103 protein-coding genes and 1 tRNA gene are annotated in these 109,819 nt (G+C 47.8%); 21 read left to right on the forward strand and 83 right to left on the reverse strand.

Annotated elements, in window-relative coordinates; all coding sequences use genetic code 11:
* Positions 1–104 precede the first annotated feature (104 nt).
* A complete protein-coding gene (locus tag ACED36_RS15380) occupies positions 105–1,163 on the reverse strand; it encodes a response regulator (RefSeq protein WP_016960197.1) in 1,059 nt (352 codons plus the stop codon).
* 297 nt (positions 1,164–1,460) lie between these two features.
* Between ACED36_RS15380 and ACED36_RS15385 the strand changes: the two genes are divergently transcribed.
* Together ACED36_RS15385 and ACED36_RS15390 are read left to right on the forward strand one after the other, a co-directional pair.
* Positions 1,461–2,351, forward strand: coding sequence for a LysR family transcriptional regulator (locus ACED36_RS15385; protein ID WP_016960196.1), 891 nt, complete (start codon positions 1,461–1,463; stop codon positions 2,349–2,351).
* 181 nt (positions 2,352–2,532) lie between these two features.
* Positions 2,533–3,132, forward strand: coding sequence for a Yip1 family protein (locus ACED36_RS15390; protein WP_016960195.1), 600 nt, complete (start codon positions 2,533–2,535; stop codon positions 3,130–3,132).
* A gap of 127 nt (positions 3,133–3,259) precedes the next feature.
* On the opposite strand, the gene purF is transcribed toward ACED36_RS15390, so the two are convergent.
* From purF to fabB, 10 genes are all read right to left on the reverse strand, one after another.
* Positions 3,260–4,774 carry an amidophosphoribosyltransferase gene (gene purF, locus ACED36_RS15395; protein ID WP_016960194.1) on the reverse strand — a complete coding sequence of 505 codons (1,515 nt, stop codon included), beginning with the start codon at positions 4,772–4,774 and terminating at the stop codon, positions 3,260–3,262.
* Between the two features lie 84 nt (positions 4,775–4,858).
* A complete protein-coding gene (locus ACED36_RS15400; protein WP_016960193.1) occupies positions 4,859–5,350 on the reverse strand; it encodes a CvpA family protein in 492 nt (163 codons plus the stop codon).
* A 63-nt stretch (positions 5,351–5,413) separates the two neighbouring features.
* Positions 5,414–5,986, reverse strand: a complete 573-nt coding sequence (locus ACED36_RS15405; protein ID WP_016960192.1) for an SPOR domain-containing protein — start codon at positions 5,984–5,986, stop codon at positions 5,414–5,416.
* A 2-nt stretch (positions 5,987–5,988) separates the two neighbouring features.
* The gene (gene folC / locus ACED36_RS15410) at positions 5,989–7,257 is read right to left on the reverse strand and encodes a bifunctional tetrahydrofolate synthase/dihydrofolate synthase (RefSeq protein ID WP_016960191.1); all 1,269 of its coding nucleotides are present in this window, start codon (positions 7,255–7,257) and stop codon (positions 5,989–5,991) included.
* Between the two features lie 94 nt (positions 7,258–7,351).
* Entirely contained in the window at positions 7,352–8,278 is a 927-nt protein-coding gene (accD, locus tag ACED36_RS15415) for an acetyl-CoA carboxylase, carboxyltransferase subunit beta (protein ID WP_016960190.1), read from the reverse strand.
* A 270-nt stretch (positions 8,279–8,548) separates the two neighbouring features.
* Entirely contained in the window at positions 8,549–9,358 is an 810-nt protein-coding gene (gene truA, locus ACED36_RS15420; protein ID WP_016960189.1) for a tRNA pseudouridine(38-40) synthase TruA, read from the reverse strand.
* 150 nt (positions 9,359–9,508) lie between these two features.
* Positions 9,509–13,690 carry a FimV/HubP family polar landmark protein gene (locus ACED36_RS15425; protein ID WP_016960188.1) on the reverse strand — a complete coding sequence of 1,394 codons (4,182 nt, stop codon included), beginning with the start codon at positions 13,688–13,690 and terminating at the stop codon, positions 9,509–9,511.
* Positions 13,691–13,995: 305 nt separating this feature from the next.
* The gene (locus ACED36_RS15430; protein WP_016960187.1) at positions 13,996–15,021 is read right to left on the reverse strand and encodes an aspartate-semialdehyde dehydrogenase; all 1,026 of its coding nucleotides are present in this window, start codon (positions 15,019–15,021) and stop codon (positions 13,996–13,998) included.
* A gap of 2 nt (positions 15,022–15,023) precedes the next feature.
* On the reverse strand, positions 15,024–16,163 hold the full coding sequence (locus ACED36_RS15435; RefSeq protein WP_016960185.1) for a 4-phosphoerythronate dehydrogenase: 1,140 nt from the start codon (positions 16,161–16,163) through the stop codon (positions 15,024–15,026).
* A 228-nt stretch (positions 16,164–16,391) separates the two neighbouring features.
* Positions 16,392–17,603 (reverse strand): beta-ketoacyl-ACP synthase I, encoded by a 1,212-nt coding sequence (gene fabB, locus ACED36_RS15440; RefSeq protein ID WP_016960184.1) that lies wholly within the window; start codon positions 17,601–17,603, stop codon positions 16,392–16,394.
* A 200-nt stretch (positions 17,604–17,803) separates the two neighbouring features.
* Between fabB and mnmC the strand changes: the two genes are divergently transcribed.
* The gene (mnmC, locus tag ACED36_RS15445) at positions 17,804–19,807 is read left to right on the forward strand and encodes a bifunctional tRNA (5-methylaminomethyl-2-thiouridine)(34)-methyltransferase MnmD/FAD-dependent 5-carboxymethylaminomethyl-2-thiouridine(34) oxidoreductase MnmC (RefSeq protein WP_016960183.1); all 2,004 of its coding nucleotides are present in this window, start codon (positions 17,804–17,806) and stop codon (positions 19,805–19,807) included.
* A gap of 113 nt (positions 19,808–19,920) precedes the next feature.
* Here the strand turns inward: mnmC and ACED36_RS15450 are convergent, their stop codons facing one another.
* Together ACED36_RS15450 and ACED36_RS15455 are read right to left on the reverse strand one after the other, a co-directional pair.
* Entirely contained in the window at positions 19,921–20,187 is a 267-nt protein-coding gene (locus ACED36_RS15450) for a YfcL family protein (protein ID WP_016960182.1), read from the reverse strand.
* 35 nt (positions 20,188–20,222) lie between these two features.
* On the reverse strand, positions 20,223–20,747 hold the full coding sequence (locus ACED36_RS15455) for an elongation factor P hydroxylase (RefSeq protein ID WP_016960181.1): 525 nt from the start codon (positions 20,745–20,747) through the stop codon (positions 20,223–20,225).
* A gap of 223 nt (positions 20,748–20,970) precedes the next feature.
* On the opposite strand from ACED36_RS15455, the gene ACED36_RS15460 reads away from it, so the two are divergent.
* Positions 20,971–21,630 carry a trimeric intracellular cation channel family protein gene (locus ACED36_RS15460; RefSeq protein ID WP_016960179.1) on the forward strand — a complete coding sequence of 220 codons (660 nt, stop codon included), beginning with the start codon at positions 20,971–20,973 and terminating at the stop codon, positions 21,628–21,630.
* Between the two features lie 49 nt (positions 21,631–21,679).
* Here the strand turns inward: ACED36_RS15460 and aroC are convergent, their stop codons facing one another.
* Both aroC and prmB read right to left on the reverse strand, forming a co-directional pair.
* Positions 21,680–22,765 carry a chorismate synthase gene (gene aroC, locus ACED36_RS15465; RefSeq protein ID WP_016960178.1) on the reverse strand — a complete coding sequence of 362 codons (1,086 nt, stop codon included), beginning with the start codon at positions 22,763–22,765 and terminating at the stop codon, positions 21,680–21,682.
* Positions 22,766–23,016: 251 nt separating this feature from the next.
* Positions 23,017–23,949: a 50S ribosomal protein L3 N(5)-glutamine methyltransferase gene (gene prmB, locus ACED36_RS15470; protein ID WP_016960177.1), complete on the reverse strand. Its 933-nt coding sequence runs from the start codon at positions 23,947–23,949 to the stop codon at positions 23,017–23,019.
* 133 nt (positions 23,950–24,082) lie between these two features.
* Here prmB and smrB point away from each other — a divergent pair, with 133 nt between their 5' ends.
* Positions 24,083–24,613 carry an endonuclease SmrB gene (gene smrB / locus ACED36_RS15475; protein WP_016960176.1) on the forward strand — a complete coding sequence of 177 codons (531 nt, stop codon included), beginning with the start codon at positions 24,083–24,085 and terminating at the stop codon, positions 24,611–24,613.
* 72 nt (positions 24,614–24,685) lie between these two features.
* Here smrB and sixA read toward each other — a convergent pair whose 3' ends face one another.
* A complete protein-coding gene (sixA, locus tag ACED36_RS15480; RefSeq protein WP_016960175.1) occupies positions 24,686–25,177 on the reverse strand; it encodes a phosphohistidine phosphatase SixA in 492 nt (163 codons plus the stop codon).
* Between the two features lie 141 nt (positions 25,178–25,318).
* Here sixA and ACED36_RS15485 point away from each other — a divergent pair, with 141 nt between their 5' ends.
* A complete protein-coding gene (locus ACED36_RS15485) occupies positions 25,319–28,093 on the forward strand; it encodes an insulinase family protein (RefSeq protein WP_016960174.1) in 2,775 nt (924 codons plus the stop codon).
* Between the two features lie 48 nt (positions 28,094–28,141).
* Here the strand turns inward: ACED36_RS15485 and fadJ are convergent, their stop codons facing one another.
* Complete coding sequence (gene fadJ, locus ACED36_RS15490) at positions 28,142–30,259, reverse strand: fatty acid oxidation complex subunit alpha FadJ (protein WP_016960173.1); 2,118 nt, start codon at positions 30,257–30,259, stop codon at positions 28,142–28,144.
* A complete protein-coding gene (fadI, locus tag ACED36_RS15495; protein WP_016960172.1) occupies positions 30,259–31,569 on the reverse strand; it encodes an acetyl-CoA C-acyltransferase FadI in 1,311 nt (436 codons plus the stop codon). Before fadI ends, fadJ begins: the two co-directional genes overlap by 1 nt.
* Before the next feature lie 722 nt (positions 31,570–32,291).
* On the opposite strand from fadI, the gene ACED36_RS15500 reads away from it, so the two are divergent.
* From ACED36_RS15500 to ACED36_RS15515, 4 genes are all read left to right on the forward strand, one after another.
* Complete coding sequence (locus tag ACED36_RS15500) at positions 32,292–32,867, forward strand: sigma-70 family RNA polymerase sigma factor (protein ID WP_016960170.1); 576 nt, start codon at positions 32,292–32,294, stop codon at positions 32,865–32,867.
* Complete coding sequence (locus ACED36_RS15505; RefSeq protein WP_016960169.1) at positions 32,854–33,576, forward strand: DUF3379 family protein; 723 nt, start codon at positions 32,854–32,856, stop codon at positions 33,574–33,576. The genes ACED36_RS15500 and ACED36_RS15505 overlap by 14 nt, the downstream gene beginning before the upstream one ends.
* A gap of 218 nt (positions 33,577–33,794) precedes the next feature.
* On the forward strand, positions 33,795–35,072 hold the full coding sequence (locus ACED36_RS15510; RefSeq protein WP_016960168.1) for an outer membrane protein transport protein: 1,278 nt from the start codon (positions 33,795–33,797) through the stop codon (positions 35,070–35,072).
* 314 nt (positions 35,073–35,386) lie between these two features.
* Positions 35,387–36,700, forward strand: a complete 1,314-nt coding sequence (locus ACED36_RS15515) for an outer membrane protein transport protein (RefSeq protein ID WP_016960167.1) — start codon at positions 35,387–35,389, stop codon at positions 36,698–36,700.
* 48 nt (positions 36,701–36,748) lie between these two features.
* On the opposite strand, the gene ACED36_RS15520 is transcribed toward ACED36_RS15515, so the two are convergent.
* The 10 genes from ACED36_RS15520 to ccmA form a co-directional block, all read right to left on the reverse strand.
* Complete coding sequence (locus ACED36_RS15520; RefSeq protein ID WP_016960166.1) at positions 36,749–37,537, reverse strand: VacJ family lipoprotein; 789 nt, start codon at positions 37,535–37,537, stop codon at positions 36,749–36,751.
* 133 nt (positions 37,538–37,670) lie between these two features.
* On the reverse strand, positions 37,671–38,885 hold the full coding sequence (gene ccmI / locus ACED36_RS15525; RefSeq protein ID WP_016960165.1) for a c-type cytochrome biogenesis protein CcmI: 1,215 nt from the start codon (positions 38,883–38,885) through the stop codon (positions 37,671–37,673).
* Positions 38,882–39,388 (reverse strand): cytochrome c-type biogenesis protein, encoded by a 507-nt coding sequence (locus ACED36_RS15530; protein ID WP_026023985.1) that lies wholly within the window; start codon positions 39,386–39,388, stop codon positions 38,882–38,884. The genes ccmI and ACED36_RS15530 overlap by 4 nt, the downstream gene beginning before the upstream one ends.
* Positions 39,388–39,942 carry a DsbE family thiol:disulfide interchange protein gene (locus tag ACED36_RS15535; RefSeq protein WP_016960163.1) on the reverse strand — a complete coding sequence of 185 codons (555 nt, stop codon included), beginning with the start codon at positions 39,940–39,942 and terminating at the stop codon, positions 39,388–39,390. Before ACED36_RS15535 ends, ACED36_RS15530 begins: the two co-directional genes overlap by 1 nt.
* 2 nt (positions 39,943–39,944) lie before the next feature.
* Entirely contained in the window at positions 39,945–41,921 is a 1,977-nt protein-coding gene (locus ACED36_RS15540; protein ID WP_016960162.1) for a heme lyase CcmF/NrfE family subunit, read from the reverse strand.
* Positions 41,921–42,400 carry a cytochrome c maturation protein CcmE gene (gene ccmE, locus ACED36_RS15545; protein WP_016960161.1) on the reverse strand — a complete coding sequence of 160 codons (480 nt, stop codon included), beginning with the start codon at positions 42,398–42,400 and terminating at the stop codon, positions 41,921–41,923. Before ccmE ends, ACED36_RS15540 begins: the two co-directional genes overlap by 1 nt.
* Complete coding sequence (gene ccmD, locus ACED36_RS15550) at positions 42,397–42,603, reverse strand: heme exporter protein CcmD (protein WP_016960160.1); 207 nt, start codon at positions 42,601–42,603, stop codon at positions 42,397–42,399. Before ccmD ends, ccmE begins: the two co-directional genes overlap by 4 nt.
* A 2-nt stretch (positions 42,604–42,605) precedes the next feature.
* On the reverse strand, positions 42,606–43,343 hold the full coding sequence (locus ACED36_RS15555; protein ID WP_016960159.1) for a heme ABC transporter permease: 738 nt from the start codon (positions 43,341–43,343) through the stop codon (positions 42,606–42,608).
* Between the two features lie 35 nt (positions 43,344–43,378).
* Positions 43,379–44,047: a heme exporter protein CcmB gene (ccmB, locus tag ACED36_RS15560; RefSeq protein WP_016960158.1), complete on the reverse strand. Its 669-nt coding sequence runs from the start codon at positions 44,045–44,047 to the stop codon at positions 43,379–43,381.
* Entirely contained in the window at positions 44,047–44,661 is a 615-nt protein-coding gene (ccmA, locus tag ACED36_RS15565; protein ID WP_016960157.1) for a cytochrome c biogenesis heme-transporting ATPase CcmA, read from the reverse strand. Before ccmA ends, ccmB begins: the two co-directional genes overlap by 1 nt.
* Before the next feature lie 122 nt (positions 44,662–44,783).
* Here ccmA and ACED36_RS15570 point away from each other — a divergent pair, with 122 nt between their 5' ends.
* Together ACED36_RS15570 and ACED36_RS15575 are read left to right on the forward strand one after the other, a co-directional pair.
* Positions 44,784–45,563, forward strand: coding sequence for a flagellar hook-length control protein FliK (locus ACED36_RS15570; RefSeq protein WP_016960156.1), 780 nt, complete (start codon positions 44,784–44,786; stop codon positions 45,561–45,563).
* On the forward strand, positions 45,560–45,853 hold the full coding sequence (locus tag ACED36_RS15575) for an EscU/YscU/HrcU family type III secretion system export apparatus switch protein (protein WP_016960155.1): 294 nt from the start codon (positions 45,560–45,562) through the stop codon (positions 45,851–45,853). The genes ACED36_RS15570 and ACED36_RS15575 overlap by 4 nt, the downstream gene beginning before the upstream one ends.
* A 33-nt stretch (positions 45,854–45,886) precedes the next feature.
* Here the strand turns inward: ACED36_RS15575 and ACED36_RS15580 are convergent, their stop codons facing one another.
* The 36 genes from ACED36_RS15580 to ACED36_RS15755 all read right to left on the reverse strand — a co-directional run bounded on the left by ACED36_RS15580 (position 45,887) and on the right by ACED36_RS15755 (position 82,195).
* Positions 45,887–46,312, reverse strand: coding sequence for a DUF2802 domain-containing protein (locus tag ACED36_RS15580; protein ID WP_016960154.1), 426 nt, complete (start codon positions 46,310–46,312; stop codon positions 45,887–45,889).
* Positions 46,312–46,800: a chemotaxis protein CheW gene (locus ACED36_RS15585; RefSeq protein WP_016960153.1), complete on the reverse strand. Its 489-nt coding sequence runs from the start codon at positions 46,798–46,800 to the stop codon at positions 46,312–46,314. Before ACED36_RS15585 ends, ACED36_RS15580 begins: the two co-directional genes overlap by 1 nt.
* 33 nt (positions 46,801–46,833) lie before the next feature.
* Positions 46,834–47,997: a chemotaxis protein CheW gene (locus ACED36_RS15590; protein WP_371733510.1), complete on the reverse strand. Its 1,164-nt coding sequence runs from the start codon at positions 47,995–47,997 to the stop codon at positions 46,834–46,836.
* Positions 47,987–48,766 carry a ParA family protein gene (locus ACED36_RS15595; RefSeq protein ID WP_016960151.1) on the reverse strand — a complete coding sequence of 260 codons (780 nt, stop codon included), beginning with the start codon at positions 48,764–48,766 and terminating at the stop codon, positions 47,987–47,989. Before ACED36_RS15595 ends, ACED36_RS15590 begins: the two co-directional genes overlap by 11 nt.
* A gap of 9 nt (positions 48,767–48,775) precedes the next feature.
* Positions 48,776–49,930 (reverse strand): chemotaxis response regulator protein-glutamate methylesterase, encoded by a 1,155-nt coding sequence (locus ACED36_RS15600; RefSeq protein ID WP_371733511.1) that lies wholly within the window; start codon positions 49,928–49,930, stop codon positions 48,776–48,778.
* A gap of 17 nt (positions 49,931–49,947) precedes the next feature.
* Positions 49,948–52,092 (reverse strand): chemotaxis protein CheA, encoded by a 2,145-nt coding sequence (locus ACED36_RS15605; RefSeq protein WP_371733512.1) that lies wholly within the window; start codon positions 52,090–52,092, stop codon positions 49,948–49,950.
* Positions 52,093–52,101: 9 nt separating this feature from the next.
* Entirely contained in the window at positions 52,102–52,833 is a 732-nt protein-coding gene (locus tag ACED36_RS15610; RefSeq protein WP_371733513.1) for a protein phosphatase CheZ, read from the reverse strand.
* A 35-nt stretch (positions 52,834–52,868) separates the two neighbouring features.
* Positions 52,869–53,237, reverse strand: a complete 369-nt coding sequence (gene cheY / locus ACED36_RS15615; protein WP_016960147.1) for a chemotaxis response regulator CheY — start codon at positions 53,235–53,237, stop codon at positions 52,869–52,871.
* A gap of 49 nt (positions 53,238–53,286) precedes the next feature.
* A complete protein-coding gene (locus ACED36_RS15620) occupies positions 53,287–54,009 on the reverse strand; it encodes an RNA polymerase sigma factor FliA (protein WP_026023987.1) in 723 nt (240 codons plus the stop codon).
* Positions 54,002–54,889, reverse strand: coding sequence for a MinD/ParA family protein (locus ACED36_RS15625; RefSeq protein WP_016960145.1), 888 nt, complete (start codon positions 54,887–54,889; stop codon positions 54,002–54,004). Before ACED36_RS15625 ends, ACED36_RS15620 begins: the two co-directional genes overlap by 8 nt.
* The gene (gene flhF, locus ACED36_RS15630) at positions 54,882–56,537 is read right to left on the reverse strand and encodes a flagellar biosynthesis protein FlhF (RefSeq protein ID WP_371733514.1); all 1,656 of its coding nucleotides are present in this window, start codon (positions 56,535–56,537) and stop codon (positions 54,882–54,884) included. The genes ACED36_RS15625 and flhF overlap by 8 nt, the downstream gene beginning before the upstream one ends.
* 31 nt (positions 56,538–56,568) lie before the next feature.
* A complete protein-coding gene (flhA, locus tag ACED36_RS15635; protein WP_371733515.1) occupies positions 56,569–58,671 on the reverse strand; it encodes a flagellar biosynthesis protein FlhA in 2,103 nt (700 codons plus the stop codon).
* A gap of 113 nt (positions 58,672–58,784) precedes the next feature.
* Complete coding sequence (flhB, locus tag ACED36_RS15640) at positions 58,785–59,918, reverse strand: flagellar biosynthesis protein FlhB (protein ID WP_371733516.1); 1,134 nt, start codon at positions 59,916–59,918, stop codon at positions 58,785–58,787.
* Complete coding sequence (fliR, locus tag ACED36_RS15645) at positions 59,918–60,715, reverse strand: flagellar biosynthetic protein FliR (RefSeq protein ID WP_026024217.1); 798 nt, start codon at positions 60,713–60,715, stop codon at positions 59,918–59,920. The genes flhB and fliR overlap by 1 nt, the downstream gene beginning before the upstream one ends.
* 13 nt (positions 60,716–60,728) lie before the next feature.
* Entirely contained in the window at positions 60,729–60,998 is a 270-nt protein-coding gene (gene fliQ / locus ACED36_RS15650; RefSeq protein WP_016960140.1) for a flagellar biosynthesis protein FliQ, read from the reverse strand.
* A gap of 9 nt (positions 60,999–61,007) precedes the next feature.
* Positions 61,008–61,844 carry a flagellar type III secretion system pore protein FliP gene (fliP, locus tag ACED36_RS15655; protein ID WP_017006211.1) on the reverse strand — a complete coding sequence of 279 codons (837 nt, stop codon included), beginning with the start codon at positions 61,842–61,844 and terminating at the stop codon, positions 61,008–61,010.
* Complete coding sequence (gene fliO / locus ACED36_RS15660; RefSeq protein WP_016960138.1) at positions 61,834–62,223, reverse strand: flagellar biosynthetic protein FliO; 390 nt, start codon at positions 62,221–62,223, stop codon at positions 61,834–61,836. Before fliO ends, fliP begins: the two co-directional genes overlap by 11 nt.
* A gap of 168 nt (positions 62,224–62,391) precedes the next feature.
* Positions 62,392–62,781 carry a flagellar motor switch protein FliN gene (gene fliN / locus ACED36_RS15665; RefSeq protein ID WP_016960137.1) on the reverse strand — a complete coding sequence of 130 codons (390 nt, stop codon included), beginning with the start codon at positions 62,779–62,781 and terminating at the stop codon, positions 62,392–62,394.
* A 29-nt stretch (positions 62,782–62,810) separates the two neighbouring features.
* Positions 62,811–63,872: a flagellar motor switch protein FliM gene (gene fliM / locus ACED36_RS15670; RefSeq protein ID WP_016960136.1), complete on the reverse strand. Its 1,062-nt coding sequence runs from the start codon at positions 63,870–63,872 to the stop codon at positions 62,811–62,813.
* Between the two features lie 7 nt (positions 63,873–63,879).
* Positions 63,880–64,380: a flagellar basal body-associated protein FliL gene (gene fliL, locus ACED36_RS15675; protein ID WP_016960135.1), complete on the reverse strand. Its 501-nt coding sequence runs from the start codon at positions 64,378–64,380 to the stop codon at positions 63,880–63,882.
* Positions 64,381–64,445: 65 nt separating this feature from the next.
* Positions 64,446–66,428, reverse strand: a complete 1,983-nt coding sequence (locus tag ACED36_RS15680; protein WP_371733517.1) for a flagellar hook-length control protein FliK — start codon at positions 66,426–66,428, stop codon at positions 64,446–64,448.
* A 93-nt stretch (positions 66,429–66,521) separates the two neighbouring features.
* Positions 66,522–66,968, reverse strand: coding sequence for a flagellar export protein FliJ (gene fliJ / locus ACED36_RS15685; protein ID WP_017004406.1), 447 nt, complete (start codon positions 66,966–66,968; stop codon positions 66,522–66,524).
* Positions 66,969–66,975: 7 nt separating this feature from the next.
* A complete protein-coding gene (gene fliI, locus ACED36_RS15690; protein ID WP_017006812.1) occupies positions 66,976–68,292 on the reverse strand; it encodes a flagellar protein export ATPase FliI in 1,317 nt (438 codons plus the stop codon).
* Positions 68,276–69,340, reverse strand: a complete 1,065-nt coding sequence (gene fliH, locus ACED36_RS15695; RefSeq protein WP_371733518.1) for a flagellar assembly protein FliH — start codon at positions 69,338–69,340, stop codon at positions 68,276–68,278. Before fliH ends, fliI begins: the two co-directional genes overlap by 17 nt.
* A 67-nt stretch (positions 69,341–69,407) precedes the next feature.
* Positions 69,408–70,451, reverse strand: a complete 1,044-nt coding sequence (gene fliG, locus ACED36_RS15700) for a flagellar motor switch protein FliG (protein WP_016960130.1) — start codon at positions 70,449–70,451, stop codon at positions 69,408–69,410.
* Entirely contained in the window at positions 70,441–72,201 is a 1,761-nt protein-coding gene (fliF, locus tag ACED36_RS15705) for a flagellar basal-body MS-ring/collar protein FliF (protein ID WP_017004409.1), read from the reverse strand. Before fliF ends, fliG begins: the two co-directional genes overlap by 11 nt.
* Before the next feature lie 15 nt (positions 72,202–72,216).
* Entirely contained in the window at positions 72,217–72,528 is a 312-nt protein-coding gene (gene fliE / locus ACED36_RS15710) for a flagellar hook-basal body complex protein FliE (RefSeq protein ID WP_016960128.1), read from the reverse strand.
* A 126-nt stretch (positions 72,529–72,654) separates the two neighbouring features.
* Positions 72,655–74,064 (reverse strand): sigma-54-dependent transcriptional regulator, encoded by a 1,410-nt coding sequence (locus ACED36_RS15715; protein ID WP_371733519.1) that lies wholly within the window; start codon positions 74,062–74,064, stop codon positions 72,655–72,657.
* Complete coding sequence (locus tag ACED36_RS15720) at positions 74,061–75,110, reverse strand: PAS domain-containing sensor histidine kinase (protein WP_017004411.1); 1,050 nt, start codon at positions 75,108–75,110, stop codon at positions 74,061–74,063. Before ACED36_RS15720 ends, ACED36_RS15715 begins: the two co-directional genes overlap by 4 nt.
* A 160-nt stretch (positions 75,111–75,270) precedes the next feature.
* Positions 75,271–76,749, reverse strand: a complete 1,479-nt coding sequence (locus ACED36_RS15725; RefSeq protein WP_017004412.1) for a sigma-54 dependent transcriptional regulator — start codon at positions 76,747–76,749, stop codon at positions 75,271–75,273.
* A 172-nt stretch (positions 76,750–76,921) separates the two neighbouring features.
* Positions 76,922–77,326: a flagellar export chaperone FliS gene (gene fliS / locus ACED36_RS15730; protein WP_016960124.1), complete on the reverse strand. Its 405-nt coding sequence runs from the start codon at positions 77,324–77,326 to the stop codon at positions 76,922–76,924.
* A 12-nt stretch (positions 77,327–77,338) separates the two neighbouring features.
* Positions 77,339–77,632: a hypothetical protein gene (locus ACED36_RS15735; protein ID WP_016960123.1), complete on the reverse strand. Its 294-nt coding sequence runs from the start codon at positions 77,630–77,632 to the stop codon at positions 77,339–77,341.
* Positions 77,633–77,643: 11 nt separating this feature from the next.
* On the reverse strand, positions 77,644–79,014 hold the full coding sequence (gene fliD, locus ACED36_RS15740; protein WP_016960122.1) for a flagellar filament capping protein FliD: 1,371 nt from the start codon (positions 79,012–79,014) through the stop codon (positions 77,644–77,646).
* 16 nt (positions 79,015–79,030) lie between these two features.
* Complete coding sequence (locus ACED36_RS15745) at positions 79,031–79,453, reverse strand: flagellar protein FlaG (protein WP_016960121.1); 423 nt, start codon at positions 79,451–79,453, stop codon at positions 79,031–79,033.
* Positions 79,454–79,521: 68 nt separating this feature from the next.
* A complete protein-coding gene (locus tag ACED36_RS15750) occupies positions 79,522–80,661 on the reverse strand; it encodes a flagellin (RefSeq protein WP_016960120.1) in 1,140 nt (379 codons plus the stop codon).
* Positions 80,662–81,052: 391 nt separating this feature from the next.
* Complete coding sequence (locus ACED36_RS15755) at positions 81,053–82,195, reverse strand: flagellin (protein ID WP_016960118.1); 1,143 nt, start codon at positions 82,193–82,195, stop codon at positions 81,053–81,055.
* A 479-nt stretch (positions 82,196–82,674) separates the two neighbouring features.
* Here ACED36_RS15755 and ACED36_RS15760 point away from each other — a divergent pair, with 479 nt between their 5' ends.
* Complete coding sequence (locus tag ACED36_RS15760; protein WP_016960117.1) at positions 82,675–84,774, forward strand: tetratricopeptide repeat protein; 2,100 nt, start codon at positions 82,675–82,677, stop codon at positions 84,772–84,774.
* 127 nt (positions 84,775–84,901) lie between these two features.
* Here the strand turns inward: ACED36_RS15760 and ACED36_RS15765 are convergent, their stop codons facing one another.
* On the reverse strand, positions 84,902–86,116 hold the full coding sequence (locus ACED36_RS15765) for a sugar efflux transporter (RefSeq protein WP_371733520.1): 1,215 nt from the start codon (positions 86,114–86,116) through the stop codon (positions 84,902–84,904).
* 209 nt (positions 86,117–86,325) lie between these two features.
* Between ACED36_RS15765 and ACED36_RS15770 the strand changes: the two genes are divergently transcribed.
* A complete protein-coding gene (locus tag ACED36_RS15770; RefSeq protein WP_371733521.1) occupies positions 86,326–87,210 on the forward strand; it encodes an AraC family transcriptional regulator in 885 nt (294 codons plus the stop codon).
* A gap of 71 nt (positions 87,211–87,281) precedes the next feature.
* On the opposite strand, the gene flgL is transcribed toward ACED36_RS15770, so the two are convergent.
* The 14 genes from flgL to ACED36_RS15840 form a co-directional block, all read right to left on the reverse strand.
* Complete coding sequence (gene flgL / locus ACED36_RS15775; protein ID WP_016960114.1) at positions 87,282–88,475, reverse strand: flagellar hook-associated protein FlgL; 1,194 nt, start codon at positions 88,473–88,475, stop codon at positions 87,282–87,284.
* A gap of 11 nt (positions 88,476–88,486) precedes the next feature.
* Positions 88,487–90,364, reverse strand: a complete 1,878-nt coding sequence (flgK, locus tag ACED36_RS15780) for a flagellar hook-associated protein FlgK (protein WP_017004417.1) — start codon at positions 90,362–90,364, stop codon at positions 88,487–88,489.
* A gap of 159 nt (positions 90,365–90,523) precedes the next feature.
* Positions 90,524–91,009, reverse strand: a complete 486-nt coding sequence (locus ACED36_RS15785) for a hypothetical protein (RefSeq protein WP_017004418.1) — start codon at positions 91,007–91,009, stop codon at positions 90,524–90,526.
* 56 nt (positions 91,010–91,065) lie between these two features.
* A complete protein-coding gene (gene flgJ, locus ACED36_RS15790; protein WP_017004419.1) occupies positions 91,066–92,061 on the reverse strand; it encodes a flagellar assembly peptidoglycan hydrolase FlgJ in 996 nt (331 codons plus the stop codon).
* A gap of 3 nt (positions 92,062–92,064) precedes the next feature.
* Positions 92,065–93,156, reverse strand: coding sequence for a flagellar basal body P-ring protein FlgI (locus ACED36_RS15795; RefSeq protein WP_016960110.1), 1,092 nt, complete (start codon positions 93,154–93,156; stop codon positions 92,065–92,067).
* Between the two features lie 26 nt (positions 93,157–93,182).
* The gene (flgH, locus tag ACED36_RS15800) at positions 93,183–93,968 is read right to left on the reverse strand and encodes a flagellar basal body L-ring protein FlgH (RefSeq protein ID WP_016960109.1); all 786 of its coding nucleotides are present in this window, start codon (positions 93,966–93,968) and stop codon (positions 93,183–93,185) included.
* 29 nt (positions 93,969–93,997) lie between these two features.
* The gene (gene flgG / locus ACED36_RS15805; RefSeq protein WP_371733522.1) at positions 93,998–94,786 is read right to left on the reverse strand and encodes a flagellar basal-body rod protein FlgG; all 789 of its coding nucleotides are present in this window, start codon (positions 94,784–94,786) and stop codon (positions 93,998–94,000) included.
* A 16-nt stretch (positions 94,787–94,802) separates the two neighbouring features.
* Positions 94,803–95,552, reverse strand: coding sequence for a flagellar basal body rod protein FlgF (locus tag ACED36_RS15810; RefSeq protein WP_016960107.1), 750 nt, complete (start codon positions 95,550–95,552; stop codon positions 94,803–94,805).
* 208 nt (positions 95,553–95,760) lie between these two features.
* Positions 95,761–97,068 (reverse strand): flagellar hook protein FlgE, encoded by a 1,308-nt coding sequence (gene flgE, locus ACED36_RS15815; RefSeq protein ID WP_016960106.1) that lies wholly within the window; start codon positions 97,066–97,068, stop codon positions 95,761–95,763.
* Between the two features lie 21 nt (positions 97,069–97,089).
* Positions 97,090–97,842, reverse strand: a complete 753-nt coding sequence (locus ACED36_RS15820) for a flagellar hook assembly protein FlgD (RefSeq protein WP_371733524.1) — start codon at positions 97,840–97,842, stop codon at positions 97,090–97,092.
* Between the two features lie 17 nt (positions 97,843–97,859).
* A complete protein-coding gene (gene flgC / locus ACED36_RS15825) occupies positions 97,860–98,276 on the reverse strand; it encodes a flagellar basal body rod protein FlgC (RefSeq protein ID WP_016960104.1) in 417 nt (138 codons plus the stop codon).
* A gap of 3 nt (positions 98,277–98,279) precedes the next feature.
* Positions 98,280–98,675, reverse strand: coding sequence for a flagellar basal body rod protein FlgB (gene flgB, locus ACED36_RS15830; protein WP_016960103.1), 396 nt, complete (start codon positions 98,673–98,675; stop codon positions 98,280–98,282).
* A gap of 218 nt (positions 98,676–98,893) precedes the next feature.
* Positions 98,894–99,721: a protein-glutamate O-methyltransferase CheR gene (locus ACED36_RS15835; protein WP_016960102.1), complete on the reverse strand. Its 828-nt coding sequence runs from the start codon at positions 99,719–99,721 to the stop codon at positions 98,894–98,896.
* Between the two features lie 3 nt (positions 99,722–99,724).
* The gene (locus tag ACED36_RS15840) at positions 99,725–100,660 is read right to left on the reverse strand and encodes a chemotaxis protein CheV (protein WP_016960101.1); all 936 of its coding nucleotides are present in this window, start codon (positions 100,658–100,660) and stop codon (positions 99,725–99,727) included.
* A 68-nt stretch (positions 100,661–100,728) separates the two neighbouring features.
* Between ACED36_RS15840 and flgA the strand changes: the two genes are divergently transcribed.
* From flgA to ACED36_RS15855, 3 genes are all read left to right on the forward strand, one after another.
* Complete coding sequence (flgA, locus tag ACED36_RS15845) at positions 100,729–101,490, forward strand: flagellar basal body P-ring formation chaperone FlgA (RefSeq protein WP_241819221.1); 762 nt, start codon at positions 100,729–100,731, stop codon at positions 101,488–101,490.
* Positions 101,491–101,575: 85 nt separating this feature from the next.
* On the forward strand, positions 101,576–101,887 hold the full coding sequence (gene flgM, locus ACED36_RS15850; RefSeq protein ID WP_017004422.1) for a flagellar biosynthesis anti-sigma factor FlgM: 312 nt from the start codon (positions 101,576–101,578) through the stop codon (positions 101,885–101,887).
* Between the two features lie 9 nt (positions 101,888–101,896).
* Positions 101,897–102,328 carry a flagella synthesis protein FlgN gene (locus tag ACED36_RS15855; protein ID WP_016960098.1) on the forward strand — a complete coding sequence of 144 codons (432 nt, stop codon included), beginning with the start codon at positions 101,897–101,899 and terminating at the stop codon, positions 102,326–102,328.
* A gap of 216 nt (positions 102,329–102,544) precedes the next feature.
* On the opposite strand, the gene ACED36_RS15860 is transcribed toward ACED36_RS15855, so the two are convergent.
* Positions 102,545–102,973, reverse strand: coding sequence for an LPP20 family lipoprotein (locus ACED36_RS15860; protein ID WP_016960097.1), 429 nt, complete (start codon positions 102,971–102,973; stop codon positions 102,545–102,547).
* A gap of 17 nt (positions 102,974–102,990) precedes the next feature.
* Complete coding sequence (locus ACED36_RS15865; RefSeq protein WP_016960096.1) at positions 102,991–103,626, reverse strand: FlgO family outer membrane protein; 636 nt, start codon at positions 103,624–103,626, stop codon at positions 102,991–102,993.
* Positions 103,627–103,830: 204 nt separating this feature from the next.
* Between ACED36_RS15865 and ACED36_RS15870 the strand changes: the two genes are divergently transcribed.
* Both ACED36_RS15870 and ACED36_RS15875 read left to right on the forward strand, forming a co-directional pair.
* Positions 103,831–104,964 carry a flagella assembly protein FlgT gene (locus ACED36_RS15870; protein WP_016960095.1) on the forward strand — a complete coding sequence of 378 codons (1,134 nt, stop codon included), beginning with the start codon at positions 103,831–103,833 and terminating at the stop codon, positions 104,962–104,964.
* An 80-nt stretch (positions 104,965–105,044) separates the two neighbouring features.
* A tRNA-Arg gene (locus ACED36_RS15875) sits at positions 105,045–105,120 on the forward strand.
* A gap of 111 nt (positions 105,121–105,231) precedes the next feature.
* On the opposite strand, the gene ACED36_RS15880 is transcribed toward ACED36_RS15875, so the two are convergent.
* Positions 105,232–106,269, reverse strand: coding sequence for a porin (locus tag ACED36_RS15880; protein WP_016960094.1), 1,038 nt, complete (start codon positions 106,267–106,269; stop codon positions 105,232–105,234).
* A 730-nt stretch (positions 106,270–106,999) separates the two neighbouring features.
* On the opposite strand from ACED36_RS15880, the gene ACED36_RS15885 reads away from it, so the two are divergent.
* Positions 107,000–107,176 carry a hypothetical protein gene (locus ACED36_RS15885; RefSeq protein WP_241819222.1) on the forward strand — a complete coding sequence of 59 codons (177 nt, stop codon included), beginning with the start codon at positions 107,000–107,002 and terminating at the stop codon, positions 107,174–107,176.
* A 72-nt stretch (positions 107,177–107,248) separates the two neighbouring features.
* Here ACED36_RS15885 and gltX read toward each other — a convergent pair whose 3' ends face one another.
* The gene (gene gltX / locus ACED36_RS15890; RefSeq protein ID WP_016960092.1) at positions 107,249–108,673 is read right to left on the reverse strand and encodes a glutamate--tRNA ligase; all 1,425 of its coding nucleotides are present in this window, start codon (positions 108,671–108,673) and stop codon (positions 107,249–107,251) included.
* Between the two features lie 235 nt (positions 108,674–108,908).
* On the opposite strand from gltX, the gene ACED36_RS15895 reads away from it, so the two are divergent.
* On the forward strand, positions 108,909–109,595 hold the full coding sequence (locus ACED36_RS15895; RefSeq protein WP_016960091.1) for a DUF2057 domain-containing protein: 687 nt from the start codon (positions 108,909–108,911) through the stop codon (positions 109,593–109,595).
* Positions 109,596–109,819: the final 224 nt, after the last annotated feature.

The following is a 109,819-nucleotide window of genomic DNA, read 5'->3' on the forward strand; positions in this document are numbered from 1 at the left end:
GACATAAAAAGACCCCCAATAATTGGTCGTCCAACTATTGGGGGTCAGTTCATTTGATGTGCGGCCTTTAATGAGCAGGTTTTGAGAGGATTTATATTGGTGAATTAAGCACTCAAACGCTGTATATCCAAACTGAAGCTGGTTAGGCCAACTTCACTCAGTGAAACGCGCACATTTCCGCTTGCTAGATCTATGGTTTGGAACCGCTCAGTCGCAGCGTCTACACCTAATAAGTGGTCGTTCTTAACGATAATGGCGTTTCCGGAACCATCAACCACGGCGTTGAGTCCAGCTGACAACACACTAAGTTCGTTATCGGCGGCATTGAGTATGCCGAACATGGCTCTGATGGGGCTGGCGTAGGTCGATTTTTTAATGGCATGTTCTATTTGATGAACAAGATGCACAAAGCCACGTTCGTCTGCGTCTTGAGATCGCAGGTATTCGTTGAAAAACGCACGAATCATCAGCGTGGTTGCGGTGCCATTTTTTCCAGCAGAACCGCTATCCACCATGTAGAAGGCCATTTGACCGTCCATCATCCAGGTGTAATCAAGTACTACTGGGCTGGAGTCAGCAGATTGCAGTGAATGGTATGAGAGTCTCCAATCGCCTTGTCGTGAGTCTTGATCTGGCATGAGTCCCATCAGCAAATCTCGCGCGTTACCCGGATTATCGAGCAACTCATCCAGATGCCATTTCAATTCTTCTGTCAATGGCTGATCACCGCCACCTTGTGCGAGCTTAAACCACTGCTGGCTAAAATCGGCATCGCTACTCGTACCACCGTCTGCATCTTCTAAAACAGAAATGATGGCCGACTTCACCACCATGATGTCGTCAATGGGTTTAATCAGAAAATCTTTGACGCCAAATCGCAATGCCTGTGCGACATCGGACATCCCGCCCGTGCCAGAGATGACGATCACAGGGAGCATGGGATATTCGAGGCTGACTTCCTCTACGAATTCCAAACCTGTCATAACAGGCATGGACAAATCACTGAGCAGCAGATCGGGAATGCCTTCTCTGAGCGCTTTGAGCCCATCAAGACCATTCCCCGCCTCTCTAACAATGCACCCTTCTTTACGTAGAAAGCCACCGATGATCCGAATGAACACGGGATCATCTTCAACAATCAGAACCTCTTTACCTTCCAACACTGTCTTGTTCTCCTGATTGGGGGCTAATTTACGCTTGATGAACGTCGCCGAACCTCTTTAGGATAGTTTGAAATCCGCTACGACGTTGCAACATACACGTAATTCTCCGTACCAGTACACATAACCTGATGTATACAGAAAAGAAAAAACTCGCCCAATAAGTTAGCTATCGCATGAACATTACGCGAACTACGACGCTGCTTATTGATATGAGACAACGAAAAGTCCGCCTTGTTAATTTCAAATGGATAACTCCTTGCCTTTTTATTGAAGGCAATCGCATTATCGTGAATACACATGAAACTTGATGACCTAAATCTCTTTCGTCTTATCGTCGAAAACGGCAGCTACACCTTAGCTTCAAAGAAAACAGGTATACCTGTCGCTACATTGACTCGCCGTATACAAGCGCTTGAGGAAGACATAAAGATTAAGCTTCTTCATCGTGATGCGAGAAAGCTATCGTTGACCGAAGCCGGCCGAGGTTTTTACGAAAAGTGCTCCCCTTTGCTCGAACAATTGATGGAGGCGACTGAAAGCCTCTCTGAATGTTGTAAAGGGGAGTCTGGAACGCTCAAAATCAGTGCGCCGTCCAATATAGCGATGAAACTGCTGCAGCCCATGTTTAGTGCATTCTTGACTAAATATCCTGATATCAAGCTCGACCTTGAGCTGTCAAATGATTCAACTGCGCAGCATTCTGATGATCGTCATGCTTTTATTCGCATTGGCCCACAGCGCGATTCATCTCTGATTGCACGAAAACTGCACACGGTAAAAGATATTCTCGTTGCTAGCCCTGAGTACACGACAAATCATTCGCCGTTAAGCGATGCAGCGGATCTCACTCAGCATCATTTGTTAAAGGGGTGGCCTCTGATGCGCTGGCGACTAACAAATCAACAAGGCCAGCAGCTATGTATTACGCAACAAGGCCGTTTTGAAGCATCAGAACTTCGCTTAGTGCGCGCAGCCGCTAAAGATGGATTGGGTATCGCATTAATACCTGATGTGCTGGTACAAAAAGACATCGAGTCCAATGAACTCGTCCAAGTACTTCCCGAGTGGACAACCTGCCCCCGCGATATCTTCCTGATGTACCATGGCAAAACTAACTTGCCTGCCAAGCTGCGCGCATTTATTGATTTTGCATTTGGCTATTTTCATACAAACAACACTCAAACGTGACTTAGTTCACTGAATGTCCCAAAAGCGATAAGTGCTTAAAAAATCAACACACTTTTGCTAATGAAAACTTGCTAAGCCGCCCGGTGACCGCTAAATGTTATAGGGATGTAAAACCATAAAGCAGCGATATCTTTCTCTGCACAAACGTTAACGATGGTTTCTGCAAACGGAAGGAGCGATTATGATTTTGGGACACTTGCTAGGTTTGTATACCCATCCGAAAGAGGAATGGCAAAATATTGATGACCGCCATGAAGGCGCATCAAGCAGTTTGGGTCACGCTGCCATCATGGCGCTTATACCACCAATTTGTGCCTATTACTCGAGTGCGCACATTGGTTGGAGTATTGGTGTCGGCGACCCGATTTTTCTGACGGAGCAAAGCGCGCTCATTATTGCTGGCGCCATGTATTTTGCCCTGATCACGGGTGTGATGGCTCTCGCCTACCTGACTCTTTGGATGAGTCGTACTTTTGGTTCCGATCCAACTTACACGCAAGCGCTTGAGCTTTCTGCCTACACGGCCACTCCTGTCTTTATGGTGGGTTTAGCTGCGCTCTTTCCTGTGGTCTGGTTCGTCATGCTGGTCGGCTTGGCAGGTATCGCCTATTCGATTTACCTTCTTTACACTGGTGTGCCGATCATCATGCACATTCCTGAAGAACGTGGATTTATTTATGCCAGTTCAGTGGTCACCTGTGGGTTGGTTCTACTTGTCGCAATTTTGGCAAGTACTGTGATCATGTGGAATGTCGGCTTTGGCCCCATGTTCGTGAACTAACCGAGTATGCTCTCCGTTGAAAGCTGATGAGTCATTAGCAAAGCTCACAACTGAAAACACGAGATACAAAAAAGCGCGGTCGCTATTGCAGTGACCGCGCTTTTTATTTTATTTGTCTCTGTTTTTCTTAGCTCTCGTTATAAATCTCGAGATTTGCTAGTTCTTGCTGTTGCTCGCGAAGCTCTTTGGTTTCATCGTTTCGCAAGCTATCAATATACTCAAGGTATTCTTGATTGATGTCCTGAGTAACGTATTGACCACTAAATACAGAGCTGTCAAATTGCTTCACGTCAGGGTTACCCTCTCGTACCGCATCTTCTAAGTCAGCCAAGTCTTGGAAAATCAAGCCGTCAGCACCAATGATGCTGCCGATTTCATCCACTTCACGGCCGTGTGCAATCAATTCGTTAGCACTTGGCATATCAATGCCGTAAACGTTAGGGAAACGAACTTCTGGCGCCGCAGAGGCCATATATACGCGTTTCGCGCCGGCTTCTCGTGCCATTTCGATGATCTGCTCAGAGGTTGTGCCGCGCACGATAGAGTCATCAACCAGCAGCACTGATTTACCTTTGAACTCAGAGCGAATTGCGTTGAGCTTGCGACGAACAGATTTACGACGCTGCTGCTGACCAGGCATGATAAAGGTACGACCCACATAGCGGTTTTTCACAAACCCTTGGCGATACGGTTTATTCAGCTCTTGAGCGATTTCCAGCGCGATGTCGCAAGACGTTTCAGGGATAGGAATCACCACGTCAATGTCGAGGTCATCCCATTCACGACGAATTTTCGCACCGAGTTTCTTGCCCATATTGATACGTGCGGCATATACCGAAATCTTATCAATGAAGGAATCAGGACGAGCAAAATAGACAAACTCAAAGATACATGGCGACAGTGACGGAGTATCTGAGCACTGACGTGTGTACAACTGTCCATCAAATGTAATGTAAACCGCTTCACCAGGCGCAACATCACGCACGAAATCAAAGCCGACTGCATCAAGGGCAACCGACTCAGACGCGACCATGTATTCTTCACGATTGTTCACAGTGCGTTTGCCCAAACATAATGGGCGAATACCATGCGGGTCACGAAATGCGATAAGCCCATGACCAATGATCATTGCCACGACAGCATAAGCACCGCGAATTTGTTTATGCACTGCGCGAACAGCTTTAAACACATCTTCTTCCGTCAGAGGAAAAGCGGCAGCTTCATCGATTTGATGAGCAAGAACGTTGAGAAGAACTTCAGAATCAGACGTGGTGTTGAGGTGGCGGCGGTCTTGAGCGAAAAGCGACTCACGCAGTTCATTCGCGTTAGTGAGGTTTCCGTTGTGCGCAAGTGTAATGCCGTAAGGTGAGTTAACATAAAACGGCTGTGCCTCAGACACACTAGAACTGCCGGCTGTTGGATAACGCGCATGCCCTATCCCAACCGTTCCCTGCAAGCGTTGCATATGCTTGAGTTGGAATACATCTTTTACCAAGCCGTTCGCTTTTCTTAAGCGAAAGCGGTTGTTGTCAATAGTTACAATGCCGGCGGCATCCTGACCACGGTGCTGAAGTACTGTCAACGCATCGTAAATTGACTGATTAACCGGAGTTTCACCCACGATTCCAACAATCCCACACATGTATGCTGTTCCTTGTAACGCAAAAGTAAGCCCAGGGAACTGTTTTACGTTTTCCTGCCTTTATCTGCTAAAAGCAGGCTGACGCTAGATCACCTTGGGCAAAAAGCTGGAGCTCTGCTCCAAATACGAGAAAAACCATTCAATCACTACCCCAAACTTAGGGATCAATTGTGATTGTTTCCACTCGCTGGCGCTGGAAAAATTAGTGAACGCATCGAGGAAGAACAATAACGCAGCGACTATCAGTACGCCGCGAATACCGCCAAAAACCACGCCTAGCACTCTATCAGTTCCAGAAAGGCCTGTTTTTTGAACTAATTGCCCGATGACATAGTTCACCACAGCGCCAACAATTAAGGTGGCAATAAACAGCGCCGCAATAGCAGCGCCATTTCGAATCATTTCGTCATGGATGTTCGTGAAGTAAGCGGCCAATTGCGGGTAGAAATTACTCGCGACAAAGAAGGCGCCAAACCAAATAACCAGCGATAACGCTTCTTTTACAAATCCACGGACCAAGCTAATCAATGCTGAAAAGCTGATCACTCCAATAATGACGTAGTCTATCCAATTCATCTTTTAATCATCTGAGCGATTCGCGCGCATTTTAACAGAAAAAATGACGACGCAAACGTTTTCTTATGGGTTGAGTGGGTTAAATCTAAGCAGTTGACCTTTCAATCCGGTCAAAGACTCTAAATCTGCTGTCATTGCCGCCAAATTGTCCTTAGACACATCGGGGCCAATTTCAACACGCGCCAACTCGCCTTCTTTCACATTACGAGGCATCAACTGTGCGGGATAACCCTTACTGCGCAAGGTTGTCACCAAATTCTTCGCGTTGTCGATGTTTCGAAATGTCCCTAAACGAATGATCCATGCTGAATCTGCGTAGCCTGTTTTTGGCAAGGCGTTATCGTCAGCAACGGGCATACGCCCCTCTGCTGTCACATCATCTGTATGTCCATTATCAACATCGTCCCCAATCGTCACCGAGACTGGCTCGTCTTGCGGAAGAAATGTATCCACGTCTTCAGGTGCTTCTATCGGCGTTTGAAGAAGCGTCTCGTCAAAATCTTCACGCAAAGGAATGGCTTGATAACTTTCCTGATAATGCGCTTTTTCACCGTCGAATACATCAGGCAAAAAGATCACCCCCAACGAAACCAAAATGAGCGTGCCGACTAAGCGATTCTGGAACTGAGTTGCCACAATTACTCCGTTTGAACGAGGTGGTCAGCGATTTCGCCGACGGTGTGGAAAGAACCAAAGACGATCAAGGTATCGCCATGCCATGTCAACGCGGCTTGTGCTGCGTTAAATGCGTCTGTGGGCGATGCATAACCGTCGATGCAGTCAGGTAGGTAACAAGCGAGTTGTGTCCAGTCAGCGGCTCTTAGGCCAGTCAGTGATGCGGGATACCACACATCGACCACTGGCTTCATTGCTTCCAGTGTTGCGGTGATATCTTTGTCGTTCAACATAGCAACAACAGCGTGAACCTTACCGCCCGATGTTAGTTTGATCGCGGCTATTTGCTGAGCCAGGTAGGTCGCAGAGTGCGGGTTATGTGCCACATCGAGCAATACCAACGGGGACTCAGACACTCTTTGCATGCGACCCGCCAACGTCACCGAACTTAAACCGTCAACTATTTGCTCATCCGTTACATCAAGCTCTGATAGCCCCAACGCCATGAGCGCCGTCGCCGCATTTGGCAAAGGAAGATTCGGAACAGGCAAATCGCGCAAATCAAACGCACCGCACTGCCAGTGCCAAACATCATCTTGTTGTTGGTAGTTAAACTGATAGCCAACTTGATGAAGCTCTGCACCGATATCATCGGCGTGAGCCGCCACACTCGCTGGCGGTTCAGGTTGCCCGCAAACGGCAGGTTTCCCAGAACGGAAAATACCGGCCTTTTCAAAACCAATCACTTCGATATCATCACCAAGCCAATCAACATGGTCGATAGCAAGGCTGGTGATCACGGAAACATCATGGTCAACAATGTTGGTCGCGTCTAATCGACCACCAAGGCCAACCTCGATGATTGCCACATCAATCTGGTTATCAATAAATAACCAAAGCGCAGCCAGCGTGCCAAATTCAAACAGACTTAAGCTGGTGTCACCGCGGAGTGATTCTACCGCAGCGAAGGCTTCGGAGTGGCGCTCGTCATCAAGCTCTTGACCATTAATGCGAACGCGTTCGTTATAGCGAATGAGGTGTGGTGAGCTATATACCCCGGTTTTATAACCGGCTTTTTGCAAGATCGCTTCGATGATAGCGCAGGTCGAACCTTTACCATTCGTGCCCGCGACGGTAATGACTTTTGGTGCAGGTTTGATCAACTTGCCTTTTTGACCGACAAGCGCGACGCGATCCAGCCCCAGATCGATGGCACTGGTGTGGAGTGATTCTAAATAGCGCAACCACTCAGACAATGGCGCAGTGGCGCCGGGAGAAATATGTTCTGACATCAGTATTCTATTCGAGCTTCCAATAGCTCAATCATATCAGTTAAACGACAAAGAGCGCCATAAGGCGCTCTTTCGATGTTCATTTGTGGGACGTTTATTCTGTATCTTCCAGAGGCTCGGCTTCGATAACCTCACCTTCCAGCGGTTTATCAACTGGCACGACCAACGGCGATTCATGGTTGGTCATTTTCGCCAACAGACCACCGATACGCTGACGCAATTCACGACGATCAACAATCATATCAATCGCGCCGTGCTCCAACAGAAACTCACTACGCTGGAAGCCTTCAGGAAGCTTCTCGCGCACGGTTTGCTCGATCACGCGTTGACCCGCAAAGCCAATCAGTGCTTTAGGCTCACCAATATTGATATCACCCAGCATTGCGAAACTTGCTGTCACGCCACCGAAGGTTGGGTCAGTCAGTACCGATATAAACGGCAGGCCCTTTCCAGACAGACGCTCAAGCGCTGCGCTGGTTTTCGCCATTTGCATCAGTGACGTTAGTGCCTCTTGCATACGTGCACCGCCACTGGCAGAGAAGCATACAAAGCCACACTTGTCTTCCATCGCTTGCTCTACCGCACGCACGAATCGCGCACCAACCACAGCCCCCATTGAACCGCCCATGAAGGCAAACTCAAAGGAAGCAGCGACAACGGGCATACCTAGGATCTCACCTTTCATCACGACCATGGCGTCTTTCTCGCCACTGGCTTTTTGTGCTGCTGAAAGGCGATCTTTGTATTTCTTCGAGTCACGGAACTTGAGCAGATCTTTTGGCTCTAGCTCTGCACCCAACTCAATGCCTTTTCCTTCATCTAAGAAGGTTTCTAGGCGCTTACGCGCCGTCATGCGCATGTGATGGTCACACTTTGGACACACATGCAGGTTACGCTCAAGCTCAGCGTGATAAAGCACCTGCTCACAGGAGCCACACTTGGTCCATACGCCTTCTGGAATGGAGACTTTACGTGAAGAACCAATATTGCTTTTTGTCAGTATTTTTTCAAGCCAGCTCATGAACGACCTTTTCTAATGGAGCACCTGTCACTTCGACCTTTTGCCGCTCGTTATTAGTGAGCAGTCTCTATGTAGCGAAGACAAGTGGCCTGGATATTTACAAATTCAACAAGGAATTAAAACACAACTTGTTAAGACTTTGGACTAAAAACTGGTACTACCTATTTTTTGCCTAGCCTTTAGCACACCTGTCTGCAAAACGACTGCACGTTCACACCCCAGAATGCCTAGTTATCCTTGCAGTTCAAAATCTCTCATCCCCTAGTAGTCTCAAGAGGCTTGGGTAGTTAACTGGGTGTCGGGTAAAAAGAGTGGCCCAACTGGCGATGCAGGCAATTCAAATATTGCTGGGTACTCCACTTCAACCAGATACAAACCATTCGCTTTTGCCGTCGCTGCCGCCAAGTTGCGGTCTTTTGCCGCCAAAAGCCACTGAACCCACTCTGGCTCTTTCGCTTTGCGGCCAACATCGATCAAACTACCTGCAATGTTTCGCACCATGTGATGCACAAACGCGTTCGCTTTGATATCTATGATCACGAAACGGCCTTGGCGGGTCACATTTAAATGATGAATGTTGCGCCATGGCGTTTTCGATTGGCATTGAACAGCACGAAATGATGTGAAATCATTTTCGCCTAACAAGTGTTGTCCGGCTTGATGCATTAACGCTTCGTCTAGCTCGTCATGGCAGTGTGTCACACCATGGCGAAGAATACCCGGACGTAGCGCATTGTTGTAAATGATATAGCGATACCGACGCGCTGTGGCTGAGAAACGAGCATGAAACTCATCAGGTACTTCTTTAGCCCAACGCACGGCTATAGCATCAGGAAGGTGAGTATTAACCCCCATCGTCCATGCGCGAAGCGGTCTAGAAACGTTCACCTCAAAATGAACCACCTGACCCGTTCCATGAACGCCCGCATCTGTGCGACCCGCGCATAGCACTTCAATCGGTTGATTGGCGATTTTTGACAGGGCTTTTTCAAGGTGTTCCTGCACACTGGGTACTTCACGCTGTCTCTGCCAGCCAAAATACTGTGCACCATCATATTCAACACCCAGGGCGATTTTCATTGTTTTTTCTCTGTCTTAGCGGTTCATTATTTTGTGAAGCTGCGCATTATACCCTTCTCAAACTAAAATGCAGCGATGAGCGCAAGGATAAAAAAACGGCGGGGTTTCCCCTGCCGTTCTCTTTATGTCTTTGAGTTCGATGATTCTCACTTAATGAAGGTTTTCAATCATCATTCGCGCTTCTTCTTTGAGGTTTGAATCGTCACCTTGCATGACTTGCTCTAGAAGCTGAATCGCTCCATCTACATCGTTCATTTCCAGATAGGCTTTTGCCAAATCCATATTGGTAGCCGCTTCACCGCTGCTATCAACATCAACAGGCTGAATGTCATTCAACACATCAGGGAAATCTTCGAGACCGACATTTAAATCCATTTTGGCCGCATCAGGATCGTCTTGTGGTAAACCGTCGTCTTTCATGAGTTCATCGATGCTGATAAAGCCATCACTCGACGACGTCGCTTCAATAAGTTCACTTTCGGCTTCTTCCAACAACCCTTCGAGATCAGCATCCAAATCCATGGATTTGATGTCATTGCCTAGAATTTCCGGTTGCTGTGACCAATCTTCGCTCTCTAGTTCGGGTTCAGGCGTTTGCTCTGCATTCCAAATGCCACTTTCATCTTCGGGGATGTCTTGCTCATCAGAGGCATCCAACATGTCATGCGCATCAAACTCGTCATCAGAATCCAGCGCACTCTCAATGTCTGAGGCTTCACGGGCACTCAAGGCCTCGTGAGTATCAAGCGCCTCCATCTCAAAGTCGCCAAGACCCATATGATCATCATCTAGGGGTTCTGAAAGCAACGCTTCCATATTAAGCCCTGCAACTTGATGCTCATCATCATCTAATTCGGCTATTTCATTAAGTTCGGCGGCACGATATGGCGCTTGTGAAACGGGTGCAGAAGGTTGTGAGAATTGGCTGCGCTCACTTTCAGGCACCGCTTCATCAAGTTCGCGCTGCTCATCAAGCGCCGCGCCCAATGCGTCGCCTTCATCAAACTCCCCCAGATCATCCAAACTAATAGGCTCGACGGGTGGAAATGCAAGGGTGTTATTTTCCGTTGCCGCAAACGGTGCGGGTGTTTCTTCAGAAGATGGCTTTACTTCTTCCTCTAACTCTTGAGGTTCAATGTCATCTTCAACAGGACGTTCTACGTCTGCGTTATCGTCGTCACTCGGCGTACTCTGTGAGTCAAAATGCGCAGCATCGAAATCAACCGCGGCATCTTCTTCGGTGTATTCTGGCAGATTATCGAGATCAAACGATTCCTCATCAATCTCTGCTTTTACTGGCTCTTCAGGTGTCGCTTCTTCAAAATCGCTATCAGCAAGTGCGGCTTCTTCGTCATATTCTGGCAATGATGAAAGATCGAGGGGCTCATCGTCGGCAGTGTTCGTCTCAACACTGTCTGTTGCTTCCACCGAAGCTGGCTCTATGGCAGCCAGTGCATTGTCCAGATCGGCTTCATCACCGGCTGATGCAACTTCCTCTGCAGCTTCGCGTGTTTCTGCTTCGCTAGCTTCAGGCTCAGTCGTCTGTGTGACAGGCGTTTCATCAACAAGCTCGGCAATGTCATCGTCACTTGACGAGGTATCCGCGCTTTCTTCGTGCTCTTCACCTAATAGGCTATCAAGCAAGTCGATATCGTCTTGGGTTGCTTCTGGCGTTTCACGTTCTTCTGCGTCTAACGCAACTGTTTCATTGGTTGTTGGCTCTGCCGCTGGTTCTTGCTCTGTTTCATCGTCTTGTGCCAGCAAGTTATCAAGCAGGTCGAGATCAGAATCAGATGCAACCGGTTCAAGGTCATGATCATCAGAGACTTCGTCTACCAACTCTTCGAGCTCAGTAATGTCGCTATCAGTATCTACGCTTTCTGGCTCTTTCGTTCGCTCGGGTTGTGCCTCTTGAATATCGTCTAATGCAACACCATTTGTTACTGAATTATCAATGTCATCGAGATTGAACTCATCGTCATCAATAGCGATCAGATCTTCACCAAGCAGATCATCGTCTTCGGCGTCGTCACCTAATAGCGCACTGTCACCGTCGAGTTCATCATCTTCGCTGACCAACTCATCCAACAATACATCGGTGTCACCCAGATCGAGGTCTTCATCATCGGTTGTTTCACCAATCAATTCTGACAGCATATCGTCGTCATCAATGGCTTCATCAAGCAATGCGCTTTCGTCTAACGGATCAACATCTTCATCATCAACAAGCTCATCCAGTAAAATATCACTGTCAGAAATATCGTCGTTGTCTAACGCTTTATCCAGTGATAGCGATTCCGTGTCATCGCTGTCCTGTGGTGCCAGCAGGTTACCGTCTTCATCCAGGAGTTCTTCATCGAAAAGCTCATCAAGCAACGCATCAGTGCTGTCGAGCTGTAAATCAGTTTCGTCAGTTTCTTCAAGAGATGAATCGCTAATAAGATCGATATCATCGCCTAAAAATTCATCGAGCAATGCCGTGCTGTCTTCGCTCAGATCACTGTCTAGATCCGCGTTTTCATCCGTGGCTGACGCCGTCGCCGTTTGATTGAAAATATCGTCTAAGTCATCATCAGAAAGGTTGATATCTTGCGACAAGTCCACTTCTGGCTCGTCATCAAGCACCTTATCAAAGAGTGCTTCATTGGTCGTCTCATCGCCTAAATCATCAAGCGTATCATTAAGATCGCCAGCCTCTGGTTCAGGCGCTATTACTTCTGATTCTGAAGCTTCTGGTTCATCCGTCGTCTGTGTTGCGTTTAGCAAGGCATCAATGTCATCAACATCGCTGTCATTACCTTCGCTGAGTGATTGCTCCCACATGGCCGCCAGCGCTTCATCTGGACTAAGCTCGGTTTCTTCAGGCTGGGACGCCATTTCATCAAGGGCGCGTTCCATGTCTTCTAAACCAATGGCACCTTCTGTACTCGCTTCGACACCCATTTCGGAGCCTGTGTCGAAGTCATCACCCAACATGGAATCCAAATCTGAGTCCATTGATGAACTCAGATCCGTTTCGCCGCCAAAGTCCGTGTCGTTATCAATATCTAACCCTGACTCCGAAGGCTCATCCGACAGCTCCAACGTGTCAGACAAATTAATGTCGTCCAGCTCAGAATCAAAGATGCCTTCGTCGCCAAACAGATCGTCAGCATCGGTGTCGTCTGTCACCTCAAGTTCATCATCTTCCAGCACGAGCTCATCGTCGTCTTCATCGACGTCTGGCACCATGATGACATTCATGTCTGGGTCGGCGCTGTCTAGCCCTTCCGGCTCTTCGACATCATCATCGTCTTTACGTCGACGCATGATAATAAAGGCGGCAGCACCAATGACTAACAGTGCAGGAATAATCGCAACCGTCGCCAACATGAGCGGGCTTGCCATGAGCGACTCGACAAAAGATGGCTCTTTCATTTCCATCTGAGCCTGTCGCATACGTTGCGCTTCTAAGAAAGATTTAATTTCCTCAGTAAGCTCTTCGTCGGCATTCATCTGATCTTTCAGCGCGACTAGCTCGTTTTGCACTTCGGCAAGACGAATTTTGAGTATGTGGTTACTTTCAACCAACTTGCCCATTTGCAGATCAGATTGGTCGATCTGATTTTGCACCATCCCCATGTCTGGCTTAAGCGGAATCATATCCGCACCCATGCCTTCTTGCGCCTTCATTTCTGGCTTGGATGGTGTGTCAGTTTCTGCCATCTCTGGCTCAGCGGTCTTAGTCGCGGGTACGGGTGCGCTTTCAGCCGCAACAACAGGCGGTGAAGTGGGTTTTGGTTTAGCCACAGGTGCAGCGACCTGCTGACTTAGAGGCTGACGATTCACGCCGCGCTGAGCGTCTTTTCGCGCTTGGTCAATTTGCAGACGCTGGGCTACATCATCCGTGCTCTCACGACGGATCTCAGTCAGCGTCGGCATCAATAGCGTACTACCCGGCACTAACCCGTGAATATTTTGGTCTTCAAACGCATTAGGGTTTAAGCGGAAAACCGCACCTAAGGTTTGATACACCGTCACTGCATTGCTTGGCTGGTAACGTGTGGCGATAGACCAAAGGGTATCGTTGTCTCGCGTTGGGCCAACGGATTGGCGGCGATTAACGGTCGAGGGCGCTTGAGTGGTTTGGGATAAAGGCGTGACGGCGCTCGGTGGTGGCGACTCATCAATAGGCCCAAGAATTCGAATGGCCGAATGCACAGAAAAGGTCGCAGCAAGGCTCAGCACTAATGTTGAGGCTGCAAGAATTTTGCCGAGTCGACGGCTTGCATTTGATAAAGAAAGCGTTCGCTTCATGGCGTTATATAAATCTGCGTCGGACACTGCCCGCATTCCCCTATGGCAGAATAATAGGCTTATTCCAAAACACTGCAAATATCGAACCAGCCTTGCCGGGGAAACGCATAACAGCATCACTGCTCATGAGAAATCTGCCCTGCGATATAGCGGTATCCGCGCAAAGTAAATCATGAATTTTGCGTCGCAACGTATGGTTAAGTACTTACTGTGGTTGGCATTACGTTATTTCCCTAACTATATCGGAAGCCAGGGTGAAAACTGTAGTGTGAGAAGATAAAACTGTGTTTTGTGATCAAACAACCGGCTCGAGATCACTCGTAGCCGGTTGTTTTTAGGGATTACAGGTAATCGCGAATGAGGACTTCTGCGATTTGAACCGAGTTAGTTGCCGCCCCTTTGCGGACATTATCTGCCACTATCCACATATTCAAACCATTTGGATGGCTGATGTCATTGCGGACACGACCGACCATAACGTGGTCTTGTCCCGTGCCTTCTTTGACTTGCGTTGGATAATCTTCACCCATGAAAACTTGAACGCTTTCAGCGCGAGAAAGCAAATCCATCGCTTCGGTAGCGTCAATAGGTTGACGGCATTCAATGTGCACAGCTTCTGCGTGACCATAGAACACAGGGACACGCACACACGTTGGGTTCACGGCAACCGTGTCATCACCCAAAATTTTCTGTGTTTCCCACACCATCTTCATTTCTTCTTTGGTGTAGCCGTTGTCCATGAACTCATCGATATGCGGCAAGCAGTTAAACGCGATCTGTGTTTTGTACAGGCTCGGCTCAGCCTCTTGGCTGTTCAGCAGCCTTACGGTTTGCCCTGCCAGTTCATCAACGCCTTTCTTGCCCGAACCTGACACTGACTGATACGTTGCCACGTTGATGCGCTCAATGCCGGCCACATCATAAATTGGCTTCAGTGCCACCAGCATTTGGATGGTTGAACAATTTGGGTTGGCAATGATGTTGCGGTTGCGAAAATCAGCAATCGCTTCTGGGTTAACTTCTGGCACGACCAATGGAACATCATGCTCATAGCGGAAGCGCGAGGTATTGTCGATAACCACCACACCTTCGTCAGCGGCAATCGGCGCCCAACGGTCTGACAATTCTGCACCCGCTGAGAACAGAGCAAGTTGCACTTGGCTCCAATCGAAGTCTTCAACGTCTTTTACCAGAATGCTTTTGCCATTGAAACGAATGGTTTCACCGGCACTGCGCTCACTTGCCAGCAAGTAAAGATTGCGCACAGGGAATTTACGCTGCTCCAATACCTCGATAATGGTGCGGCCAACAGCGCCCGTTGCACCTAATACAGCGATATCAAAAGCCACATCGAATTCTTGTGTCATGTTTATTCCTCTACGGTAAAACCTAATTTAGCGAGCGACTCTAACCCAAACTCGGCCTTGCCCGCTACTGTAATCGCACTGTACTCACGTCTGTCCCAGTAATTCTTGCGTAAGCGGTCAAAGCTTATGCGCTGCTGAGCAACATCGGCCATCTCGCGGCGAAACTCGGCATCGTCTCGGCGAATGTCGTATATCAACTGACAGAGCGCCATAAGATCTGCGCTATTCCAAGGTTGGCTTAATGCAACATGCGGAATTGGCGCGATGGGTAGCAGTGAACTCGCCGCTACGTGCTCTTCGCTATTTCCGAGAAAATCACAGTAGGCGTTGTAAATCATGGTAGTGCCACGGGCTTTGCCTTCTAGGCCATATCCTGCGATATGTGGCGTTGCAAAGGCCAATAGCGGCAGTAGTTCTAGATCCACTTCGGGCTCGAATTCGAACACATCCAACACTGCCGTCAATTTTTCTGCTTTCAATGCCGATTTAAGAGCAGCGTTGTCAACAACGGGTCCACGAGCGGCATTGATCAAAATACTGTTTGGCTTTAACGCAGCCAATTCTTTTTCCCCAATCAAATGATGTGTCGGGTATTTGCCTGCCCGAGTGATGGGTGTGTGCGTCGTGATCACATCGCATTCTGTAAGCAGGGTTTGTAGCGAATGAAACGCGCGCTCATCCCCTTCGGCTTCTTTTATTGGGTCACAAAGCAGATGTTCAATATTCAGTGCGCTGAGACATTTTGAAAGATAGCTCCCAACTTGCCCTGCCCCAATGATGCCGACTTTGCGATCAGTCAGCGTAAAGCCATGCTGCTGACTGAGAACAAGAAGCGCGCTGATGACATATTCCGCGACTCCAACTTTGTTACAACCCGGCGCGGCAGTGAAATGAATGCCACGCGAAGCCAGCAACGCTGCATCGACGTGATCAGTCCCGGCGGTTGCCGTTCCCACAAACTTAAGGCGATTAGCTTTCGCTAGTAAATCTTCATCCACTTTGGTCACAGAGCGGATCATCAAGGCATCCACATCAACCAAGTCGTCAGCCGTCAGTGTACGACCCGCTTTGGCTGTCACCGTTCCCAGCTTACTGAATAGTGCTGCGGCGTACGGCATATTTTCATCAATCAGGATATTCACGCAATGCTCTCTTCAATCAAACTCACTGACGCCATTGTGACGCTTTTCCTTGCGACTTAAAACGAAAAAACCCGACCAATGGCCGGGTAAAATCCAGGATCTGAAAGATAGAGACCGGCTCTCAACGGTCAATACCTGCGTCTGTTGTAGGCATAATGCCAACTTCCCGGAAAATCTTAATCAACAAGCCAGTGACGGGCTCGTCATACCGAGAGACAGCGGTTTCGCTTATCCTTCGTATTTTTTAATGACCAGTGTGGCGTTAGTACCGCCAAAACCGAAGCTATTCGACATCACTGTTGTCAGCGTTTGCTCGCGCATTTCAGTCACGATATCAAGGCCTTCAGCAACAGGATCAAGGTTGTCGATATTGATACTCGGCGCAACAAAGTTATTTTCCAACATCAATGTTGAATAAATCGCTTCGTGTACACCTGCAGCGCCCAATGCGTGACCTGTCATTGCTTTAGTAGCAGAAATGGCTGGGCTGTTGTGGCCGAACACTTCCTGAATCGCGCCCAGTTCTTTCACATCACCCACAGGCGTTGAAGTGCCGTGCGTGTTGATGTAATCAATGCTGTCGACATCTTGCATCGCCATCTTCATACAACGGATCGCGCCTTCACCAGAAGGAGCAACCATGTCATAGCCATCCGACGTTGCGCCATAACCGACGACTTCGCCGTAGATTTTCGCACCACGCGCAAGCGCATGCTCAAGCTCTTCGATCACCATCATGCCGCCGCCACCAGAAATAACGAAACCGTCGCGGTCTGCGTCATAGGTGCGTGAGGCTTTTTCTGGTGAGTCGTTATATTTGGTCGACAATGCGCCCATGGCGTCAAACATCATGGTCAATGACCAATCAAGCTCTTCGCCACCGCCTGCAAATACCACGTCTTGTTTACCCAATTGGATAAGCTCTACCGCGTGGCCGATACAGTGTGCTGATGTTGCACACGCTGAACTCATGGTGTAGTTCACGCCACGAATTTTAAATGGTGTAGCCAAGCACGCTGAAACGGTTGACGACATGGTACGAGGCACCATGTAAGGTCCAACACGTTTTACGCCTTTCTCGCGCAATGTGTCTGTCGCAAGCACTTGGTTAATAGAAGATGCGCCACCTGAACCAGCAACCAGGCCAGTACGGTCGTTAGATACCATGTCTTCAGTCAGACCTGAATCTTCAATCGCTTGTTCCATTGACAGATAAGCGAAGCCAGCGGCATCGCCCATAAAACGGTATTTCTTACGATCAATATGTTCTGCGGGAATAAGCTTTAAATCACCCCAAACATTACTGCGTAGTTTCATGTCTGCGAACTGCTGGGAAAAACTGATCCCGGATTTCCCCGTCTTCAACGACTCCAGCACTTCTTTAACGTTGTTACCGATGCTGGAAACAATTCCCATACCTGTAATTACGGCTCGTTTCATCTTTTGTTCCTACAATTCGAGTTCGCACCGATGATAGCGTTTTTGCTCATCTAAAGTGGTCAGCTTTCCTAGAGTACGCGTGTAAGCTGAAATTCTTTTCCATACTCGCACAGACGCCCCTTAGAATCTGTAAATTCCGCTGGATTGACGTTAGAATCCGCGATCTGAGTGCAAATACACTGTTAATTAAGGCAAGGCTTGTGACCCAACCCCGTATCGAACATGCCCAAATTCACTGGAATGACGCCGGAACGCCGGTTTCTGATAATTTCGACGACGTGTACTTTTCTAACGCAAACGGCTTAGAAGAAACGCGCTATGTGTTCCTACATCAAAATCATCTTCCAGCACGCTGGCAACAATTCGAGCGAAATCGCTTTGTTATTGCAGAAACTGGCTTTGGAACTGGCCTTAACTTTCTCGCAGCGTGGCAGTGGTTTGATGCGTTTCGTGCAGACAACCCGCAGGCGAAAACGCAGCAGCTGCATTTTATCAGTTTTGAGAAGTTCCCCGTTACACAAATCGACCTTGAAAAAGCCCATGCGTCTTGGCCTGAACTGGCCGACTACGCAAAAGCACTGCGTCAGCACTACCCCGCTGCCGTATCTGGCTGTCATCGTCTGATACTTGCTGATGGCCGGGTGACGTTGGATTTGTGGTTTGGTGACATTAAAGACTGCATGCCTCAAGTGTGGACATCTGATGATGGTATTGTGGATTGCTGGTTCCTTGATGGCTTTGCACCTAGCAAAAACCCAGAGATGTGGAGCCAATCGTTGTTCGATGGCATGGCACGTCTGGCGAGAGAAAACTGCACCGTCGCGACGTTTACCGCCGCTGGCTTTGTCCGCCGTGGTTTGATTGACGCTGGCTTTGACATGAAAAAAACGCAAGGGTTTGGCACGAAGCGCGACATGATTGTCGGCACGATCAATCAACGTAACCAGCCTCGACAACAAGCGCCTTGGTACAAACGCTTACCTCCAAAAGCCTCAAATGACATTGCGATTATTGGCGGCGGTGTCGCCAGTGCCACACTCGCGCTGTCTTTGGTTCGTCGCGGAAAACCCGCGACACTCTATTGTGAGCATGACAAGCCGGGACTTGGCGCATCGGGCAATCGCCAAGGCGCAGTGTATCCGCTGCTTAATGGCAGTGATGATGTGCTTTCTCGCTTTTTTGCACCCGCGTTTTTGTTCTCACGTCAGTTTGTTGAGCAAGCGGCTGAAACCATCAACTTTGATCATGACTGGTGCGGCGTGACGCAATTAGGCTGGGATGAAAAAAGTGCTGACAAATTAGGGAAACTACTCAAGGGTGGGTATCCCAAGGCACTGGTTCATGCCGTCACTGCTGACGAAGCGGCAGCCATGACTGACATTGACACATTACATAGTGGTATCAGCTACCCGCTTGGCGGCTGGTTGTGCCCTCAGCAACTGACACAAGGTTTGATCGCACAAGCGGAGGCCACAGGTTTATTGACCTGTCTCTACAACACCAAAATAACAAGGTTGACGCTTCACGACAGCAAGTGGACGCTTCAAGCCGACGACACGACGTTTACTCACCAGACAGTCGTGGTTGCCAATGGCCATGAATTCTCGCAGTTTAAACAAACCGCGCCGATCCCTGCCTTTTCAGTACGCGGGCAAGTGACTCATATCAACACCACCCCGGCGCTGAAAAAGCTCAAAACGGTGCTTTGTTACGATGGCTATCTGACCCCAGTTAATCCAAAAAATGATACGCACTGTATCGGGGCGAGCTACAGTCGCAATGACAGTTCGTTGGCATTTAGCATGGATGACCAGGTTGATAATAAACAACGTCTGGTGAAATGCATTCCGACCAAATGGTCACAAGCAGTCAGCACAGATCATGGCGCTGGACGTGTCGGCGTGCGTTGTGCCAGTAGAGATCACCTGCCATTTGTTGGTGATGTCTGTGATTACAGCGAGCTGGTTGCGAGCTATAGCAACCTACGTGATACGCAAGAAACCGCACAAGATGTGCCGGTTTACCCCAACCTTTACAGCCTTCTAGGGCTGGGTTCGCGCGGCTTAACTTCGGCGCCATTGCTGGGTGAGTTGATGGCTTCGCAGCTGTGTGGTGATCCTTTGCCGTTACCCGTGGATGTACTCAATGCATTGCATCCGGGACGCATGTGGGTAAGAAAGTTACTGAAAGGCAAAGCGCTGTGATGTTAGGCGGTTAAACGTGAATATTCTGTACTGATATATTCCGAGCATAAAGAAGGCGCTTCATTGAGCGCCTTCTTTGTATTTGTTGATGTTGATGTCTATTGCGATGGCTTTCAGCTCGCTTTCGCTTGCAAAGAGGACCACAAATTTGCCACCAGCACTTGATCTGCAGGGCTTAACTCGTTGGCATTGTTTTTCAAGCTACCGTCCACAAAGACTTTGAGTGCTTCGATATCATCAATCCCATCTTGCTCACAATCAGCGGCAGCCAATGAGATATGGCCACGCAAATACCCACTTGCAAACAATTCGTCGTCTGACGCGGTCTCTACCATGGCGTCTATCAAATCAAGGATCTGTTCTTCGTAGTCTTGGATCATAATCTCTCTCATACCAAACGCATTCGGGATGGTTATCAATAGGTAAAATCTGCGGCCGTTAACGTCGGACGATGATAAAACGCGCGGAGGGCATCTGAATAGGTTTTTGCGCGCGCTGGCATACCTTCATCGAGATAAATCAGCACTTGCTCACGCACTTTGGTCGTAAAACCCGCGCGATCAGACTCGACGCCACTCAAATTGTCACAGCTCACTTGAAAGCGAAAACCACAGCTGGCAGAAAGAATCCACTCTACCGCTTGTGGCTTTATCTCCACTTTCTCAAATTCCGCCTGCGTTTTTTCATCGCGTCCATCAGGGTGATACCAGTAGCCATAATCTTCTAGCAATCGACGCTCAGGACCGGCAATACACCAGTGCGCCACTTCATGCATCGCGGATGCAAAAAAGCCACGAGCAAAGATAATACGATGCTTCGCGTGAGTTTCATCGGCGGGGAAATAAATAGGTTCATCACCACCGAGCAATAACTCAGTGTTAAATGATTCAATAAATGTCTGATTGAATACAGAAATAAGGTCGTTGTAATCGTGATGCATGCGTTATTTGTAAATGCCTGGTTACAGCCAAAATCAGTCAGGCGGCATTTTACCTAGCACATGCCCTATTGTCGCCGTGATAATGGCCCATTTTGACGATTTTATCCGCGATAAGCATGAAATTGATTCATGGGTGACGTCGTCTATTTTCATTGGCTTGTGACTGGCATCACATTTAGAATCGCACCACTTTCTCTGATTAAATGCAACCGACTGAATAATAATGTTGTTGTCTACTTTGTACATTGTTGGCATTACTGCCGAAGCCATGACAGGCGCGCTCGCGGCTGGTCGAAGAAACATGGATTGGTTCGGCGTCATGCTGGTGGCAAGCTGCACCGCCATTGGTGGTGGCACAGTTCGAGACATTTTGCTCGGCCACTACCCCTTAGGCTGGGTCGCCAATCCGCATTATCTCGTGATTGTCTGTCTTGCGGGTATCGTGACCACATGGATGGCCTCATGGGTGGCGCGAAACCATAAACTGTTTATCTGGCTAGATTCTCTCGGCTTGATTGCCTTTAGTATTATCGGTTGTCGCGTTGGCATGGATATGGGCTTATCTCCGCTCATCGCAGTAGTCTCTGCCGTGGTTACTGGTGTTTTTGGCGGCTTGCTACGTGATTTACTGTGTCGTCGCCAACCCATGGTATTACACAAAGAGTTATACGCGTCGATCGCGTTTTTCTCGGGCTGGATGTACTGGGGATTGATGACTTATGGCGGACAATTTGGCGTCAACGAAAACTACGCGACACTCTCCACGCTGATTCTGGGCTTCACATTTCGTATGTGCGCAGTGAAGTTTCATTGGCGCTTACCAGTGTTTAGCCTTGCCGAAGAAGAGAAAACAGAAGATAACGCAGAAGTGAAGGTGAGTTGAATGGAGGCTAAGAGCGAGGTCCTAGATCCTAAGACCTAGGACCCAGACGTTAAATCTTCGGCGTCGTCGTTGTGACACCCGCATTCTGTGCGCGATGACGCAGCAAGTGATCCATCAGCACGATAGCCACCATGGCTTCTGCGATAGGCACCGCGCGAATACCCACACAAGGGTCATGACGACCGCGTGTTATCACATCAACCGTTTCACCATCAACATTAATGGTTTCGCCCGGCACGGTAATGCTTGATGTCGGTTTCAATGCCAAGTGTGCAACGATATCTTGCCCTGACGAAATCCCACCAAGAATGCCGCCCGCATGATTGGTTTTAAAACCAGTCGGCGTTAATTCATCACGATGTTCGCTGCCGCGCTGATTCACCACATCAAAACCGTCGCCAATTTCAACGCCTTTCACTGCATTGATGCCCATCAGTGCAAACGCAATGTCAGCATCTAAACGGTCAAACACAGGTTCGCCAAGACCGACAGGGACATTGTTTGCCACGACGGTCAGCTTAGCGCCGATGGAGTCACCGTCTTTTTTCAATTGACGTATCAATTCGTCCAAAGCGTCAAGTTTGGTTTCGTCGGGGCAGAAAAAGGGGTTTTGCTCAACTTGATCCCAATCCACTTTGTCGATGGTCACATCACCCATTTCAGACATGTAGCAACGCACTTCAATGCCATATTCCTGTTTCAGGAATTTCTTGGCGATCGCACCTGCCGCAACACGCATAGCGGTTTCACGCGCAGACGAACGACCGCCGCCGCGATAATCACGGTGACCGTATTTCTGGTGATACGTGTAATCGGCATGACCGGGGCGAAAACGGTCTGAGATTTTGGAATAATCTTGTGAACGTTGGTCGGTGTTCTCAATCAACAGACCAATAGACGTGCCCGTTGTTTTGCCTTCGAACACCCCAGACAAGAATTTCACCTCGTCTGCTTCACGACGTTGCGTGGTGTATTTCGACGTACCCGGACGACGACGGTCCAGATCAATCTGTAAATCCGCTTCTGAAATTTCGAGTCCCGGCGGGCAACCATCAACGATACACCCTAATGCCAATCCATGACTTTCACCAAAGGTGGTGACGCGAAACACCTGACCAATAGAATTGCCTGCCATTACTTCCTCTGTCTTTTAACTGGCTGCCTTTATTAAGGCATAACTGCATGCTTGTTAATGAAACATAACCGCGCACGAGAAGCAAAAGCTTTTTGCCTGCAAAACAGTCAACCCTCTGTAGAACGGGGCTCATTTCAAGAAACACGACAAAATGCAAGATGTGAAAACAAAAAAAGGCTGAAACAGATGTTTTCAGCCTTTTTGATAGCGAATTAACCGCGGTTCACGCGATTAAGCTTGATAGATGATGGTTAGTCTTTGTAGATAGAGAACTCGTCCGCGACGCTCACCAGATCTTGATACGTCATCATGAATACGCCGTGACCGCCGTTTTCAAACTCAAGCCACGTTAGCGGAAGCTCTGGATATTGTTCTTCCACATGCACCATAGAATTACCCACTTCACAGATCAAAACACCCTGCTCGCTTAGATAATTGGGCGCATTGGCGATAATGCGGCGCATCAGTTTCAAGCCATCAGAGCCCGCAGCCAGACCCAGCTCAGGCTCGTGGCGGAATTCATCGGGTAGGCTGTTCATGTCTTCTTCATCCACATACGGTGGATTAGAAACAATCAGGTCGTATTTGTCTTGTGGCAGATCGCGGAACAAATCCGAACGGATTGGGAACACTTGTTGCTCCATGCCGTGATCTTGCACATTCATTTCCGCCACTGCTAGCGCATCGGTAGAAATATCCACCAGATCCACTTCTGCGTCAGGGAAGGCGTAAGCACACGCAATACCAATGCAACCGCTACCCGTGCACAAATCCATGATTCGAGTCGGTTCAACAGGCAACATTGGGCTGAAACGGTTTTCGATCAACTCACCAATTGGTGAGCGAGGCACCAATACACGTTCGTCGACAAAAAACTCAAGACCACAAAAATAGGCTTTGTTGGTCAAATAGGACACTGGCGTGCGATCGTTAATGCGGCGAATAACACGCTCTACAATACGATGGCGCTCACTGGTCGTCAGGCGGGAGTGACGAGTATCTGCTGGCACATCAAGTGGCAGATACAAGGTTGGCAACACCAGTTGTACCGCTTCATCCCATGCGTTATCCGTTCCGTGACCGTAAAACAAACCTGCTGCATTAAAGCGGCTTACCGTCCAACGTAGCATGTCCTGCAGCGTACGTAACTCGTTGACAACTTCATCAACAATAATTTTATCCAAAATGGCCTCCACTAGCCTGATTCACCCCAACGCACCGCGTTCATCTCTATTGATTTGGACAATTACAAATTCGACAGCGAGACATTGCTTCTATTTTGGGTACAATGCGCCTATCGGCATTTGGAATTGACTTATGAGTAAGAAAACCCCGATCTCAGACGATGACTTTTCATTGTTCCGCGATGCGGTAAAAGGCGTTAAAAAACTGCAGCAGGATACCATAAACCCGCCAAGACGCCAGACAGTGGAACAATCGAGAAAAAAGTTCTCTGACTCGACAGCACGTGACCACACCTTTTATTTTTCAGACGAGTTTGAACCCTTGCTGAAAGAGGATGGCCCAACGCAATATGCGCGTACCGGTGTGTCTAAGTATGAAGTGAAGCGTTTACGACGCGGCATTTACGTGCCTGATATGTTTCTCGACCTTCATGGCATGACACAACGAGAAGCGAAGCGTGAGATGGGTGCGTTGATTGCTGAGTGCATAAAAGAAGGGATTAGCTGTGCCTGCGTGATGCATGGCATCGGCAAACATATATTGAAGCAGAAAACGCCATTGTGGCTGGCACAGCACCCAGATGTTCTGGCATTTCATCAAGCGCCACTTGAATTTGGCGGTGCTGGCGCGTTATTGGTGCTTATCGAGATCCCAGAACGATAACCAAGAACAACCGCCAATAAAAAACGCCCCACGAGGCGTTTTCGTAGTGAGTCGTTTCTTGATCATTCAGTGCTATGCGTAACCCATCAACTGAGAAGGGCTTTTCAACCACCGTACATCACTTTTCTCGCTCACAGCATCAAGCTCAATACAAGCAATCGACGACGTCGGAAACATAGGTGCCTGCATGTCGACGGCGAATTCGGCGGTGAGATAACCCACCAGCGGCAAATGCGACACCAGCAAAATGCTTGCTGGATGATCAACAGTCACTAACGCGCGCAGATACGATGCAACGTGCTCGCTGTCACCATAGGGCGTAATACCATCTTCTGTCAGCACTTTTTGCGCCGTTGGCAACACGGTCTGACAGGCATTCCACGTTTGTTGGGCGCGCAAATACGGGCTAACAAGCACCAAGTCTAGCTTCCCTTCTGGTAATTCATTTGCAAGCCAACGAGCCATTTCTACTGACTGTTGCTCTCCGCGTTCAGTTAATGGTCGTTCTTCATCACTGGCTGCAAATGTCTGCGCCTCACCGTGGCGCATAATATAAATTCGCATATCACTACTGTTGATTTCTTAGATTCCTGATTATGCTACCAGTCAATTGTTGTTTCTGGAACGATAAAGCGCACAGATGTTTGCCTCAATTTGCTTAGGTGGTCATAATTAAGACCTAGCCTCAACCAGTGAAGGTGCTTTGTGCAAATCAGTCCGAATGATCACCGTGGCTATCGCCAGATTACACTCGATAACGGGTTACGTGTTTTATTGATCGAAGACGCACAAGCGCCGCGCAGTGCTGCAGCACTGACGGTGAATGTTGGCCACTTTTGTGACCCTGCTGATCGTGAAGGGTTAGCCCACTTCCTCGAGCACATGCTCTTTCTGGGCACAGAACTGTACCCAAAGGTCGGCGAATTTCAATCTTTCACCAGCCGTCACGGCGGCAGCAATAATGCCTGGACAGGCACCGAAAATACGACTTATTTCTTTGATATTCAACACGATTACTTTGAAGAAGCGTTAGAGCGTTTTGGGCAGTTTTTTTCTGCGCCACTGTTTAATGCTGACGCCGTAGATAAAGAGCGCAACGCGGTTGATTCAGAGTATCGTTTAAAGCTTCAAGACGATGTTCGCCGTATCTATCAAGTCCAAAAAGAAACCATCAATCCCGAACATCCCTTTTCCAAGTTTTCCGTTGGTAGCGCTGAAACCTTGGCAGATCGCGAAAACAGTTCGATTCGAGATGAGTTGATCGCCTTCTATCGCAGCCACTACAGCGCCAATCTGATGGCGGCATCCGTTACCGGGCCTTTTACTCTCGATTCCCTTGAAGAGCTAGCCCAAGAAACCTTTGAACTGATCCCAAACCACGATTTGCCGCTTTTCATTCCCGAAGTACCTTTTGTTGATATCCCTCAGCGGCAACAGTTTATTCGCATCGAGCCATTAAAAGACGTGCGCAAACTGACACTGGCATTCTCAATGCCAGCCACCGATGAACACTATCGCATCAAACCATTGTCTTACATTGCGAGTCTGCTTGGCTATGAAGGCATTGGCAGTGTTATGTCAATGCTAAAAAACAAAGGCTACATCAATAACCTCTCCGCTGGCGGGGGCATCAGCGGCTCGAACTTTCGTGAATTTACCGTCAGTGTCAGCCTGACGGAAGTTGGCCTGAACCACATTGACGATATTGTCGCCTATCTGTTTCAAGCGATTCACCTTATTCGTGAGCAAGGTTTGAACGAATGGCGTTACAAAGAAAAACGCGCGGTACAAGAAAAGGCATTTCGTTACCAAGAACCTTCTCGCCCCATTGATACTGTCAGCCATATGGTCCTCAATATTCAGCACTATGAAGAAGAAGATGTGCTTTATGGTGATTACATCATGGCGAAATATGACGAAGAATTGATCCGCCAGATGCTCAGTTATTTAACACCGGAGCACCTTCGTCTGACGTTGATTGCCAAAGGCGACAGCTATAATAAACAAGCCAAGTGGTACGACACGCCGTACAGTGTGATCCCCTTTACCGACGCGCAACGTGCAAAATGGCAAATCACGGATGTTTCGCCAGACCTTGCCTTACCCGAGCCCAATCCGTTTATCAGTTACGAACTCGACCCCGCGCAATTGGCATCGCCAAACACGACCTTGCCAGAGAAAATCCAAGAGTTACCAGGATTTTGCCTTTGGCATTTGCAAGACACCGATTTTCGCGTGCCTAAAGGCGTTGTGTATGTCGCTATCGATAGCCCTTATGCGGTGAAATCGGTTGAGAACATCGTTAAAACCCGCGTCAGTGTCGAAATGCTGCTTGAGGCTATCAACGAAGCGGCTTACCCCGCCGAGGTCGCTGGCTTGAGTTATAACCTCTACGCTCACCAAGGCGGCGTGACGTTAAAACTCAGTGGATTCAACGAAAAGCTGCCGATCCTGCTTGATTTGGTCTTGGATAAATTTGCCAATCGTGACTTTAAACCAGAGCGTTTTGAGATCATCAAAACACAACTGTTAAGAAGCTGGAAGAACGCGACTCAGAACAAACCCATCAGCCGATTGTATAATGCAATGACGGGCATATTGCAGCCAAACAACCCGCCATACGAGGCGCTTATCGAAGCGCTGGAACCGTTAGACGTGTCTACCCTTCCCAATTTTGTAAATCGAGTCATGTCTGAGTTACACGTCGAGATGTTCGTTTACGGCAACTGGCAGAAGCATCAAACGCTGGCATTGGCTGAATCAGTCAAAGATGCCCTTCGTGTTCATGATCAGCGTTATCAGGAATCCATTCGCCCATTGGTAATGCTCAAAGGTGCCGGCAACGCGGCATACCATTTAGATTGCAGTAATCAAGACTCCGCGGTACTGGTTTACTATCAAAGCCATGGCACAACGGCGCAAGATGTGGCGCTGTTCACTTTCGCCCAACATTTAGTATCTGCCATATTTTTCAACGAATTGCGCACAAAGCAGCAACTGGGATATATGGTGGGCTCCGGCAATATGCCGCTCAACCGCCATCCGGGTTTGATTTTCTACGTGCAATCGCCGCAAGCAGGCCCAACGAAACTGATAGAAGCCATTGATGACTTTCTGAATGCTTTCTTCTTAGTGCTACTTGAGCTTAATGAAGCACAGTGGCAAGCCAGCAAAGAGGGCTTAATCGCACAAATAGATGAGCCTGATGCAAACCTACGTGCGCGCGGTCAGCGACTTTGGGTGAGTATTGGCAATAAAGATGAGAAATTTGAACAACGTCAGAATGTCGCAAAATCTATCAAAAACATGGCGCGATCTGACATGGTGAAATTTGTTGTCGAGCAGCTTAAACCTCGCACGGCGGATCGGTTAATTATGCATAGCTGCGGCGGTGCGCATCCTGATCAGTGCATACCGGAAGACACTAACGAAATCGACTCTATTGCCGCATTTCGTCAGCATCGTTTAGAAAGAGATTAAAAAAATCCCCGACTCAGAGGTCGGGGATTTTTTACGTGTTTGCTTTGATTAATCAAAGAAACGCTTTTCTTCCGCAGCCATGGCTTTGAGCATTTCACACGGTGCAAATCGCTCGCCATATTTCGCTTCATGCTGTTCAAGCATTTCAACAAGGCGTTTAATGCCGATATGATCCATGTAACGGAACGGGCCACCAAGGAATGGTGGGAAGCCAATACCGAACACGGCACCAATGTCGCCATCACGCGCCGATTTCACCACGCCTTCGTCCAAACAACGTGCCGCTTCATTTAGCATCATCAATACGCAGCGCATCGCCAGTTCATGGCCAGAAAGCTGACTCTTCAGCTCTACACCCAGCAATCCGTAAACACGCTTATCGACTTCTTTCTTCTTGCCGTTGTAGACGAAGAAGCCTTTGCCCGTCTTGCGTCCTTTACGGCCATCGCTAAGCATGACATCGAACACATCTGGTGCACGGAAACGCTCGCCGAGTTCATTGAGCAGAATTGGGCTGATCTTCGCGCCAATATCAATACCCACTTCATCCAGCAGTGTGACTGGGCCAACTGGGAATCCAAAATCCAACAAGGCATTGTCGATGTGCTCGACAGATTCGCCTGCCAGCAAGGTCATGGCCGCTTCATTCATATATGGCGCTAGGATACGGTTCACATAGAAGCCCGCTTTATCGGCAACCACAATCGGGGTCTTGCCTTGCTTTTTCGCAAGCTTAACGACAGTTGCTATCGCCTTCTCAGACGTTCCCGCATGAGGGATCACTTCCACCAGCGGCATTTTATCAACAGGACTAAAGTAATGCAGGCCGACAATGTTTTCAGGCCGTTTTGCCCCTGCTGCAATTTGGTGAATAGGCAACGAAGAGGTATTGGTCGCGAATAGCGTATTTTCATTTAACGCTTCTTCCACTTCCGCAATCATCTTGTGTTTCAAATCAAGATCTTCAAACACCGCCTCAATCACCACATTACAACGATCCATGCCGCTGTAGTCTGTTGCGCCACTGATCCTAGCCATCTGCGATTGCAATTCCGACTTGGAGATAATGCGACGTTTGCGTTTTTTATCCAGTAACTTGTAGCTGTAGTTCATGGCGTTCAACAAGCCATCATTACTGACATCTTTGATCCGCACAGGAAGGTTTGCTTTGGTCGCTGACACATTCGCAATACCCGCTCCCATCAATCCGCCGCCCAGTACGGCTACACCCGTTACCGTATCTGGCTCGGCATCAGCGCCAGTTTCTTTTTTCATTGCTGTCGTGGCGAAGAAAATGCTGCGAAGTGATGCGGATTCATTCGTCATCACCAGCTCGCCAAAGCGTTTCGCTTCGAGCGCTAGCCCTTTCTCCACCCCTTTGTCCAAGCCATGTTTGATCACGTCAAGAATGGCTTCGGTGGCGGGATAATTGCCACGGGTTTTTGCGCGGGTTTTCTTGGCGGCTTGATCGAACACCACTGAGCGGCCTAGTGCATTGCCACCCATGGCCCAGCTTTGCCAGCTGTTCTGACGTTTAGGCTTTCCTTTTAGCGCTAACTCTTCAGCAACCCGAAGCAACACTGAGTGGGGTACAACATCATCGACGACACCCATTTTCTTGGCTTTTTTGGCACGCAGTTGCTTGCCTGTCAGGATCATATCCAGTGCACCTGCAACGCCAATCAAGCGAGGCAAACGTTGTGTACCGCCCGAACCCGGCAGCAAACCGAGCTGAACTTCTGGCAATCCAACACGCGTTTTATCATCGTCTGTGGCAACACGGCTGTGGCATGCTAGCGCCAATTCAAGACCGCCGCCCAAGCATGGTCCGTGAATCGCAGCGACGACATGAAACGGCAGTTTCTCGATACGAGAAAACAGCTTCTGCCCGTGCTCTGCAATGGCTTGTGCGTCTTCTGCTGTTTCACAGGCATCCAACATACGAACGTCTGCGCCAGCGACAAAATTATCCGGTTTAGCGGAATACAGTACCAAGCCTTTGATGTCTGTTTTGCTTTCAAGCTCGCTCAAGATACCGCTGATTTCATCAACAAAGGTCGCTTGAAGTGTGTTCATGCTTTCGCCAGGCACATCAATGCTCAGCCATGCAATGCCATCATCTCCGTGACGCAGCGAAAAGGCATTTGGGGTCATTGGTTCATTCATTATTCGGCCTCCAAGATCATTGCAGCACCTAAGCCACCCGCAGCACATGCGGTATTCAAGGCCAAACCGCCACCGCGACGACGTAGTTCGTTCAATGTTTGAGTGATCATGCGTGCGCCTGTTGCAGCAAACGGGTGACCGTAAGCCAAAGATCCGCCCAGCACGTTAAATTTGTCCATGTCGATCTCACCGATCGCTTGGCTTCGCCCGAGCTTTTGCTGTGCGAATGTCTTAGAGCCAAACATCTTCACATTCGACAATGCTTGGGCAGCAAATGCTTCATGCATGTCAATCAAGGTCAAATCAGCCAGGGTAATGCCCGCACGATCAAGTGCGATTGGTGTGGCGTATGACGGCCCCATTAGCATGTCGTGCTCAACTTGAATAGCGGCAAACGCATAAGAGCGGATGTAGCCCAAAGGCTTCAAACCCAGTTCTTTGGCGCGACCTTCACGCATCAGCATCACCGCGGCAGCGCCATCTGTCAAAGGTGTGCTGTTAGCGGCAGTCACAGAGCCATGTTTTCGATCAAACGCGGGACGCAACTTGGCGTAGCTTTCAACGCTGGAATCTTCGCGAATGTTGTTATCTTTATCAATCCACGCGCGATAAGGTTCGGGGAAGGCGGTCATTACTTCATCACGCACCAGCCCATCAGCCCACGCTTTTGCTGCAAGTGAATGAGAACGGTGCGCTAAAGCATCCTGATCTGCTCGGCTAATATGATGACTCTTGGCCATTTGCTCTGCAGTCTGGCCCATGCTCAAGCCCGTTGAATATTCGGCAACAGCAGGGGGAACAGGCGCGAGATCTTTCAAAGAAAGCTTGCTCAATAAACTCATACGCTTGCTGAGGGTTTTGGCTTTGCTCAAAGCAAGTAATGTCGCCGCAAGTTTCTTTGACACGCCAATAGGAAGCACTGACGAGGAGTCCGCACCACCGGCGATACCAATATCAATGGTTCCCGACATAATACTTTCTGTTACGTTAACAACAGACTGAAAGCTAGTGGCACACGCTCGGCTGACGCTGTAGGCATCCGTATGAATATTCATGCCTGTACCAAGCACGATCTCACGTGCAATGTTTGGCGCTTCTGGCATTTGCACCACCTGACCAAACACAAGCTGCTCGATCAGCTTAGGGTCAATCGCGGTACGGTTTAGCATTTCACTAACAACCATTTTGCCAAGATCGACAGCGGGCACATCAGCATATGCGGTAGATTGTCGTGCGAACGGGGTACGTAAACCCGCCACAACTGCGATACGTTCTCCCTGACGCGTAGTCAGGTTCTGGGGAGAGTTCATTGCCGCTCCTTGCTAGCATTAGAGGTCAGACCAGAAGAGTGTAACCAATTTGTTATCAGATTAAAACGGGCGTTTAATTGAATTGGAATGTCAAATATAGACAGGGACAGCAAATTTGCGATAAACATCGGGCTAGCCGTCGTAGTGGCCACCTTATCTCAGCTGTCAGCGATGAGATACGGTCGAAGATTGGCAAAAAAGAAAATAACTGAATTTTGAGCAAAAAAAACCACACCTAATAGGTGTGGTAAAATTTTTGGAAAGCAATTGTGTATCAAATTCAATTAACGTAAAGCCAATTGCAAGTCAGGTCTAAGACCTGAGGAGAAAGTAAAGTCAGCCTTCAAAAAAAGGAAGTTGTCATCTTGCTCAACTCAGTCACGCACAGCCAAGGTCCGGTAAACCAGCGAAACCTGCAGCGCGCTCCCAGATGACAGTGCCTACTATACCCATAGAAAACGGCGACTTTTTGAACCAGATCAATTTTTCGCCTGATTATCCTCCATCACTTCTCGCCATGAGTGTTGCACCGAAATTCCCCACAAATATAAGCAACTCAATCCATAATGACATTGTAAGAGCAATTGTCTTATTAGCGCGATTCAAATGCGTATCGTTTTTCTGCCTATGATTAGACGCATTTACCGAGGTAACATGGTCCTCAATGCAATTATTTTTAATGCTACACACTTGTAAAATCAAAACTTTCAGGAAGAAAGCCCATGGTTTTGAAAATATTTGGAAAGAAATCGTCAACTTCCAAGGTCTCTACTGATATGGAAAAACAAAGACGATATGAAGCGCTCGTGAGAGCTTGGCACAGAGATCTTTATCGCTACGCTTACTGGTTGACGAAAGACCAGCATGTAGCAGAAGATCTTGTACAGGAGACGTGTCTCCGTGCTTGGCGATCGCTCGATAGCCTTCAAGATGATAACGCAGCGAAAGCATGGCTGATCACCATTCTTCGCCGAGAAAACGCACGCCGATTTGAGCGTAAACAACTCGAATTAGTAGACATTGATGACCATCAGGTGGCAGATAATACGCAGCCTAGTGAAGAAGCCTCGGTAGAACAGCAATGGCTTCACAAGCAGATAATGCGTTTGTCACCGGAATATCGCGAACCGCTTGTTTTGCAAGTTATGGCTGGATTCAGTGGTGAAGAAATCGCTGAGATCATGGATCTCAACAAGAATACGGTGATGACACGTTTGTTCAGAGCGAGAAACCAATTGAAAGAGTTCATGGACAGTCAAAACGAAACTCAACGAGGAGCGAAGAATGGACGAGCTTGAATTTCGTCGCCGCCTTTTGGCTGACCCTCAAGATAATGATCCCGAGCTATCAGCGGCGAAGTTATCTTCACCTGCCAATCAAAAGTTGGCCTCTGAACTCGACAGTTTGGATGCATTAATTGATCAAGCTTTGCGTGTTGATGTGCCCGATGATTTGGTCGACAAAGTGTTGTTTAAACAAAGCAGCCATGTGATCCGTGAAAAAAGAAAACCAAAGTTCCATTTGGCTATCGCGGCCTCAATTGCTTTTGTGTTTGGTGTGATGTTGGGTCAATTTAACTGGCAGACCATTCCGCTTTCACCCAATCAACAGAACTTGGGTCAAATTGCGCTTCAGCATTATTACGATGAGACAGATTTCACTCGAGATATTAATGAGGGCGTAAGCCTTCACCAAGTAAACGCTAAGCTTTCCCCAATTGGCGAAGCCTTCAGTGGGTCTCTGCCAGGCCAAGTTTCTTACCTCAATCATTGCAGCTTTGATAAAAAGCATGCGGTGCACATGGTATTGAAAGCAGACAATGGTGAAGACTTTACGGTGTTTGTAGTGCCTCAGAATTCTCCAGCCATGGAAAAATTCAGTGATGGCAACATGGAAGCCATTTCGCTCCCGGCCAATAACAGCAGTGTGATTGTAGTCGGTAAAGAAGGCTCAGATGTATTGCCTATTGCAGAGCAGCTTCAGCTTCATCTGAACCAAAAAGCGTAAGCACACAACCTATTACATTTTAAAAGGGAGCCTTTGGCTCCCTTTTTATTTCCTTTAAAGAACAGTTACCTGCACCGTCTCTGCTTCTGTTTCAAAACAGCGTCCCGTAACTGGTCAGATTTCCTAATAATGAGCTTCACAATAGAATCCGCCCAGCTTATTTAAAAAGCACATAAAATTATAAAACTATTATAAATTTCATTGGATTAATTCACACCATGAATAAGAAGCGTCTGTTTATCCGTTCAGCAGTGGCAATTGCTGTAGCGGCAAGTTCTACATCAGCTCTCGCGGCTGGTTTCCAATTAAATGGTCAATCTGCTACTGGCCTAGGCCGTGCTTTCGCTGGTGACGCTGTTATCGCTGATAATGCATCTGTCATGGCACGTAACCCTGCAGCAATGGCGCTGTTCGATGCGCCTGAACTGTCTGTGGGTCTGATTGCAATTGATACCGATGTGGTAGTGAAAGGTACAACCTACTCACCTATCATGCTTGGTGAACGTTCTTTGGACGATGCACAAGCTGGTGACATTTCGTATGTACCAAACATCTTCTATGTACACCCGATCAATGAAAAATTTGCTGTTGGTGCAGGTATTTACTCAAACTTCGGCACAAAAACTGAATTCGACACTGATTATGCAGCCAATGAGTTAGGCGGCCTGACTGACGTTAAAAGCGTCAACTTTGCATTGAGTGGTTCATTCCGAGTTAATGAGCAATTGAGCTTTGGTGCTGGTATCGACTTCATCCAAGGTACAGGTAAGCTCAAGCGCTCTGGCCTAGAGTACGTCGGCCAAGCTATTCCATCGTTTGCAGACAGTGTTGGCGATAACATGCTTAACATTGATGCAGAAGGTACTGGCATTGGCTGGAACCTAGGTACCGTTTATGAAGTCAATGAGAAGCACCGCTTTGGTCTAAGCTACCGCCATAGTCCAGATATCAAAGCAGACGGCGACACCATGATCTACAAAGGCGAACAGCTAACAGGAGACCTCGTTCTTCCTCTGCCAGACATCGCTGAGTTCTCTGGTTACCACTTGCTGACCAACAAGTTTGCTATGCACTACTCTGTTCAGTGGATTGAGTGGAGCACTTTTGACCAGCTTGCGACGACAGATGGCGTTGTTCTGAATGAGTACAATTGGCAGGATGGCATGCACTACTCGATTGGTGGTACTTACTACCTGAACAACGACTGGACACTTCGTGCCGGTTACATGTATGACACCAGTGCACAAGATCAGAAGAAATCAATTTCTGTACCCGATTCAGATCGCCAATGGGTATCTGCAGGTTTCACCTATCAGGCAACCAAAAACTCGACCATTGATTTCGGTCTGACTTACCTAATGGGTCAAGATGTGGAAGTGAATGACAAGTTGGTGACAGACCTGCCTGGTGGCGGTGAACTTCAACTGTCTGAAGTCAATGCGACAACCCGCGCCAACGCTTGGTTGTACGGCATTCAGTACAGCTACCAGTTCTAATCAAGAACAACGAACACCAAGGGGAGCATTGGCTCCCCTTTTCTTTATCTCGTTTCCTTCAGCACCCGCCACATCACTCTATTGGCAGTATTTTTCAGCGTACATTAGTTCGCTCAAGTCCGCATTTATCGATACAAGTGTTCGCTGAGTTTCAGCGTACACCTGTGCCAAACACCACTTCATATAGACGATCTATCGGAAGATGGAATGCATGACAAAATTTCCATCTAAAAATATTCAACCTAGTTCATTAAAATTGCATCCAAAGCGTTGGTCAGTACCCTATAGCGACCTTCAAAAACAAGAAATATATAATGAACAAGAACAAACTTCTTCCGTTGGCAATTGCCGCAGCACTTGGCTCTCTTTCTTCCACCTCAGCAATGGCTGCTGGTTTCCAGCTTGCAGAGTATTCTGCAACCGGCCTTGGTCGTGCGTACGCAGGCGAAGCAGCAATGGCGGATAACGCCGCGGCACAGTTCCGTAACCCAGCGATGCTGACGTACCTGCCTGGTACACAAGTATCCACTGGTATGATCTACGTTGACCCGAACGTTGATGTAGATGGCACTACCACTAGCCTGACTGGCAAAGAAACTGCGACGTCATCACATGATTTTGCTGATGCTGCCGTCGTACCAAACTTCTATGTGTCACACCAAGTGAACGATCAGGTGTTCCTTGGTTTGGCACTGAGCTCTAACTTCGGTATGCACACCAAGCTAGACGACAACTTCAAAGGCACGCAATTTGGCAATGAAGCCTCTGTGATGACCATGGAAATTAACCCTAACGTTGCTTACCGCATCAACGACCAATTCTCCATTGGTGGTGGTGTTCGCTTTGTCATGGGTGAAGGCAGCATTGGTGCGAAGAGCTCTGGTGGATTCGCTCCAAAGGGCACAACACTAAAGTTCATGGAAGGTGATGACACTTCTTGGGGTTGGCAGGCTGGTGCTGCTTGGCAGATCAATGATACCAACCGAATTGGCTTTAACTACCGTTCAGAAGTTGAGCTGAACCTAGAAGGTCATGCAGAAGGCCTAGCTTTCAACCTATACAACGGCGGCACATCGCCTCTTACTGACATGGTTCAATACGCTGGCAGCATGGGACTAACCTTGCCCGCCACTGCCGAGCTTGCTAGCTTCCATCAGTTGACTGACAAGGTTGCGGTACATGCTAGCGTGAACTGGACTGACTGGAGCACGTTTGAGAAGCTAGAAGCGAACATTCCTTCATTGTCTGTTCCTTCACAAATCGTGAAGCAAGAGAACTGGAAAGATAACTACCGCTTTGCCGTGGGTGCGACTTACCAACTCAATGATAAAACGCAATTGCGTTCGGGCGTTGCATACGATATGGCTGCTGTGGATGACGCTAACCGCACTATCACTATTCCAGAAACAGACCGTTTGTGGCTGAGCCTAGGTGCAGGTTATGCGTGGTCTCAAAATCTGACGTTGGATGCAGGCTTTACCTACATCTTCGCAAAAGACGCAGATGTTGTTGAACCTCGCCCAGGCATCGCCTCTGATGCATCTGGTGCGGCATTCGGCGGTAAGTTTGAAGGCCAAACAACCGGCAGCGTATGGTTAGCGGGTGTTCAAGCGACCTATCGCTTCTAAGTAAGCAGATATAAAAAATGGCCACTCATTGAGTGGCCATTTTTGGTTTTAGTAATCATCTATTTCGTCTAACAAGTCTTCGTCAAGGTACTCGTCATCCGGTTCAGGTTCTTCAATCGCTTTGCCACCACGCGCTTTAAATGCTTTGTGCTGCAAATAAGCATCGCGGGCAAATGCATACGGATCAGGAGAATTCTCTAGCAATGGTTCTTGAGGCACGACCGCCGCGCGACTTTCCATTCCGTCCAACGCCCACTTGATGATTGATTGTGGTAGCGTCAACAGCGACAGCGGAGGATAGAGATCGTCGACCATGTCACCTGCACCTTCACGCAAAGTTATCGGACCATATATTGGCACCATAAAGTAAGGGCCTTGTCCGATATCGTAGTATCCCATGGCATCACCAAACTGACGGTCGTCCAGTTTTTGAATATTTGCTGCCGAGGCGATATCTATCAAGCCTGCCAGTCCAAAAACGGTATTAATCCAAAAACGATTAAAATGAGTGACCGCCGCCTCGCCTTCCAGCATAACAATACTGTTCACCATACTCGCGGGCTCGCCCAGGTTATCAATAAAATTTGAAACCCCTGTTCTGGCAAAGCTCGGTACGTAGTTGACATAAGCGAGGGAAACCGGACGGGCTACGTACGGATCCAGAATGTCGTAGTTGAAAGCCCACATGGTGCGATTGAATCCTTCAAAAGGGTCATTCGGGTGCGAGATATCAAATTCAGTATTTGTTTCCGCATCCACAGCGCTCTCATCAGGCGCCTGCGCACAACCACTCAATCCAATAATAACGCCAACTGCCAATATCAGACGTTTCCACATTATTAATATTTTTCCTAAAAAAGAGGCTGGTTATTCACCAGCCTTATCCATTTTTCCTCAATTATACCCGAGTAACGTCAAAATGCATGCTCAGATAAGAACGACATGTCAAAGTGGGTCGGCGATAATTCGGCTAATTCTTTTGGTTAATCACTATCTGTGATGAACCGCCTAGGGCAAATGGCTCACTCTCACCAAACCAATCGCCTTCTTTAGTCATCACATTGCCATCACGATCAATGCGAGCTTTGACCAGCACATTTGGCAGTGACGACATCAGACGCTCTGGGATCATACTGTCTGCATCGGTGAGCTCCACATCCAGCGGGAAACTGCTGAGAGGGATTCGCTTCGCGGCCACGGGCATCGGCGCACCGTCGGCAGAGTGAACAGAAACAATAAGCACGCCCTCATCAGGAATACCGACTGCGTCATCCAATGAAATTGTCACAGAAACCGTTTGACCATTTCCTGCGCCAACTTGTGCTTGTGCGCGTGCAATACTGCGATCCAGCATCGAGATACGAGGGTCGTTTTCAGGCAGAAGCTGCTTCATGGTTGACCAAGCGGCAATGGCTTCATCATATGCATTGCGCTCGAACGCTTCGAATGCAAGTAGAGACAAGGCTTGCAGGTTGCCATGATCTTTCTTAATAACCTGACGCAGCAAATTTCGTGCTGTTTCAACGTTTGTCTCGTCACCACTCAACATCAACGACTGCGCGTAACCAAGCTTCACATCGTTGTCATTTGGCATGAGTCGATACGCTTTACCCATCGCGCCTTCCGCGGTTTGAATATCACGATTCGCCAAACCAATGCGACCTAGCAGCAACCAGCCCATGGCATCGTCTGGCGTTTGTGAAAGCTTAGTACGAAGCGACAAAGTGAGATCAGCCATTTCTTGATCGGTCATTGGCTCTTCGCTGTCAGACATCAGACGACGCGATAACTCAGGTAATCGTTCTGCAGTTTCCTGCCATGCAACCACCTGCTGCTGATTGCCTTCGAGAAAGTACAGGGAATAACTCAAGCCAACCAGGATAAGTACGCCCGGTAAAAGCATCAGCATTGACACTTTATTTTGTGTCTTTGCTTTATCCCCTTCAGGAATATCATCTAGCAGCGATTGTTGAAGCTCCAATGCCAACTCGCTTTGGTTGTCTACTAAACCTTCTTCTGTTTCTTCTTCCAATTCATCCATGCGGTCACGGAAGAACGCTTTATTCAATTCATCACGACTGGCCGCTTCATCTTGGTCTTTACCCAGATAGATCGGCACGACAAAGAGTCCAACAGAGACAAGTACCATCAAGGCTGTGATCAGCCAGAACCACAATTCGGTCATCCGTTTGTATCCTTGTTATCTTTATTTGCGGATTGGTTATTTGCAGTGTCTCCACCCAACAACGCGGCGAGACGCGCTTGCTCGTCAGTGTCTAGTTGTGCTTTCTCTGCCTGTGCTTTTGGTTTGCGGCTACGCATGACCAACACAGTAAATCCGATAAGCACAAACAGTGCTGGTCCCGCCCACAAAATCAACGTAGAAGCCGTTACCGGTGGACTATAGGTAACAAAGTTGCCATAACGCGCCACCATGTATTCCACAATCTCATCTTCATTCTTGCCTTGTTTGAGCATCTCATAGACTTTCAAACGAAGGTCTTGAGCCAACCCGGCATTCGAATCTGCGATATTGTTGTTCTGGCACTTAGGGCAACGAAGCTCTTTGCCGAGTTTATGGAAGGCATCTTCTTGTTGCGGCGTATCGAATTCATACACCTCAATCGCGGCAGACACCGAAAATACAGCACTGCTTGCCAATAGCAGCAAGAGCCAAAAGCGCTTGATCATCCTTTGGCCTCCGCCAGCATTTTCTCATACATAGGGCCAAGCTTGTCCTGCCAGTTACGTTCGTTAACGTCACCAACATGGCGATAACGAATCACACCGTTAGCATCTATGAGGAATGTTTCTGGTGCGCCATAAACGCCCAGATCGAGACCTAGCATGCCGTTACCATCAAACAGGCTCACCAAGTAAGGGTTGCCCAATTTATTCAACCAGCCGATGGCTTTAACACGATCGTCTTTGTAGTTAAGGCCAATGATTTTTACGCCATTTGCCGCCAACTCATTGAGATACGTATGTTCGGCATAACAGGTTGGACACCATGTTGCCCAAACATTCAGTAATAACGGCTGGCCTTTGAAGATGTCTTGATCATAAAGCTTGCCCGCTTCGGTGAGATCTTCGAGACGAAACTCTGGCACAGGTTTACCCACCAACACAGACTCCAATTTCGTGGGGTCATCCCCTTGTGCATTATTTAAAAGCTGCCCAAGAAGAAAAACAACAACCACAAAAAACAAGCCCAGCGGGATAAAGAGTACAGGACGTTTCACGCTTAAACCTCCTTCACAGATTCGACAGAGACTGCCTCATCTGATTTCTTACGGAAACGGTAACGCTTGTCAGACATGGCCAGTAATCCACCAATGGACATGACCAATGCACCGAACCAAATCCAGCGTACGAACGGCTTGTAGTAGATACGAATGGCCCAAGCACCATCATCCAAACGCTCTCCCATCGCAATATACAAATCACGAGTAATACCGCGATCGATGTCTGCTTCGGTCATCATTGAACGCTGCACGGTGTAGAAACGCTTTTCCGCATGCAATGTATTGATGCGCTTGTCACCAAGGTAAATGTCGAAATCTGCAACATAGCCATCGTAGTTAGGGCCATCTTTGTCTCGCAAACCCGCAAAGTGGAATTCATAGCCTTGCATCTGAACGCGCTCACCTGGCGCCATCTTTACATCTCGTTCAATGTCGTAATTTTGCACCATCGCAATACCCAAGATTGAAATCGCAAGACCAAGATGCCCAAACACCATCGCCCAATGACTGCGACCTAACTTGCCTAATCCGGTCATCAAATCGTGACGGTGCGTAGCACGTTGGTACAGTTCTACCGAGAGTAGAATAGCAATCCAAAGCCCCATCACTGCGCCTAGCGCCGCTAATGGTTTAAAGGTATCAGCAAAAATCCAAACCAGACCAACACCAATAACAACAGATGCCACACCGCTGAAAAGGACTTCCTTTTTCACGTTTTTCAGGTTGTCACGTTTCCAACGAATTAGCGGTCCAATACCGAGAAGGAAAACAAAAGGAACAGAGAGCCACGTAAACAGCAGATTAAAGAAAGGTTCTCCGATGGAGACTGAACCCAAACCAATCTGTTTGTGTACCAACGGCAACAACGTACCAAGAAGCACAACCACCAGCGCGGCAATCAGGAAAATATTGTTTGCGAGCAGCACGTTCTCACGCGATACCAACTCGAAGTTGCCTCGTGAGCGCACTTCTGACGCGCGCAGTGCATAGAGCAATAATGAACCACCGATAACTGCAACAAGGAATGCCAAAATAAACAAGCCACGCGCAGGATCAGAAGCAAAAGCATGAACGGAAACCAGAACACCAGAACGTACTAAGAAGGTTCCTAACAAGCTGAGAGAAAACGCTGAAATTGCCAGAAGTACTGTCCAAGCCTTAAACGTGCCACGCTTTTCTGTGACCGCCAACGAGTGCATCAATGCCGTACCCGCAAGCCAAGGCATGAATGATGCGTTTTCGACAGGATCCCAGAACCACCAACCACCCCAGCCAAGTTCGTAATAAGCCCACCATGAACCCAGTGCGATACCCATGGTTAGGAAAACCCACGCGGCCGTCGTCCAAGGGCGAGACCAACGCGCCCATGCGGTATCAAGGCGTCCGGCCATTAATGATGCAATGGCGAAAGCAAACGCGACTGAGAAGCCGACATAACCCATGTAAAGCATTGGCGGGTGAATAATCAAACCCGGATCTTGCAGCAGTGGATTGAGATCTCGGCCGTCAACAGGGAAGTAAGGCAATGTGCGTTCAAACGGATTCGACGTGACAATAATAAACAGTAAGAAGCCAACACCGATCATGCCCATAACAGCCAAGACTCGCGCGACAGATTCTTGCGGCATACCGCGGCTAAATATGGCTACAGCGAGTGTCCATCCCGCTTGGATCAATACCCAAAGCAGCAATGAGCCTTCATGTGCCCCCCACACCGCCGTTAGACGGTAATACCAAGGCAACGCACTGTTGGAATTACTGGCTACATAGGTAACCGTAAAGTCATTAACGTAAAATGCCCAGCTCAGCGCAAAAAATGACATGAGTAGCATGAGGAACATGCCGATGGCCAACGGGCGCGCCGAGCGCATCATGGCTTGGTTTCCGATTTGCGCACCCCATAGCGGGTAAATGCTCAGCAACACCGAAAAACCCAGTGAAATCATTAGGGCAAAATTGCCCAGTTCAGCAATCATTAGTAGCTACCTTGTTGTTGCTCAGTATATTCAAGCGGCGTATGGCTCTTGTTCATTGCTTCCGCAATTTCCGGTGGCATATATTCTTCGTCATGCTTTGCAAGCACTTCGCTCGCATACACAGTCGTTGCATCCATGAGTTCACCCTGCGCAACGATACCTTGCCCTTCACGGAATAAATCCGGAAGAATACCTTCAAACACAACAGTGACTTCAGGGCCAATGTCCGCCACTTTGAATGTTACTTTTAGTGATTCAGGGTCACGACTCACTGAGTTTTCAACCACCATACCGCCAATGCGTAACCGCTGACCAACATAGGGTTTAGAACCGTCAGGTTTGCCTTGCACGATCTCTGATGGCGTGTAGAAGAGATCCATGTTCTGATTCAGTGCATAGACCATCAAACCAACGGTTGAGCCAACACCCAGTACCAGAGCGAGAGCTAGCCCTAGTCGTTTTTTACGTCTCGGGTTCATAATGTGTTCTCCATCTTTTGGGCTTTCTCAATGCGTTGCTCTCGGGCAACTTTGTTCTTTATTTCACGATACAATTTACGTCGTGTGAGATGGGACGAAAACACCACCCAAAACATGGCGAAAAACGTAATCGCGAATGAACTCCAAACATAAGCGGCATAGCCGCCCATGTCTAAAAATGCGGAGAAGGAACTAAAATGCATGGCTAGGCTCTCTCTACCAATTCACGGACCCATGGACGGTGCGATTCTCGTTGTAAAATTTGGTTTTTCAGCGCCATCAAGGTCGCTGCACCAAAGAACAATGCAAAGCCAAGTATGTTAAGCAGCAACGGCCACAACATCTCAGAGGCTATCGATGGTTTGGCAAACTTGGTGATTGTCGCGCCTTGATGCAGGGTATTCCACCACTCTACTGAGAAGTGAATAATCGGCAGGTTAATCACACCAACCATCGCCAAAATACCCGCGGCACGAGCGGCCGTGCGATCGTCATCGAACGCGTTATAGAGCGCGATAACACCCAGATATAAGAACAACAGAATAAGTTCAGACGTTAGACGTGCATCCCATACCCACCAGGCTCCCCACATCGGTTTGCCCCATATTGCGCCTGTGACCAGTGCAATAAAGGTGAACACTGCGCCCACAGGTGCCATCGCCGCCGCCGCCCAATCAGACGTTTTGATTTGCCAAACCATGCCAATAAACGCAGCAATGGCCATCGACATATAGGCACCCATCGACCATATGGCCGCAGGCACATGAATGTAAATAATTCGGAAGCTATCGCCTTGCTGATAATCAGCCGGAGCGAATGCCAAACCCCAAACAGTACCCGTCATCAAAGACAACAATGCCAACACTGCAAACCACGGAAAAAGCGTATTACACAATTTGTAGGTTGCCTCAGGCTTGGCATAAGGATGAAGCCATTTCCACATTACTTTATCGCTCTTAATTAATCATAAAAATGGGATTATTGAACGCTCACACGCAATGCTGCAGACACAGCAAATGGCATCAGTGTTGCCGAACCCACAAGCATTGCGCCTAGAATCGCAAGCTGACCGTTGATCGGAAATCCATTCGAAGCCATCTCAATCGCTGACGTTGCAAAGATCAAAACTGGGATAAACAAAGGCAGCACAAGAAGACTTAACAGCACGCCTCCTTTACGAAGTCCTACCGTTAGCGCAACACCAATTGCCCCTAAAAAACTCAAGGTTGGTGTGCCTAATAACAATGTAAGCACCACGGCTTTGTAGGTCGCCCAATCTAAAGAAAGTAATACTGCCAATAGCGGACTTATGATCAACAAAGGCAAGCCTGTTAGCAGCCAATGGGCAACAATTTTAGCAAATGCCAATACAGACAAAGGTTCTGGCATCAATAACATTTGCTCTAGTGAGCCATCAATAAAGTCATCACGAAACAAACGCTCAAGTGACAACACAGCAGCAAGTAACGCGGCCACCCAGATAATGCCGGGCGCGATTTCTGCCAATAGGTTTGGCCCAGGTCCAATACCTAATGGAAAAAGCGTGATGACAATGATGAAAAACCATAACGGATTTAACATGTCTGACTGGCGTCGATAGGCAATCAGCAGTTCACGTCGAATAATTTGGTACATCGCCGCCCCCATTACGCACCCAACTTAATGCGACGCAGTAATGGATTTCCATCAAACATATCTTGATGGGTGGTGAACAACACCATCCCTCCGCCATCGACATGTTTTTGAAAGAGACTTTCCAGCACTTTTACGCCTTGTTTATCGATCGCGGTAAGCGGCTCGTCCAGTATCCACAGCGGAGATTTGCTAATCCACAGCCTCGCCAATGCAACTCTTCGGTTTTGTCCCGCGGAGAGCTGCGCAGCAGTGACATCTTCTCGACCGGCCAAACCCACACGGGCTAACGCATCCCAAAGCGCTGTTTCATCGGTTTCACCATGCATCTTTTGATAAAACGCCAGATTTTCAAAAGCAGTCAGTTCACGCTTTACGCCCGTGCTGTGCCCCAAAAACAATAGATTGCTGTAAAACGCTTCACGTGCTTTGGTCACTGATTTTCCTTGCCAAAGCACATCGCCTGATTCAGCCAATCCCAACCCTGCAATAATTCGCAGTAAGGTGGTTTTGCCCGCACCATTTGGGCCTTCTATCTGTACAAGTTCGCCAGGCGACACTGTAAAGCAAAGGTCTTCGAACAATACTCGTTCATCACGAATACTGTTGAGTTGACGTACTTCCAACATGAGAAATCAATGTTCCCGATAAAGTATTCAAAAATTTGCCCGATAATAACATAGAGGTTTTTAATACCGTTAGCGGCGCGATCCCGCTCTTGTCCGCCATACGTTAATAATTGTGAGTAAATATGAAAATAGATAACGCCAGTAACATCAACGTATTAACGCTTGAGAATATCCAAAGTAAACTTCAGGGAAAACTGTTGCAGGTGGGACAAGACAAAACGGGCATGAGTTCCCCCCCTCAACCACTATCTTCGCAACTTGCTCAAGTTCTAAGACTGATCAATTTATTCCCTCTTTTACTTTCCTCGCCAGCCTCCTCTTTGCCAGGAAATACGCCAAGTGCGCACGCTGTGAGTACTCTATTAAATGCACTCGTCATGCCAAGCACACCAGAGCTTGCAGCAAAATGGTTGGCTGAACGGCAATCGGACAAAGCGCTTCTTGATGCATTGCGACTCATCACGTCGGGAGCGGACGACGAAAGCAGCGGCAAGCTTAAAGCTCTACTTATGCTGGTAACCGAGCAACGTTTGCAAGACGGCAATAAAGCCAATGAGCACCACTGGTTGTTTCCTCTTAGCCATTTAACACCAACACCGGTTCGCATCACCGCCAAAAAGAAGACCTTGGGTAAACGGAAAAAATCTCGTTGGAGCGTGACAGTTAACCTCACATTGTCAAAAAACCGTCACCTCACCGCCACCGCAGAGTTAGAAGAAAAATCGTTGTCGCTGACGCTAACCACGGATTCCCCAGCGTTACATAAGAAACTCGAGCATGCCCTGCCAACTTTAGAGAAACAACTGAATAAACATCAAATTTGTATGTCTGAATGCAAAATAGAAATGAGCGAATACTGCGAACCTGTCGCGCTAGAAGCCGGAGTTAACATTCAAGTATGAAGAAACCCAAAAGCGCGGTGGCGCTTCGATATGATGGCATTAATGCACCGCAAGTTAGCGCGAAAGGCTATGAAGCGTTGGCAGAAAAATTGATCGAGGAAATGGAGAAAAACGGCGGTTTGGTGCACAGCGACGAAACCTTGATGAACTGGCTATCTGCATTGGAAGTAGGCGATGAAATACCAGAGCAATTGTACTTGGTGATCGCAGAACTGATCGCGTTTGCGTGGTATTTAGACGGAAAAACCCCGCCCGGATGGGAAGGGTCTGTCGTCAACAAATCAGTGTAACCGTAGTTTGCTATCCTAGAGAGGACATTTGCACTACCTCACCATCCGTTGCTTTCTGATGCTAAGCAAAAGTTCCGCCTCAGCTTTTGGAAGATCACATTCTTCCATCAACTCATGGATATCGGCACCTAGCTCCACCATCTTGCTTGCTCGACTGTAGAGTCGACCATCCGGATCGTGCATTTCCAGCTCGTTTTGCTTATCAACCAAGTCATCGAATCGTTGGGATAGTTCGGCGAGTTTCTGGCTCATGCCAATCGAGCCTGCACGCAATTCATTGAATTGCTTTGAAAGGCTCTCATGCTGCTGGCGAGAGTTTTTATATAGCAGCTCCATTGCCTGGAATTTGGCATCCAGATTCAATCGGGCTTTTTTCTCTCGACGTAGTAGCAAGAATGCAACCACCGCTACGGTGATGGACACACCGAGCGGTAGCCAATGCAACACGACGTCAAGCATTACAGCATGGCCATGTCTGACCACTCATCGTCAGAGAGCAGTTTGTTCAAGTCAACCAGGATCAGCAAGCTACCATTGCGGTTGCTAACACCTTGGATAAACTTGGCACTTTCATCGGTACCCACGCTTGGCGTGGTATCGATTTCTGAAGTTCTGAGATAGACCACCTCAGCCACGCTATCGACCATGATACCAATCACTTGCGACTCAGCTTCAATCACGATGACGCGAGTGTTGTCAGAGACATCACCTTGCATCAAACCAAAGCGAGAACGCGTGTCGATAACCGTAACCACGTTACCACGAAGGTTGATGATGCCCAGCACATAGTCTGGTGCACCCGGTACCGGCGCGATTTCGGTATAGCGTAAAACTTCTCGAACCTGCATGACGTTAATGCCATAGGTTTCGTCTTCCAGCTGGAAGGTCACCCACTGTAGAACCTCGTCATTCACGTTATCTTTTTGAACTTCAGCTACCTGACCCATTTATTTTCCTCTTTACGTGCTGTGCTGCGTCAATTACGCCAACGCGTTGGCATCTATACCTTGATTTAGCATGGCAATCAGCGCTTCGACGTGAATCAATGCGCACATCTTTTGTTTGACTAACCCGGCCAACCAAGGCCGCTTGCCAGCTTGTTCACGCCATCGCACTTGTTCGCCCTTAAGTGACTCTGTACCTAGCAGGGTATTGCAAGCCAATCCCCACTTGCTGTCACCCAAGATCACTATATAACTATAGCCTTCGCGATGGTTGTTATCTGTTATTTTTTCCGGCATTACCCACATGGCCGTATCGACAACGTCGAGCTGCTGATCTCGCTCTGTTTGCAAGCCCAAATACCAGTCCGGCCGACCGATAAGGTGATTGCAGTCTTCCAGTCGATGAATACCCCCTAGCTCGGCCAATGGCACAGCATAGGTAACACCAAAAGATTCAAAGAATAAAACCTGGAAAGCAGACTCAGACGCAATGTTTTGCCAAGGCGGCGCAATATCTTCGTCTTCTTGCATTTCCGGTTCGACGTCAACGTTGGTTTCAACATCAACAGTCTCTTCAATCGCAATGTCGTCTGCAACAACCTCTTCGACGTGTGCCATCACGATGTCTTCAACGACAATGACCACATCGGGTTCTGCACTGAGCGTGACCGTATCGAGTGCCACATCCGTTGAGATCTCTACGTCAAGGTCAGCCTCGACAGCACTCTCAACCTCAATTGAGATATCAATAGCGACATCAACATCGGTCATCACGTCAACATCTTGCACTGTGTCGACGTTAGTCAATACATCTATGTCAGTAACGACATCGTTGTCAGTTGCAGCCTTAACGTCAGTGTCAGCCAATACCTCTGTATCAGTGCTAATTTCAGCATCAACGTCGAGTAGTGTATCGACGTCTGCGTCTAATTCGACTTCAACTTCCATGCCCTCTTCAAGCTGAAGCTGACTAAGGAGTTTTTCTACTGACGACAAATCACGCTCTTCTTTCGTGAGTGTCGCGCCACTGAATGTGTCTGTTGGCTCTATCGCCGCAGGCTGAGGCACCAAAGCTGCAGCGTCAACGACCTGAGAGGTCGCATCCGTGTCTTGCGACTGTGGCAGAACATCGTCTTCCAACAGCGCATCAAAATAATCGTCCAGCGCCTGAACACTGGACAAGGCACGGCTATCTTTCATCCTGTTCCAGTCGCTCCAAATAAGAGAGCAGCGTTTTGTAAGCAAATACGCCGCGACAGTTTTTCGCATAATACGATGGCGGCATGTGCTTTAAGCTGGCATCACGGAATTTAGTATCAATCGGCACCGCTGACGACCAAACTTGATCGGGATAACGCACTTTAAGCTCTTGCAACGTTTCCAGCGAAGCACGTGTACGTTTGTCGTACATGGTAGGCACAATGCACACTTTGAAGGCTGAGCTTCGGGATTTCTGCATGATCTGCAAGGTACGGATCATGCGTTCTAAGCCTTTCATAGCCAAGAACTCAGTCTGTACTGGTATTAGAATACGATTGCTTGCAGCCAAGGCATTAACCATCATCACGCCCAAGATAGGCGGGCAATCGATCAGTGCGTAATCGTAATCTTCTTCGAGGCAAGCTAGGGTCTTTTTAAGCATCAACCCCATGCCACCGCGATTACCCATTGCTCTATCCAATGTCGCCAAAGACATGTGGGAGGGCAACAGATCTAAGTTTTTATATTCGGTGTTTAGAATGAGCGGTTTGACCGTATCTCGATTGATAGTCTGCAATTGGAATAGATCAAATAGCGTACGTGGCAATTTATCCGAATCGTAATTCAGATACGTTGTCAGGGACGCATGTGGGTCGGTGTCGATCAACAACACACGTTTGTTTCTTTCACTGAGAAGCCCAGCAAGGGTGATGGTTGAGGTTGTTTTTCCTACGCCACCCTTCTGGTTTGCAATGCTCCAGACTATCACAGCCGCTCCTTAAACCAGATTGAGCTCGACAAGGATACGCTCGGCAATGCGATCTAGAGGCAGGTCTTCTGTTGAAATCCCTGCTTTCGCGACTGCTTGCGGCATACCATAGACAACACAGCTGTCTTCGTCTTGTGCCCAAACGGTTGAACCTTGTTGTTTCAGCATTCTAGCACCGTCTCGACCATCAGCACCCATTCCGGTGAGTACCATAGACAGCACTTTATCGCCGTACACGTTTGCAGCTGAACCGAATGTCACATCGACACACGGTTTGTAATTCATACGATCGCCACCATCGATGATTTTGACACGCGTTGAACCTGGACGTCCATCAATCATCATCTGCATGCCGCCTGGGGCAAGATAAGCCGTACCGGCTTTAAGCGGCTCGCCATCTTGCGCTTCTTTTACTGAAATTTTACACAAGCCATTTAGACGCTGCGCAAAGGCCGCAGTAAATGTGGATGGCATATGCTGAATCAAAAGAATTGGCATTGGGAAATTCGCGGGTAACGCACTGAGCACTTTTTGCAGAGCCACAGGCCCTCCCGTCGATGTGCCAATCGCTGTAAGCTGATACCGCTTACCCGTGGCTTTAAATCGCCCCCCCGTTGACGCTGAACGCGCAACGGGTGCAGTGTTAGACGTCGAGCCCGCTAAAGGTCTAGCCGAAGTAGGCCTAGCAACTGAGCTGGGCGAAGTGGCCGTGCTTGTCGAAGATGTCACCGTGGTTGAAGTTACCGCTGGACGACGCATGAACGGTCGCTTACGCGCTATTTCGCTCACACGTTGCTGCAATAAACCCACCGCTTCATCTCTATTGCGCGCGATGTCTTCAAATTTTTTCGGCAGGAAGTCGAGTGCACCCGCATCCAGTGCATCAAGCGTTGCTTTGGCGCCATCATGCGTCAGTGACGAGAACATCAAAATGGGGGTTGGATTGGTCCGCATGATCTCACGAACTGCGGTAATCCCGTCCATCACGGGCATTTCGATGTCCATCGTAATTACATCGGGTTTTAGCTTAGCGGCTTTTTCTACAGCCTCTTTACCATTGACTGCACAGTCAATAACCTCAAGACGAGGATCCCCGTTAATAATTTCACTCACTCGGCGACGGAAAAAGCTCGAGTCATCCACCACCAGTACTTTCACTGCCATGTTATTCCTTTAAATTATTATCGGCTAGCGTAGCGCTTGAGCAGATTAGGCACATCAAGAATTAATGCAATGTGACCATCACTGGTAATCGTTGCACCTGCCATTCCTGGCGTTCCTTGCAACAACTCATCCAACGGTTTGATAACCACTTCTTCTTGTCCAATCAGGGAGTCGACAACGAATGCAACTGACTGATGCCCCATCTGAACAACAACAACATGACCGCTGTCTCTCACCTCTGCGCGCGTCTTACATAGCCAATCTTGGAGATAGAACAATGGAATGGCTTTTTCACGAACAATGATGGTTAACTGACCGTCAATCGTATTGGTTCTCGATAAATCCAAGCCAATGATTTCATTAACATTAGAAAGCGGGAATGCAAACGGATTGTTACCAATACCGACCATCAACGTTGGCAAAATAGCCAGTGTGAGTGGCACTTTGATTGAGATGACAGTACCACGGCCTAGGGCCGAGTCGATGGAGATCGTGCCGTTAAGCTGGGTAATGGCGGTTTTCACTACATCCATGCCCACGCCTCGGCCGGAGATATCTGAAATCTCGACTTTGGTTGAAAAGCCCGGCGCAAAAATCAGGTTGAACGCTTCAACATCCGTCAAACGTGCTGCCGCGTCAGCGTCCAACACGCCACGATTAACTGCGATTTCACGAAGTTTTTCAGCATCCATACCGCCACCATCATCTTCGATGGTTAGCAGAATATGATCGCCTTCTTGAGATGCCGCCAGTGTCACCGTACCTACTCGAGGTTTACCGTTTTGCTCGCGAACATCGGGCATTTCAATCCCGTGATCAACCGAGTTACGCACCAAGTGGACCATTGGATCGGCCAGTGCTTCAACCAGGTTTTTATCAAGATCAGTTTCTTCACCGCGCATTTCCAGCACGATGTCTTTTTTGAGAGTACGAGCCAAATCGCGAACAACGCGGGGGAAACGACCAAACACCTTTTTAATCGGTTGCATGCGGGTTTGCATCACTGCGCCCTGCAAATCAGCCGTCACGACGTCGAGGTTCGTCACCGCTTTCGCCATGTGTTCATCTTCGCTGTTTGCACCTAGGCTGACCAAGCGGTTTCGCACCAGTACCAATTCACCCACCATGTTCATAATGGTGTCGAGCGTTGACGTGTTAACACGAACGGTTTGCTCTGGCTGTGGAACCGGTGTTTTTTTCTCTTCAGCTTTAGCTGGTGGCTTTGCTACTGGTGCTGGCGGCTTCGCCGCTGGCGCTTCTGCTTTTGGAGCAGGAGGTGGAGCAGGTGCAGGTGCAGCTTTGGGTGCAGCAGCAGCAGGCGCGGCTTTGTCATTAGACACTGCATTTTCGATAGGGCTTTTGCCCTTACCGTGCAAATCGTCTAATAGTTTTTCGAATTCATCATCACTGATTTCATCACTGCTTGGACTTTCTACCGCTGAATTTTGAGGCGGCGGAGAAGCTTGTGAATTGTCACTACCAAGGTCAGGGCCTTTACCTGCACCGTGTAAGTCATCCAATAATTTATCGAATTCATCATCGGTCATGTCGCCACTGTCCGACGAGGCAGCAGGCTCTGCATTACCCACCGTTGGCGATTGGCCTTTGCCATGGAGCTGATCGAGCAAGCGGTCAAACTCATCGTCGGTGATTTCATCAACAGAGTCGCCCGCAATCGCATCGCCGCCAGATGGCGTTTCGACGATTTCAGGTTCTGGTTCTGGCTCGGGTTCAGGCTCGGGTGCAACAGCTTCAGTCGCTTCGTCTTCAGAAGCTGGTCTACTGTATTTGTGCAATGCAGCCAACAGTTCTGGATTAGCGGCTGGTGCTGGCTCACTTTGTTGAACACAAGCAAACTGCTCATTAACAGTATCAAGCGCTTGAAGGATGATATCCATCACTTCTGCGTTTATTTCACGGCCACCATTACGAAGGTTATCAAAGATGTTTTCGGCACCGTGGCAGGTATCTACCAGCTCAGTGAGTGACAAAAAGCCTGCACCACCTTTAACCGTGTGAAACCCACGGAAAATTGCGTTCAACAAATTGCGGTCTTCCGGCGTTTTTTCCAGATCCACAAGCTGTTCAGACAATAGTTCCAGAATTTCCCCTGCTTCGATCAAAAAGTCCTGCAGGATTTCTTCATCCATTTCAAAGCTCATAACGCCTCCCTAAAAGCCAAGACTTGAAAGTAAATCGTCCACATCATCCTGACTCTGCATCACATTTTTCTCTTGACGCTGTTCCTCAGTGACGACGGGACCTTCAGCCTCGATGCCAGATTGTTGTACTGTTTCTGGTTCTAATTGTTCCTGTTCATCATCCAACCCAAATGCTGTCAGGATTTCGACCAGTTGTTTTTCGACTTCTTGAACCAAATCTATAACGCGACGAATAACTTGCCCCGTAATATCTTGGAAATCTTGCGCCATCAAGATCTCAGTCAGTTGACTGTGTAATTTAGTGGTATCGCCTTCGACCTGTGTCAGCAAACCATCGATCTGATGACACAACTCTTTGAAATTTAATAGGTCAATCCGCCCTCCCATGAGATTATTCCACTGAGGTCTAACCTGAGAGAGACAATCTTGAAGGTTATCGGCGATAGGTAACGTCGCTTCCACTGCATCCATGGTTCGGTTTGCAGCGATTTCCGTTTTTTCCATAACAAAGTTAAGGCGATCTTTTGCATCAGGAATCTCGCTAGTAGCGAGATCATTGACGCGCGGATCCAAGCGAAAATTAGAGAGCGAATCGTGCAGTTGCCGTGTCAGTTTCCCAACCTCATTGAAGAGCGGATTACGCGGGTCGCCGGTCAATTTGGCCAACAACTCGTTCGCGCCTTCCTGATTCCCTTCTTCTAGCAAACTGACCAATTCTTTAGCTTGGTCGAGTGTTATCATTATTTTAATAATCCTTCACTGCGCGAAGAAGCAAATCACATGCGTTCGAAAATCTTGTCCAGCTTCTCTTTCAGCGTGGCTGCAGTGAATGGCTTAACAATATAGCCATTAACGCCCGCTTGAGCCGCTTCTACGATTTGTTCACGCTTGGCTTCGGCTGTGATCATCAATACTGGCAAATGCTTAAGATCAGCATCAGCACGAATATTTTTGAGCAGATCGATGCCCTGCATTCCCGGCATGTTCCAGTCAGTGACGACAAATTCAATACCACCTTTTTTGAGAATAGGCAGTGCTGTTAAGCCGTCATCTGCTTCAACGGTGTTGTTGAAACCCAGATCACGAAGGAGATTTTTAACTATACGTCTCATTGTTGAGAAATCATCAACAATGAGGATTTTCATATTTGTATCCAAAGTTGCCTCCGGTGAGGTCCCTTATAATTATAAAAACTTACTTTGACCAAGCAGTTAGCTTGGTCCGTAACCGCTGCATTGCCTGATTTTGAATCTGGCAAACTCGGGATTCACTGACCCCGATAATGGCACCAATCTCCTTGAGGTTAAGTTCCTCGTCGTAATAGAGAGAGAGTACCAAAGCTTCTCTTTCAGGGAGTCCTTTGATGGCTTTAGCTAGGTGCGCCTTAAAGCTATCTTCTGCGACTTCCTCAAAGGGAAGGTTCTCTTCGCGATGCTTTTCTGTCACGAAAGCATCTTCTGAAACGCCTAGATCTTCGATACCAATTAGTCGCCCAGCATTGATATCATTTTGGATCTGATAATACTGGTCAAGGCTCATACCCAAACGTTTCGCAATTTCTTTGTCGTTAGGATCTCGTCCTAACTCGCCTTCCAGTTGCGAAATGACCTCGCTGATCTGGCGGTTGTTTCTGTGCACAGAGCGTGGAACCCAGTCACCTTTTCGGATGTCATCTAACATGGCACCACGAATTCGGATCCCGGCATAGGTTTCAAAACTCGCCCCTTTTGAGGCGTCATAGTTTTGTTGCGCTTCTAACAGGCCAATCATGCCCGCCTGAATCAAATCATCAACCTGCACATTAGGGGGCAAACGAGAAACCAGATGATGAGCAATACGCTTTACTAGCGTTGAATATTGCTCAAACACTGTTTCCGTTGAGGCTCCTGTCCTGCTGTAGGTGAGCGCTCTATTCACCGAGATAGTCTCCTGCCGCTTCATCGCGTACAAGAAGTCTCTCGACAAAGAACTCCAAATGCCCACCTGGGTTTCGAGGTACTGGCCAGGTCAGCGCTTTGTTCGCAAGTGCATTCAAAGCGAGGGCTGCAGGCGATTGAGGAAACGCATCCACAACCACTTTTTGCTTCTTCACAGACTGTCGCACCCGTTCATCTAATGGAACACATGCTACTAATTCTAGATTAGCATTTAAAAATCTTTCTGTTACACGCGTTAATTTTGTAAATAAATCGCGACCTTCTCGATAACTGCGCACCATATTGGCCACAATTTTGAAGCGAGTAACGCCATGTTCACGGCTTAACAGCTTGATTAATGCGTAGGCATCAGTGATGGATGTTGGCTCATCACACACCACAATCAATACATCTTGCGCCGCTCGTGAAAAGCTAAGCACCATGTCAGAAATACCCGCTGCCGTATCGACAAGCAGTACATCCACCTCTTCATCCAAAGTACCAAAGGCACGAATAAGGCCAGCGTGTTGCGCCGTTGATAGCTCTGTCATGCCTCGCATTCCCGATGACGCAGGAATAATCTTTAAGCCATGGGGCCCTTCTACAATAATGTCTTTAAGGTCACAGACACCTTGCATAACGTGGCTTAGGTTTTTACCAACACGTATTCCCAAAAGCACATCAATATTCGCCAAACCCAAGTCAGCATCCAACACCATGACTTTTTTACCTTGCTTCGCCATTGCCATGCCGATACCCAAGGTAATATTGGTTTTGCCCACGCCACCCTTGCCACCCGTTACGGTGATCACTTTGGTGCGAGTCGGGTTTGTCATACGGCGGAGGCCGCTTGCTTGATCATGCATGGTTGTCTCAATCATAAAAGTCCGCCGCATTCGACTCTGGTACATCATGACTCCAGAAATGGTTTTGCTGCTCTGAATCTTGATCCATTAGTTCACTTGCCCTGTTGACCAGGTATCTTCCACTGGCATGACGAATGTCTTCTGGCACTCGTTGCCCGTCAGCAAGATAAGTCACTGGAAGCGCATTTTCGATGGTCACGCTCAGTAGCTCCCCTAGGCTGAGAGATTCATCCAATTTTGTCAGCACACACCCTGATAGGGGAATACGTCGAAAATGGTCAATGGTCTCTTGTAACACGCGACGCTGTGAGGTGGCGGGTAAGACAAGTAAGCTTCGGATATGTGAACCACTACTTTGGATCAGAGTATCAAGTTGTTCTGAGAGCCTCAGATCACGCTGGCCCATGCCTGCGGTATCCAAAAGGATCAGTCGACGATGACGTAACTGATACAGAATATCGGCCAGTGTGTCTGCATCTTTAGCAACTTTTACCGGACAGCCTAAAATTCTGCCGTAAGTCGCAAGTTGCTCGTGTGCGCCGATACGAAATGTATCTGTTGTCACCAGTGCTATTTCTTCTGGGCCGAAGTCCATTGCCGCCCTTGCCGCAAGTTTCGCGATCGTGGTGGTTTTCCCTACGCCTGTAGGCCCTAAAAGAGCAATGACGCCACCGGTTTCCAATAGGTTTTCACTTGAAGTAATCACTTGATCTGCAACAAGTTCTAGCAACTCTGACCACGCTTCATTCGGTGCAGTATCTTCCGGAATATACCCTGCTAACTGGTCAGCCAGCACGGGTGAAATCCCCATTTTTTCGAGTCGTTTGATTAACATGGCGCGAAGCGGCTCTTTGCGCTCAACTTCTTGCCACATTAAGCCTGATAATTGGTGTTCCAACAGGCTCCGAATTGTTGCCATTTCTTTACGCATCGATTCCATTTCGTCCGGTTGTCGAGGCGCTGGCTTACGTAATTCTTTGCGAGTATCGTCAAGACGATTTTCCTGACGCGCGCCGGTTCTTGGGTCACGGCGCTCCATGTCGTCACGTTTTTGACGATATAAGCGATCGAGTTCCTGACCTTTGGCTTGCTGGTTGTTTCGAGCAGTTGTTGAGCTGTAGCCTTGACCACCTGCATTGCCGCCCTTCGCATTGCCATTTTGAGCATTGTTGCCTTGAACACCATTGGGGCGACGAAGTGGCTGCTGCGCCGCACCGTAAGCTGTTTCTGTTTCACGGCGACGTATATCACTCTGACGAGCAAGCAATGCACTGAGTGAATCAACTTCTGGTTCAGGCTCTTCAAGGCGTTCATTGTCTGGCAGTTGTGACTGATAGCGGTCCAGCAAGCTGGAAAACTTGCTACCAAGAGCACCACCTAATGGCTTTCTGGACGCCTCTTTGTTGATGTCACGACGAAGATGGACTTTGTCGTCAGCAACGCGACGAGGCTGTTGCGCGCGATCCATACTCTGAGCCATTTGTGTTTTTGCGGCTTCTTTGCGCACATCACGAGTTGGCGTTTCAGTATCAACAGCCGCCACGATTTCGACACCGCCGGTCACTTTCTTGTTCGACATGATGACCGCATCTGCGCCGAGTGCTTCTTTCACTTCGGCTAATGCTGTACGCATGTCTTTGGCAAAAAATCGTTTAATTTTCAAAATCGTTGTCCTGATTTACTGATGCACGGCATCAGTTGCCAACCGCTCTTACAATTCTTATTTGTTTTTCGTCTGGCACTTCCTGATAAGACAGAACGCGCAATGACGGAATCGTGTTCTTAACAAACTTGGCTAAGGTGGATCGAAGAACGCCTGAGGTTAGCAATACTGCGGGTTCACCCTGAAGTTCCTGCTGTTGCGTTGCCTCTGACAAGCTTTGCTGCAATCGCTCAGCAAGCCCTGGTTCTATACCTGTGGACTCGCCACCTGATGCCTGCATAGTTTTATGCAATATCTGTTCCAACTCAGGAACCAACGTAATCACTGGCAACTCAGGCTCTATACCATTGATTTCTTGTACGATTAATCGCTTGAGTGAAATGCGCACTGCGGCCGTCAAAATGTCAGGATCTTGACTCTTCGGCGCGTACTCAGAAAGTGTCTGAATGATGGTTCTAACGTCACGAATAGGAATGGCTTCATTGAGCAAGTTCTGCATCACTTTCACGACCGCCCCCAGCGACACAAGGTCGGGGATCAACCCTTCAACCAAACGAGGCGCCTGCTTGGCAAGCATGTCGATAAGATTTTGTGCTTCTTCGTGACCCAACAAACGCTCTGCGTTGTTAGTCAGCATCTGACTTAAGTGTGTCGCGAGTACCGTGGCGGAATCAACCACGGTATAACCCAGCGCTTGCGCATGCTCACGCTGAGATTTATCAATCCAAACCGCTTCAAGGTTGAATGCTGGGTCAACCGTCGGTTCGCCTTCAATCGGGCCAAACACTTGCCCAGGGTTAATCGCCAACTCTTTGTCAGGTCGAATATCGGCTTCACCGACAGCCACGCCCATCAAGGTAATGCGGTAACTGTTAGGTGGCAGTTCGAGATTGTCGCGAATATGTACAGGGGGTATGAGAAAACCAAAATCCTGCGACAGCTTTTTACGCACGCCTTTCACACGGTCGAGTAGCTCACCACCTTGGTCTCGGTCAACCATAGGAATTAAGCGATAACCTACTTCTAAACCAATGACATCAACGGGTTGTACGTCATCCCACGACAACTCTTTCGGTTTAGGTTTGACCAAATCTTGTTTAGGCGTTTCTTCTGCCGCCTTCTTAGCATTGTCACGCTGTTGCGTTTTCCAATACGCAAAACCACCGCAAACAAGTGCCAACGACAGGAAAGGAAAATGTGGCATACCTGGCACCACGCCCATCACGGTCAAAATTCCCGTCGCGATGATCAGTGCTTTAGGGTTTTCAACAAGCTGGAACACCACTTGTTGTCCCATGTCTTCGTCTGTGTTTTGACGCGTCACCATGATAGCGGCGCCAATAGAGAGCAAAAGCGATGGGATTTGCGCGACGAGGCCATCACCGATGGTCAGCAGCGTATAGATTTCAATGGCATCGGAGAAGCTGACGTCATGCTGAACCATACCAATCGACAAGCCGCCGATGATATTGATCGCCAGAATCAAAATACCCGCGATAGCATCGCCTTTGACGAATTTCGACGCACCGTCCATCGAGCCGTAAAAGTCAGCTTCTTTTGTGACTTCCGAACGACGCGTACGTGCTTGGTCTTGGTCGATCAATCCAGCATTCAAGTCGGCATCAATCGCCATTTGTTTACCTGGCAATGCGTCCAAGGTAAAGCGTGCGCTCACTTCTGAAATACGGCCAGCACCTTTGGTAACAACCATGAAGTTGATAATCATCAAAATCAGGAAGACAACGAGGCCAACAGCGTAGTTGCCACCAATCACCACCGAACCAAAAGCGTCAATAACCTGACCCGCAGCACCCGGCCCTTCATGACCGTGCAACAAGACCACTCGCGTTGACGCAACGTTCAGCGCCAAGCGCAGCAATGTGGCGATAAGAAGTACGGTTGGAAACGCAGCAAAATCGAGAGGTCTACGGGTGTAAATGGTCACCAGCAGGACAACAAGCGACAAGGCGATATTGAAAGAGAAGAACATGTCGAGCAAGAAAGCGGGAACGGGTAAAATCACCATCGCCAGCGCTGAGAGCACCAATATCGGCGCACCCACTGCAGGCATGACGCCAAGCTTGAACGGGAGTTTTTCTTGCACCTTATTGATGTACGGCAACGAAAGCTTCATGGGTCGTTTGTTGTCTCAGGCTAAATCACTATTTACTACTAAGCAAAAAACGAACCATCTTTTTTAGGCTTTAATATCAACACATTGCTAAAAATCGTGCGCATTTCGACCAATTAACGACGTAATTCTGTCGGTATAGGGAGTTGTTGGTCCGCCAACGACGTCGGTTTACGTCCACGCCCCTTTTGATACTGCTTTAGCTGGAACACGTAAGCCAGCAATTGCGCCACCGCCGCGAACAAACCGTCAGGAATTTGGTCTTCCAGTTCCGTGCTGTAATACACAGCACGCGCCAAAGGAGGCGCAGGGACAATGCTAATGTCATGCTGTGCGGCAACTTCTCGAATTTTAATCGCCATAAAATCCGAACCTTTGGCGACCACGACTGGGGCACGGTCTATTTTACTGTCATAGCGAAGGGCGACCGAATAGTGCTCTGGGTTGGTGATCACCACGTCAGCAGACGGGACTTCCGCCATCATGCGGCGCTGTGCCATTTCACGTTGGAGCATACGAATACGCCCTTTAACCTCAGGTTTACCTTCGGTATCTTTGTATTCATCTTTAATTTCTTGTTTCGTCATTTTTAGCTGATCATTGTGCTGCCAAATCTGGAACGGCACATCGATCGCGACAACGACCAGTAAAGAACAGCAAATGAGAAGCACAAAATTCAGCAAGATATCTAGTGCGTGATACAAATTGGTGGGGAACATTTCAACGTTGAGCTGATAAAAATCACCAATACTGGACCACATCAGGTAAAACGCCACCCCAGCCACCAGCGTTACTTTCAAAATCGATTTGAGCAACTCCACCATACTCTGCATGCCAAACATGCGTTTTATCCCTTGAAGTGGGCTCATTTTGGAGAGCTTAGGTCTTGCTGCTTCCCAAGAAAACGACACCCCACCCAGTGCAGATGCGCCAATTAAGCCAGCAACGAACAACATCAGCAACACCTGAGCCAATGGCCAAGTGACGTGAAATATGGCGCCATAAATGATCCGTCCTAACAGGGTGACGTCAAAGATTTCCTCTCGCGACAGCGTAAAAAACTTACGCATGGTTTCCATCAGCGCTTCACCTACGCTTTCGCCAAACCACATGAGTGCGATGGCACCTATCACCAATACAGCGACTGATGCCAGTTCTCTTGAGCGCGGTACTTGACCTTTTTCTCGCGCCTGCTCACGCCTTCGGGGCGTGGCGTCTTCTGTGCGTTCTTGGCCTTCGTTTTCTGCCATTAGGCACCTCCACTCACATTACAGTCGAGACGAATCAAGTCACAGACGGCATTCACACCCGTATCCCAGTGGTTCAGATAATGCGGTAAGATCCCGCTGAGCAAATACATGCAAATCATGAGGCCAACCAGCAAGGCAAAGGAAAAGCCGAGTGAAAAAATGTTTAACTGAGGGGCGGCACGTGTCATCACACCGAAGGAAATGTTGACCGTCAGCAGGGCAATAATGCCCGCCAATGCCATGCCCAATGCCACGCTGAACATGATGCCAAACCAATCAGTCAGCGCCCGATAATCTGCAGATTGCAACGTTTCGCCAATGGGTAAGCTTTTGAAACTCATCACTACCAGACTCAGCATTTGTAAATGCCCATCGGTAGAAAGGAAAAGCATGGTTGCGATAAACAGATAAAACTGCCCCAGTAAGGGCGTGTTTTGGCCGTTAGCGGGATCAACCATTGAAGCGAAGCCAAGGCTCGACTGCATACCGATTATCTGACCAAGCAAGACAAAGGTCTGCATCACATATTGGGTAATCGTACCCATCGCGATGCCAATCAGTAGTTGTTGAGCCAACACCAAAAAACCACCAAAAGAGACTAGCTCTACGGTGTCTGGAATACGTGGAATGGCGGGCATCACAGCAAAAGTAATCGCAAGTGATAGATACAAACGTACGCGTACCGGAACAAAACGCGCGCCAAAGAACGTCATGGTCATCATCATGGCGGAGATACGTGTCAACGGCCAAAAGAACTGGGCCATCCACTCAAGAATAATGTGCGCGGGATATTCCATGCTGAATGCTCAGTCAGTAAAGCAGCGTGGGGATTTCTTCCACCAAACGGATGAAATACTCCATCAGCATTCGTGTCATCCAGTGACCAAACACCATCATAGCAACTAGCGTTGCAATCAGACGCGGCAGGAAACTCAAGGTTTGCTCATTGATTGAGGTGGCGGCTTGGAACACAGCCACGATTAAACCCACGATAAGACCCGGAATAATGATGGCGCAGACCATGACAAGTATCAGGTACAACGCATCTTGAAACAGCTCAACAAACGCTTCTGGTGCCATAACGAACTCCTACCCAAAACTGCCGGCTAATGTGGACAAGATGAGGTTCCACCCATCCACCAGCACAAACAGCATGAGCTTAAACGGCAAGGACACAATCATGGGTGATAGCATCATCATACCCATCGCCATCAACACAGATGCCACAACCAGATCGATGATCAAAAAAGGAAGGAATAACATAAACCCGATCTGGAATGCGGTTTTCAGCTCTGACGTGATGAACGCAGGGATCAACACTGTCATTGGGACTTGCTCAGTCTCTGTGGCATCAGAGCCGGACATACTCACAAAGGTTTCTAAGTCTTTCACTCGCGTTTGCTTGAGCATGAACTCTCTCAGCGGGATCTGCACAAGGTCAAATGCTTCGCGGGAACTAATTTCTTCATTGAGGTATGGCTGAACGGCAGTGACATTCATTCGGTCGATAACAGGTGACATCACAAAAAAGGTGAGGAACATGGCGATGCCAATGATGACCTGATTCGACGGTGTTTGTTGCAAGCCCATGGCCTGACGCAATATCGACATCACCACCACAATACGGGTAAATGAGGTCATCAAAATCACAATCGCTGGTAAGAATCCAAGCGCGGTCATGAGCGCCAGAATTTGCAGCGTCACCGAATAGTCTTCTCCCCCATCGGGATTGACCGTCATGGTCAGCGCTGGAATACCACCGCCTCCATTGGTGGCTTGCATCATTGAGGCTTCACCGGCCTCACTGATCAGGGTTTCTGTCACCGTTTCAGTCGCGGGGGCTGGCTCTTCTTGCGCGAACGCATACGGTGTGACAATAAAACAACAAAGCGCCAGAAAAATGGCACTGACAGATTTAAGACGCATCATTTTTTCTCAGAATTTGATTAAGTTGAGAAGAAAAGGACGGACCTTGCTCTGGCGCAGCAATGGGCGTATCCAACGTTTTCAATAAAGTGATTTGATGCGGCGTGACCCCCACCAAGACTTGTTCACCGTTAACATCGAGCACAACAACACGCTCTTTTTGTCCAAGTGGTATTTGGCTAACGACCTTGAGCCCTGACTTAGCACCCATCAAAGAAGGAACTTGCATACGCTTAAGCACCCATGCCAAACCAAAAATCACACCGATCACCACCAGCAGAGCAACAAAGGTTGTCGCTAGATTTTGGCCGTTTGAGGTTGCTGCAAACGCGCTTGGCGTAAAAAGTAAACCCAATATAGTCAGTCGCAGGTGTGCCATTTTCTCTCTTCTTCACATTCGTTTTTTGAGCAATTTATCTGTTTAAGCAAAATTCAGGCCGAAAAAAAAGCACGCCACTAGGGGCGTGCTCTTTCTATGCATTTTTTATGGCATTCAGGGGACGTGCCAGTACGATCGCGATCGATTACCCGTTCGAATAAAAAACGGTTAGCGCAGTTTCTTGATACGCTCTGTCTGGCTGATCACATCCGTTAATCGAATACCAAACTTATCATTGACCACAACCACTTCGCCGTGGGCAATCAAGGTGCCATTCACCAATACATCCAGCGATTCACCGGCGAGGCGATCCAGCTCCACCACCGAACCTTGGTTCAATTGCAGCAAGTTACGAATATTGATATTAGTGCGCCCCACTTCCATAGAAATGGTGACAGGTATGTCGAGAATAGCGTCAAGCTTACGGGCTTCATCGGCATTAATTGGCGGAGCTTCATCTACCAATTCATCCAGTGGTGCCGTTTGAACGTCATCCCCACCTTCGACTTCTGCCTGTTCGGCAAGCGCCGCAGCCCAATCGTCTTCTACATCACTCATGATTATCTACCACATCGTGTTTGTCAGTGTTATTCATCGTGGTTAATTCTGCCGCTTTCAGCATGCTCAAAATCTGACATGTCTTCTTCCAACAGCACGATGTCGCTTTTCGCCACTTCAGGGCGTTTCAATTTTTCGCTAATTTTGATAGCAAGATTGTCGTTAGCTTGTCCCATTTTCCCGCGGAACGTCGGCAAATCTTCAACAAAAACGGTGCAGGCATCAGGCATTTTCACCGGAATGACATCCCCGACTTCCAATTCCATCAAATCACGTAAAGAGAGTTGGGTTTCCAGCAGCTTCGCTGTTAACTCCACTTCCACATCCATCACTTCATCTTGCAATGCTTTTGACCAACGAAGGTCCGTATCCATCTTGTCACTTTGGATACCTGCATCAAGTAATTCACGTATCGGCTCCACCATGGAATACGGCATAACCACGTGGAAATCACCACCGCCACCATCCAATTCAATGTGGAAGGAGCTTACAACAATCACTTCTGTTGGGCTCACAATGTTCGCCATTGCTGGGTTTACTTCGGAGTCGAGATACTCAAACTCCACTTTCATCACTGGCGCCCACGCGTCTTTGTAATCTTCAAATACCAGTTTCAACAGCATTTGAATCACTCGACGCTCCGTGGGTGTAAACTCACGGCCTTCGATACGGGCGTGGAATCGACCATCACCGCCGAAGAAATTCTCCACCAAGATAAACACCAGTCTCGCTTCCATGGTCACTAACGACGTGCCTTTAAGCGGACGGAAGCGCACCATGTTCAAACTGGTGGGAACAAACAAGGTGTTTTGGTATTCACCAAACTTCACCATCTGAACGCCGTTAATCGACACTTCAGCACTTTTACGCAGCATGTTGAACAAGCTGATCCGCATATGTCGCGCGAAACGCTCGTTAATCAGCTCCAGTGTGGGCATTCGCCCACGGACAATGCGGTCTTGCGATGAGAAGTCGAAGTTGGAAGCAGAAGCAATATCGCCTCCACCACTCGCTTCGGGTTCATCATCTTCTACATCGTCCACACCATGGAGAAGCGCATCAATTTCGTCTTGACTGAGTAGATCGGTCACATTGCACCTATTGCATTACAAAGCCAGTAAACAACACCCGCTCAACCACAGTTTTGCCGGTGACTTTTTCCATTGCAGCCTGAACAGTGTCGACTGCTTGTTTTCGGACTTCCACTTGTCCTTGCGGCGTACGAAGTTGTTCCACGGTTGCAGCCCCAAATGTCGTCAGGAGACTGTGCTCAACCAGAGGCAAATTCTGTTTCGCCATTGTTTCATTTCTATCGCCACGCACCATCAATTGGACATTCACTTGCACCAATCTCTGTTGCATGTCTCCTGTCACGTTGAACACAAACGGCTGCTGCAAGGTGACATAAATTGCCTGAAGATTCACCGGTTCGGCTTCTTCAATCACGATATCTTCTTGTGCCGCGCTGTTATCTCCTCCCATGAGGAATAAAAAAGCACCAGCACCACCGCCTAACAACACCAATACCGCGACGATAATAATAATCAGTTTCTTTTTACCACCACCACCACCGCCTGCTTCGATATCTTCGTCTGCCATGACTTACCTCAATTCTCGGTTTAATCCAATTCCACATTCAAAACATACGCAACATGAATGCTACATTAAGCATAATAGTCAATGCTGTCTTTTGATGAGTTGACGTACAGCTCATGGTTGGTATTGGAGCGGTCAAGTTCATGATCGCCATCGCCGCGACCAAAACCCGATGATTCACTTTGTCTACCCTGCCCACCTTGGCCATCACCTTGTTGGGTTTGGCTTCCAGCAAAGGATTGACGCCCGCCTGTATCTTGCTGCTGCACCGAAGACTGTGAAAGTTGCAAACCTTGCTGTTGCATCATTTCACGAAGACGTGGCATGGATTGCTCTACCAATTCTCTTGCGGCTTGGTTGGCAACCGTAAACTGTACGGATGCCTGATCTTGATTCATTGATAGTTTAATCTGCATCCGGCCAAGTTCGGGCGGATCTAAACGAATATCAACATGTTTGAGGTTTTTCGACAACATGACGTTGACGCGTTCTGACAAAGCGTTGGCTGCATCACCTTGATTCTGGCTCATCTGCAACGGGCTCTGTGCAACGGTGGTGTCCAATCGCGCTGCCGTGGTCGAACTTTGATTACCAAAGCTTGATGCTAACTGCTGGGCCAATTGTTCGGTTTTTACATCAGTGCCCGGTCGGGTTGTTTCTGTCAGCGCTTTTGCCGATGCCGCTTCTAACGCTGCGCTGCTTGCGTTCAATTTCGGTTGACCATCACTAACCGCAGCAGGTGTCCACGGAATCGCAGCGAACGCGGACATTGCAGTAGCTTGCGCTGCTGGAGGATTCACTGCTGCATGCACCGCTGACGCAGTTTGGGTCATGTTCGCTTGTGCTTGGGTGGACAAGCCTCGGGCGTTTAACTCATTCATCAAAGCACTGGGTTCGCCATCGGCTGCCAGCGGAGAAGCGAGTCCAGATTGCGAAGCCAGGGCTTGAGCGCGAAGCATCGCGTCTTGCTGACTTTTAGGCAGTGACTCAAACGCAACACCGGCTTTTGCCAACATTTCAGGGGTGATTTCACCCTCGGCATCGGCTACTACAGCCTGTGTCGCTGTGCCGCTAATCTGTGTCTGCGTTAATGGCGATGGCACCTGCACCATTTCTGCTGAAAGTAACACAGCGCGTTCAGCGTCCGATAACGTTTCAGCACTTGCCGCTGCTAATATTGCAGGAGCCACTGTTTCGGCTGACTCGCTCATGCCACCCAATCCAGAAACGAGGGCTGCTTGTTGCTCACCAAGAAGTGCGCCTGAGGCACCATTCTCGGTGATGGTTTTATCAGTCAAAGCAGGTTTTTCAGCATCTGACAGCAACGCTCTGGTTAAAACAGGCTGTCCTGCCTCGGTCATCGCAGCTTGCTGAGATAACAAGGCTGGGTTTTCTTCAACAGATAGTTTTTCATTTTTTGTCAACACGACGCTTTGCTTTGTCAGCAACGCAGAATCGACGGCAAGTTCAGTATCACTCTCAGACGGCAACTTTTTGCCAGACGCTAATTTATCTCGCTCATAGACCGGAACGGCTACGCCATCATCGGTCACTATGGCTTCACCTTGTAGCGCTTGACTGGATTCGTTAAGACGCTGCAACAAGGCCTCACCGTCTTGCTTGGCTAGCTGTTGCGGGGCGGATTTTCCACCCTCTGCATTTTTGGCATCACTTTTAAGTGCCAATGCTGCATCTTCACTGTCTTTGCTCGTCGAAAGAGAAGGCTTTCCTTCACTGGCTGATAGGCCTTCAGCGTCAAGGTTTTCTCCCTTATGCGCCAAGTTTTCGGCATCTTCTCCGTCGGCAAGCGTCATGGATTTTAGCAAGGCATCACTGATGGCTTCTTCGCTTGCGGCATCACCTTCAGTTAAAGCGGCGTCGCTGGCTAGTTCAGTTGTTGCGTCGCCATCACCGGAAACCAACAGAGCAAGTTGAGCGAAAAATCCTTCACCTTCACTTTCAGAGACTTCGGGAGACAAAACGCCTTTGCCTTCGACTAGGGCTGCTTTATTGTTAGAAACGCCTGAGAGTAAGAAACTGGTTTGGCTCATAGTGATCCCGCTTCAGAAACTTTGTCGTTAAAGGGCAGTCTGTGTAGGCTGACCATTCGTTACAGGATTTGAAGCAATTATCAGGCCAAGTGCCTAGAAACGGCTTTTTTGGCGGGCAAAAGCAAGGGTAGCAAACTCATCCATCTGTTTTTGATCCAGACGCTCAGCCCGCATTTTTTCTTCCTTGAGGCGTTTTTCAATCAACCATTCTATCGAGCGCGTTTTCTGTCGACATTGCTGCCAATGTTCACGACAGCGCTCAACATTGTCTTCAAACTCACTTGCCGCCTGGCGTTGTTTCGCCAATGTCTCATCAAGCTGAACGATAAAGCGGTTGAGGTGACCATAACTGCTAGCACTTAGCCCTTGCCGACCACGATCGGACATCTGACGAAAATATTCTAGGCGGTAATGTTCAATCTGCTCAACTTGCACGTAGTATCCCTGTAGTTCTTGCTGAGCGGCAACCAAAATCAAATGCGCTTGATGCTCCGTGTTTTTGGCCTGTTCAAGTAACAAATTCATGGCGTTAGAAGACATATATCACCTACTGCAAAGAAGAACGTAACATGTTGACGCACATGTCATAGGGCACCACTTCTTTCATGCCTTGTTGTAGGTAGCCATCAAGCCTTGGCTTCAATGTGAAGGCCTGATCAATACCTTGATCAGTACCCGGCTTATACGCGCCAATAGAAACCAAATCCTGATTTTTACGACAAACGGAGAGAATTTGCCGCACGGCACGAGCCATTAGCATGTGTTCGTCGTTAACAATATTGGGCATAACACGGCTGACAGAACGTTCGACATCAATTGCCGGATAATGCCCCGCATCCGCCATTTCTCGAGACAACACGATGTGACCATCCAAAATCGCGCGCGCCGCATCGGCGATGGGATCCTGCAAATCATCACCTTCGGTTAGCACGGTAAAAAATGCGGTAATAGAGCCTTGCCCTTCATCACCATTACCGGCGCGTTCTACCAACGCAGGCAATTTAGCAAACACAGATGGCGGATAACCTTTGGTGGCCGGTGGCTCACCGACAGACAGCGCAATCTCACGCTGCGCCTGCGCAAAACGGGTCAAGGAGTCCATTAGCAGTAACACATCTAACCCTTGATCACGGAAATATTCAGCGATAGTCAGTGCAGTTTGGCAGCCCTTTAAACGCATGAGTGGGGATGCATCCGCAGGGGCGGCAATCACGACAGAACGTGCACGCCCTTCAACGCCAAGGATTTCATCAATAAATTCTTTAACTTCTCGGCCACGTTCGCCAATCAGGCCAACCACGACAACTTGTGCTGTCGTGCCTCGGGTCATCATGCCCAACGTAACAGATTTACCTACACCAGAACCGGCAAACAAGCCGATACGCTGACCTTTACCCACGGTCAACAGACCGTTAATGGCTTTAATACCCACATCTAGAGGTGTATCGATAGGTTTTCTGGCAAGAGGGTTTATCGTTGCTGGCGTAAACGATGCAGTTTGTCCGGTAAAAATATCCCCCAGACTGTCAAGCGGGTTGCCGACACCATCAATGACACGTCCCAGCAGCTCAAAACCTACGGGGATGCCCTGCTCTTCTGACATCGGCGTGACGCGTGCTCCCGGCATCACCCCAAAGATTTGTTCACTGGGCATCAAGTAGAGTGTATCACCCGAAAAACCAACCACTTCCGCTTCAATGTTGCCATTGAGGGTTTCCACTTTGCACAAACTGCCGACTGGCGCGCGGCAACCAATAGCTTCAAGCGTCAACCCGACAACACGCACCAACTTGCCTGAGGCAACGGGTCGCATTGATAGGTTATCAAGGGTTAACGCATCGAGGTTTTCAGACAGGCTGGCCATCATGTTCTCCGGCATCACCTGTTAGGGTAGTTTGGTCTAACGTGGTTTCTTGTTCTTCTAATGCTTGTGATTCATGCGCTGAATCATCAGCACTATTTGGATCAACGTCATGCTGGTCAGCACTGCTCTGCTCAACATGGCTTGTTTCAGTCACGTCATCATGTTCGGCGGAAACGGCTTGTTCAGACTCTGGTGGCACAACTTTATCCGCCCCGAGCATGACGTCAACATAGCCTTCCGGCGTATTCGGTTCGCGGGAGAGGTTTTGGCCAACAAAACGCGCCAAAATTTGTTTGATACGATCTTCTATGCGGTAATCCACGACGGAGTCTCCGCACGCGACCTGAATATCTCCACGATTTAACGCAGGCTCAGCAATCAATCGCCATTCGCGATCGCGCAAAGACGCTTCGCTGTGCGCGGCGGTTACCACGTCCATATCGTCTGGATGCAAATAAATGGTGATTTGACGTCCAGCCATTGGCAACGCGTTCACCGCTTCACGCAAGGTGTTTAAAATCATTTGGGGATTGGTCACCACTTCCGTTTGAATAACGGCTTTTGCAAGGTGCATGACCATATCCACGACTTGTTGCTGCACGTGGTGGTCTATTTGTACCAGAGGAAATGCCAGTTTTTCGAGCATGGCGTCAAGATGCTGACAACGCTCTTGTATCAGTAACTGCCCTTCTGTCAGCCCTTGCTGATACCCTTCTTCTTTGCCTTGCTCGAATCCTGCTGTTTTACCTTCTTCGAAGCCAGCTTCTCGGCCTTCTTCAAATCCAGCCGATCGCCCCTCTTCCATGCCTTCATCGACCGCAGACTGTCGGATACCTTCCAACGCATCCGCAGTGAGCATGGTGAGTTCAATCTCAGGCTCTTGATCTTCATCAACGGGCTCTGGTGGCTCCCAACTTGGATCATAGTTGAGCGCAGTATCTTTCGGCGCAGCAACCGCACTTCCATAGCTAGGAATCGACCAACGTTCTAAGGCGTTATCTTGCTCCTCAGTGGCACGAATGTACCCACGACGACGATCTAAGCTCATGCTACACCTTTACTTTTCATCTGTGTTTCAACTGGCGTATGCCATTTCTCTACATGCATCTGCATGGTTAGAGGAACTCGTCCGCACCGCCGCCACTTAGCATGATTTCGCCAGCATCAGACAGTCTACGTGCCACAGAGAGAATTTCTTTCTGCGCCGCTTCCACATCGGAAACACGAATCGGGCCCATGGCTTCCAAGTCGTCTTGCAGCATTTCGGCAGCACGCTTGGACATATTGGCAAAGATTTTTTCGCGTAGCCCTTCTTCTGCACCTTTGAGCGCTTTTTGAAGCGCTTCTTGAGGAACGTCTTTGAGTATGGCTTGGATACCACGATCGTCGACGTCTGACAGGTTGTCGAACACAAACATAAGATCCTGGATCTGCGATGCCATTTCTTCGTCGTTTTGTCCGATTTGCTCCATCAACGCGGATTCGAGCGCATTGTCCATGTAGTTCATGATGTCAGCAGCCGCTTTCAAGCCGCCAATTTTGGCTGCTTGCGCACCCGCTTGACCAGCAAACTGTTTCTCCATGATTTCATTCAGTTCATGCAACGCCGCTGGTTGAACTTCTTCAAGGTTGGCAATACGCATCACAAGGTCGAGCGCATCACGCTCTGCAAATTGCGTCAAAATTTCTGCGGACTGCTCGGGCTCTAGGTAAGAAAGCACGATGGTTTGAATTTGGGGGTGCTCGTTCAGGATAATGGTCGCCACCTGACGGGGATCCATCCATTTGAGCGAGTCGAGACCTTTTGAGCCACTTCCCAACAAGATTTGATCAACCAAGTTGTTGGCTTTGTCTTCACCCAATGCTGCCATCAAGGCATTACGCACGAAGTCTTCACTGCCCATACCAATGGAAGTAAAGCGCTGAATATCTTCTAGGAACGCACGATGAACGGCTGCTAACATTTCCTGACTCAGATCTTTCATCTGAGTCATGGCACCGCCCACTTTTTGCACCTGCTTAGGTTCCAAGTGTCGAATAATGCTGGCGGCATCTTGCTCAGTCAGACTCAACAGTAAAATGGCCGCTTTATCGACACCGGACAGTTGGGTAATGTCAAAATCTTTACCCGACCCATTATCATCATCTTTAGGAGGCATCTTCACTCACCCAGCTTTTCACGACCTGCGCTGCAAGATCTGGTTCATTGGCAACCAATGCTCGAACAGCTTTGAGCAGGTCTTCATCTTTATGTAAATCAGGTAAGTTGAGGTTTGATGAACTCATACCGAAGCTACCGGAGCCATCTAAATCCGCACCAATCAGGCCGATGTCATCATCTGGGCTGAGTGGCAAACCATCTGGTCCCAACATTTCCCCATTAGGCCCAAGCATGGAATCGTCATCTCTGGCCGGATTGATGAGTTTCGACAATGCCGGACGAACAAGGACCAAAACCACCACGATAACAACCAACGCTGCAGCCAACCAACGAACCCAATCGTTGAAGTTCGGATGCTCCCAGATTGGCACTTCGCCAAGCATTTCCACTTCTGGTATTGCAAACGGCATAGCAATAACGTCTAACACGTCACCACGTAATTCTGAGTAGCCAACCCCACCAATCAACAATCTGCGGATTTTTTCAAGTTCTGGTTCGCCCACTGGCGTTCGCGTAATTTCACCCGATTCAGGGTTAGTGCTTGAGATGTAGTCCACCGCAACGGACACGGTTTGTCTTGCGACAGTGCCTGTTTGTGCTCGGCGATGGCTAATGGTGGTATCCAGTTCATAGTTACGCGTTGCTTCACGACTGAGCGAGCCTTTATCCCCTGCGCCACCGTTTTTCAGATCATTCACATCTTCAGGGATCGCTGCATCTGCAGGAGGCTGATTACTCAAAGCACCGGGGATACCAGCGACGTAATCACTGTTATTGTAATTCTCACGGGTGTATTCGCTTCGCGTAGACGAGGTAGCAGGGTCAAAGCGCTTACGCGTTTCTTCAACAGCGCTGAAATCCATGGTCACGTCGACCTGAGACGTATAATTACCCAGCCCAAGCACAGGGATCAAAATCGAGTCAATTTTCCCCCGCAGAGCTTGTTCTTGTTTACGCTCGAGTTCGTATTCTTTACGGCGCTGTGACGCCATCGAACTCTCATTGCCCGAACTCAGTAGTCGACCATGTTGATCGGTCACCGTGACACGAGTAGGTTTCAGGCTTGGAACCGCAGACGCCACCATATCGACAATGGAATCCACCTCTTCTTGCCCCAACTGCGTGGTTCCGCGTACGGTCAAAAAGACAGTCGCAGACGCATCTTGATTGTGACGAACAAAGACACTTTGTTTGGGCATCGCCAACAGAACACGGGCTTTGCTAACGGAGCGAATTTTTTCGATGGCAGCGGCAAGTTGACGTTCACGACTGAGTTTAAGACGCTCTCGCTCAAGCTGTTGAGAAACACCAAAGCCCATGTCTTGCATCAAAATATCGTCACCCTCTTCACGGGCGGAGTTAAGACCGGCACGACTGAGGTTGAGCTTGATAGAGGAATATTCTTTGACCGGAACGCGAATGGTATTGCCTTCCAGTTGGTAGTCGGTTTTTTGAGTGTCGAGATGATCCAGGATAGGGATCAACTCTTCTGTTTCATAAGAGCCTAATGGACGCATTTCTGGCTCTTGCACCCAAATAAACAGCACTACAAGCAAGGAAAGGCAGATCACCACCGAGGCGATCAGGATCAATTGACGCGCAATGTCGATGCCTCCCAGTGGACCACTGGACGACGAAACATCGCGTTCCATTAAATCTGGATCGTTTAACGAGCCACCATCAGATGCCATTGGCAGTGCTGCGCCACCTGATACGGCTAGTTGCGTGTTGTCACTATCATCCGCCACGGGTTACTTCCTACTTTAAACAGGCATGTTCATCAGTTCTTTATAAACTTCGACGAGTTTATTACGTGTTTGAACCGTCGCATCAAACGCCACACTGGACTTGTTTCGCGCTAACATTACATCTGCCAAACTGACACTTCGATCACCTTGGTCAAAACGCGTTGCCAGCTCTCCTGACGATTTTTGTAATGTGTTCACATGATTGATTGCAGTAGATAAAAGCTCGCCAAAGTCTTGTGAGACTTGCTGACCAGTGGCGACACGACCCACGTTTTTTGCATCCAATGCCATGGTTTGCATTTCGTGCTGCATCGGGTTGATTTTCATGGTCCATCCTCACTGTCAAAACTTTGGCAATCCGCGCCGTATATGTGTTAACGGCTAATCTGACTAATATTTATGCAACTATCGAGCCAGAAATTATAACGTATTAACTCACTAAAAAGCAGTGCTTTACTGAGGAATGTCGATCCCCGCATCTCGCATTTTTGCTAACTTATAACGTAAGGTTCGAGGGCTTATCCCTAAACGCTCCGCGACGTCTTTCCGACGCCCTTCACACGCGCGGATGGTTTCCAGAATAATCGCGAACTCTTGTTCTCTCAGTTCCCCGCCCAGACCTTCATTCGCCGCGCTCGAAATGTCCTCTATTTTGGTCGGTACCGCTTGAGGTTGAAGGCTGGGTTGCGCAATATCTTTGCCTGAAACCAGCGATTGGAAACTGCTGGCATCTTGCCAATCAATACCTTCAAGTAAAATGTCATTCGCTTCGATTCTGTCTTTCTGACATAAAATCAACGCGCGTTGCATAACATTATCTAGCTCGCGAACATTGCCCGGCCAACGATAGACCCCCAGTTTTTGAATCGCACAAGGTTCAAGATTTGGTGCTGGCTCACCCAATTTACTGCAGTGACGCAGAAGTAAATGTTTAGCCAGTGGCAGAATGTCTCCAGTGCGTTCGCAAAGTGGCAGCCATGAAATTGGGAAAACATTGAGGCGATAGTACAAATCTTCGCGAAAATTCCCTTCTTCAACGTACTGACGAAGGTCTCGGTTACTTGTCGCCAATACGCGAACATCAAGCTTGATACTCTTGCGGCTCCCTAAGCGTTCAACTTCTCGCTCTTGCAGCACACGCAGTAATTTGGCTTGCAATGACAAGTCCATCTCACTGATTTCATCAAGTAAAATCGTCCCGCCTTGTGCTTGTTCAAATTTCCCCGGACAAGCTTGAACTGCGCCCGTAAATGCGCCTTTTTCGTAACCAAACAGCGTCGCTTCCAGCATATTCTCTGGAATGGCGGCACAATTAATGGCAACAAAAGGACCATCCGGACGCAATGATTGGCGATGGATATGACGCGCCATGACCTCTTTGCCTGAACCACTTGGACCCAAAATCATGACATTTGCATCTGTCTTAGCGACTTTGTCGGCCAACGCAATGAGCGCCAAGCTTTTTGGGTCTGCCACCACCGCATCCGTATTATCCGTTTTCACTGGCGCATAGCGACTCACCATATTGAGGAGTACTTCAGGTGCAAAGGGTTTTGCCATGTAATCAATAGCACCCTCTTTCATCGCAGCAACCGCGTCCTGAATATTGGCATATGCCGTCATCAGCAGAACAGGTAGTTTGGGATGATGCAGCTTGAGGTTTCTGAGCAAACCCAGTCCATCCATGCCGGCCATTTGCACATCAGACACCACGATATCAACGGATTCATGCTTTAACAGAAGCAATGCTTGCTCAGCACTGTCCGCTTCCAGCCACTGGTAGCCCGCGAGCGCCAGCGTATCGACCAAGGCTTCACGCAATCCTTCATCATCTTCTACGATAAGTACTTTGCTCTGATTCATTGTGCTTCTCCTGATACCTTTTGCTGCTCGATATCGCAGTGTTCTGCCATGGGCAGACAGAGTGTGAAACAGGCACCCTGACCTGGTTGAGATTGCAACGTCAGCCTACCTTTGTGGGCATGGCAGACCATTTGTACAACGGCGAGACCAAGACCTGTGCCCTGCTGTCGCGTGGTGAAAAACGGTTCGAGTATTTTACTTTGCAGTGCTTTCTCTATACCGGGGCCGTTATCGGCAACGGAGAGGAATACTTGCCCGTTCATCTCTCGAGCATCGACAACAACCTTGCAGCTCTTTCCTGCCACTTGAATGGCATTAACCACCAGGTTTGAGAGAGCACTTGCCAGCGCATTCACGTTGCCAAGCAACTGAAGCGATTCGTCATCGCAGTTGATTTCAAAGTCAACGTTCTGGTTGTTTACCAGCGCTTCGACCATGGGCTCGAATTCATTGAGCAGCTGTTCGAGTGAAAAATTGTCAACCACCTTGTTGTCACCACCTTTGGCGAATAACAGCATGTCGTTAACCTGTTTTTCAAGATCATGAAGCCTGTCCACCAGCTTCACTTGAAAGCGTTTTCGAGTAGGCTCGTTGAGATTATTCGCGCCGAGATTGGCAGCATAAAGTAATGCGCTCGACAAGGGAGTTCTGACTTGGTGAGCCAAAGATGCCACCATTTTACCCAGTGACGACAAACGTTGAAGATCACTAAAACGAGACTGTAACAATCGTGTTTCTGTCATGTCAGTGATGAGTATCAGTTGACCAGACGCCGAAGCAGATATCGCCAACTTTACGCGACGACCGTCTCGGAGCGAGACCTCATGGCCATCATCTTCTCGCGGCGAAAAGGCGCGATTAATCACATCAACCCAACGCTCTTGTTCAAGTGGCGCGCCTAGCAGGCGATGTGCTTCGGGATTAGCCTCCGCCACACGACCAAAGGGATCGAGTAAAATAACGCCAGCAGGCATCACATCTAAAACTTGTTTGTATCGAAGAACCTGCTGATCGACGGTCCCTAATGGTGAGTTTTTGGCTTCCATGGTCTTATACTTTCAGCTCTTTATTTCTGACGCTGAATAGCATTAAGCAGATAATGTGCCAATAATTAAATGATTTAAATCAACAGTTTATTTAAATGGGAAACAAAAAAGCGAAGTCATTTTTTTGACTTCGCTTTTTCAAAGCATCTAAACGGCTGTTTTAGATGGCAATGTCTTCTTTGTTGAGGCTGTACTTGCGCATTTTCTCAACTAAGGTCGTTCGGCGCATGCCAAGCATATCTGCAGCGCGTGCAACGATACCCATTTGGGCTTCCAACGCCTGTCGAATCATATCGACTTCAAGATCCGCAAGCATCGCTTTTAAATCAACACCTTCAGGTGGAAGACCTGAAACTGGTGAGCTTGCAAAGCCTGGCATGTCTTCTTCATGTTCATCCATAGCAAAAACAGCGTGCAGCGCTTCGCGTTCCAGCACTTCACAGTCCTCAACATGAACAAATTGCTCGGGCTGAAACTCTGGAATATCACTGTAACGATATTTCTTCGGTAGACGATTAACATCGACCATCTGGCCTGGATAAAGAATAACCATGCGTTCGATCAGATTCGCCAATTCACGAACATTGCCCGGCCAATCATGTTCAACCAATGATGATACCGCACGAGGTGTTAGATGAACCTGATTTCCGCCTTCAGCCTCAAGTCGCGTCATTAACTCTTGAATCAAAAGAGGAATGTCTTCAATTCGCTCTCTCAGCGCAGGCATTTCGATAGGAAACACATTCAAGCGATAGAACAGATCTTCGCGGAATGAGCCTTCTTCAATCATGGCATCGAGATTGCGGTGAGTCGCCGCGACGACACGCACATTGGATTGAATGGTTTTGTTGCCACCGACACGTTCGAAACAACGCTCTTGCAAAACACGTAGCAGTTTCACTTGCATAGGCTGAGGCATGTCACCTATTTCATCGAGAAACAGGGTCCCACCTTCTGCCATTTCAAAACGTCCTTTGCGCGCAGAGATAGCACCAGTAAACGCGCCTTTTTCATGACCGAACAGTTCGCTCTCAAGCAACTCTGGCGGTATGGCACCACAGTTCACAGGGACAAATGGCCCTTTACCACGCGGAGAATGGTAGTGAATATTACGCGCAACCACTTCTTTGCCCGTGCCTGACTCGCCAAGAATCAAAACACTGGCATCAGTGCTGGCGACTTGCTCAATCAAATGGCGTACATCACTGATAGACGCACTGCGCCCAACCATGCTGCGAAATAGTGTATTTTTTCGACTAAGTTGCGGGATATTAAATGCGTGCTTGCCTGAAAATTCCTGACAATGTCTAAGTGCGTCAGACAATTGCGGATAATTCAATGGCAATTCCAGTTCACCCACAAAATTCGGTAAACCAGCTAATTCTGTTTTGTGTTTAGCAAGCGCAATAACCGGTATGTGGTTATTGATAGCCAGGTTATCGAGCACCTGGGATAAACGCTGAGGTGAGTGAATATTACCCAGAAAACAAACGCCCCCCGCTTGTTTCCAATGCGAATCATTGAGTTCAGTGGTTGAACATAGCAGGTATTGCTCACCAATAAACTCCAAGATAACACCTACATCGTGACGAAACTTTTCATCATCTTCGATTACAAGAATCTTCGTTAAACCTTGCATGTGTGAGATATATCTGCCTCATAACCATCAATGTCGTCGACGGGCACAATATCGCCCATGACAGAATAATCCAGCTATTGTAGTTATTGCTTGATATAAGGCAACAAGAGACACCACAAAGCTGTGACTCTTGTGCCATGACAGATTAGATTGTAGTGAAAATGAGGCGGTTTTATGCGTCTGCTTGAGTGATATTGTGATATTCAGCGGGTATTTGATCCCACGCTGACTTAATTTCGCGCAAAATATCGATCACGTCATCGATCGGGGCATCGTGATTGTCCCTGTTTGCTTCAGAGATTTGACGGATCATAAAGTCATAGAGCGCATCTAGATTGGAGGCAATTTCCCCCCCTTCATCCATAGATAGGCACGTTCTTAAACTAATAACGATATCCAATGCTTTGCCTAAGCGCTCACCCTTAACGGCAATATCGCCTTGTAACATGGCCGCTTTGCCTTGGATCAGGCGTTCAATCGCACCGGCCATTAGCATCTGAATCACCTTGTGCGGCGATGCAGCGCTCAACTGGCTGTCCACGGACACCTTTTTATAGGCCTGAAGTGACCCTCTCATAACAACCCTCACCTACTCGAATTTTTTATAAATTTGTACTGACTTACGCCCTTTTAAATAACGACTGGCGTCGGCTGCAGCACTGTCGCGATGTCTTTTTATCAAACTGTAAATATGCTCGGTTCGGGAAATCGCTACCGACCAAGCTTCTTTTTCTGGTGGATCCGGCAATATAGTGATCTCTGCCAGACATTGTTTTCTTTCATTCAATAACCGTGCCATTTCATCAGGGTCAACATTCCCTTCTGTAAGCGCAGCCAATAGGCAACCGTCTATTGTTTCTAATTGCATCAACATCATGGACATGGTCACTTTTCTTACCCTGACGGCATGATATTCATCATGGCCGATAGCTGCGATTGCATCTCACCCATGGCATTGTCCATGGTGGAAAATTGTCGCAACGTGCGATCCTCTAGACCTTGCATACGACGATCTAACGTTTCTTGCTCATCTTGCAAACGTATCCTTTGATCACCAAGGCTGCTCTCTCGGTTGCGTATCGTTCCGGTGAAGCCAGTAAATGACTGAACCGTCTCTTCCACTTTTCGAGCAAAGCCATTGTTACCACCAAAAAAGCCTTCAAGCGCAGAAAAATTCCGATTCAGCTGCTTGTCCAACATAGCGTTATTGATCTCTAGTCGGCCGTCCATGGTGGTTGAAATCCCTAACTCACTCAACGTTTTAAGAGAATCCGGCGCGCCTTCGATCGGCGTTGAAAAAAGTGAGCGCATTTGATTGACCGCAGAGCGAATAACACTGTCGCCAACCAGCGGACCGCCTTGCTGCGTTTCAGGGTCGTACTTAGATAAAGCTTTCGTGACTTGATAGAAGGCGTTATACGCATCAACAAATTCAGCCAATGATGCTTTTACTTTGTCACGATCTTCATCAACGGTAATGGTAACAGGGCCATCTTCTGGCATTGTCAGCTTAGATACCTCAATGTCGACGCCTCGAATTGCGTCAGAAAAGGTATTCGTGTCACTGGAGACCGACGCCAACCCATCAATTAAAATGCGCGCATCTTTCGCCGCTTGCATCTCATTCATCGCATTACTTTGACTAGCAGGATTAAACGCGAATGCTTGAAGTGGGCTGGTTATCGGTGCATTAACTGACAATGCGAGTTGATTGTCAGCACCTGCTTTATCTCCACCAAGAATCAAACGTGCCCCGCTATCATCATTAATGACAGAGGCTTTAATACCTGGATTGGAAGGGTGGCTATTGATAGTTCGAACGATATCCAACAGCGAGCTGTTGTCTTCCGCAATATCGATGGTCGTCGCGCGACCACCGAGATTTAATGTCAGTTTTCCAGCGCCAAAATCCGCTTTGGGATCCAATCCATCGGATACCAGTTTGTGAGATTGGGCTAATTGCTGTACGTCGATAGAGTAGACGCCAGTCACGGCTTGGTGGTCAGCGGTAGCGGAGACGGTTTCGGCGTTATCTGAAACCGTACTCCGCGCCGCAAAGGTATTATCACGACGAAAATCAAACATCAGATCTTTCATCGTATCGAGGGAGGTTTTGAGCCTACCGTAAGCACTGATGTTAGTTTCAACATCATTCATGTTCTTAACGATACGCTCTTGTTTGGGCGCGCGTTCAGCATCAACAATTTTGCTGACCATGGAACCAATGTCCATTCCACTGCCAAGGCCTGTCGCGCTTAAACCCATTATTCACTCACCTCAGTTATACCTTTTCTGCAACTAGTCCCCTCGCATGAAGAGACAGTTGCTGTGCTAGCTCTAGCATTTCCTTCTCTGGAATCTGTCGAATTATATCCCCACTACTCATTTCATAAACAGTGATAATACTCTTGCCAGAATCGTCATCGAGTCGGAATGATAAGCCTTTGTTAAAGGTAGACACAAACTCATCTAGTCGCTCAACCAGCGTTTCAAGCTGTGCTTGCTGTACCTCACGTGTGCTTTCAAACTTGTTAATTTGTTCTGCACGACGTTTGGACAGTTTTTCTGCACTCTCTGCCATTTGCTGCTGGTTTGTGATTTCGGGTTTAGTCCCCCCCACAGATTCTTTACTGCTAGCAACTTTTGTGCCGGACTGTGGAGTCACATGAGACAGGGATGATGTCGAAACGGATGATATGTCCATCTTAATTCACCTCCTGTTAGCTATAGACGGCGAGTAGCACACTCACCGTCATTTCTGCTACATCTCTATTATCCTAGCAGGCTCAAAGCAGCTGATGGAGCCTGCTTCGCTTGTGCAAGTATAGACGTACCAGACTGCTGCAGGATCTGAGATTTCGTAAACTGCGTCGTCTCTTTTGCGAAGTCAACGTCACGGATACGGCTGTTAGACGCGCTCACGTTTTCGTTAACATTGTCCAAGTTGGCAATGGTGTGGCTCAATCGGTTCTGTTTCGCACCCAGTTCTGCACGGTGTGAGTCGATATACTGCATGGCATTATCAACCAGACCGACGGCTTTCTGCGCGCCACCCACGGTGCTCACATCAACGTCTTTTACAGTCTCTGCCGTTTTGGTTGCACCAGCCATACCCAATGACGTAGCCATTGCACCTGTAAAGGCAATGTCAGAACCTGACGCTGAAACAACTTGTAGCTCACCATTTTCAGAAACAGAAGCAGAAATTTTGCTGTCTGCTTGACCGTTAATGTAAGTCGCGATCTCTTCTACGTCATCGCCATCTTTTGCTGAGATAGAAATCGTTGAAGTTGTACCATCTGCATTCGTGATGGCCATGTTCAACGAGGCACCGCCTGTTGCAGTCCACGCAGCCATATCAGCACTTGCGGCAACGGTTGCTTTGAAGGTGCTACCACCCATCATCGCTTCATCAGCGCGGGTGTTTTTGAACTCCATCATGACAGCTTCACCAGCATCTGCACCCACTTGGAATGCTTTTGTGCCGAATGTGCCATTCAACAGTTTCGCACCACCAAAAGAGGTTGTTTCTGCGATACGGTTGATTTCATCTTGCAGTGCAACAACTTCTTCTTGAATCGCTTTACGCTCTTCAGAGCCGTTGGCACCATTCGCTGATTGCAGTGACAGATCACGCATACGCTGCAGGATGTTGGTGGTTTCTTCCATCGCACCTTCAGCAGTTTGTGACATTGAAATGCCATCGTTGGCGTTGCGAACAGCAACATCAAGGCCACGGCTTTGTGAAATCAGGCGGTTAGAGATTTGCAGACCTGCTGCATCGTCTTTCGCACTGTTGATACGGAAACCTGAAGACAGGCGTTCCATTGAGGCATTCAGCGAGTCAGTTGAATTATTCAAGTAGCGCTGAGCGGTCATTGCGGGCACGTTAGTGTTTACTGTAATAGCCATAACTATTCTCCTTCGGTACTAAGTCCGGCTTCCGCCCAGCAATCCAGGGAAAACCAGTTCTAAATCTCTCACACCCTATGTAACGGCACATTAAGAAAAACCTTTACATCTTTTTTCCTAATATTTTTACACCCAATGTTTCTTGGTACTGCTTGGGATTTTCCGTTGAATCATAGTGCTATGAGTGTTTTCGCCCTCACAGAGAAAAACTTTAGTGATGATTTGAAAATTTTCGTTATGACAAAAGTCTCACATCAGACAAACGCAGACAGGCAAAGCGATACAGAGGAGATTTGCGAATATTTAAAACGAAGGCATACGGCGAGATATAAAGTAACACGCACAAAAAAAGCGGCAATTCATTGCCGCTTTTTCGATAAATTTGAACCTACTATTGAAGCAGATTGAGTGCCGCTTGCGGCAATTGCTTCGCCTGAGCAAGGATAGATGTACTGGCTTGCTGCAGGATCTGGCCTTTCGTGAGCTCAGTGGTTTCCTTCGCAAAGTCGGTATCACGAATACGGCTGTTCGACGCAGACACATTCTCTTGAATATTCGACAAGTTGCTAATGGTGTGGCTCAAACGGTTCTGCTTCGCACCTAAATCAGCACGCTGGCTGTCTATATACTGCATCGCAGAATCGATAATGCCCACAGACATCTGAGCACCACCGACATCACTGACGTCAATATCTTGCGCGGTAATAGCAGCGCCCGCTCCCGTCACAAGGCCTAACGATGTCGCTAACGCACCACCAAAGGTGACATTGCCTTGCAGCTTCTCTTCCGCAACAAAGATTTGCAACTGACCATCGTCATCGACAGACGCAGTGACCATTTCATCCGATTGACCGTTAATAAAGGTAGCGACTTCTTCGATGTCATCGCCCGCTTTAGTATCAATCGACAGGTTAATGGTGTTACCCGATTTCGTGGTAAAGGCCATGGTGAGGGTTGCCGCAGCAGCAGAAACTTCCCAGCCCGCTGATTTACCAGAGGTGCCCGTGAATTCAGTGCCGCCCATGCGGTAATCGTCTGCACGAATACTGGACAACCCCATGATAATTGCTTCACCCGAATCTGAACCGATCTGGAATGACGCCTCACCAAACGAGCCATTTAAAAGACGACGACCACCAAATGCAGTGGTTTCAGCAATACGATTCAATTCGTCTTGCAGCGCAGATACTTCTTCTTGTATCGCAATTCGTTCTGAGCCACCATTCGCACCGTTAGCGGATTGCAGTGACAAATCACGCATACGTTGCAGAATATTGGTCGATTCCTGCATTGCACCTTCAGCCGTTTGCGCAATGGAAATACCATCGTTAGCGTTTCGCATAGCGACATCTAAGCCACGGGTTTGGGCAATGAGTCGGTTTGAGATCTGCAGACCAGCAGCATCATCTTTTGCGCTGTTGATTCGACTACCAGACGACAAGCGTTCCATCGACGTATTGAGATCATTTGTCGATTTGTTCAGGTAACGCTGCGCAGTCATCGCAGACACGTTGGTGTTAACTGTTACACCCATTTTGCTCTCCTTTGACTTTCGCATACTTTGCGAAACAGCCTACCCGCGACAAATAAATCCGATTGCTTAGCGGGACCAGCCTTCAGTTCGTTATTAGGGACGCATCAACCAATGTGATACTTTCTTGCTCAACCTAATACAAATAGTGTGCCAATATTAAAAAGTACTACTATTCAATAACTTAAGAAAAACCACTGATAAACACGTTGCTTGGGCGGCAAGATTTTTATCTTTTACCAATTGAAAAACGGCAATTCGCCGCCCCCACAATGCTGCCTGTTAATCTCATCACGCAACCATCTTGTTGGATTGATTAACAAAAGATATCACCTCACTAATGAGCGCTATCAATCAAAAACAATCAACCGCTCAAAAATGAAACAAACACACTTATAGTTATAGGCAATAGGCACGGTATTTGCTGCATTTCCTGCAATCGCCTGATGCGACCAAATGCACCTACTCTAAATGGATCCATTATGACAAACACCTCCCAACCTCAAGGTAATACATTGACGCTTGAACAAGCTTTTGAGCACGGTGTTAACTTGTACCAGCATCAGAAAAAAGAGGAAGCCAGAGAGGTGTTTGAGCAGATTTTGCAGAAAGCGCCGAATGCCGTTCCTGCGCTGCAAGTGCTTGCTGTGCTTGATGTCGAACAAGGCTGTTGGCAAGAAGCGCTGCGAAAACTCGATGCCGCACTCGACATAGAACCGGGAGAGGGCTCTCTGCTTTTTGATAAGGCACAGGTATTAGCGCAACAAGGCATGAATAAAGACGCGCTTGAAATCGTCGACAGTTTATTGGCGGTTGCCCCCGAGCATCAAGAACTGCTAGCCATGCGGCAACAGCTTACCGCCGCGATCGGCAATGTAGGAGAGAGCCGACGCACGGCAAAATATCACGCCAATGTGCGGTCAAAAACGGCAAATGCCATCGATGCCGAAGTCGGCGAAACATTAACCCTTGCTGAGCAAATGCTCGCGTCGGGCAATAAAGAACAAGCCAAACAACTTTATCAAGCCGTAGTCAGCGTCGCTGGCGAGCAGCCAAAGGCGCTACTAGGGTTAGCAAAGCTTCAACTTGGCGAAGAAAATTTCGCCCTGGCAAGGCAAACCCTACGCCGTGCATTTGATGCGGAACAGTCTGATACCGAATTTTTCATCTTACTCAGCCACAGTGAAATAAAACTGGGGGAATACAAAGCCGCGCGTGATGTTTGTCGCCAAGGTCTCAAACACTGGCCAGATAATGCGTTGCTTTGCCGTTTATTGGTTCAAAGCTACGAAAAAGAAAGCAATTGGCTAGAGGCTTATCGCGTTGCGCTTGAGAGTATTCGCCTGCATTCACAAGATGCTGACTTGCGATACCGTTTAGCCACAGCGAGCTTCAATTTATTACGTTCGCGCCATAACTTCACCGCAACCGCCATTCTTGATTGCCAAAAACATATCGAACAGGCAGCAGCCATTGCCAGTGACGAGAATAAGCAGCGACTTTCACTCTATCTTGCGGAAATCTTTTGGTACAAAGGCGAAGCATTAGCATCAAAGCAATTACTGGAAGCACACATGAGCCGCTTCCCTGATGATATTGAAGCAGGCTTTAACGCCTGTTTTGTCTATCGCACCTTAGAAGAGTGGGATAACTATTACCGCACCAATGAGTTGGGCTTGGCCTGCGGTCGTCGTTTACGTTACCAAGGTGCTTTGCCGCAATGGAATCTTGATCGACCAAAAGATGACATCGTGTTAGTTATGCCAGAACAAGGCGTGGGTGATGAAATTCTCTACTTTCACAATCTCAGGCTGGTGCTGGATAACTGCAAAAAAGTCTATGTGGCATGCGACCCTCGCCTTGAGCCAATCCTAAGTCGTGCTTTTCCAGAAGCGTTCATCGTGCCGATTAAGCGTATCGATCACCAAGATATCGATGTACCCAAAGAGGTGATGGATAACATCACCAGCTGGGTGGCGGGCGGCAGTTTGGCGGCGATGTGTTACCAACAATTTGGCCGTCATGTTTATCAAGCAGGTTATGTAAATGTGAATGCGGACGTAAAAATCACCTGGCAAAATTGCCTTGATGCTATTCGCTCTGAAAATCCAAACAAGCCATTGATCGGGCTTTGTTGGCGAAGCGGTCTCGCTGCCGCCACACGGAACATGCATTATCTGATTGCCGATGAAGTGGCACATCTGGTTAAACAATTCCCTGATGCTCTCTTTATCAACCTTCAATACGGAGACTGCACCAAAGAACTGAACAAGATTGAAAAGCTCTCGGGCGTTCGTGTTGTTCAGTTAAACGGTTTGGACTTACGCGACGATTTTGAGGGTACAGCAGCTGTGATTGATGGATTGGATGCAGTGATCACCGCAGGTACAGCAGTACATCGAATGACCACCGCCGTCGGCACACCTTGTCATGTTTTCTTCGCAGGCAAAGAAGACTCAGACTTTTCGGCGCCACAAGCACTGTATTGTGACAATGAATTTGGCTACTTCTATCCACCGATGATGGAAAACAAATATCCGCTCATTGAAGCGATGGCGGCGCATATTAAAGCCCGTTTTTAAGCGAGTTTAAAAATCCATCGTGTCTATATCCTAGCAACCTCAATGTGCTGGATATAGACCAACAAAAGAGGCCAGCAAATGCTGGCCTCTTTTTGATTGTCATTTCGAGGGTTTTACCACTCGTGACTTAATGCCCTTCCAACGCAATATCAGGCGGACACGCTGGTCGCTTTTCTCTTACAGACAACAACAGCAAGGTTAATGCCGCGACACCTGCTAGCATCATCGCAATCATTACTGATTGATAATCTTGCCACTCGGCAATAACACCCACAGTAACGCTCGACATCAGGCTGGCCAATAATATGCCGTTGTTAAATAGCGTCGTAGCGAGCCCCAACTGACGCGGCATTTTATTTTGAATGACCACCATACCCAGACCAGCACTGATACCCACTGCGATACCATTGAGAATCTGAAGAGCATACATTTGCCACAACACTTGTGTACCAAACAACAAGGTGTAGAAAATACATGCTGCTGCTGCGCCAAATACCATCAACCTTTGCGGCGCAACCTTTGCCGCCCAAAGTCCGGCCAACACCATCACGGGAATTTCGACAAACGCGGCAAGACCAAGCAACTGACCCGCAATAGAACCTGCCATTTCCAGCTCTTTTGTCACATAAAGCGGAATCGTGGTCACATACATATTATTCGCCCAGAACAACATAAACACGGCACCTAGATAGAGAGGAACCCCTTCTATTTTTCGCCACTTCTGCTGCGATTCAACGATAGCATCTTGTTTTTCAATTTTGACCGTCGGATACATGAACCACACAATCAGCACGGATATCGCCATCATTGATCCCGCAAACAAGAACGCGCCATTAAAGCCGTATGCGTCTTTGATGATGAACGCGAGCGGCGGGCCGATAACCCACGACAGCGACATCATGGCGCGCATCAATGATAAAAATAACGTGCCATTATCACCAAGATGCTCATCAGCATATTGGCGTCCCATGGTGAAGTTTTGTGGCATTGCCGCAGCGGTAAAGCTAGCAATTAAAACCATCACCAAGAGCGCCAGATAGTAATTTCGGATAAACACAAACAGCGCCATCACGATGATGAATGCCACTTGCGACCACATAATGATTTTGCGTCGATCCCAGCCCTGATCTGACAATTTGGCAATACGTTGTGACACCAACACACCGCTTAAAATTGATACGGCAAGGAATATCCCCATTTGTAATGGCGACGCGTTAAGTCCATCTACGACATAAATCCCTGATAACGGATAGAAAAAGCCACCGCTTAGGCCTGAGAACAGGCTTACCAGCAAGTAACTAAGCGGAGCTTTTTGCGTTAAAAAACGACCATAGTTTTTCATTTATGTCTCTCGCAATAAAATATTACGGTTCTTGATTTGTTTATGAAGCAATTGGAGCAAGTTTAAGGATAAATATGCACTTCATGTGATAGCTATCAAGCAACCACTGATACTATTCATTCATAATCTTCCAACTAGCTGACAAGTTAGCTAGAACTAGCGCTGATATACTCAAGTGGCTTTTCAATAACAGAGAGTGGAGAGGCGAAGTGCGACCAACCATCGAGCGTATCAATAAAGCCGTGAGCCCTTCTTGGCATTTTGTCGATTACCTGTGCGATCATGCGATCACAGGCACGCATTGCGGTTGGCACTATCACAGCGAAATTGAACTCGTGCTTTATCACGACCCTCACAAGGTCTCTCCCGGAAAAACCGTTCTGGATGACTATGTGGGCGAAGCGACTCATGGTTACGCCTACCTTATCGGCCCTGGTTTACCGCACATGGTCACACGATCTTCAACGGCCACGCCCGAACGAGCCAGTAGCTCCCATGTGCTATGGCTTGATCAAGCTTGGCTTCAATCCTTGGTAACAACGGTGCCGGAGCTGTCGTCCGTGAGTGATTTATTGGTACGCGCACACAAGGGAATAAAACTGTCTGCTGCTTGTGCAGACGCATTGTTTCCTTTGATGAATGGCACGCCGCAGCTCAAACCCTCCGCACAATTTTTGCGAGTGGTCGAAATCCTTCTGCTGCTTAGTGAAGATAAAATGGCGCAAGCCGTGACTTCTCGTCCGCTGTGTTTTTACGTCGCGAAAGAAACGCCCGTTATCGACAAGCTGGAAAAAGCGCAGCAGTTTATCGCCGACCATTACAACACGCAAATTTCTGTTGAAGACATCTGTAGGCATCTGCATGTGAGTGAAAGCTCACTCTACCGAATGTTTGAAAAACACTTTGCGGAGAGCTTTTCTGATCACTTAAAAAACTATCGACTCGGCAAGGCATGTGAATGGTTGGTGCGGTCAAATACGTCGGTGTCAGTGGTGGCGGAGCGTGTAGGGTTCACCAATTTGTCGAACTTTAATCGCCAGTTCAAAACGGCAAAAAACATGACGCCGACTGAATTTCGGCGTTTGTTTAGATAATGGAATAGGAAATAGCTACTTCTCGCGACCCGCTCCTGCGCGCCTTACTTTTACCGATAAGACTAAACACATTAGATATAGTTAAACAGCGACAAATCTTTCGTTTTGGAAAACGCTTGCTGCGATGCTTTCAGTGCAAGCAGGTTTTCATTCATGTCGATCACTGCCGTGGAATAATCCAAATCTTCCATCGTACCCAGCGAGCGGTTGAGTACCAATTTGAAATCTTGGTGCATGCTTTCCTGACGATCAAGCGTCGTCAGGCGCGTACCCACTTCGGAGCGGGCTTTGTTCAAATGCTTAAATGCAGCAGAAAATTGCTCTGTGACCTGATGCAGTTCGGCGGTCGCAGACGCATCAAAAATGCTTTCACGGGACAAATCGATGCCTTTTTTAAACGCGTCAAACACATTGAACGTGTCCTGACGTTCTAGCGCTATCGTGTCGCCATCTAACATCTCACCTTCAAAACGCATGGTCAGCGTGCCAAACTCAACGCCAGTTTGAGGATCATACATACCCGTGCTGACCACGTTGCCATTTTGCATCAGTTCATATTGCGTTTGCCCATTAGCGTCAACGTTGAAACTCACCGCATACTCAGAAATATCGGCATTATTGGTGTTCGTTGCGCTGGCCAACAGCAGCAAAGAACCGCTTTCCAACTCATATTCAGGCTGATAATCACCAAATGGATTTTTAATTTCCATGAAGACCTGATCACCCGGATCGCTGGTTTGAACTTCTACCGCAGGGGCAACTTGTGCGGTGCGATGATAACTATCGCCCGCGTAACGAACATCACCTGAGCTGTCTCGATAAAACGGCTGTTTACTAGATTGAGTGCCTGCAAACAAAAAGTTGCCGGACTCATCTTTTGCGTTCACCAAGTTCATGAAGTTGTCGTACAGGCCTTTCAAATCTTGACGGTGTGCGGTTCGATCATCGTCAGACAAAGAACCGTTAATCATTTCCATGGTTTTTCGTTTTGCGCTGTCGGTCAATTGCTCTGCGTCATCAATGGCAATTTCAGCACGAGTTTGACGATTTCGCGCCAGCGTAATGGAATCAACATACTGATCAAGCTGCTTGTCTTGCTGACGGAAATTTTGAATATAAATAGAAGCAACAGGGTCATCACCCGACGTGAGAACACGTTTGCCCGTCGCAAGTTGATCTTGGTTATCCTGCAATTTTACCTGCTGGCGCATCAGGTCATTCGACACTGATTGATAATTGTGAAAACTGGCAATGCGGCTAATCATCACTCACATCCTTATCGGGTTGCATTTAGCAGGGTTTCAAAGGTTTCATTTGCCGCCGTCATAATTCGGGACGACGCCATATATGCGTGCTGGAACTTCATCATGTTGGCTGCTTCTTCATCAAGGTTAACCCCTGATATTTCAGCCACACGTCCTGCCGCAGCGTCGTGCTCTACACGACTAATATCTTCAAGGCGCGCAAATGACGCTTTCTGCACACCCAGATCGGTATTTAGGCCTTCGTAGACGTCGATCAAGCTTGAGCGACCGCCATCCATGACTTTTTGAGTCTGCAATTTTTGCATACGGATCAGGTTGCCGTTTTCACCATCAGCGGCAATCAAGCTCACCGAGAATACATCTTCTGGCGCTGCCCCTTCAGACAGTTCAAACACAGTGCCATTCACATTGACCGGAGACGCTGGCGGATACGCTTGAGGTGCAAGCAAGATATTGCCTTTCATGTCCAGCACCGCAAACTGGGACGCATCAGGAGAAATAGCCACTTGAAATTCTTGTTGAGCGCCCGATTGCAGTACCGTCAAATCCCCCTGACCGGTGATCACAGATTTGGAGCTAACATAGCTTTGCGCGGCAATTTTGGCGGGGTCTTCCATTGTCACACCAATTTGACCCGCAGCCTGACGCACTGGGCGGATCACCACCCGCTCACCGGCACTTAAGCCAACATCGAGCTGAATTTTCAGGCCATCTACGCTAATCGATGGCGGCGTGCCTGTTGGGGTAACAGACATCATATTCTTTTCGGGATCGACTACAGTGTATTGGCTGCCATCATACTTCAACTGATAATCACCGATTTTCAGTTTCGTTAAATCATCGATGTACACTTTCATATCAGCTGTCGATTCTGGACTTTTTATCACGCGATCACGTGCAATGTTGTCACTGTTAAAATCAACAAAGATATTTTCGCCAACAGCGCCACTCAGATCATAGCCCTGATTTTGAAGATCATTAATAGACATCGCAAAACCAGCAGCAAGCCGTCCAAGTTCATCACGCGCCTGCCCCAGTGTCTTATCACGGTACTCGAACATCGCGCCAAGCTTGCCGCGGATGTCGCCGTTATCGATCGGCTTCAGCGCCTTACCTTCTACCAAGGCCAAGCGACGTTTCTGATGATCCGGCACGCCTGGTACAGTTTGAAGTTCACTGGAATGCAGACCCGACACCAAGGTGTGTCCGCTGCCGATAATAACGTTATACAAACCATCGTCACGCTGGTTGACACTCACCTGAGTGAATTCCGACAACTCGTTAATCAATCGTTGGTGACGGTCCAGTAAATCGTTGTCGACAGTCTGGCTTTTCACAATGGCTTTGTGGATATCCACAATTTCTCGGCCAATGTCATTCATACGCGTCAACGTGGCATCAATTTCTACCGAGGTATCCATCTCTTGGGACTGAAGTGCGTTGTTGATATCATTAAGGCCTGCAGCAACAAGACGCGATTTTTCTAACACCACTTTTCGAGCCCCCATGTCACTCGGGCTATCTGTTAAGCCTTTTACCGCGCCGTAAAATTCATTCATGTTTTCCGGAATTTTCTTGGCTGAGTGCGACATCATGTCGTCGAGCATGGTGAGCTGGCCATTTCGAGTAGCCGCGTGAGCTAACGAGGATGTGGTGATATTAAATTCGTTAACGGCAAACTTGTCATAGTTACGCCTAACCGCAGCGGCATGAACCCCTGTGCCCCATTGGTTTGCAGACCAATAGGCAGAATCGTTGGCATGCTGTTCAACGGACTGACGGCTATAGCCTTCAGTGTTCACATTCGAGATGTTGTGACCCGTTGTATTCAGTTGCCGTTGTGCTGTCAAAACGCCCTGAGAACCAAGCGTCAGCAGATCAAACCCCATTCTGCCCCCGTATGCGGAAATGCATAGCCTACAAAAGTGTGTATTAGACTTTTAATTCAAGAATCATGCCATGAAATTATATTGATTCATTTCAATGGGATAACGGAATTTATCAGTACATTAAGTAAGGGGGATGTGCAGGCAGGCAAGAGCTTGCCGTTAGGAGGAAAGCCATGTCCAGAAGCCAAAGGAAAATCGAGGGAGCAAATCAATGCCAGCGAAAGATTTAAGCAGATATAAGGAAATAATCACCATAGAAAACAGCGCAAAGCTGCCCACCAGCAACAAAACGACGCGCCATGCATTCGCCACTTTTTGCTCTGTACGTGAAAGATCTCGACGGTTTCGACCAAAAAGGAACACTAAATAATAGTTCCAGCCAAATCCCCCCATCACGGTTCGAATATCAACAGCATGGCTCGCTTTTCCTCGCGTACCAAACATCATCTTAAGTTGCAGTAACTGAGAGTCAGTGAATGTGGAAGCAACATCTTTGGGGATTTTATCGAGGAAAGCACGAATGAAAGGGTCACGATGAATAGAGCCAGCCTGATTAAGCGATTGTTTTGGTGTTATCTTTTCAGTGCCGGTCAGATCGGTACCTAAGTGCTCGGTATCGGATTGCTTGCCTGATTGTTCCACCATCGGGATACCTTGTCTAGATAGATCGTTAACCAGCGTTATCCCATTAACCAAGGAATTTATTGATCCATTAATCCTTTCACACGATCAAAAACACTGAGTACTTTGTCTGAATATTGCGGATCGGTGGCATACCCTGCCTGATGCAATCCACGAATAAACGTTTCAGGTTCTTCTGTACTTTTCAGTGCCGTTGAATAGCGTGGGTTTTTATTTAGAAAACGCACATAATCATTGAAACTGTCTTCATAGGAAGCATAGGCACGAAATGACGCCATTTCCTGTACGGGGATATCATCATGAAATTCAAGGGTTTGTGTCGCGACCTTATTCCCTTCCCAACGTGGATCTGCTTTGATATTGAAAAGGTTGTGGCTACTGCCTCGCGCATTAGCAATCACTTTTTTACCCCAGCCTGTTTCAAGTGCTGCTTGTGCAATCAAAATCGCAGGGTCAGTGCCCAAAGTTCGAGCGGCTTTTTGTGCATAAGGCGTTAAGCGTGAAACAAATTCATCCGGTGTTTCAAATGGCTTAGGCTGTGTTGCTTTAGGTAACGCGTTTCTTTGCGCCAATATGTGTGGACTTGGCACAAACATATCTTGGGATGAGAAAGCCTTCCTTTCCAGTCCCTCTTGCGCCGCTTTTTGTTCTTCATCTGCCAATGCTGGAGGAAGTGGCGAGATAGGCGCAAGCTGAATGCGATCACTGGCAGTATTGCTACCCGTCTCCATTGGTTCACTACTTTGTGACCCTTTAAACTGCTGGACAATCAAATCAGCCAGACCAAGCGAGCCTTCTCGCGACAAGGCACTGGAAAGTTGTTCATCTGCCATTTGCTGATAGAACTTGGAAGTGCGGTCGTCGACAAGATCAGATTCAAACGCTTCGTTCGCCTGACGCATCGATTTAAATAGCATTTGCGTAAACAAAGCTTCGAATTGTTCTGCCGCTGCACGCATGGCATCGTCTGATTGCTCACCGCTTGCGGCTTTCTGACGCAGTATGTCCAGTCGGCTAATATCGTGGATAAATCCCGTATCTAATGGTGTTTTCATGGCTTAAATCACTATTAGTTGACCGTCAATGGCGCCAGCCTGCTTTAATGCCTGCAAGATGGCCATAAGATCGGAAGGGGCTGCGCCCACACCGTTCACTGCGCGTACGAGATCGTCAAGTGTCACACCAGGCTTGAAGTGGAACATTCGTCCATCTTCTTCTGTTACTTCTAGGCCAGAATCCGGTACTACCACCGTTTCACCGCCTGAGAACGCGCCAGGCTGACTCACTTGTAGGTTTTCCTTGATGGTCACGGTCATGCCACCATGCGTAATGGCCGCAGGGCGTAAGCGAACATTTTGGCCCACCACAATCGTACCGGTGCGACTGTTAACAATGATTTTTGCTGCCGCATCAGCTGGCTGAAACTCGAGATTTTCAACGGTAGAGAGAAAAGCAACACGTTGAGACAAATCCCGAGGGGCGCGCACGCGCACAGACATCGCATCCATCGCAAAGGCCGTGTTTGGCCCTAAAAAGCTATTAATGGAATCAGACATACGCTGAGCGGTCGTAAAATCAGATTCAAACAAATTGAAGGTAATATGGTCACCACGACCAAATGGGCTCGGCACTTCTTGTTCAACTGAGGCACCGTTGGTAATTCGTCCTACCGTAGGGGTATTTCCCACAATCGATGAACCATCAGCGCCTTCTGCGCTAAATCCACCCACAATCAAATTACCTTGGGCAACCGCATACGTTTTTCCATCAAGGCCTTTGAGGAAGGTTTGGACCAATGTGCCGCCACGCAGGCTTTTCGCAGAACCAATAGATGACACCGTAATGTCAATTTTTTGACCCTGCTTAGAAAACGGAGGTAACTCTGCGCTTACCGCTACGGCTGCAACATTCTTGGTTTTTGGTTTGGTACCGGGCGGCAATTGGATGCCGAAGTTTTTCAGCATGGCGTTAAAGCTTTGATCGGTAAAAGGCGTGCTCTCGCCCGTCCCTGCAAGGCCGACCACAAGTCCGTAACCCACTAATTGGTTACTACGCACACCCGCGACTTCCGACACATCTTTAATTCGGGCAGCTTGTGCGACGGGGCTTGCCAAGATGGCAATCAAGAACAGCTTTAACCAATACTTCACGTCAAATCTCCGGCAGCGTATACGTGTTAAAGAACGACATTAAAGAATCGTGCCAACCATCCCTGATCTTGCGTATCTTGTCTGTCACCCGTTCCTGAATACTGAATACGTGCGTTAGAAATACGGGTCGAGGCGACGGTGTTTTCTTGGCTGATATCATCAGGACGAATAGTGCCACTCAAGCGAATGTATTCATCACCCGTGTTCAAGGTAAGCCATTTTTCACCACGAATGATGAGATTGCCGTTCGACAGCACATCAACCACTTCGACTGAAATAGAGCCGCTAATGCTGTTACTCTGATCGGCACTTGTCGAGCCACTGGTTGAATTATCATGACTGGCTGCGTAAGACAGATTGGATTCACCAATAGTGACTTCCTGCCCACCCATCTCTAACGGATCCATGCTCAAATCACTCGATTTTGCCGCATCGCTACTGGCGCTTTTTTTCGCCTGTGTTTTTTCTTCCAGCAAAACAGTGACAATATCGCCGACGCCACGTGGTTTAGTGTCATCGTAAAGATCTTGCGCTTTTACCGAGCTAAATAAAGAGCCCGTCGCCGTTGCATAGTGCTCCGGTTGGCGTGTCGGATGAAGTGGCACCCAGTTTGGGTCGCCGGCAATCGCATCTTCACGATCGCGCAGTAAACCAATCAAACCATCGCCACTCGGCTCAGTGTTACCTTCAACCGCATCAGTGTCTGTCGTGCCTTGCACAATGTCGCTTTGCGCCAACAAGGCTTGTTCGTTTATCAAGCCGCAGCCTGACACGGTGGCTAACACCAAGCTTATGATCAGTAACTTCTTCATCCGGGCTTTACTCCTGTCTTAGCTATCGCTTATAGCTGCTGGGTAACGTAACTCAGCATTTGGTCGACCGATGAAATCACTTTCGAGTTCATTTCATAAACGCGCTGCGCTTCGATCATGTTGACCAGCTCTTCTGTCACATTCACGTTGGACGTTTCCAGCATGGATTGTCGAATGCTGCCTAGACCGTCAATGCCTGGCACACCTTCTTGTGGGTCACCACTCGCGCCTGTCGGTAAGTAGAGGTTTTGACCAATCGGCTCAAGGCCACCAGGGTTGATGAAATCCACGGTCGTGATCTGACCGAGTACTGCATTCGCCGTTTGGCCTCGCAGCCTTGCAGAGACTTCACCGTCGGTGCCGATGGTCACTTGAATCGCATCCGGTGGAACAACGATTTCTGGCTCAATGGAGTAACCTGCACCCGTTGTAACTAGGACGCCTTCGTCGTTCAGTGTGAATTGACCATTACGCTGGTAGCCAATGTTGCCGTCTGGCAGTAGCACTTGGAAAAAACCGTCGCCTTCGATCATCAGATCGAGTGCGTTATTCGTGGTTTGAGCGTTGCCGTTGGTGTGGACACGTTGTGTCGCGACCACTTTTGAGCCGGCACCCAGCATCAAGCCACTTGGCAGCTCTGTATTTTGCGAAGACTGACCACCTGGTTGGTTGATGTTTTGATAAAACAAATCTTCAAATACCGCACGGGATTTTTTGAAACCCACGGTTGAAGCATTCGCCAAGTTGTTGGAAATGTTCGAAATATTCGTCTGTTGTGCGTCTAGGCCGGTTTTACTTACCCATAAAGCTGGATGCATGATAATTCCCTCTTAATTAACCCATGCGCAGCAGAGAATTAGATGCTTGATCCATTTCTTCTGCAGTCTTCATTAGTTTTACTTGCATTTCAAAGTGACGCTGAAGGTCAATAAGCCCTGTCATTTCGCTGACGGCGTTAACGTTACTGCCTTCCAGCGCACCAGTGAGTAGCGTAACGCCAGCATCAGCGTTATACACTGTGCCAGGGTTTACAGGCTTAAACACACCATTCCGGTCTTTGAACATGTCTGCGTTATCTGGGCGAACGAGCTTAATGCGGTCAACTTCTTCCATTGCTTCTGGTGGTGCACCTTGCGGTAAAACAGAGACAGTACCGTCAGTGCCAATTTCGATTTTGGAAACAGGCAGTGGCAAGAAAATCGGTGCTCCCCCTTCGCCAAGGATCAAGTGCCCATGACCATTCTGAAGTAAGCCGGTTTGGTCAACTTTCAGGTTACCCACACGGGTATAGCCTTCTTGACCAGTGCCATCGAGTACCGCCAGCCAACCGTCACCTTTAACAGCAACGTCAAGTTCACGCCCAGTTGTGATGGTCGAGCCTTGTGCAAAGCTATGCCCAGGGCGCTCCGTCATGTTGAACACACGCGTCGGTAAACCTTCACCATAAGCTTGCATGGCACGGGCTTGCTCTAAGTCTGCTCGAAAGCCTGTGGTGCTGACGTTTGCCAAGTTATTGGCACGCAGTTGCAAGGCTTGCATATCTTGTTTGGCGCCACTCATGGCAAGGAATAATGCGCGATCCATTTAGACGTTCTCCTGTCGCTTATGACTTGTATAAAGCAAGAAGAGTGCCAATATGTAATTAGAATATTTTACAATAGGTTAGCGTAAGAAGTGTTCAGTGGAACTCTAGGTGGGAGCTGTATTGAGAAGACTATTAGGAAGACAATTGCCGCTCGAGTGTCGAGCGGCAAAAAAGCTGCAATCAAGAAACAATAACAAAGACGCTAAATTATCGAATTTGCAGAATCGTTTGTTGCATCGAATTGCCCACTTCGAGTGAACGTGAGTTCGCTTGGAAGTTTCGCTGTGCGGTAATTAAGTCCACCAGCTCTTGGGTCATATCAATGTTTGATTGCTCAATGGTACCGCTTTTCACTTTACCAAAGGCACCTTGCATGGCTTCGCCCCAGACTGCCTCACCAGATTGCTGCGTGACCTTCCATTGAGTGTTGCCCGCTTGAGAAAGACCTTGCTGGTTAGATACGCGAACCATGGCTACACGACCAAGTGCGACGTTTTCACCGTTACTGTAGGTCGCCATAATGGTGCCTTTCGGGTCGATATCGACTTTTGCAAGATAACCCGTGGTTGCGCCATCTTCACTAAACTTACGCATTTCAAACGGAGAGGCGTACTGAGTCGGGTCTTCAAAATTGATGGTCAGTGCTTGCGCACCATCAGCACCATTCATTTCAAGGCCTGCACCGTTAGCACCAAGCTCAACAGTTTGGATAGGTTGACCGCCATTGACGTTATTTACCGAACCATCACTGTTAAATTCGAGCGAATGGCCGACATGTCCTGCAGCATTGGTAAATTCACCGGCAGTAAGGCTAACTGGTTTTTCACCCGTTGGATCTGTCGCCGTGTAGTACACCGCCCATTTGTTCGGCGTGACGTTGTCTTTAACGTAATAGGTGGTCAATTTGTAAGGCTGACCCAGGGAGTCAAAGATAGTCGCTGATGTTGCTTTGTTATACGTATCCGGATCTTCTGGATTAAACAAAGCAGGATCTTTTTCTGCGCCGCCCGCAGGCAGGTTTAGACCAATATCAACATTCTCAGACGCACGAGGCTGTCCAAATTGATCAGGAACACTCAACGCTTTAGGCTCAAACGATCCCACTTGCAGTGTTTCGTTGTCCACGTTGTAGCCCAGAAGAAACTGGCCTTCAGAGTTAACAATGTTGTTGTTTTTGTCGAGGTGGAACGCACCGTTACGCGTCAACTGATTGTTCTGCGTCGCGAGGTTGTCATTCGCCACGGCGAAATAACCGTTGCCGCTGATACGTAAATCAAGCGGGTTATTGGTGTAGATGCTTGACCCTTCATGGAACTGTTGCGCCACGATAGAGGTTTGCACACCACTACCTGTCGTTGTTTTCGCATTCGAGAAAATCGAAGCAGAGTAAACATCACCAAATTCAGCGCGCGATTCTTTAAAACCAAAAGTGTTGGCATTCGCAATGTTGTTACTGGTGGTGTTCATGTCTTTTTGAGCTGCCGCTAGGCCACTCAGTGCGATGTTCAATGCCATTGCTGGAACTCCTCTGTCCTTTTAGCTCTTACTCGCGCCGCTGACGCCAGCTTTACCTACTTCAAGCACTTCGGTGAGTTTGACCGGAGATGCATAACCCGCGATGTTTAACATCACATTGCCGTCACCATTGCCCAGTAGGACACTGTTAACGTTGGCATACGTTGAGAGCTCAAGATCTTGTGATTTGCCATCAATGTTGCCGCTTACGTTCATGCTGTAATTGCCTTCCGGCAATGGGTTGCCTGTATCATCTTTTCCATCCCATTCAACGCGATGGTCGCCTGGAGATTTTGCTCCCAGGCTAAAGCTTCTTAGCAATTCGCCTCGGTCATTCTGAATTCGAACAATGACATCGTTCAATGCTTGCGGCAGTTTCACCATCGCAGCAATGCCACCTTCGGCAGTTTTAAAGCCATCATTGCCAGGGACCAATACGTCTTGGCCGACCAATGACGACGCCTGAAGGGCTTGGCTTGATGTCATCGCAGCATTCAATGAACCAAACTGTTCATTCATCTTGCCGATACCATCTACCGTCGCAAACGATGCCATCTGGGCGATCATTTGCTCGTTATCCACGGGTTTGAAAGGGTCTTGGTTCGCAAGCTGCTTCGTCAACAGAGAAAGAAAGTCTTCTTGTTTCAGATCGGTCTGACCGGTGACTTTTTCACCTGTGTCGCCACGCTCCGCACGTTGTTTTTCCTGTAGCGCTTTGAGTTGGTCAATGTAGCTTCCGCCACCTGCTCCACCTGCGCCATCAATCGGATTCATAGTGCCGTCCTCCTACCTTACTTGCCCATCTGTAGTGTACGCATCAGCATTTGTTTGCTGGCTTCTGCGACTTCTACATTGGTTTGATAAGAACGGGATGCCGAAATCATATTGGCCATCTCTTCCATTACGTTGACGTTCGGTTTAAAAATATAACCTTCCGCATTCGCCATCGGGTGATCGGGGTTATATTCCGCGCGAAGTGGTTTTTGGCTTTCTACAATGCCAGCGACACTAACAGGAACACTCGCGCCTTGTTGACCATTGAATCGGTTCAATTCAGCAGCAAAAACAGGGTGGCGGGCTTTATACGTCTCAGCCGCCGAACTGCTGACTGAATTCGCGTTCGCCAAGTTACTGGATGTGGTGTTAAGTCTCACAGACTCTGCACTCATGGCAGAACCCGTTACATTAAACACATTAAATAGACTCATCCATTATTCCCCTTTCAATGCCTTGGACATGTTTTTAAACTTTGACCCAAGGAAATCCAACGACGCTTGATACTCTAATGCGTTTTGCATAAACAGGTTTCGCTCTACTTGCGAATCAACTGTATTGCCATCACCCGTATCAGGCTGGTTTGGAATACGATACATTTTCTGGCCGCTCACTTGCGTAGAGGCAGTAATATGCCGCCCATCCGTTCGACTTAGGCCAATGTTTGCCCCAGAGGTTGCAGCTTTCAGGGCGCGTTCGAAGTCTACATCCTGCGCTTTATAACCCGGTGTATTAGCGTTGGCCAGGTTACTTGCCAAGGTTTCAGCCCTTTGACCACGCACACCGACAGTGTGTTGATGTATACCCAGCGCTTTGTCGAACGATATCGCCATGAGGCAACCTCCTAAACTTTCCTACTTGAATAAAAGCAATAGTGATGCCAACTTTACATTTTGCTAGCCCTGCAGCCACTAAATATATAGCTTTCAATCGATTAGCCATTTTCAGACCAATAAACACAGGGAGAGCTTAGATCGATAGACACAAAAAAAGCGGCAATTTATGTGCCGCTTTTCTAATGAAGCAATGTATTTACCGAATGATAATGCCGTTACTTCAACTTATAGATGATGCCTGGGTTACAGCGAATCATCTCAAAGCGATCGGTCAGACCTGTCAGTGACTCAGATGCGCCCAGCAAAAGATAACCACCTGGGTTCAAGTTGCCCGCCATTTGATTCAACACTTGGGACTTCATCTCTGGCGAGAAGTAGATCAGCACGTTGCGACAGAAGATAATGTCAAACTTACCCAGCATGCTGTAGCTATCCATCAAGTTTTGAGGTTTGAAGGTCACCATGCGTTTAAGCGGATCTTTAACCTTCATTCGGCCTTCGCCCGCATCTTCAAAAAACTGACGCTTACGCTCTGGTGACAACCCTCGGCTTAATGCCAAGTTGTCATAAACGCCCGCTCGACAGTTTTCTAACATGGTGGACGATATGTCAGTCGCTGTAATAGAAACATTACTTAGCAAGCCCGGCTTTTTTGCCTGCACTTCTTGGATTGTCATCGCAATCGAGTAAGGTTCTTGACCTGACGAACTTGCCGCTGACCATATCTTAATCGGGCGCCTGCTTTCAGCCACTTCAGGAAGAAGTTTGTTAGCAAGCACTTCGAAAGGATAGGTGTCACGAAACCACAAGGTCTCATTTGTGGTCATTGCGTCAATGGCTGCAACAGCAAGATCTCTGTTTCTATTTGTTAGAACAAGCTGAAAAAGCTCCGATATTGAAGCCAATTTATAGCGGCTAATTAAAGGGCTAAGTCTGCTTCTCACTAGATACTGCTTGCTGTCACCGAGAACGATGCCACATTTGCCTTCGAGATATTTACAAAAATCTCGATATTCTTGTTCGGTGATCGCTATATTCGTCATGGATTATTTTTCTCGGCCTTTAACCGCGTTTATTACTGCAGCACTTAATTCATCAGGATCAAACTTCGGAATAAATGCATCAGCACCAACTCGCTTAACCATGGCCTCATTGAATACACCGCTGAGCGAGGAGTGCAATACTACATGAAGATCTTTTAGACTCGCATCCTTTTTGATTTCAGTTGTTAAGGTGTATCCGTCCATCTCTGGCATTTCGATATCTGAGATAACCAACGCCAATTTGTCAGTTATATTGCCTTCTTGGGCCATTTCTTGAAGTTTGTTTAATGCATCACGTCCGTCGTGCGCCAAAAGGACTTCATAGCCAATGGTTTCTACTGCACGTTTTACCTGTCGGCGTGCAACACTCGAATCATCAGCCACCAAAACAATGTTAGGCGCGCTGCCACCTTCTTCAAACACCGGTTTTTGCGCCAACACCTCTTCGCTGATCACTTCGTTAACCGGCGAAATCTCGTTCAGGATTTTTTCAACATCCAGGATTTCAACAAGCTCACCCTCAATTTCAGTCACGGCGGTCAAATAGTTTGACTTACCGGTACCTCCAGGTGGCGGCAAAATCGATTCCCAATGCATATTCACAATGCGCTCTACCGAGCCCACTAAGAAAGCTTGCGTGGAACGGTTAAATTCGGAAATGATAATGAAGCGATTTTCTGGGTCTTGAATCGGCATTCCGCCTGTCGCCAAACTCATATCAATGACAGATAAGGTTTGTCCTCGAATATGCGCGACGCCTTTTACTAGCGGATGAAGGTTTGGCATCAGCGTCAGCTTGGGGCACTGGAGTACTTCTTTTACTTTAAACACGTTGATGCCGTAACGCTGCTTACGCATCAAACGAAAGGTCAATAGCTCTAATCGGTTTTGACCCACAAGTTGTGTGCGCTGATTGACCGTATCAAGAATCCCTGACATAAGATAAACTCCATATTGCCCTGTTATTGTTATCGTATTGCAGCAAGCAACGTCGTTGACGGCACACGTTGGCACGCAACTTGAAGGTACACTGCAGCTATTTAATTTTTATACTAACCAATTTGAGACGTATGTGTTATCAACGATTAGCCTGGCTCTTTATCGGCACATTTCTCAGCGGCTTTAGCTCAATTATAGCCGCTGCTCCAACAAGTCAACTTGAAGCAGTGAAAGAAGCTGCAGAGGCGCATGTTCAAACGCTTGTCGCGGTGCCCGAATATGGCAAATTGGAGGTAAGCGCCGGAAATATTGATTCTCGACTCCGTTTGTCCGATTGCCCTTCATCACTTCAAGCTACCGTGCCTGGTCGCCAGTCTTTAAACAAAAGCGTGACGGTCATGGTCAGCTGCAAAGAAGACAATTGGCAAGTTTATGTTCCCGTTCAAATTCGACTGCTCACACCGATTGTGGTCGCGAAACGACCAATGGATCGCGGTGTTATCATTAATCACGATGATTTGATTGTGCAATTGGTAGATTCACGTTTTCAACGAGGCCAGACGTATACGAATGCATCGACTATCGTTGGCTCAAGAATCAAACGTGTGGTTGGAATGGGTGAGCCGATTCAAGGAAACGACATTTGTATGGTCTGTCGAAACGACGTGGTCGTGATAACAGCCAGTGGTAACGGACTGAATCTTATTGCAAAAGGAACAGCATTAAGTGATGGCGCTCTCGGTGAACAAATTAAAATTCGCAACAGCAAATCGAATCGAATTGTGGATGGTACAATTACCTCTGTTGGGCAAGTAATTGTAAAATTCTAGTTTGTTGCAATTAAGTGCTAAAGTTCATATAAGCACGGCCGATACTGTGAGCAACAGAAGGTTCGGACATTTATAAGGCTTTATTATGGCAAGTATCGATCATTTGCGTTCTGGTCAACCCATAAATACGAACAGAACCAATCAAGGCAAGTCACAAAGCAACTCAGTGGAATCTGGCGCGAGTGAAGTGAAAACTCAACGCACCGACGCATTTTCGATGAGTGATGGAAGCAAAGCAATTGGCGCGCTGAATCAGCAGATGGCCAGTGAAAGTCATTTTGACAGTGCTAAAGTAGCCGCCATTAAAACAGCGATTGCTAATGGCTCTTACAAAGTTGATGCCGATCAGCTCGCAGCAAACATTTTAAAACATGAAGATGACTTTCGTGGGATTTAGTGCTTCTTGATGTCTGAGAAAGCGTCCGATTTCGAGCAATTCCTAGAAACGCAGACAGATAATGTCAGTGCGCTTCTTGATGTCATGAAACAAGAAACGTCGGCGATTGCAGCAAGACAATCCCCCGACATTGCGGCAACTGCCAAGCAAAAACTGACGCTGATCCAGCGAATTCAATTATGCGACGCTCAAATTTCCAAATGCCCTGAGTCAACATCTCCTTCTAACGATGCAACGCAAAAAATTGCTGATATAAAAGCCATTCTGGAACAATGCCACCAATTAAATGAAGCCAACGGCATCGCCTTGCAACGCGCCCACCTAAGCATTCATAAGCTTCGCAATCTATTCCAAGAAGCCGCTGGTAAGAATGAAATGACTTACGACAGTGACGGTAAAGCATCAGGTAGTCGCACATTAGGCACTAACGTTAAAGCCTGAACCTTAAGTAAATCCGCCTCAGCTTTCATATCCCAGAAGCATATACTCCCCCTATCTCGAAGACTCCATGCTCGCACCAACCAATATGCCTTTGTCACAGTAATGGTTTCACTCTTTGTAACGCAAACTGCTAAAAACCAAAAAAAGCTGCCATAAGCAGCTTTTGATACCCAAATTCATATTGGATCTAACTATTGAGCGTTAGTTGAATTTACGTTAGAAGATAATCGCATCGTTTCTAGGAACATGATGGGATTCCCCATACTCTTTCATTTTGTTCATTTTCCGAAGATTAAGTTGAAGTTCAGTCACGTAGCTGTCGCCAACTTGATAACTGGCTATCACTTCGGCAGCACGGATTATCCCATCGGAAGCGCCACTCGTACGATCGTGGCCAAGTTGCTGATCATCAACTTGTGTCAAGCCACTCACACGAACCCCATATACTTGCTCCGACAGCTCTTTATAAGCTTCTAGCTTTGATGCTCGCATGGCGCGAAACTGTTTTTCTTCTAACGTATCGCCACGCTGTGCACTGACAGATGCAGTCCCCACAGCAGAAAGGAGTTCGTCTGAACGCATTTGAGTAATTGGCTGACATGCAGTGAGCAGCATCAATATCGCCAGAGATAACCAAGTTTTCATCTTGTCTCCGTGAACCATTAAGGCTTCAAAATTATGGTGTCTGGTAAATGTTTACGTTGATCGCCGCGAATGATCACGCCATCTTCAATCCGCACTTTACGCAATGTATCGATATCCCTGCCAATACGTTCTGCAGGCAGAAAACCTTGCGCTGATGCCACAACCACACGTGATCGCATTCCCACAATACGTGCGTTCACTAATACGCCACCGCCTTGACGAAGCATGGTACCCGTTAACACATAATCGATTTGCTGTTCAGGATTAAGCTCTTTCCAATCACGACTTAGCGAGAAGTCACCATCTTGAGTCACACGAATTGTACCCGTGTTCTTAAAGTCGATAAGGGTAAAGCCACGTCTTTGCATTTGGTAAATCATGCCTTCTGTGACTGAATTACCAAGCCAATTGGTTTGATCCATTTCTTCGATATCAACAAAGGACACGATCGCTAAAGGTGTTCTTGCGGTCAGATAGTTGTTGGTTTCCAATAGCTCTTCTGCAAGACCATCTAGAAAATAATCCAGGGTATGCCTTGGTGTTTGCTGCAACAGAAACTCACTTCCCGCATACGGTTCTTTGCCGTTATATATCGGGTTGTATGCACATGAAGCCGTAGCAAGGCTCAGTAATATCACTATCCAGTTTTTCATCGTTGTCTGGCTCCGGACACATTTTAAGGTTGGCATTGGGCTCAACCGAGAAGAAACAAAGACAAATTCATTGTTTCAACTTTTAGGAACATTATTTGCATCAATGGGGTTATATTTTCGCTGTCATTGTTAACCGCATTGCCGCTTTTCCCGCGATGTTATCTGGTCTAGCAATTATTGTACCTACTATTGGAAGTCAGGGTCATGCGCAAAAAAATTATTACTCCGTTGATCGCCTGTATGGCGCTAGCAAGTGCCACAGCAAACGCTGCATGGTATGAAGTGACAGGTGCCAGTACCATTCTGGAAAGTAAAGACCAAGCAAGAGAGCGCGCATTAGAAGATGCGGTTTATCAAGCGCTCAAATATTCAGGTGCGGATATTGCTGGCCTGGCAGACATTCGCCCCTACTTGGCAGAGTCACGCAGTGACTACCAATTCAGCGGTAATGAAATCCGCCACATACAGGTGCTTGAGACCAAAGACCGTGGTGGCGTCATGAAATTGACGGCTCGTATTGATATCTACCCCGCGGCAAAAGCTTGCCACAAGAACCAATACAAAAAAGGTCTGCTGTTAAGTCGGTTCGATATTGTTTCGCCACAACAAGCGGCACTAGGTGGCATATTTCAATTTGGTGATGACTTCACGGTGCTTCTGCAGCGTCAATTTGAAACTCAGGCTCAAAGTTTTGTTGTTCAAGGAATCACGCCGCATAACGTTTCTCCAACGCAACCTGATATAGCAACAATGATTGCCGAAGACGCTGGCGCGCAATATGTCATGATTGGTTCGATCACCGACATGTCGGCAACCATCGACCAAAAAGTGCTGAGGGATGACAAAACTAATCGACAACTGGCACTGTCCATCGACGTTCTGGATGGAAAATCGGGAGACGTTATTTACCAAAACATCTATCGAGACATCGCAGCTTGGCCGTTTGAGCGACAAAGTAAAGTCGACACCAAGACCGCACGGTTTTGGACTTCCGCTTACGGGGAGATGGCACAGCGAGTCAGTCGCAATATTTTGTTGGATTTGGAAAGTAACCTTTCATGCCGAGCTACCACGCCGGAAGTGATATCAATCAATGGTCAGTCTGGGCAGATCAATGCTGGTCGTGTGCATGGTGTGAAATACGGTGATGAATTGTCACTCTGGCACAATGCGTCGTTTACCGACCAATATGGCGTCAACCGCACGCAACTCAAGAAAAGTGACATGGTATTAACGGTGACACGTGTTTATGACAACTCAGCAGAAATCGCCGTATCCCCGGTTGAGCTCGGACCAAGCATTCAAATTGGTGATATGGTAACCAAACACACGTTATAGCGTCATGAAAACCTTAACCTCAAGATTCTTTTAGGTATACTAACCACCTAGCGCCGCTCAATTCCTCCGCGGCGCTTTGCGCTCCCATAGCTCAACAGGATAGAGCAGTCGCCTCCTAAGCGATCGATCGGGGTTCGAGTCCCTGTGGGAGCGCCATTTCTTATTTACCTCTCGCTATTTCAAACAGCCTTTAATCTTTCAATAATACAAAACGAAAAAAAACGGGCCATAAAGACCCGTTTAGATTTAAGGACAACTAATTGGAGATTAGAAGTACCATTCAGTACCGATACGTACCATGGTGTCGTCACCTTTGTAGCTGCCTTCAGCATCGCTTTGCTGTGCTACGCGCAGGAAGGTGTAAACAGAGTTAAAGCTGTGGCCTACTTCACCAGTAATCGTTTCACGCTTCAAGAACTCGTCTTTCGTTCCGTTAGTTTCACCATCTTGAGATGCGTAACCTAGACGGAAGTTTGTTGCACCCATGTAGTAGTTAGCTTGTAGCGAGAATGCATCGATGTCACGGGTGTTGTAACCGTTGCCAGCACTAGCTGCATCTTTGTCAAACTCACCCGTCTTATAAGCACCAGCAAGCATAACGTTGTCAATTGGACGAATTTCGAAACCAGCGAATAGGTTGTTTGTATCACCCACAGTGTTAGCATCAAAATCTGTGTCAGTTGTATTTTCCATCGCTAGGTGCAACGTCAACATTTCTACCGGATTGATAGAGAAGCTCGCACCGAAGAACTTAGAATCATCTGTGTTTTGACTGCCGTTACCTACTGACGCAGAGAATTTAGCCATGTCACCGATTTTCGCTGAGTCAAAACGAATTTGCTGGCTCTTACGGTCAAAATGGAAACGCTCACCTGCACGCCAGCCGCGGTCAAAAGTCGTACCCATGTTTGAAGCACTGTATGGCCAGTCAACCAATTCATACATTGGAGTCAGCATACGACCGAAGCGCACTTGGCCCCAATCATCACCACGCATACCAACGAAGGTATCACGGTTACCAACTTTCGCACCGTCATCCAGCATCCAGCCAGATTCCATCTGAACAAAAGCTTCTACAGAATCAGTCATAACTTGCGAAGCACGGAAACCAATTCGTGATTCATTCTCAAGAACAAAAGTGCTATCAGTTGTGCCGTAGTCAACAGCAGAGATAGAAACAACACCATACATTTCAACTGAATTTTCGTCAGTTTGCGCAATCACATATGCGCTTGCCGCAGAAGACGCTAAAACTGCGGCTGCTACTGCAGAGCCAATTACAGAACGTTTAAAGAATTTATTCATGGAAAACTCCTAAATAGAAATTATTTCGTTCAATGGTGTCATCACTGCTTAAAGTTGGCCGCCAAGCTGCGATATACATGAACGGTGATTGATTATGTTTATCAACGGCGAGAAGGATAATTTTTTTCTCACCAAATTAAACATCGTTGGAGTTGAACTTTGAAGATGATCAAAGTAAACAACAAAAAAAACATTAACCACTAAAAATCAGTTACTTAAACTAAATGAAACTTAAAAATATAATGTAAAATTTATATTTACAGCCATTTTTATGATGAGATTCACATTGGAATTAAAAGCCAACCCCTTTTTTTTTATTTTTTTTATTTAAGTGATCAGGTTTATTTGACTTGGTTCGCACAAAGAAAATAATAAACAAAAAACAACGAGATCGATCATTAACAAAATAAAAACATACACACCCACCCGACGCATCAATTACGAAAAATTAACGTAACAAAAATAAGGGATCGGGGACATGTCTTTAGAGTAAAGGCATTAAGTATGGGAGTGGCTGAAGAGTCATAAGATTCATGCAATCGCAACAGCAATCGGAGTGATCAAACAGGCGGTAATTTAGCGCCAATGGAGGTGACTCCCCTTCCAAGTAAAAATGCAACAGCCTTATTTATTCACGAAAAATATGATGCTCATCTACATTATGAGAGTGGAGGTATATCTGTATGTCTTTACTAACTTTCAATTTTTCTTGATGATAATGAGGTCAATAATGAAATTCATTTACACTACTTTAGCCGCTTTGTTGTTTTCAGTAAGTATGGGCGCATCAGCTTACGTTCTTGAAGGCAAGCAAGTCGTCGTTCCAAAAGACATCATGCAATACTGTGCGGGTGCTAATAATTTTTGGGTCTGTGTACAAAGCCAAGAAATGTTGCGCGGCGACTAACGTGATTATCGCGTCGGGCAAAAAAAAGGCTGCCCATTTCTGAGCAGCCTTTTATATTTGTCCGTCAAATCACTATGCGTTAGCTTCTCTCGCCGAGATAAAATTCAACGCTTTCGCAATTCTGGTCACCACTTTGTCTTTACCCAACAGTGCCATCACTGCATCGACAGATGGGGATTGACCTTGACCGGTGACCGCAACTCGAAGTGGCATGCCTACCTTACCCATACCAAGTTCTAGATCAGAACAGGTATCAGCAATTAATTGATGCAGGTTTTCCGTTGTCCAATCTTGCAAAGATTCAGCTTTAGACAATGCAAGCTCCAAGGCTTCTTTGGCAACAGGACGAAGATGCTTTTTCGCGGCACCAGCTTCGAACTCTTCAAAATCTTGGTAGAAGTATCGGCTTTGCTCTGCAAGTTCGATGAGCGTGTTACAACGCTCACCAACGAGTTTGATCACCTCTATAATAGAAGGGCCATTGCTGGTATCGATCGATTTAGCGTCTAGATGCCACTGAAGATACTCGGCAACGTACTCAGGCTCAGCAGTCTTAATATAATGATTATTCAACCAAAGTAGCTTGTCTGTATTGAATGCAGATGCTGATTTACTGATTGATTCCAAGCTGAACAGCTTAATCATCTCATCCATAGAGAAGATCTCTTGGTCGCCGTGAGACCAACCAAGGCGAATCAAATAGTTCAACAAGGCTTGCGGCAAGTAACCTTCATCACGATATTGCATCACGCTGACAGCGCCATGGCGTTTAGACAGTTTTGCACCGTCATCGCCCAAAATCATTGAGCAGTGTGCAAATTCAGGAACGGGAGCACCGATAGCTTCGTATATGTTAATTTGACGAGGCGTGTTATTAATGTGATCTTCACCACGAACAACCTGCGTAATCCCCATATCCCAGTCGTCAATAACAACACAAAAATTGTAGGTTGGGCTGCCATCGGTACGACGAATGATCAAATCATCCAGCTCGCTGTTTGCGATTTCAATGTGGCCACGGATTTTGTCGTCAAAAACCACCGTCCCTTCTTTAGGATTGCGGAAACGAATACAGAAAGGCGAACTTTCTGTTGCTTCAGTATTAGCAGCGACAACCTTTGGATGATTAGCGTCGTAGCGAGGCTTGTCGCCAGCAGCCATCTGCTCTTCACGTATCTCATCAAGAAGCGCTTTGGGTGCATAACACTTATAAGCTTTATCTTGGGCAAGCAGTTGGTCAACCACTTCATTGTAACGGTCGAAACGTTTGGTTTGATAATAAGGACCTTCATTCCACTCTAAACCAAGCCACTCCATCCCCTCGAGGATCGCGTCAATAGCCTCTTGTGTAGATCGCTCGATGTCCGTGTCCTCAATACGAAGCACAAACTCACCACCCATGTGTTTAGCGTAAAGCCAAGAGTACAGTGCGGTGCGAGCACCACCTACGTGCAAGAAGCCCGTTGGGCTTGGTGCAAAACGTGTTTTGACCGTCATTTTGCTGCCTTATTTAGTTCAACGTTCCGAATAGGAATTCTACAATTTTGAATGGCACATTGTACCACCATTGTTTAAGCACACAATTGTAGCTTGGATAGGAACAAAAAATAATTTTCTTAGCCGTAGCCCTCATTTTAACTGACATTACCTACCTTATTTCACGTCGCAAACGTAGAATCGAGTCGACGATATTAGGACCGACTGGGGAGCCAGCGGCAAAAAGGAGTTAATGATGTTTAAAAGAACTGTAATCGCAGCTGGTGTACTAGCTACAAGTTCTGTAGCTTTTGCAGATGTCACTATCGACATTCCATCGGGTGTTCAAGTCTTGGTTGAAAATGGTATTGATTCTGACTATTCAAACCTTGGCTTTGATAATCAAGATAAAGTCGTATTGCCAAATGGTGAAAGTCAAATTTTGTTCCGGCTGTCTCATATCGTACGCGAGTCTGGCAGTAAGAAAACCAAGTATAAATCAGTACCATTGGTTGCCACATTCACTGCTGCTGATGCAGCATTGACACTGAAACTACCACGTATCGATACGCTCGATGATGGACGCATGTTTGATAAAAAACCTAGCTTTACGCTAAGTGAAAATGGCAAACCAATAGACATCAAGCAAGACAAACTATCGATTGGTTTTGAGCTTATGCCTGACTACGTGAAAGAAATTGAAAAATACAATCGCGCAAACAACATTGCCAGTTGGCAATCCACAGGCGCAGTTGCAACGGTAGCAGCAACCATTCCGGTAGTGAGCAGCACATCAAACGCTGAAGTATCAAAAGTAACATCAGCCTCAGTATCTCCGGATGCAGGTGTTGATACTGAACAAATGCTAAAGTTTTGGTTCGCACAAGCTGATTCAGAGTCTCAAAAAGCCTTCCTAAGCTGGGCCATCCAAAACGTTAAATAAAACTCGGATTATCAAACGTTAAAAAGCAGCGTAAATCGCTGCTTTTTTCGTTCTTGCAATCGGAGTAGTTATGTTCACATCTCTAAATCATAACTGTCATTTAGTGCCCACTATCTAAACAGCAGTCTACTTTTTTATGATTGACGACGACAAAAAAGAAAGCCCGGCAAAATGAACTGACCCCCAATAGTTGGACGACCAATTATTGGGGGTCTTTTTATGTC

Source organism: Enterovibrio sp. FF113, from assembly GCF_041439165.1.
Taxonomy (GTDB): domain Bacteria; phylum Pseudomonadota; class Gammaproteobacteria; order Enterobacterales; family Vibrionaceae; genus Enterovibrio; species Enterovibrio norvegicus_A.

Coding starts and splice junctions, on each gene's coding strand:
- ACED36_RS15385 (WP_016960196.1), top strand. CDS start 1,461: ATGAAACTTGATGACCTAAATCTCTTTCGTCTTATCGTCGAAAACGGC.
- ACED36_RS15390 (WP_016960195.1), top strand. CDS start 2,533: ATGATTTTGGGACACTTGCTAGGTTTGTATACCCATCCGAAAGAGGAA.
- purF (WP_016960194.1), bottom strand. CDS start 4,774: ATGTGTGGGATTGTTGGAATCGTGGGTGAAACTCCGGTTAATCAGTCA.
- ACED36_RS15400 (WP_016960193.1), bottom strand. CDS start 5,350: ATGAATTGGATAGACTACGTCATTATTGGAGTGATCAGCTTTTCAGCA.
- folC (WP_016960191.1), bottom strand. CDS start 7,257: ATGTCAGAACATATTTCTCCCGGCGCCACTGCGCCATTGTCTGAGTGG.
- accD (WP_016960190.1), bottom strand. CDS start 8,278: ATGAGCTGGCTTGAAAAAATACTGACAAAAAGCAATATTGGTTCTTCA.
- truA (WP_016960189.1), bottom strand. CDS start 9,358: ATGAAAATCGCCCTGGGTGTTGAATATGATGGTGCACAGTATTTTGGC.
- ACED36_RS15425 (WP_016960188.1), bottom strand. CDS start 13,690: ATGCGGGCAGTGTCCGACGCAGATTTATATAACGCCATGAAGCGAACG.
- ACED36_RS15430 (WP_016960187.1), bottom strand. CDS start 15,021: ATGACACAAGAATTCGATGTGGCTTTTGATATCGCTGTATTAGGTGCA.
- fabB (WP_016960184.1), bottom strand. CDS start 17,603: ATGAAACGAGCCGTAATTACAGGTATGGGAATTGTTTCCAGCATCGGT.
- ACED36_RS15450 (WP_016960182.1), bottom strand. CDS start 20,187: ATGATCCAAGACTACGAAGAACAGATCCTTGATTTGATAGACGCCATG.
- ACED36_RS15455 (WP_016960181.1), bottom strand. CDS start 20,747: ATGCATCACGATTACAACGACCTTATTTCTGTATTCAATCAGACATTT.
- ACED36_RS15460 (WP_016960179.1), top strand. CDS start 20,971: ATGTTGTTGTCTACTTTGTACATTGTTGGCATTACTGCCGAAGCCATG.
- aroC (WP_016960178.1), bottom strand. CDS start 22,765: ATGGCAGGCAATTCTATTGGTCAGGTGTTTCGCGTCACCACCTTTGGT.
- smrB (WP_016960176.1), top strand. CDS start 24,083: ATGAGTAAGAAAACCCCGATCTCAGACGATGACTTTTCATTGTTCCGC.
- sixA (WP_016960175.1), bottom strand. CDS start 25,177: ATGCGAATTTATATTATGCGCCACGGTGAGGCGCAGACATTTGCAGCC.
- fadJ (WP_016960173.1), bottom strand. CDS start 30,259: ATGAATGAACCAATGACCCCAAATGCCTTTTCGCTGCGTCACGGAGAT.
- fadI (WP_016960172.1), bottom strand. CDS start 31,569: ATGAACTCTCCCCAGAACCTGACTACGCGTCAGGGAGAACGTATCGCA.
- ACED36_RS15500 (WP_016960170.1), top strand. CDS start 32,292: ATGGTTTTGAAAATATTTGGAAAGAAATCGTCAACTTCCAAGGTCTCT.
- ACED36_RS15505 (WP_016960169.1), top strand. CDS start 32,854: ATGGACGAGCTTGAATTTCGTCGCCGCCTTTTGGCTGACCCTCAAGAT.
- ACED36_RS15510 (WP_016960168.1), top strand. CDS start 33,795: ATGAATAAGAAGCGTCTGTTTATCCGTTCAGCAGTGGCAATTGCTGTA.
- ACED36_RS15515 (WP_016960167.1), top strand. CDS start 35,387: ATGAACAAGAACAAACTTCTTCCGTTGGCAATTGCCGCAGCACTTGGC.
- ACED36_RS15520 (WP_016960166.1), bottom strand. CDS start 37,537: ATGTGGAAACGTCTGATATTGGCAGTTGGCGTTATTATTGGATTGAGT.
- ccmI (WP_016960165.1), bottom strand. CDS start 38,885: ATGACCGAATTGTGGTTCTGGCTGATCACAGCCTTGATGGTACTTGTC.
- ACED36_RS15540 (WP_016960162.1), bottom strand. CDS start 41,921: ATGATTGCTGAACTGGGCAATTTTGCCCTAATGATTTCACTGGGTTTT.
- ccmE (WP_016960161.1), bottom strand. CDS start 42,400: ATGAACCCGAGACGTAAAAAACGACTAGGGCTAGCTCTCGCTCTGGTA.
- ccmD (WP_016960160.1), bottom strand. CDS start 42,603: ATGCATTTTAGTTCCTTCTCCGCATTTTTAGACATGGGCGGCTATGCC.
- ACED36_RS15555 (WP_016960159.1), bottom strand. CDS start 43,343: ATGTGGAAATGGCTTCATCCTTATGCCAAGCCTGAGGCAACCTACAAA.
- ccmB (WP_016960158.1), bottom strand. CDS start 44,047: ATGGGGGCGGCGATGTACCAAATTATTCGACGTGAACTGCTGATTGCC.
- ccmA (WP_016960157.1), bottom strand. CDS start 44,661: ATGTTGGAAGTACGTCAACTCAACAGTATTCGTGATGAACGAGTATTG.
- ACED36_RS15570 (WP_016960156.1), top strand. CDS start 44,784: ATGAAAATAGATAACGCCAGTAACATCAACGTATTAACGCTTGAGAAT.
- ACED36_RS15575 (WP_016960155.1), top strand. CDS start 45,560: ATGAAGAAACCCAAAAGCGCGGTGGCGCTTCGATATGATGGCATTAAT.
- ACED36_RS15580 (WP_016960154.1), bottom strand. CDS start 46,312: ATGCTTGACGTCGTGTTGCATTGGCTACCGCTCGGTGTGTCCATCACC.
- ACED36_RS15585 (WP_016960153.1), bottom strand. CDS start 46,800: ATGGGTCAGGTAGCTGAAGTTCAAAAAGATAACGTGAATGACGAGGTT.
- ACED36_RS15590 (WP_371733510.1), bottom strand. CDS start 47,997: ATGAAAGATAGCCGTGCCTTGTCCAGTGTTCAGGCGCTGGACGATTAT.
- ACED36_RS15600 (WP_371733511.1), bottom strand. CDS start 49,930: ATGGCAGTGAAAGTACTGGTGGTGGATGACTCGAGCTTTTTCCGTCGC.
- ACED36_RS15605 (WP_371733512.1), bottom strand. CDS start 52,092: ATGAGCTTTGAAATGGATGAAGAAATCCTGCAGGACTTTTTGATCGAA.
- ACED36_RS15610 (WP_371733513.1), bottom strand. CDS start 52,833: ATGATAACACTCGACCAAGCTAAAGAATTGGTCAGTTTGCTAGAAGAA.
- cheY (WP_016960147.1), bottom strand. CDS start 53,237: ATGAAAATCCTCATTGTTGATGATTTCTCAACAATGAGACGTATAGTT.
- ACED36_RS15625 (WP_016960145.1), bottom strand. CDS start 54,889: ATGATTGAGACAACCATGCATGATCAAGCAAGCGGCCTCCGCCGTATG.
- flhA (WP_371733515.1), bottom strand. CDS start 58,671: ATGAAGCTTTCGTTGCCGTACATCAATAAGGTGCAAGAAAAACTCCCG.
- flhB (WP_371733516.1), bottom strand. CDS start 59,918: ATGGCAGAAAACGAAGGCCAAGAACGCACAGAAGACGCCACGCCCCGA.
- fliR (WP_026024217.1), bottom strand. CDS start 60,715: ATGGAATATCCCGCGCACATTATTCTTGAGTGGATGGCCCAGTTCTTT.
- fliQ (WP_016960140.1), bottom strand. CDS start 60,998: ATGGCACCAGAAGCGTTTGTTGAGCTGTTTCAAGATGCGTTGTACCTG.
- fliP (WP_017006211.1), bottom strand. CDS start 61,844: ATGCGTCTTAAATCTGTCAGTGCCATTTTTCTGGCGCTTTGTTGTTTT.
- fliO (WP_016960138.1), bottom strand. CDS start 62,223: ATGGCACACCTGCGACTGACTATATTGGGTTTACTTTTTACGCCAAGC.
- fliN (WP_016960137.1), bottom strand. CDS start 62,781: ATGAGTGATGTAGAAGACGATTGGGCTGCGGCGCTTGCCGAACAGGCA.
- fliL (WP_016960135.1), bottom strand. CDS start 64,380: ATGGCAGACGAAGATATCGAAGCAGGCGGTGGTGGTGGTGGTAAAAAG.
- ACED36_RS15680 (WP_371733517.1), bottom strand. CDS start 66,428: ATGAGCCAAACCAGTTTCTTACTCTCAGGCGTTTCTAACAATAAAGCA.
- fliJ (WP_017004406.1), bottom strand. CDS start 66,968: ATGTCTTCTAACGCCATGAATTTGTTACTTGAACAGGCCAAAAACACG.
- fliI (WP_017006812.1), bottom strand. CDS start 68,292: ATGGCCAGCCTGTCTGAAAACCTCGATGCGTTAACCCTTGATAACCTA.
- fliH (WP_371733518.1), bottom strand. CDS start 69,340: ATGAGCTTAGATCGTCGTCGTGGGTACATTCGTGCCACTGAGGAGCAA.
- fliG (WP_016960130.1), bottom strand. CDS start 70,451: ATGCCTCCTAAAGATGATGATAATGGGTCGGGTAAAGATTTTGACATT.
- fliE (WP_016960128.1), bottom strand. CDS start 72,528: ATGAAAATCAACCCGATGCAGCACGAAATGCAAACCATGGCATTGGAT.
- ACED36_RS15715 (WP_371733519.1), bottom strand. CDS start 74,064: ATGAATCAGAGCAAAGTACTTATCGTAGAAGATGATGAAGGATTGCGT.
- ACED36_RS15720 (WP_017004411.1), bottom strand. CDS start 75,110: ATGGAAGCCAAAAACTCACCATTAGGGACCGTCGATCAGCAGGTTCTT.
- ACED36_RS15725 (WP_017004412.1), bottom strand. CDS start 76,749: ATGCAAGGTTTAACGAAGATTCTTGTAATCGAAGATGATGAAAAGTTT.
- fliS (WP_016960124.1), bottom strand. CDS start 77,326: ATGAGAGGGTCACTTCAGGCCTATAAAAAGGTGTCCGTGGACAGCCAG.
- ACED36_RS15735 (WP_016960123.1), bottom strand. CDS start 77,632: ATGTCCATGATGTTGATGCAATTAGAAACAATAGACGGTTGCCTATTG.
- fliD (WP_016960122.1), bottom strand. CDS start 79,014: ATGGGTTTAAGCGCGACAGGCCTTGGCAGTGGAATGGACATTGGTTCC.
- ACED36_RS15745 (WP_016960121.1), bottom strand. CDS start 79,453: ATGGACATATCATCCGTTTCGACATCATCCCTGTCTCATGTGACTCCA.
- ACED36_RS15750 (WP_016960120.1), bottom strand. CDS start 80,661: ATGGCTATTACAGTAAACACTAACGTGCCCGCAATGACCGCTCAGCGC.
- ACED36_RS15755 (WP_016960118.1), bottom strand. CDS start 82,195: ATGGGTGTAACAGTTAACACCAACGTGTCTGCGATGACTGCGCAGCGT.
- ACED36_RS15760 (WP_016960117.1), top strand. CDS start 82,675: ATGACAAACACCTCCCAACCTCAAGGTAATACATTGACGCTTGAACAA.
- ACED36_RS15765 (WP_371733520.1), bottom strand. CDS start 86,116: ATGAAAAACTATGGTCGTTTTTTAACGCAAAAAGCTCCGCTTAGTTAC.
- flgL (WP_016960114.1), bottom strand. CDS start 88,475: ATGATTAGCCGCATTGCCAGTTTTCACAATTATCAATCAGTGTCGAAT.
- flgK (WP_017004417.1), bottom strand. CDS start 90,364: ATGGGGTTTGATCTGCTGACGCTTGGTTCTCAGGGCGTTTTGACAGCA.
- ACED36_RS15785 (WP_017004418.1), bottom strand. CDS start 91,009: ATGGTGGAACAATCAGGCAAGCAATCCGATACCGAGCACTTAGGTACC.
- flgJ (WP_017004419.1), bottom strand. CDS start 92,061: ATGAAAACACCATTAGATACGGGATTTATCCACGATATTAGCCGACTG.
- flgH (WP_016960109.1), bottom strand. CDS start 93,968: ATGAAGAAGTTACTGATCATAAGCTTGGTGTTAGCCACCGTGTCAGGC.
- flgG (WP_371733522.1), bottom strand. CDS start 94,786: ATGCATCCAGCTTTATGGGTAAGTAAAACCGGCCTAGACGCACAACAG.
- ACED36_RS15810 (WP_016960107.1), bottom strand. CDS start 95,552: ATGGATCGCGCATTATTCCTTGCCATGAGTGGCGCCAAACAAGATATG.
- flgE (WP_016960106.1), bottom strand. CDS start 97,068: ATGGCATTGAACATCGCACTGAGTGGCCTAGCGGCAGCTCAAAAAGAC.
- ACED36_RS15820 (WP_371733524.1), bottom strand. CDS start 97,842: ATGAATCCGATTGATGGCGCAGGTGGAGCAGGTGGCGGAAGCTACATT.
- flgC (WP_016960104.1), bottom strand. CDS start 98,276: ATGAGTCTATTTAATGTGTTTAATGTAACGGGTTCTGCCATGAGTGCA.
- flgB (WP_016960103.1), bottom strand. CDS start 98,675: ATGGCGATATCGTTCGACAAAGCGCTGGGTATACATCAACACACTGTC.
- ACED36_RS15835 (WP_016960102.1), bottom strand. CDS start 99,721: ATGACGAATATAGCGATCACCGAACAAGAATATCGAGATTTTTGTAAA.
- ACED36_RS15840 (WP_016960101.1), bottom strand. CDS start 100,660: ATGTCAGGGATTCTTGATACGGTCAATCAGCGCACACAACTTGTGGGT.
- flgM (WP_017004422.1), top strand. CDS start 101,576: ATGGCAAGTATCGATCATTTGCGTTCTGGTCAACCCATAAATACGAAC.
- ACED36_RS15855 (WP_016960098.1), top strand. CDS start 101,897: ATGTCTGAGAAAGCGTCCGATTTCGAGCAATTCCTAGAAACGCAGACA.
- ACED36_RS15860 (WP_016960097.1), bottom strand. CDS start 102,973: ATGAAAACTTGGTTATCTCTGGCGATATTGATGCTGCTCACTGCATGT.
- ACED36_RS15865 (WP_016960096.1), bottom strand. CDS start 103,626: ATGAAAAACTGGATAGTGATATTACTGAGCCTTGCTACGGCTTCATGT.
- ACED36_RS15870 (WP_016960095.1), top strand. CDS start 103,831: ATGCGCAAAAAAATTATTACTCCGTTGATCGCCTGTATGGCGCTAGCA.
- ACED36_RS15880 (WP_016960094.1), bottom strand. CDS start 106,269: ATGAATAAATTCTTTAAACGTTCTGTAATTGGCTCTGCAGTAGCAGCC.
- ACED36_RS15885 (WP_241819222.1), top strand. CDS start 107,000: ATGAAATTCATTTACACTACTTTAGCCGCTTTGTTGTTTTCAGTAAGT.
- gltX (WP_016960092.1), bottom strand. CDS start 108,673: ATGACGGTCAAAACACGTTTTGCACCAAGCCCAACGGGCTTCTTGCAC.
- ACED36_RS15895 (WP_016960091.1), top strand. CDS start 108,909: ATGTTTAAAAGAACTGTAATCGCAGCTGGTGTACTAGCTACAAGTTCT.